Genomic DNA, 80851 nt, shown 5'->3' on the forward strand with positions numbered 1-80851 from the left:
GAGGGGCGCGATCTCCTGTAGGAGCGAGCTTGCTCGCGATCAACCGCGAAGCGGTTGCCTAGCTCATTTCCCCGAATCCACGGCCTCCCGCTCAATCTCCGCCTCGACCACCTCGCTACTCTTACCCTTGGTCTTCAACTCGCTGACGATCACCGCCGCGACGATCAGCGCGCCGCCCAGCAGGGCCAGGGCCGGCAGGCGTTCGCCGGCGATGCGCCCGACCAGCCCGGCCCACACCGGTTCGCCGGCGTAGATCAGGGTGGCGCGGGTCGGCGAGACGCTTTTCTGCGCCCAGTTCATCGCCACCTGGATCGCCGCGCTGGCGGCGCCCAGGCCCAGGGCGCTGGCCAGCAGCAGCCAGGAAAAGTCCGGGATGGCTTCCTGGGTCGGCACCACCATCAGGAACGACAGCACCGAGGTCGCGGCCAGTTGTACTACGGTGACCCGGCGCACATCGACCTGGCCGGCGTAGGTGCTGATCAGGATGATTTCCGCGGCGATGGCCACGGTGCTGATCAGGGTGGCGATTTCGCCCGGGCTGAAGTCCAGCGCGGCGCCGCTCGGCCCTGAGAGCAGCATCAGGCCGGTGAAGGCCAGCATGATGCCGATGCTCGGCATCAGCCCCGGGCGCTTGCCCATGAACAGCCATTGCAGCAGCGGCACGAAGGGCACGTACAGCGCGGTGATAAAGGCCGACTGGCTGCTGGGAATGCTTTGCAGGCCCACCGTCTGCAGGCCGTAGCCGAGCATGATGGCGGTGCCGATGAAGACCCCGGCCTTGAGTTCGAACAGGGTCAGCCCGCGCAGGCTGCGCAGGGAGAACAGCCCGACGATGCAGGCCGCCGCGGCGAACCGCAGGCCGACGAAGAACATCGGGCCGCTGACGGTCATGGCGTGCTGCACGGTGAGAAAGGTCCCGCCCCAGACCATGGTGATCAGCACCAGAACGCACTCGGCTTTGCTCAGTTTGAGGAAGAAGGAGGAAGGTTTGGAGGAGTTCACCGACGTCATGCCCTTGCGCGCTACCCGGGGCGGCCGCACAATGCGCCGCGAAGTTGGGCAGTATACTGCGCAAATCCATACAGTGAGCAATATAGTGCACAAAGATCCTGGGCAGCGCGCGTCCGTGCTGCAACATGTCAGTCACAACGTCCGGCGCCTGCGCCACGCCGCCGAGCTGAGCCAGAGCGCCCTGGCGGAAAAATCCGGGGTCAGCCGACGGATGCTGGTGGCCATCGAGGCCGGTGAGAAGAATGTCAGCCTGAGCACCCTGGACCGGGTGGCCGAGGCCCTGGACGTGGCCTTCAGCGACCTGATCCAGGCCCCCGACGCCCGCGACCCGAGCCGCATCAACGAGCTGGCCTGGGCCGGGCTGCTTCCCGGGAGCAAGGCAGTGCTGCTGGCCAAGGCCAACGCCTGTCGTGAGGTGGAGCTGTGGGAGTGGCGCCTGGAGCCGGGCGAGCAATACCTGTCGGAGCCGGACGCCGAAGGCTGGAGCGAGCAGCTGTATGTCTGCGAGGGTTGCCTGACCCTGGTCCTGGGGGAGCAGGAGCGACGCCTGGACAGCGGCGAGTTCTTCATGTTCGCCAGCAACCTGCCGCACGCCTATCGCAACGATGGGGCGGTGGCGGTGCGTTTCGTGCGCAACGTGGTGATCTGAGCACTGTTGCCTGGGCAACAGTGCTTGAACATTTTGCCTGTTTTAAGTTGATTCTGTTTCTTATGAGTTCGATTCAACTTACTGATTTATAAGCTTTACTGGCTTCGGCACGACTCCTGCAATCTCCCGGTCAGAACGGATCTTCCGCATTCGACAGGACCTGGAGTCGGCCATGACAGCCACCGCTCAACCCACCCGAACCGCCCACATCATCCGCTCCGATGCCGAGGCAATCGCCGTCGCCCGGACCCTGGCCGAACGTTTCGCCGTCGAGGCCAGCGTGCGCGATCGCGAGCGGCGCCTGCCGTTCGCCGAGCTCGACGAGTTCTCCGCCAGCGGCCTGTGGGGCATCACCATTCCCAAGGCCTACGGTGGCGCCGGGGTGTCCTACGTGACGGTGGCGGAGGTGATCAAGATCATTTCTGCCGCCGACTCGTCCCTCGGCCAGCTGCCGCAGAACCACCTGGGCGTGCTCGACATCCTGTTGCAAACCGCCAGCGAAGAGCAGAAGCGCTACTACTTCGCCAAGGTGCTGCAGGGTTATCGCTTCGGCAACGCGTTCTCCGAAGCCGGCAGCAAGCATGCCGGCGCCTTCGAGACCCGCATCCGCTTCAACGCCGACGGCGCGCGGATCGACGGCGAGAAGTTCTACTGCACCGGTGCCTTGTTCGCCCATATCGTGCCGGCGGTGGCGGTCGACGAAGAGAACAAGGCGTTCATCGCCTTTATCGAACGGGATAACCCCGGCCTGACGGTGATCGACAGCTGGGACGGTTTCGGCCAGCGCACCACCGCCAGCGGCGGCGTCACCCTCGAGGCGGTGCAGGTGCCGCTGAGCGCGGTGATCCCGGCCCATCGCGCGTTCGACCAGCCCACCGCCGACGGGCCGATCTCGCAGATCATCCAGGCGGCGGTGGACACCGGCCTGGCAGTCGGCGCCCTGGAAGAAGCCAAGCGTCATGCACGCCAGTCGCGGCCCTGGATCGACAGCGGCCAGGACCATGGCTGGCAGGACCCGTTCACTATCGCCGCCATTGGCGACCTGGAATGGCGGGTCCACGGCAGCGAAGCGATCCTGGAAAAAGCCGGCTTGGCCATCGACCAGGCGTTGCGCGAGCCCAACGAAGACACCGTGGCCCAGGCCTCGGTGGTGGTGGCGCAAGCCAAGGTGCTGTCGACGGAAAGCGCCTTGCTCGCCAGCAGCAAGCTGTTCGAGCTGGCCGGCACCCGCTCGGTGCTCGGCAAGTACAACCTCGACCGCTACTGGCGCAACGCGCGGACCCACACCCTGCATGATCCGGCGCGCTGGAAATACCACCTGATCGGCAACTTCCTGCTCAACGGCGTCAAGCCGGCCCGCCACGCCTGGAACTGAGGAACCGCCCATGAACGCATTGAGCCAAGCCAGCGCCCGGCAAAAGCACTCTGATACACAGCACGAGCCAAGCCACGACGACCTGCGCCGCGCCCGCGAGCTGCTGCAATCGACCCTCACCTTTGTCCGCGAACAGGCCAAGCCCTGGCCCGGCAGCGGCCTGGCCAGGGCCAGCGACGACCCTTATGTGATCAGCCGCTTTGGCGACCTGCTGATCCGCATCGAAGTCGCCGCCGCCTTGCAGGAGCGGGCGCAGGCCTTGCTCGCCAGGGAACAGGATGTCGCCGAGGTCGGCGTGGCCCAGGCCGAGGCGGCCATCGCCAGCCGCGAGGCCTTGCTCGCGGTGAGCCACGCCGAGTTCGAGCTGACCGGCCAGCGCAGTCCGCTGCCCGCCGCGCTGGATGAGCCGTTGCGCTGGAAATACCCGTTGATCGGCAACTACCGCCTCAACGGCGTGGTGCCGCCCAGTTTCAGGAGTGCGGTTTGATGTCCCGTGAAATCCGTCTCAACGCCTTCGACATGAACTGTGTCGGCCATCAGTCGCCGGGCCTGTGGGCCCACCCCCGGGACCGCTCCTGGCAGTACAAGGACCTCGAATACTGGACCGACCTGGCGCGGATCCTCGAGCGCGGCAAGTTCGACGGCCTGTTCATTGCCGATGTGCTGGGCATCTATGACGTCTACCAGGGCAACGGCGAGGCGGCGATCCGCCAGGCGGCCCAGGTGCCGGTGAACGACCCGCTGCAACTGATCCCGCCCATGGCCCTGGTCACCGAACACCTGGGCTTCGGCCTGACCGCCTCCTTGTCGTTCGAGCATCCCTATCCCTTCGCCCGGCGCCTATCGACCCTCGATCACCTGACCAAGGGCCGGGCCGGCTGGAACATCGTCACTTCCTACCTGGAAAGCGGGGCGAAGAACCTCGGGCAGAAAGCCCAGACCGAGCACGACGCCCGCTACGACTACGCCGAGGAATACCTGGAGGTTTGCTACAAGCTCTGGGAAGGCAGCTGGGAAGAGGGCGCGGTGCTGCGCGACCGGGAACGGCGGATCTTCAGCGATCCGAGCAAGATCCATGAGATCCGCCACTTCGGCCAACACTTCCAGGTGCCGGGCATCCACCTCTGCGAGCCTTCGCCGCAACGCACCCCGGTGCTCTACCAGGCCGGTGCGTCAAGCCGTGGCAAGCAGTTCGCCGCCGAGCAGGCCGAGTGCGTGTTTGTCGCCGCGCCATCCAAGGTGCTGCTGAAGAAGACCGTGGCCGATATCCGCCGCCGCGCCGCCGAGGCCGGGCGCGATCCGGCGAAGATCCTGATCTTCAACCTGCAGACGGTGATCCTCGGCGAGACCGACGCCAAGGCCAGGGCCAAGTTCGAGGAGTACAAGTCCTGGGTCAGCTACGAGGGCGCCATGGCGCTGATTTCCGGCTGGACCGGCATCGACTTCAGCCAGTTCAAGCCCGATGAGCCGCTCAAGCATGTGCACACCAACGCCATCCAGTCGGCGGTGGAAGCTTTCTCCACGGCCGACCCGAACAAGGTCTGGACGCCCCATGAGCTGGCGGACTGGGTCGGCATCGGCGGCTTCGGCCCGCTGTTTGTCGGCAGCCCGGAAACCGTGGCCGACCTGCTCCAGGAGTGGGTCGAGGACACCGATGTGGACGGCTTCAACCTGGCCTATGCGCTGACCCACGAAACCTTCGTCGACGCCGTCGAACTGCTGGTCCCCGAGTTGCAGAAGCGCGACGTGTACAAGACCGAATACGCCCCCGGCACCTTGCGCGAGAAGCTGTTCGGCGCCGGGCCGCGCTTGCCGGAGAGTCATCCGGGCAGTGCTTATCGCGATCTGGCGGCCTTGCATCGCCAGGAGCAGCAGGTGGCCTCCATCCGCGTACCGTCTCTGTAGCCGCTGCCGAAGGCTGCGATAGGTCCGGAGGACCTCCGGCGTGAGTGCAATCGCCGCGACCGTTCCGGTCGATCGCAGCCTGCGGCAGCGGCTACAGGTGCAGTGCAAACCAAAAAACCAGCCAGCGGACCACCGCACGCTTTTGCCCAAGGAATCGAGGTCAGTCCATGAGCGTGCATGAACTCAAGCGTTCGCCCCCGGCGGATGCGCGAACACCGGAAAACAGCGTGCTGCTGCCCGCGGCCCTGGAGCTGTTGCAGCACTGGGCGCAGGTCAGCCCGTTGGCCAGCGCGTTGCGTCACAAGCGCCACGGCCATTGGTACAACTGGCGTTGGATCGATGCCGCGCGCGATGTCGAGCGCCTGGCCGACGGCTTGCGGCAACAGGGTTTCGACGAGGGCTCGCGACTGGCGTTGAGCGGGCTGTTCGAGCCCAACCTGCTGCTTCTGGCCCTGGCCGCGCAACGGGTGGGCGGCCAGGTGCTGACCCTGAGCGACGAGCTCGACCCGCAAGCCCTGCGCCAGGCCCTGTGGAACCTGCGCCCCAGCCATGCCTTCGTGCATTCGCGCCAGCAACTGCTGCGCTGGGTCGCGGCGGGCGAAAACAGCGTTGCCCCGCAGGTATTGATCGCCCACCAGGCGGTTCCGCGCCTGCCAGAGGGTTCGCGCCAGCCGGTGCTGGCCTTCAGCGACCTGCTGGGCAGCCGGGAAAAGCCCCAGCGCCAGAACCACTGGCGGCATCCGGCCCATGCCGCGCAGCTGTGGAGCGAGGAGGGCACGCACTGGCCGGAAGGCCTGAGGGTCTTGCTGCACCAGTGGCTGCACAGCGGCCATAGCCTGGCCTTTCCGGAAAGCCGCGGTTCGGCCAGCCGCGACCGCCGCGATGTCGCTCCCAGCGGCCTGCTGCTCTCGGGCCCTTGCCTGCAACGCCTGGCCGACGACATCGAAAGTCGCCTGGCACCCCCCGGCAGCTGGCGCCGCCGCCTGTGCGACTGGGCCATTGCCCAGCCGCACCGCCCCCTGCAACGGCTGCTGAAGAACCGGGTGCGCCGGCTCCTGGGGTTCCAGCGCCTGGATTACATCTGGCAGGCCCCCGGCACGCCCTCGAAACCTTCGGCGCCGGTATGGCTGGCCGAATTCAAACGGAATATCGCATGAGCGCCGCCGACCCCATCCTGCAAGTCAATGCCATCTCCCTGTCGTTCAAGGGGGTGAAGGCGATCAACCAACTGTCCTTCGCGGTCGCGCGCGGCGAGATCTGCGCGCTGATCGGGCCCAACGGCGCCGGCAAGAGTTCCTTGCTCAATATCCTCAATGGCGTCTATCGCTTCGACGCCGGCTCGATTGTCTTCGACCGCGAGGCGTTCCAGCGCATCGACCCCTTGCGGGCCGCGCGCCGGGGCATCGGCCGCACCTTCCAGAACAACGCGCTGTTCAAGCAGATGAGCGTGATCGACAACCTGCTCAGCGGCCTGTCGCGGCACACCCGCGCCAGCTTTATCGAGCAGGCCCTGGGGCTGCCCCGGGCACGGCGCGAGGCCGAGGCCCACCGGCAGCTGGCCCAGGGCGTTCTCGAATTCCTCGACTTGCAGGCCCAGCGCGAGGTGCCGGTGGGCAACCTGTCCTACGGCCTGCAAAAGCGCGTCGAGCTGGGCCGGGCCTTGATCGCCGGGCCCAGCCTGTTGCTGCTGGACGAGCCCATGGCCGGGATGAACGCCGAGGAAAAGCAGGACATGGCGCGCTTCATCGCCGATATCAACCGCGACCTCGGCACCACGGTGGTGCTGATCGAGCACGATATGAGCGTGGTCATGGAGCTGTCCGACCATGTGGTGGTGCTGGACTACGGGCGCAAGGTCGGCGACGGCACCCCGGCCGAAGTGCAGGCCGACCCCGAGGTGATCGCCGCCTACCTGGGGGTGGTGCACTGATGGGCTTTTTCTTCGAAACCCTGCTGGGCGGCCTGTTGGCCGGCACCCTGTATTCGCTGGTGGCCATCGGCTTCGTGCTGATCTACAAGGCCAGCGGCGTGTTCAATTTCGCCCAGGGCGCGATGCTGCTGTTCGCCGCGCTGACCTTCGTCAGCCTGCACGACCAGGGCGTGCCCTTTGTCCTGGCGCTGCTGGCGACGGTGCTGGTGATGATCGCCGGCGCCTGGCTGATCGAGCGGCTGGTGCTGCGGCCGCTGGTCAATCGCTCGCAGATCACCCTGTTCATGGCCACCCTGGGCCTGTCGTTCATCATCGAGGGCCTGGCCCAGGGGTTGATGGGCTCCCAGGTCAGGGCGCTGGACCTGGGCATCGACGACGTGCCGCTGTTGCTCGGGCCGTTGATGCTCAGCCAGTTCGACCTGATCGCCGCGGCCACCGCCGTGGTGCTGGTGACAGTGCTGGCGCTGCTGTTCAACAAGACCCGCATCGGCGTGTCGTTGCGCGCGGTGGCCGACGACACCACGGCCGCGCTGTCGATCGGCATCAACCTCAACCGCATCTGGCAGATCGTCTGGGCCGTGGCCGGCATCGTCGGGCTGGTGGCCGGGCTGCTCTGGGGGGCGCGCCAGGGCGTGCAGTTCTCGCTGTCGCTGGTGGTGCTCAAGGCTTTGCCGGTGCTGATCATCGGCGGCTTCACCTCGATCGGCGGGGCGATTGTCGGCGGGCTGATCGTCGGCGCCGCCGAGAACCTGGCCGAGGTCTATATCGGCCCGCTGATCGGCGGCGGCATCACCCCGTGGTTCGCCTATGTGCTGGCCCTGGCCTTCCTTTATATCCGTCCCGCCGGCCTGTTCGGCGAGCGCGCCATCGAGCGAGTCTGAATCCATGTCCATTCCCTTGACCCAGGCCACCGCGCCTGTGCTGTTGGTCCCGCGCCGCCTGCCCTGGGGCCTGGGCGGCCTGTTGCTCCTGGCCTTCGTCGGCGTGCCCCTGGTGGGTAACGACTATTGGCTCAACGCCATTTTGATTCCGTTCCTGGTGCTGTCCCTGGCCGGGCTCGGCCTCAACCTGCTCACCGGCTACACCGGCCAGACTTCGGTCGGCGCCGCCGGCTTCATGGCGGTCGGCGCCTTCGCCACCTACGGCTTCCTGCTGCGCCTGCCGGAGCTGGGGCTGCCCCTGGCCCTGCTCGGCGGCGGGCTGATCAGCGCGGCGGTGGGCTGGCTGTTCGGCCTGCCCAGTTCGCGGATCAAGGGCTTCTACCTGATGGTCACCACCCTGGCGGCGCAGTTCTTCCTGGAGTGGCTGTTCGTCAAGTTTCCCTGGTTCTACAACTACGGCTCCTCGGGGACCATCTCGGCGCCCCGTCTGAGCCTGTTCGGCCACGACCTCAATACCCCGGTCGGGCGTTACCTGCTGACCCTGGCCAGCGTGCTGCTGTTGACCTGGGTGGCGCTGAACCTGGTGCGCAGCCAGGTCGGGCGCAACTGGATGGCGATCCGCGACATGGACACCGCGGCGGCGGTGATCGGCATTCCGGTGGCGCGCTACAAGCGCCTGGCGTTCGCCGTCAGCTCCTTCTACCTGGGCATCGCCGGCGCCCTGTGGGCGTTCGCCTACCTGGGCACGGCCAGCGCCAGCAGCTTCGATATCAATCGTTCGTTCCAGATCCTGTTCATCATCATTATCGGCGGCATGGGCAGCGTGGCCGGCAACTTCGTCGGCGCGGCCTTTATCAGCCTGCTGCCGATCCTGCTCAGCCACGTCGGGCAAGCGCTGTCGGGCGGTGCGGTGGATGCCGGGCAGTTGCAGAACCTGCAGAAAATCATCTTCGGCGTGCTGATCATCCTGTTCCTGATCAAGGAGCCGGAGGGGCTGATCCGCCTGCTGGGCAATCTCCGGCAACGGCTGGGCCACTGGCCGCTGCGTTTCTGAATTCCACTGCTGAGTAGAGAGAAAATATGCGTGCATCCTTGAAACGTTCCCTGGCCGGCGCCGTGGTGGCGCTGGCGATCCTCGGCGGCGCGGTGCCCGTGGCGCAGGCCGCGGCGGACCAGCAGTTCTTCCCGCTGGCCACCTACCGGGTCGGTGCCTATGCCTCCAGCGGGGTGCAGGTGTGGGCCGGCATGATCGACTACCTGAACTACATCAATCAGGTGGAAGGCGGGATCAACGGGGTCAAGCTGGTCTGGCAGGAGTGCGAGACCGAGTGGACGGCGGAGAAGGGCATCGAGTGCTACGAGCGCTTCAAGAACGGCCTGGACGGCGCGCCGGTGGCGGTCTACCAGCCCAACGGCGCCCCGGCGGCCTATGCCCTGAGCGAGCGCGCCGAGGTCGACAAGATCCCGCTGATCACCCTGGGCTACGGCCGTACCGAGGCCACCGACGGCACGGTGTTTCCCTATAACTTTCCGGTGATGCTGACCTTCTACAGCGAGGCTTCGACCTTGGTGAACTACATCGCCGAGCGCGAGGGCGGCTTCGACAAGCTCAAGGGCAAGAAGATCGCCACGGTCTACCACGACTCGGCCTATGGCCGGGAAACCCTCGGCCCGCTGAAGCTGCTGGCGGATAAATACGGCTTCGAGAACATCCAGATCCCGGTGGCCGATCCGGGTAACGAGCAGTCGGCGCAATGGCGCCAGGTGCGCCAGCAGAACCCCGACTGGGTGTTCCTGCGCACCTGGGGCGTCTCGACCCCAGTGGCGGTGAAGACCGCCGCGCGCTTCGGCTTCCCGGTGGACCACATCATCGGCGACATCTGGGCCAGCTCCAGCGAAGACGTATTGCCGGCCGGCGCCGCGGCCAAAGGCTATCTGGCGCTGACGCCGTATCCGGCGGGAAGCGATTTCGACATCCACCGACGCCTCAAGCAACACATCCTCGACCAGGGCAAGAGCGACCTCAAGGACCTGAAGAACTTCGGCAGCGTGTACTACAACTCCGGGCTGGTGAACGCTGCGGTGGCGGTCGAAGCGATCCGCACCGCCCAGGGCAAGTTCGGCAAGCGCCCGCTCAATGGCGAAGAAGGGCGCTGGGGCCTGGAGCACCTGAATATCGACGATGCCCGGCTCAAGGCCATGGGTTACCTGGGGTTGATGCAGAACCTCAAGCTGTCCTGCCGCGATCACGAGGGCGGTGGTTCGGCGCGGGTGCAGCAGTGGGACGGCGCCCACTGGACCCTGATCAGCGACTGGATCGCCGCCGACCGCGCCTTGCTCCGGCCGCTGATCGACGAGAAGTCGGCGGCGTTCGCCAAGGAGAAGAACCTCACGCCACGCAGCTGCGCCGGGGATGAATGACACATGAGCCAGACCGCTCCGGCCGCCACGGCCGACGACCTGTTGCAGGTGCGCGATATCGAGGTGATCTACGACGGGGCGATCCTCGCGGTGGCCGGGGTTTCCCTGGGCGTGCCCGAGGGCGGCATCGTCGCCTTGCTGGGGGCCAACGGTGCCGGCAAGAGCACCACCCTCAAGGCGATCTCCGGGCTGCTGCGCGCCGAGCGGGCCGAGGTCAGCCGGGGCTCGATCGCCTTTCTCGGCCAGGACAGCGCCGGTGTCGACCCGAGCCAGCGGGTGCGCCAGGGCATGGTCCATGTGCTGGAGGGGCGCCATGTGTTCCCGCAACTGACGGTGGAGGACAACCTGCGCAGCGGCGGTTTTGTCCGTGGCCTGAGCCGCCGGGAGCTGGCCGCCGACCTGGAGCGCATCTACGCCTGGTTCCCGCGCCTGAAGACCAAGCGCGGCACCCGTGCCGGGCTGACCTCGGGCGGCGAGCAGCAGATGGTCGCCCTCGGCCGCGCGCTGATGACCCGGCCGCGTCTGGTGCTGCTGGACGAGCCGTCCATGGGCCTGGCGCCGATCATCGTCCAGGAGATTTTCGAAATCGTCGCGCAACTCAATCGCGAGGCGCGGGTGAGCTTCCTGATCGCCGAACAAAACATTAATGTGGCGCTCAAGTACGCCTCCAGGGCCTACGTGCTCGACACCGGGCGCGTGGCCTGGTCCGGAACGGCCGACGAGTTGCTGGCCCGTGGCGATCTGCAGGACTTCTACCTAGGCAGGCACTGACCCGTGAGAACCCCATGAGCCAAACACCCAACGGACAGGCGAGCGGCGCCACCCGTGATGCCGATGTACTGATCGTCGGCGGCGGTCTGAGTGGCGCCTTGCTCGCCGCCCAACTGCTGCGCCTGCCGGGCCGCCGCCAGGTGCGGGTGATCGAGCCGCGCAGCGAACTGGGGCGCGGCGAGGCCTACAGCGCCGTCGAGCTGGGCCACACCCTGAACGGCAACGCCGCGCGCATGAGCGTCGACCCGGACAACGCCGACGACCTGACCCAGTGGCTGAGCGACTACCTCGCCGCCGGCGGCTGGCCCGAGTCGGAGCAGCAGCCGGTGCCGGTCAGCGAGCTGTTCCCGCCTCGCGGGATCTTCGGCCTCTATGTGCAGCAACGGCTGGCCGAAGCCCAGGCGATCGGCGCCTTGCAGGGCTCGACGGTGACGCATGTGCGCGCCGAGGCGGTGGATTTGCAGGCCGACGCCGAGGGTGCCTTGTTGACCCTCGACGACGGCCAGCGACTACGCGGCGCCTTTGCCGTGCTGGCCACCGGCATGTTCCCGGCGGCGCGCACGCCGCAGACCGAATCCAGCGGCCTCAACGCCGCCGCGCTGGACCCCTGGGATGTCTCGGCCATGAGCCGGCTCGACCCGCAGGCAACGGTGCTGATCATCGGCTCCGGGCTGACCATGGTCGACGCCGTGGTGTCCCTGGAGCAGGCCGGGCATTGCGGGCCGATCGAGGTGTTCTCGCGCCACGGCCTGTTGCCCCATGTGCGGCGCCAGCCACCGGCCTGGGTCGATTTTCTCGCCGAGGACCCGAGCATCCGCACGCCGCGCCAGCTGTTGCACGAGCTGCGTCGCCAGTGCCGCCAGGCGCTGGCGGACGGCGTGGACTGGCAGGCGCCGCTGGACACGGTGCGCGCGCATATCGGGCGCTTGTGGAGCCAGGCCACGGATGGGCAGCGTCGCCAGTTCGTGCGCCATGTGCGGCCCTGGTGGGAAAGCCATCACCACCGTTCGCCGCCGCTGAGCGCCGAGCTGGTGGCGCGTTTGCACGGGGAAGGGCGGCTGCGCATCCATGCCGCCTCGTTCAAGGGCTTGGAGCCTTCGGCGGATGGGCGCCTGGCGATTGGCATCCGCCGTCGCGGCGAGACGCAAACCACTTGGGTCGCGGGGGATGCGCTGATCAACTCCAGCGGCATCGAATACGACTGGCGCCGGGTGGCCCGACCGTTGCCGCAGCAGCTGCTGGCCCGTGGCCTGATCCAGCCGGGACCGCTGGCCCTGGGGATCCGCGCCGACGCCGGTGGCGCGGTGGTGGATGCCCAGGGGCAGGTCGCCAGCCGGCTGTTCGCCATGGGCCCGCCGTTGCGCGGCATGTGGTGGGAAAGCACCGCGGTGACCGATGTGGCCAGCCAGGCCAAGGCGTTGGCGGCGCGGTTGGTTGCATTGGCATAACAACGCCAACCCCCTGTAGGAGCGAGCTTGCTCGCGAAGCGTTGGGTCAGACACACCGCGTTGTTTCTATCGCGAGCAAGCTCGCTCCTACAGGCATGGCGGTGGGGTTTTAAAGGGGCTCGACACTCACCCAACGCTGCTCCCGCGCCGCGACCCGGATCGCCGCCGCCAGCCGCTCCACCTGCCAGGCTTCCGCGAAATCCGTCCCGCCTTGCCCCTGGCCGCCAAGCGCCATGATCAGTTCATGCACCTCCAGGGTCTTCAGCTCGTTGTAGCCCAGCTGATGCCCCGGGGCCGGGCTGAAGGCGGCGTAGCCGGGCAGGGCGGGCCCGGCCAGCAGACGCTGGAAGCCGCTATCGCCGATACGGTACAGGCGCAGTTCGTTGAGGCGCTCCTGGTCGAAGGCCAGGGTGCCGCGGGTGCCGCTGATCTCGAAACTCAGGTGGTTCTTGTAGCCGTGCTTGAGCCAACTGCTGCTGAAGGTCCCGCGGGCGCCGCTGGCGAAACGCAGCAGGGCGTGGGCCTGGTCGTCCACGGCGATCGGGCGCTGTTCCTGGCTGCCGGCGCTGGCCGGGCGCTGGTGGTGCACGGTCTGGCTGTCGGCGCAGACCGCCTCGACCTCACCCAGCAGATAACGCGCCATGGCCAGCAGATGGCTGCCCAGGTCGGCCAGGGCGCCGCCGGCGTGTTGTGGCTCGCAGCGCCAGGAGAAGGGCGAGGCCGGGTCGGCCATGAAGTCTTCGCTGAACTCGCCCTGGAAGCTGACGATCTGCCCCAGTTCGCCGCTGTCGATCAGCGCCTTGGCCTGCACGATCATCGGGTTGTGCTGATAGTTGTAGCCGACCCGGGTGACCACCCCGGCGGCCTTGGCCGCCTGCTGCATCTGCTGCGCCTGTTCGACGCTGACCGCCAGGGGCTTCTCGCAGTACACCGCCTTGCCGGCCTTCAGCGCGGCCATGGCCATGGGGAAGTGCAGGTGATTGGGCGTGGTGATCGCCACCAGGTCGACCCTGGGGTCGTCGATCAGCCGTTGCCAGTCGCTGTGGGCCCGGGCAAAACCCCAGGCCGCGGCGCAGTGTTCGGCGCGCTGGCTGTCGGCATCGGCCAGCGCCGCCAGGTGCAGGCGCACCGGCAATTCGAATACCGCACTGACATTACGAAACGCCAGCGCATGGGCCCGCCCCATGAAGCCGGTGCCGATCAAGCCTATTCCAAGTTCACCCATAGCCGGACCTTTCAGAATTCTTATTGTAGGGAGTGCTATTTATGGAATAAAAATTCGGTAATTGCAATCTGTGGAATAAATTTTCAGTGGCGCGCCGCTGACGGCCGGGGCTTGGTTGAGTGTGGTTCTCTGCTGGGTGCTGAGTGGGCTCAATTGAGCCAGCCAGTGGTGAAAGGCTTGCGTATGCATGAAAGGTAGACCTCCTGGGTGGATGCCTACCTTTCAGACGTGTTCTGGCAACAGGCTATTGAGGCATAGTTTTTTATGTCTCGGCCTCGGCTCCGCATGCCCTGGTCACATCAAAAGAGCCTGTTCCACAGGCGTTTGGCCGCATTCGGCTGTTCCGCCCGCTCGCCGGTCGATTGAGGTGCCGAGGGCGGCGGTGAAGGCCGCGCAGCGGACGGGCGCGGCGCCTGGGCACTGCGTTTGCGCTGCTCATGCTGGTCCCGGAGTGCGAGTAGTTCGGGGCTGTCCGGACGGGCTTCCAGGCCATGCTTGATATAGGCCCGCGCCAGGTCGCGATCACCCTTGGCATACGCGCTTTCGCTCATCTCGGCGTAGAGCAGCGCCACCTGGTTCAACCCGGCCAGCGCCTGGGCGTTCCCCGGCTCCAGGCCGAGCATCTGCCGGTAATAGAACACCGCGCTGTCATCCTCGGGTTCCAGCAGGTGTTCTTCGGCGATGCGCTGCTCGGCCAGTTGCCGGTAGCCGGCGATCCGCGCCGCGGCTACCCGTTGCAGTCCTTGCCGGGCCTGCGCGCTGGCTTCGTCGAGCTGCAAGGCCTGGTTGAAGAAATACTCGGCATTGTCCTGCGCCGGCTCGACCAGCTGGCCCGCCGCCAGGCGCTGTTCGCCACGTGCCAGCAGCTCGCCGATCTCGAACCGCTGCTGCAGGTACAGGCCGGTGCCGCTGGCAGCGCCGAGCAGCAGCAGGCCGCCGAGTGCCCACAGCGCCAGGCGCCTGTTCGGGCTGCGCCGGCGGGCGGGCTCGGGTTCGGGCTCGGGCTCGGCCTGGGGCGGCGCAGGATCGACCAGGGCCGGCGCGAAGCGGGTAGATTCCAGCGCCACCTCGCTGGGCTCGTCCGGTTGCTCTGGCTGGTCCAGCTCATCAAGTGCCTGCAGCAGCGCCCGGCAGTCGGCGAAGCGCTGGTTGGGGTCCTTCGCCAGCATCCGCTCGAGCACCGCCTTGTACGGGCTGATGTGCGCCGGCAAGCTCGGCGCCGGCATCTGCACGTGGTTCATCACGGTCTGGGTATAGCTGGCGCCGCGGAACGGATTGGTGCCGATGAGCATCTCCAGGAAGATCACGCCCAGGCTGTAGATGTCGGTGCGGATATCCAGCGGCTGGCACTGCGTCTGTTCCGGGCTGCTGTAGGCCGGGCTGCCGACCGCGATCCCGAGCCCGGTGAGCTCGCTGTCCATCTCCAGCGCCTTGGCGATGCCGAAATCGGTGATCACCACCGTGCCGTCGCTGCGAAAGAGGATGTTCGCCGGCTTGATATCGCGGTGGATCAGGCCCTGCTCATGCACCACGGCGAGGCCGGTGGCGATCTGCCGGACGATATCCAGGGCGCGCGTCGGCTCGAACACCTCGCCCTTGTGCCGGGCCAGGTCGCCGCCGCCGACGAATTCCATGGCCAGGTAGTAGCGGCCATCGGCCAGTCTGTTGATGTCGTGGATGGTGATGATCGAGGGGTGGTGCAACGAGGCGACGATATGCCCCTCGCGGATGAAGCGCTTGCTGAACGCCTCGTCATTGGCGTTGAGCAGTACCTTCACCGCCACCTTGCGGTGCAGCGACTCCTGGGTTGCCAGGTAGACTTCGGCCATCCCGCCTTGGCCAAGCCGGCTATGCACGCAGTAGCCGGGTATTTCGGGTAATCGTTCGTCCATGAAAGAATCCGTACGCAGCCGCTGATTGAGGTATCACCGATACTGTCGGGCCGGATGTCACCCGTCGGATCAGGTCTCTATGAATTAAGAGCGGGGAACTTTTCCGGTAGTTCCTGGCTCGCCGTCTGCTGCCGTCCTGGCGTTTCGCGCTGCGCCTGGCTGGGCAGAACCCCGGCCTGTCGGGCCGAATGTCACCCGTCGGATCGGGTCTCTAATTAATAAGAGCGGGGAACTTTTCCGATAGTTCCCGGCTCGCCGTCTGCCGCCGTCCTGGCGTTTCGCGCTGCGCCTGGCTGGGCAAGCCCCCGGGCGCCGGGTCGAGTGCGCAATGCCGGCATATGAGCCTATCCTGGGGCGCTGCAAGCGACCGCCGGCGGTCGTTCAGCGGCGCTTCGTAGCCCACGGAGGTGAGCCACATGTCACGAATGGTTTCGCTCCTGGCGTTGCTCGGCGCCTTGTACCTGGCGCTCTGCGTCGCGGCGTGGGGGTTGCAGCGTTCGCTCATCTACTTCCCTCAGCCCCGCGCCATCGCCAGCCCCGCCACGCTGCTCAGGCTGCCGGTCGCCGACGCCGAGGTGCTGGTTTCCGTGAGGCCCCACGACGGCCCGAAGGCGTTGCTCTACTTCGGCGGCAACGCCGAGGACGTGTCCCTCAACCTGCCGGAGTTTGCCCGGGCCTTTCCCGAGCATGCACTCTACCTGCTGCACTACCGAGGCTATGGCGGCAGTTCCGGATCGCCCTCCGAGGCGGCCATCGCGGGCGATGCCATGGCCTTGTTCGACAAGGTGCAAGCCGCCCACCCGCGTATCGTGGTGGTCGGGCGCAGCCTCGGCGCGGCTGTCGCCGTGCGCCTGGCCAGCCAGCGTCCGGCATCGCGCCTGGTGCTGATCACGCCGTTCCACAGCCTGCAGGAGTTCGCCGCCAGCCAGTTTCCCTTTCTTCCGGTGAGGTGGCTGCTGCGGGACAAGTTCGAATCCTGGAAATACGCACCGCGCATCGCCGTGCCGACTTTGCTGATCGCCGCCGAACACGACGAAGTCATCCCGCGTTCGAGCACCGAGACGCTCTATGCGCATTTCGCCCCCGGCGTGGCCAGGCTCGAGGTCGTCCCGGGCACGGGGCACAATTCGATAAACGCGAGCCCGCGGTTCCTGGAACTGCTCCGCAGCGGGCTGTGAGCGCGCCGGCTTATGCCGGCTCCTCGCGCCTGTCCATGGCCACCTGGCGGATCGACAGGCGGATCTGCGCCGACAGCACGCGCTGGTCGAGCAGGCCCAGCGACCATCCCCAAGGCGCAAGATGCTCAGCTTTGGCTTGGCAATGCGGGCAGAGCTGCAAGGCCGGCAAGCCATCCAGCGCTGCTGACGGCCGCGAACTCTGCAGGGCTTGGTTGAGTGGTTCTCTGCCGGGTGTTGGGTTGGCTCAATTGAGCCAGCCAGTGGTGAAAGGCTGCGTATCCATGATCGGTAGACCTCCTGGGTGGATGCCTACCTTTCAAACTGGTTCTTGCAACAGGCTATTGAGACATCGCCAATAAAAAGGGTGCAATGAACAGTCATTGCACCCATGGGCCGATCACCCGAGCAGGGTCAGAACTGGAAGGTGAACCCCAGGTTGACCGCGCTGCCACCGCCATGGCCGGACACCAGCCCGGTGTAGTTCAGCGACACCAGGGTGTCTTTGCTCATGGCCATTTCCGCAGCGGCCTTGACCACCGCGCCATCGCGAGACACCGGCACGCCGTTCACCGCAAAGGCCGTCGCACTGCCGGCAAATTTCAATGAGGTTTCACGATCCAGGTCGCCGTACTGGTGTTCCCAGCCCAGCTCGCCACGCAAGGTCACCGAGCGGGTGGCGCTCACCGGCAATTGCGTATGACCTCGCAGGCCAAGGGTCGAGAGCGTGGCGTCCTGGCTTTGCTTGCTGCCATGCAAGGCTGCCGCACCGCCGCGTTCCTTGAACGAGTCGTTCTGGAAGTTGATGTAGCTGAGGTTGGCGAAAGGCTCGAAAGCCGCCCACCGGGTGTAGCCGATTTCGCCGAACACCTGATCGGTACGCGCGTTGTAGTTGGCTTTTTCATGGCTCGACTGGTTGCCGTACGTCACGTCACGGGAAGTGTCGAAGCGGTGCCAGGTGGTGGCTCCGCCGAGGCGCAGGGCGATGCTGTCGAAACGTTTGCCGCCATAGATCGACAGGTGATAGTTGTCGCTGTCGGCGGAAGTCCTGGAGGCTCCGTTCAGATCGGTTCGGGTGTAGCCGGTTGCCGCCCCGACGCGCCAGCCATCGCCGACGTCGGTGTCCAGGCCGAGCAGGACGCCGGTGGTGGAGGTGCTGTAGCGCGTGGCGTTGTGATCGGCGTCGACTTGCCTGTGGCCGCCGAGCAATTGCACCCAGCCACCATTGCTGCTGGCCTGGATATCCCTATCGATATCCAGGGCCTGAGCCTGTTGCAGGCGGCCGTTGACTGCGTCACGCAGGTAACGGCTGTCAGCGATCTGCGCAGCGGCGATGTCGGCGTGCACCTGGCCATCGAGCTGGTTGAAGGCTTGTCGCGCCAGTTCCGCCGAGTCGGAGGCCAGGATGCTCTCGTACACCGGATTACCTGCGCTCAATGTGTCGATGGCGCTGGCGACGGCACGCTCGTTACGGGTCAAGGCTACGCTGGCGAACGCGGTCTGGTTGCGGTAGATGCCCAGGTTCAGCTGGTTCGGCTGGTAGTCCAGGCGGGTGTCGAGGAACAAGAAGCCGGGGGCGACGGCAGCGAACTGGCCGTTGATACCCTGGCTGGCGCTGAGGATGTTGAACTGCTGGCCCAGGTAGCTGCTGGCCTGGGCCGCAGACAGCAGGTTGGGGCTGTTTTCCATGGAGAGGGTGACCTGTCCGCCGTTGAGAGTGGCCACGCCTGTGCTCTGGATGGCGTCGGTCTGCCCGTTGGCGGCGATTTCCACCGCGTACACCGAACCCGGGTTGAACGTGACGTCGCCGGTGTGCAGGGTGCCGACCGAATGGCCGGGGGCCACGGTACCGCCGTTGTTCACCAGCAGGGTGCCGATGCTGCCGTTACCCGCCAGGGTGCCGCCGATACGGGTGACCACCTGGTTATTGGCATCGACGGTGCCCACGGCGCTGCCATCGACCGTCACGCTGGAGGTCAAGCTGCCGTCCACCGAGAGCTTGCCGCCACGGACCCAGGTACTGCCCGAATAGCGGCTCTGCCCGTCGAGTACCAGTTCCCCATCCCCGGACTTTGTCAGGCTGCCGACATAGGTCTGGCCGGTCAGCGGGTCCAGGCCGCGGGTCAGCGTTGCCTGTTCCCGGGCCATGCCGATCTCGTACTGGAATTGATCGTCCGCCGAGGCCCCGGCCGGCAGACCGTTGACCCAACCTTTTTGCTGCTTGATCGCGCTCCAGGTGGCCTGTTCGGCAGCGTCTTCGCTGCGTCGGGCACGGATCGCTTCGTCGGAGATGTCGTTGGCCCAGATATCGCGGGTGCCGGCGGGCAGCGCCACGGCCAGTGCACCGACGAACTGTCCCGGGCCCTGCATGGCCTTTTTCAGGTTGGGCAGGCCCCAGCCGTTGACCACGCCTGGCACCTGCGGGGTGCCGGGAGCGGCGTCGTGCACCGGTTGCAGGTTGTCGTAGGTGCGTCCTCCCGTCCGGTCGCCGACCGGGGTGTCCGGGCCGTCCGGGGTTTGCAGGGTGGAGGTGGTCAGCAAGACATCGCGGGCCTGGCTCGCGGTCATGTAGGGAAAGCGCTGGATCACCAGGGCCAGGGCGCCGGAAACGCTGGGGGCGGCCGCCGAGGTGCCGTTGGCGTTGGGGATGATCTCGCCTTCCGGTCCTGCGGACGGAATGCCGGAAACCCCCATGACGCACCACCACTTGGAGGTGCCGCAGCGGTTGTAGACCTGGGCGCCGCTCTCGTCATAACCGGTGATGGACAGCCACTTGGATTCCAGGTCCGGCTTGAAATAGGGGAGGTTGGCGTTGGTGTCCGGGTTGGCGCCATGGCTGTCGTTGCCGGCGGAGATGATCTGGATGAACGAGTACTGCCGGCCGGCGTCGGCCATGGCATCCATCCAGGTCTTCTGGCCCGCGTGGGCCTTGTCCCAGAACGGCCGGTAGGCGGCGGTCATGTCCCTGAGGATAGCCTGCGGGCTGTCGCCGACCGTGCCGAAGTGGTTCTCTACGTCATTACGCGAGTTCTGCCCCCAGCTCTGGTTGACGATCGACACTTTTTTCGCCGCCAGCGCGTCGTAGCTGGCCATGAAGGCGTTGTAGTCGAGGTCGTTGGAGCCTTGATAACGGTCGTTGTCGCTGCCGCCGGTGTTGGCCACGAACAGATTGGCGTCGAAGGCGATGCCGTGCATGCCGGTACCATTGCGACTGGCCGCCAGTACTCCGGACATTTCCGTGCCGTGGCCGTCGTTGAAGCTTGGGTCGTACTCACCCGGAATACTGAAGTGCTCACCTTTGTGGAACTCGCCGGCAGGCACCTCCAGCCGATAGCGCGGATGGGTTGCGTAGTATTCGCCGGTAGAGGTGACCGCCTGCACACGGTTTTCGCCTGCGGCGTTCTTGCCCTGGAATTCCGAATGTTCACTGAGGATGCCCGAGTCCAGCACGCCGACGTTTACCCCTTTCCCGGTGATACCCAGGGCATAGGCGTAATAGGCGTTGGTCCGGTCCAGGCCGGAGTTGACCTGGGCTTCCGGAGTCTTCCAGGTTTGCGCGTTATTGCTCCAGTTGCCGGTCGCGGCGGACCATGACTGTCCGGTATTGAGTTGTTTATGCAGGTCCGTGGCCACACCCGGCTCTATATAGGTATAAGGTTGGGCCGCCGGCAGGTTGGTAATAATCGCTTGGGCGAAGTCGAATATGTTCTGGGTATAACGGCCGGAGTTGCTGAACAGGCGACTTTTATAGCGATCCAGATTGTTGTTGTAATCAAGTGGCTTGCTCGTATCGCCGAGCATTGCACTGATCGACAGGTTTTCCGCCTGCAACTCGTAGTTCTGCTGGAGCAACGAGTCGAACTTTGTCGATTGTGCGGCAAACTCTTTGGCTGCCAGGTCCAGGGTATTGCCTACACCAAAACGCAAGTTGGTATACACGGCGCTGCCCGGCGCGAATGACGCAGCGGCGTTCCTGAACGCAGCCTCCAATACCTGGGGTGTATAGGGCGAGCCGGTGGGCGGATTATCTGCCAGAGCCATCTGGCCCTGACCCAGCCACAAGGCGATGGCCATTGCGACAGGGCTCAGGGAAGCCGGTTTTAAACGGTTGCTGCGTTTTCCTGAATCGATACCTGCTACGTCCATGTTCCTTTTCCTTGAGATATGTCCTTGGTCGAAACTGATGTTTCGATCTCTTGTAATAGGCAGGGTGTAAATGATGGGCTGAAACAAAGGTGCTGCTTGGAAGCACGTGGTGTGTTTATTGTTTTTACTGAGCAATAGGGAACTCAGTCTCGGTTATCGTTACTGTATCGCTTGATACTCACTAGGTGGTACATATTAGGAAGTCGACAATCAACGAGTTGTCAGTTGTTGATCCTCAAGTTGTTTTTCTTTAAGGCGCACATCGCCCTCCGCTGTTTTCAAACAATGGTTTTTCACATGAGTGGTGTTGCAGAAAAAATAACTGCGAGAGGGTTATAGCATGACAAATGAGCATGTAACAAAATATTTATAGAGTGCTACGAACTTGATACCGGAACTGTGACAGGTTTGGTTTTCTGTTTGAGAAAGGTTGGGGCGAGGTGTGGGTGCCGGGCACTAAAAAGGCAGCCCGCAGGCTGCCTTTGTTGTACGGCGAGGATCGCTCAGGACAGGAAACCGCCGTCCACGTTCAGCGATACGCCCGTGGTGTAGCTCGAGGCGTCGCTGGCCAGGTAGAGCACGGCGCCGGCCATTTCGCTCGGGTCGGCCACGCGCTTGAGGGGGATCTGCGCCAGGGCGGTCTTGAGGATGGCGTCGTTCTTCACCAGCGCCGAGGCGAACTTGGTGTCGGTCAGGCCCGGCAGCAGGGCATTGCAGCGGATGCCGAACTGCGCGCATTCCTTGGCGAAGACCTTGGTCATGTTGATCACCGCCGCCTTGGTCACCGAGTAGATGCCCTGGAAGATGCCGGGGGATACGCCGTTGATCGAGGCCACGTTGATGATGCTGCCGCCGCCGTTGTCGCGCATCAGCTTGCCGGCTTCCACCGACATGAAGAAGTAGCCGCGGATGTTGACGTCGACGGTCTTCTGGAAGGCGCCGAGGTCGGTGTCCAGCACGTTGCAGAACTGCGGGTTGGTGGCGGCGTTGTTGACCAGGATGTCCAGGCGCCCGAACTGTTCGCGGATGCCGGCGAACACCTGGCTGATCTGCTCCATCTCGCCGATATGGCAGGCGATGGCGGTGGCCTTGCCGCCAGCGGCGATGATGGCGTCGGCCACATGCTGGCAGCCTTCGAGCTTGCGGCTCGAGACGATCACATGGGCGCCTTGCTGGGCCAGCAGCTTGGCGATGGCTTCACCGATGCCGCGGCTGGCGCCGGAGACGAAAGCGATCTTGCCGTCGAGGTCGAACAACTGAGTCTTGGACATGGTTTTTCCTTATTGTGTGCCTGGCGCCGGGACGATCAGAGGCTGGATTTTTGGATGACCTGCAGGCTCATCTGCTCCAGCAGCTTGTTCATGTGGATGAACTGCGCGAAGCGTTTGTCCTGGGTCTGGCCATGGAAGAAGCGGTAGTAGATCTGCTGCACGATGCCGGCCAGGCGGAACAGGCCGTAGGTGTAGTAGAAGTCGAAATTGCCGATCTGGATGCCGGCGCGTTCGGCGTAGTAGTCGACGAACTGCTGGCGGGTCAGCATGCCCGGGGCGTTGCTCGGCTGGCGGCGCATCAGTTGCACCGGCGCCGGGTCGCTGGCCTCGATCCAGTAGGCCAGGGTGTTGCCCAGGTCCATCAGCGGGTCGCCCAGGGTGGTCAGTTCCCAGTCCAGCACGCCGATGATCTGCATCGGGTTGGCCGGGTCGAGGATCACGTTGTCGAAGCGGTAGTCGTTGTGCACGATGCTGGAGGTCGGGTGATCGGCCGGCATCTTGTCGTTGAGCCAGGCCTTGACCGCTTCCCACTTGGGCGCGTCGGGGGTCAGGGCTTTCTCGTAGCGGTCGCTCCAGCCCTTGATCTGGCGTTGCACATAGCCTTCGGGCTTGCCCAGGTCGCTCAGGCCACAGGCCTTGTAGTCGACCCGGTGCAGCTCGACGAACTTGTCGATGAAGCTCTTGCACAGGGTTTCGGTCCTGGTCGCGTCGAAACCCAGTTCCGGCGGCAGGTCGGAGCGCAGGATGATGCCCTTGACCCGCTCCATCACATAGAACTCGGCGCCGATCACCGATTCGTCGGTGCAGTGCACATAGGCTTTCGGGCAATACGGAAAGCCGTCCTTGAGCTGGTTGAGGATGCGGTATTCGCGGCCCATGTCGTGGGCCGACTTGGCCTTGTGGCCAAAGGGCGGGCGGCGCAGGACAAATTCCTGCTCCGGGTATTCCAGCAGGTAGGTCAGGTTCGAAGCGCCGCCCGGAAACTGGCTGATCTGCGGGGTGCCGGTCAGGCCCGGAATATGTGCCTTGAGGTACGGATCGATCAGGTTGGCATCGAGTTCCTCGCCGGAGCGAGTACGGGTGGACTGGTCAGTAAGCGCCATGCTTATCCCTTCTGCTTATTCTGGAGGCCAGAGATTATTGACTAATCTAATGCGCCCACCTGAGCGCCACAATCGCCGAAGGGCTTTATAGGTGAGCGTGTTGCCGGACAATCATTGCTTTTGATACAAGCGTTTGAATGTGCCCGGCTTCACTCTAGTCCAGATCGCGGGGCCTGAATGAGCATTCCGACCGGGCTCGCGCATCGACAGCCGGTTGCTGCGCTGCGGCATGACCTGCACAGCGCCGCGGGCGCCTTTGGTAGCGCGCCTGGTTCAGTTCGGCGCAGGCAGGGCGATGGGGGTCAACAGCGGCTGGCCGCTGAAATGGGCGACGAGGTTCTTGCCCACCAGCTCCACCGTGGCCTGGGTCGCTTCCGGCGACAGCCCGGCGACGTGCGGCGTCAGCACCACATTGTTCAGGGTCTTCAAGGCATCCGGCACCCGCGGCTCGTCGTCGAACACGTCCAGGGCCGCGCCGGCGATGCTGCGTTGCTCCAGGGCCTGCAGCAGGTCGGCGGTATTGACCACGCTGGCGCGGGCGATGTTCACCAGGAACCCCTCCGGGCCCAAGGCCTGGAGCACGGCTTTGTCGATCAGTTGGCGAGTGCCCAGGCCGCCGGGTGTGGCGACCACCAGGAAGTCCGAATGCCGCGCCAGTTCGGTCGGGGTCGGGCAGAAACTGTAGGGCACGTCGCTGCGGATCTGCCGGTTGTGGTAGCTGACGCTCATGTCGAAGCCGTTGGCGCAGCGTTTGGCGATGGCCAGGCCGACGGCGCCAAGGCCCAGGATGCCCAGGCGCTTGCCGGCCAGGGAAGGGCGCATGACTTTCGGCCATTCGCCGCGCCGCACGGCGGCATCGGCGCGGGGAATGTCACGCACCAGGGACAGCAACAGGGCCATGGCGTGGTCGGCCACCGACGAGGCGTTGACCCCGGCGCCGTTGCTCACCGCGATCCCGCGGTTGCTCGCCGCTTGCAGGTCGACCTGCTCGTAGCCGGCACCGATCACGCAGATGATTTCCAGGTGCGGCAGGGCGGCGATTTCTTCGGCGGTCAGGCCCAGCGGGCCGCGGGTGAGCACGGCGTTGATCTGCCCGGCATGGGCCTTGATGGCGGCCGCCCGTTCGCTGGGCGTCGGCGCGAGGATCAGGTGGAAGCCCTGGTTTTCCAGGATCCACAGGTAGTCATTGATGGTTTCGACGAGGACCAGAACGGTGGCGGGCATGCGTGTCTCCTGAAGGACTGAAGAGGGACGGACGGCGTACGGCACATCGACGACAACCGGCGTACAGCTCCTGGAGCTGCTGTACCGTGATAAACCACTCAAGCGCTCAAGATTGCGGATTGCAGGGCACTTTGGCAAGGCGCAGTCGCGGGTTTTTCCCGCGGCTGCGGCCTGGAGAATGTCGCCGCTCTCGAGTGCCTTATCGCCAGCAAGCCTGGCTCCTACAGAAGCAGCGGCGATCACGGTCTCGCGCCTGACATGGCTTCTGTAGGAGCGAGGCTTGCCCGCGATGACGGACTGGAGGGCACCACTGCCTTCAAGGTCCTGAACGCCAGCAGGGGGAATGCTCAGAAGCGGATATCAGCAGTTTTCACTCGCCGGACAAAGGCGCCGTCCAGGGTCGCGTTGTGGTGCTCGATGATCGCCCGGGCCGGCAGCGCCGGGGTGTCCATGCAGGTATGGGCATCCTCCACCAGCACGGCGGCGAACCCCAGGTCCAGGACGGCGCGGCAGGTCGCGTCGATGCAGTACTGGGTCTTCATGCCGACAATCACCAGCTCATCGATCTGCTCGGCCCGCAGCTGTTCGGCCAGCCCGGTGCCGACAAAACAATTGGGGCGGGTTTTGTCCAGCCGCAGGTCGCTGGCCTCGAGCTGCAATTGCGGCAGCAGTTGCCACGGCGCGCTGCCGGCGGCGATGGGCGAACCTTGCGGGCCGGTATGGCGTACGGCGATCACCGGCGCGCCGGCCTGCCGGGCGCGGTGGATCAACTGGTTGATGTTGTCGAGCACGCGCTGCCCCTCGAAGGGCTGCTCTGGTCCGTGAAACAGGCCGACCTGCATGTCGACGATCAGCAGGGCGGGGCGCTGGGCCTGGGGTGACGGCATGGTGTTTCTCCTTGTGAGCCAGCTGGACGGAGAAACAAAAGGCCCCGTCCATTGCTGGCGGGGCCTTGGGTTCGACTGCGCTGTTGTCAGCTCATGCAGCGACCACACGACCCGCCGGAAGCGGTCGTGGTGGTAGTGCGGGTGAGGTGGCGCGGGAAAGGATTCATGGCACCGATCATGGGGCCGGGGTTCGCGCACTGTCAATCCGAGGGGATGCTGGTTTGAGTGTCCGGGCATTGGCGGTTTTCAGCCGTCGGGTGAAGGCGCCGAAGGCCTGGTGCCGCTTTTTGCAGCGCTGCATCAGCGAGCCGGGCGGGCGGGTAATCGAAGGGCGCCGTGGGCTACGCTGAGCTTGCTTGAGTGTCTTGAGCGGATGCGGGTCAGCGCTCCTGACCAGCAGGTCGCTTTCAGGACACGATGGGTCGCCTGGGTGCAATCGCCGGGCTATGGTGATGGGCAAGCTTCCAGGATGCCCCGGACCCGGTGCGCCAAGACACTTGGCCGGAGAGCAAGAATGGCGACCGAGGATCCACGCCTCCGTGACGTGGTCGGGCGCTGCAGCCGAAGACTCCGGACGGCTGCCGCTATGCGGCGGTGGCGTTCGAGATGCCGAGGTACGTTTATGTCTGATGACACGCTTCACCTGCCTTTGATTCACAGCGTATTGGAGCGCGAAAAGGACACTCCCGGTGCCTTGCTGCCCATTCTCCACGCCATTCAGGACGGTTGTGGGTACATCCCCGACACCGCCATCCCCGAGATCGCCCATGCCCTCAACCTCAGCCTGGCTGAAGTGCACGGCGTGATCAGCTTCTACCACGATTTCCGTACCACACCGCCCGCGCGCCATACCCTGCGCCTGTGCCGGGCCGAGTCCTGCCAGAGCCGGGGCGCCGAACACCTGGCTGCGCAGCTGCGCGAACAACTGTTGCTGGACGACCATGGCACCACCGCCGACGGCAGTATCAACCTGCGTCCCGTCTATTGCCTGGGGGCCTGCGCCTGTTCGCCGGCCCTGGAACTGGACGGCGAGCTGCACGCCCGGATCACCCCCGAGCGCCTGCGCCAGCTGGTCAGTGGCTGCCTGGAGGATGGCGCATGCTGAAGCTCTATATCCCCCGCGATTCGGTGGCCCGTGCCGTGGGCGCGGACAAGGTGGCCGTGGCGCTGGTGCGTGAGGCCGAACGTCGACAACTGCCCTTGGAGCTGTGCCGCACCAGCTCCCGTGGCCTCTATTGGCTGGAGCCGCTGCTGGAAGTGGACAGCGCCGACGGCCGCCTGGGTTTCGGCCCCCTGACCGCGGAGGACGTACCGAGCCTGCTCGACGCCCTGGCGGCAGACCCAAACAGCCATCCCTTGGCCCTGGGGCCGGTGGAAGAGATCCCTTATTTGAAGAGCCAGCAGCGCCTGCTGTTCGCTCGGGCCGGCATCACCCAGCCGCTGTCCCTGGACGATTACCGCGCCCAGGGCGGTTTCCGGGGCCTGGCCCGGGCCATCCAGATGGCGGGCGATGAGGTGGTCGCCAGCGTGCTCGACTCCGGCCTGCGCGGCCGGGGTGGCGCGGCCTTTCCGGCGGGTATCAAGTGGCGCACCGTGCGCGAAGCCGCGGGTGCCCAGAAATATGTGGTCTGTAACGCCGATGAAGGCGACTCCGGCACCTTCGCCGACCGCATGTTGATGGAGGGCGACCCCTTCCTGCTGATCGAAGGCATGATCATCGCCGGCATCGCCGTGGGCGCCAGCCAGGGCTATATCTACGTGCGCTCGGAATACCCGGACGCCATCGGCACCCTGAACGAGGCCCTGCGCATCGCCCGCGAGGCCGGTTACCTGGGGGCGAACGTGGGCGGTAGTGGCCGCCCCTTCGAGCTGGACGTGCGGGTGGGGGCCGGCGCCTACATCTGCGGTGAGGAAACGGCGCTGCTGGAGTCCCTCGAAGGCAAGCGCGGCACGGTTCGCGCCAAACCGCCGCTGCCGGCCCTGCAAGGCCTGTTCGGCTTGCCAACGCTGGTGCACAACGTGCTGACCCTGGCCTCGGTACCGATCATCCTGGAGAAGGGCGCGCAGTTCTATCGCGACTTCGGCATGGGACGTTCCCTGGGCACCATGCCGTTCCAACTGGCCGGCAACGTCCGCCAGGCGGGCCTGGTCGAACGCGCCTTCGGCCTGAGCCTGCGCGAGCTGGTGGAAGGTTATGGCGGCGGTACCGCCAGTGGCCGGCCATTGAAGGCGGCGCAAGTGGGTGGGCCGCTGGGCGCCTGGGTGCCCCCCGCGCAGTTCGATACGCCGCTGGACTACGAGGCGTTCGCCGCCATGGGCGCGATGCTCGGCCACGGTGGCGTGGTGGTCGCCGACGACAGCCTGGACATGGCCCAGATGGCCCGTTTCGCCTTGCAGTTCTGCGCCGAGGAATCCTGCGGCAAGTGCACGCCGTGCCGGATCGGCTCGACCCGCGGGGTGGAGGTGGTGGACCGCTTGATCGCTAGCACCGACGCCGCGGCCCGCGAGGAACAGGCGCTGCTGCTGCAAGACCTCTGCGACACTCTGCAATACGGCTCGCTCTGTGCCCTGGGCGGAATGACTTCCTACCCTGTCGCCAGCGCCCTCAAGCACTTTCCCGCCGACTTCGGTCTGGCGACCACGGAGGCCGACCAATGATCAATATCTTCGACCCAACCAGTGATATCGACCTCGGCACCCCGGCCCGCGAAAGCGCGGTGCAGGTCAGCCTGACCATCGACGGCCGCGAAATCAGCGTGGCTTCCGGCACTTCGGTGATGCGCGCCGCGGCACTGCTCGGCACCACCATCCCCAAACTCTGTGCCACCGACAGCCTGGAAGCCTTCGGCTCCTGCCGCATGTGCCTGGTGGAGATCGAGGGCATGCGCGGCTATCCGGCCTCCTGCACCACGCCGGTGACCGAGGGCATGGTCGTCCACACCCAGACCTCCAAACTCGCCAGCCTGCGGCGCAACGTGATGGAGCTGTACATCTCCGACCACCCGCTGGACTGCCTGACGTGTTCGGCCAACGGCAACTGCGAGTTGCAGACGGTGGCGGGGCAGGTGGGCCTGCGAGAAGTGCGCTACGGCTACGAGGGCGCCAACCACCTGGACGAACAGAAGGACGTCTCCAACCCCTATTTCGACTACGACCCGAGCAAGTGCATCGTCTGCAACCGCTGCGTGCGCGCCTGCGAGGAAACCCAGGGCACCTTCGCCCTGACCATCAGCGGGCGCGGTTTCGATTCGCGAGTGGCGGCGGCCGGCGGCGACAATTTCCTCGACTCCGAGTGCGTGTCCTGCGGCGCCTGCGTGCAGGCCTGCCCGACCGCCACCCTGATGGAAAAGAGCGTGGTGGAAATCGGCCAGCCCGAGCGCAGCGTCATCACCACCTGCGCCTACTGTGGCGTGGGCTGCTCCTTCCGCGCCGAGATGAAAGGCGAGCAACTGGTGCGCATGGTCCCGGACAAGAACGGCCAGGCCAACCACGGCCACTCCTGCGTCAAAGGGCGCTTCGCCTGGGGCTACGCCACCCACCCGGACCGCATCACCAAGCCGATGATCCGTAAGCACATCAGCGATCCGTGGCAAGAGGTCAGCTGGGAAGAGGCGGTCACCTACGCGGCCAGCGAGTTGCGCCGCATCCAGTTGAAATACGGACGCGATTCCATCGGTGGCATCACCTCCAGCCGTTGCACCAACGAAGAGACGTACCTGGTGCAGAAGCTGGTGCGCACCGCCTTCGGCAACAACAACGTCGACACCTGCGCCCGGGTCTGCCATTCGCCCACCGGCTACGGCCTCAAGCAGACGCTGGGCGAGTCCGCCGGTACCCAGAGTTTCGACTCGGTGATGCAGGCCGACGTCATTCTGGTGATGGGCGCCAACCCCACCGACGCGCACCCGGTATTCGGCTCTCAGCTCAAGCGCCGCCTGCGCCAGGGCGCGCGGTTGATCGTCATCGACCCGCGGCGCATCGACCTGGTGGATTCGCCCCATGCCCGTGCCGACCTGCATTTGCAGCTGCGTCCGGGCACCAACGTGGCCATGCTCAACGCATTGGCCCATGTGATCGTCACCGAGGGCCTGGTCAACCAGCCTTTCGTCGATCAGCGCTGCGAAGCGGCGGACTTCGCCCGCTGGCGCGATTTCGTCAGCCTGGCGGAGAATTCCCCCGAGGTCCTGGGGCCGATTTGCGGGGTGCCGGCCAAACAGATCCGCGAGGCCGCGCGGCTGTACGCCACCGGTGGCAACGCGGCCATCTACTACGGCCTGGGCGTCACCGAGCACAGCCAGGGCAGCACCTCGGTGATGGGCATCGCCAACCTGGCGATGGTCACCGGCAACATCGGCCGCGAGGGTGTCGGGGTCAACCCGCTGCGCGGGCAGAACAACGTCCAGGGCTCCTGCGACATGGGTTCCTTCCCCCATGAGCTGCCTGGCTATCGGCATATCTCCAACGAGGCGGTGCGCGCCGAGTTCGAACAGGCCTGGAACGTGACCCTGCAACCCGACCCGGGCCTGCGCATCCCCAACATGTTCGAGGCGGCCCTGGACGGCACCTTCAAGGCGCTCTACTGCCAGGGCGAGGACATCGCCCAGAGCGACCCCAACACCCAGCACGTGACCGCCGCCCTGACGGCCATGGAGTGCGTGGTGGTGCAGGACATCTTCCTCAACGAGACGGCCAAGTTCGCCCATGTGTTCCTGCCGGGCAGCTCCTTCCTCGAGAAGGACGGCACCTTCACCAACGCCGAGCGCCGCATCTCGCGGGTGCGCAAGGTCATGGAACCGCTGGCCGGCAAGGCCGACTGGGAGGCCACCATCGCCCTGGCCGACGCCCTGGGCTACAAGATGCAGTACAGCCATCCATCGGAGATCATGGATGAGATCGCACGCCTGACCCCGACTTTCCACCGTGTCAGCTACGCCGAGCTGGACCGTCACGGCAGCCTGCAATGGCCGTGCAACGATGCCGCGCCGGACGGCACGCCGACCATGCACATCGATGAGTTCGTGCGCGGCAAGGGCCGCTTCATGCTCACCGGCTACGTGCCCACCGAGGAGAAGGTCAACAGTCGCTACCCGTTGCTGCTGACCACCGGGCGCATCCTCAGCCAGTACAACGTCGGCGCCCAGACCCGGCGCACCGACAACGTGGCCTGGCACGAGGAGGACCGCCTGGAAATCCACCCGACCGACGCCGAGAACCGCGGCATCGTCGATGGCGACTGGGTCGGCATCGGCAGCCGCGCCGGGCAGACGGTGCTGCGCGCCAAGGTCAGCGAGCGGGTGGCGCCGGGGGTGGTCTACACCACCTTCCACTTCCCGGAATCGGGCGCCAACGTGATCACCACCGACAACTCCGACTGGGCCACCAACTGTCCGGAATACAAGGTGACGGCGGTGGAGGTGGTGCGGGTCAACCAGCCTTCCGAATGGCAGAAGCGTTATCAGGCGTTCAGCGATGAACAGGGGCGCCTGCTGCGGGAGCGTCGTCACGCCGAGAAAGCCGAGGTGCGCCGATGAGCAGCGAAAGCCTGATCAAGATGGCCAACCAGATTGCCCAGTTCTTCGCCAGCGAACCGGACAAGGCCCAGGCAGTGCGCAGCGTGCGCCAGCACCTGAAAAGCTTCTGGACGCCGGCCATGCGCAGAGAGTTGGCCGCCTGGGAGGTGACACACCCCGGCACGGCGCTGCACCCCCTGGTGCAGGCGGCGTTGAAGGAAGAGGAAACGCAAGGGCAGACCTAGCGTCTGCCGTTGGCGGGCAAACCTTGAACCGGACCGCCTTGTTGCAACCAACCAGAAGCCAGGGCCTTGCCCTGGCTTCTGCGTTACATCCAGCACGAAGGCCAGGCCTGGACCTGATCCAGCACTTGCCGCCGATCAATGAAAGGCTGCGCCTGACCCCGCAAAACCGCGCTCCAGACATCTGCACCGGCAAACCGTTCCTCAGCTAAGTCTTTGCTTCTGTCGAGTAATCCCGGACAATCGCGCCCCTGTTTCGGCGAGGGCTCTGTCTGTCGGGTATTCCGACGCGTCCTGGCCGAGTGGCAAATGACCGGAATGTGGAGATCCCACCGGATGAATGATCAGGCCAACAGCGTTGATCAGCGCTTTGAAGCGGCAGCCCCAGCGACCCTCGCGAGCTGGAATCGCCAAGACACTACCTGGATGCTGGGCCTGTTCGGCACCGCCATCGGCGCAGGGACCCTGTTCTTGCCGATCAACGCCGGCCTGGGCGGCTTCTGGCCGCTGCTGATCCTGGCGCTGCTGGCGTTCCCGATGACCTTCTTCGCCCACCGTGGCCTGACCCGCTTCGTGCTCTCCGGGCGTGACGGCGCGGACATCACCGAAGTGGTGGAAGAGCATTTCGGGATCAAGGCCGGCGCCCTGATCACCTTGCTCTACTTCTTCGCCATCTTCCCGATCCTGCTGATCTACAGCGTGGCCCTGACCAACACCGTGGGCAGCTTCATGGAGCACCAGTTGCACATCATGCCGCCGCCGCGCGCCGTGCTGTCGCTGGTGCTGATCCTCGGCCTGCTGGCCGTGGTGCGCTGCGGCGAGCAGGTGATCGTCAAGGCCATGAGCCTGATGGTCTACCCGTTCATCGTCGCCTTGCTGTTCCTCGCGGTGTTCCTGGTTCCGCACTGGAACGGCGGCATCCTCAGCACCGCCAGCACCCTGCCTGAACCTTCGGCGTTCCTGCACACCCTGTGGCTGGCGATCCCGGTCATGGTGTTCTCGTTCAACCATTCGCCGATCATCTCGGCCTTTGCCGTGGACCAGAAGCGTCGTTATGGCGCACACGCCGAAGAGCGCAGCTCGCAGATCCTCTCCCGCGCGCACCTGCTGATGGTGGCGATGGTGCTGTTCTTCGTCTTCAGCTGCGTGCTGACCCTGTCGCCGGCCCAACTGGCCGAAGCCAAGGCGCAGAACCTGTCGATCCTGTCGTACCTGGCCAACCACTTCAGCAACCCGACCATCGCTTTCGCCGCGCCGCTGATCGCGTTCGTGGCCATCGCCAAGTCGTTCCTGGGCCATTACATCGGCGCCAGCGAAGGCCTCAAGGGGCTGATCGTGAAAAGCGGCCGCCGCCCGGGCGCCAAGGCCCTGGACCGCATGACCGCGGCCTTCATGCTGGTGGTGTGCTGGATAGTCGCCACGCTCAACCCGAGCATCCTCGGGATGATCGAAACCCTGGGCGGCCCGATCATCGCGGCCATCCTGTTCCTGATGCCGATGTACGCCATCCGCAAGGTGCCGGCCATGGCCCGCTACCGCGGCCAGGCCTCCAACGTGTTCGTCACCCTGGTCGGCCTGGTGGCGATCACCGCGCTGGTCTACTCCCTGAGCGCCTGACCCGCCGGCGGCCCACCGCGTGTTGGCGGTGGGTTGCTGCGCAGAAATGCCTGATTCAGCGAAGCCACGGCCGCTGACTGCGTGTAAAGCGCGGCGCGGCCGTTTTTCTGGTAGGCCGCAAAGTCCAGGGCCAGCAAGTGGTCGCGGTTGACCCGTTGCGGCTGGCCGAGCCGGCTCAGCGCCACGCCATGGCGCAGGAAGTAACGCTCCAGCGCCGGCGTGGTGACCGCCACCACCGAGTTCGCGCCCAGGGTCCAGGCGGTGTGCAGGGTGTGCCAGAACACCCGCATCGGCAGTTTGCCGTTTTCCAGGGCCGAGGCGGCGAAACGCGAGATTTCCCAGGTGTCGTGCTGCCGCGGCAAGGGCCGGTCGCAGAGAAAACCGAACACGTCCGCCAGCAGATAGGGCTGGGTGGTCGGCAGCAAGCGGGCGCAGCCGTGGACCTTTTCCTCGCTGTCCAGCGCCAGGGTGTAGCGGGTGTCGGCATGGTCGAACTGATCGACCTCGTGCCCGCACTGGCCGGTGCAGGCGGGTAGTCGCCAACCCAATTGCTTGATGAAGACCGCATGGCGATAGCGGCCGAGGTCGTCGCGCAGTGTCGGTGAAAGCTGGCTTTCATGCCGTGAAACCACAGTGATCATGGGTCGATATCCTTATCGTCGGATGAAGCGTCAGATCAGCCCCAGGACGGCGGCATAGGCGGCGGCCAGAGTCTTGTTGGCTGCGCCGAATTTCTTCTGGATGACCTTGAGGTGGAAGTTCACGGTATTCACCGAGATGCCCAGGATCAGGGCAATCTCCCCGGAACTCTTGCCGTCGGCCGTCCATTGCAGGATTTCCCGCTCGCGCGCGCTCAGCTCCAGCTGTTCGACCTGGCTGCTGGGGTGCCCGAGTTCGCCGAGGCGCGTGGTCGCCAGTTCGATGATGCAGCGCAGGCGCAGGCGGATTTCTCCCAGTTCCACGGCGCTGATCGCCGTGCATTCGCGGGCCACCGACAACACGCTCAGGGCGCTGTCGGGCGTGTGGATGGGCAAGGTGGCGCCCACCCGCAAGCCCCATTCCCGGGCCTCGCCCCACAACACCGAGCCTTTGCCGAACAAGGCGTCGCTCCAGACCACCATTTCCGTGGAGCGCAGGCCGTTGAGGATCGTCGGGTCGATCGCGGCGTAGTTCTGTTGCTGGTAACGCTCTATCCAGGCTTGCGGATAGGAGCCATAGATATCGATTTTCGGGCGGGTGAAGGGGATCGAATGCCTGACTCCGTAAGCGTAGAAATCAAACCCCAGGGACCGGACTTCCCGTTCCAGCAGCGCGAATACCTGTGCGCTCTCCTGTTGCTTGAGTATCTCCATGCGCAGGTCGTTCCACCAGTGCATGAAATCCTGTCGTTTCTCCATGGCGTTTGCCTTGATTCCTTGCACGTCAGGGAATCTAGTCCAGGGCAATACGCTGTCAATATTCATGAAGTTCATAGAAAACCCCGCAACTGCCCTGATCCGGCGTCCTTCATCGGGCCGCCCGGGCGCGGGGCCGGCAATTCGGACGGTGGCACTCTGCAAGGGGGCTCATGACCAAGGCTTGCCTGCGTCAATATGTCGCGCTTTGGCCGTGTGCCGTAAAGGCGCTGGCCAGGCCGATAAGGGCAAAAGACGTCCCCGGCAAAACCGCTGGCGATCATGCACATAACTCTTTTCCTTGAGTGTTCTGGCTGTCTCCGGCCAGGGGGATGGGGCAGTTTCAGGCAGAGCGCAGGCGGGTCATGGGTTCCACAGCGGTGGCCGGCTCGCGGGCGCTGGGCAGCAACTGGGCGAGCAGGGCGCGATGTACGCCGTCGGCGGCGGTTCTCGATTCCAGGTCGAGAAAGTGCCCGCTGCCCTCGACCACCGCGAAGCTGCAATCGCGCACATAACGGCGGAACTGCCGGGCGTCCTGCGCCGGGGTGTATTCGTCCCACGCGCCATTGATGAAGTGCACATGGCTGTCGATCGCTGCCAGGCGCTGGACGAAGGTGCCCTGGTTGAGCCTGAGCGCCTGTTCGATATGAAAGCGCACCTGGTGCCGCTCGGCGTCCACCAGGGTGGCCATGTGCAACTGGTTGGCGGCCTTCAGGCGCGGTGGCAGGTGCTTGCCCAGGGTGTCGTTGAGCAGGTGGCCGATCCCGCCGCTGTCCTGCCGCTCCAGCAAGGCCTGGGCGCTGCTTATGTAATCGAGCATCGGCGGGTTGAGGAGGGGGGTGAAGGACATCACCACCGAGCTTTCCACGGTGCCCGGGTTGTGGGTCAGGGCCAGCAGGGTCGACAGGCCGCCCCAGGAGGTGGACACCACATGGTTGACCTTGAAACGCTCGATCAGCGCCAGCAGGATCGCCACTTCGTCGTCCTTGGTCACCAGGCGCTGGTCCGGGTTGTGTGGCCGCGAGTTGCCGGAGAATGGCAGGTCGAACATCACCACATTGAAATGTTCGGCCAGGCAGCGGCTGGTGCGGGCGAAGGCGGTGGTGGTGGCCATGGCGCCGTTGACCAGCAACACCGTCTTGCGTTGCGGGTCGTTGCCCAATTGTTCGACATGCACACAGTAGTCGTTGAACGCTTTCTCGATCACACAATGGTTACGCCACATAGCACACCTCCATTTGTTGCTTTTGACGGGGCGAAAGAGTCCGCGGCAGCTGAGATCCAGCTGTCGTGCGCGGGATGTTTTTATAGTCGTGTGAGCGCTTTGAGCGATCGGCGCGGGTTGACAGCTGTCATCCCAAGGCCGTGGCAAGCGGGCAGCGTTCGACGTTCGGGCGAGCGTCGGGTGCCGTTGGCAGTGGCGTGATTTTTAGCAAGGGCGGGGAGGGCTAACAACTACCAGATCTGGTAGGCAAAGACGCCTGGCGTTCTGCTGCCAGAGCGACTAGCGAGTCGATCGCCGGGATAAAAAAAACGCCGCGTATCGTCGTGGGATACGCGGCGTTCTTCATTGCCTTGCAGCCTTAGGCTTGAACCACCGGAATCTTGGCGTTCGCAGCAGCCTCACGGAACTCGGCGATCTGATCGAAGCTCAGGTAGCGGTACACGTCCGCTGCCATGCTGTCGATCTTGCCGGCGTATTCCATGTACTCCTCGACGGTCGGCAGGCGACCCAGGATGGACGCAACGGACGCCAGCTCGGCCGAAGCCAGGTAGACGTTCGCGCCGTCACCCAGACGGTTCGGGAAGTTACGGGTCGAAGTCGAAACCACGGTGGAGTTCGGCTCTACACGTGCCTGGTTACCCATGCACAGCGAGCAGCCCGGCATTTCCATGCGCGCGCCAGCCTTGCCGTAGATGCCGTAGTAGCCTTCTTCGGTCAGCTGGTGAGCGTCCATCTTGGTCGGCGGCGACAGCCACAGGCGGGTTGGCAGCTGGCCCTTGACCTGATCCAGCAGTTTGCCGGCAGCGCGGAAGTGACCGATGTTGGTCATGCAGGAACCAATGAACACTTCGTCGATCTTCTCGCCAGCCACGCTGGAGAGCAGGCGAGCGTCGTCCGGGTCGTTCGGCGCGCAGAGCACAGGCTCCTTGACGTCGGCCAGGTCGATCTCGATGACTTCGGCGTATTCGGCGTCCTTGTCGGCTTCCAGCAGCTCAGGGTTGGCCAGCCAGGCTTCCATGGCTTGAGCGCGACGCTCCAGGGTACGGGCATCGCCGTAGCCTTCGCCGATCATCCAGCGCAGCAGGGTGATGTTCGACTGCAGGTATTCGGCGATCGACTCTTTGGACAGCTTGATGGTGCAACCGGCAGCCGAACGTTCGGCCGAGGCGTCGGACAGTTCGAAGGCTTGCTCGACGGTCAGGGTTTCCAGACCTTCGATCTCCAGGATGCGGCCGGAGAAGGCGTTCTTCTTGCCTTTCTTCTCGACGGTCAGCAGGCCTTTCTGGATCGCGTAGTAAGGGATGGCGTGGACCAGGTCACGCAGGGTGACGCCAGGCTGCAGCTTGCCCTTGAAGCGGACCAGGATCGATTCCGGCATGTCCAGTGGCATGACGCCGGTGGCGGCGGCGAAGGCCACCAGGCCGGAACCGGCCGGGAACGAGATGCCGATCGGGAAACGGGTGTGGGAGTCGCCACCGGTGCCGACGGTGTCCGGCAGCAGCATGCGGTTCAGCCAGCTGTGGATGATGCCGTCGCCCGGACGCAGGGACACGCCGCCACGGGTCATGATGAAGTCAGGCAGGGTGTGGTGGGTGGTGACGTCGATCGGCTTCGGATAAGCCGCGGTGTGGCAGAACGACTGCATCACCAGGTCGGTGGAGAAGCCCAGGCAAGCCAGGTCCTTCAGTTCGTCACGGGTCATCGGGCCAGTGGTGTCCTGGGAGCCGACGGTGGTCATCTTCGGTTCGCAGTAGGTGCCTGGACGCACGCCTTTGACGCCGCACGCCTTGCCGACCATTTTCTGCGCCAGGGTGAAGCCCTTGGTGCTTTCGGCCGGAGCTTCCGGCTTCTTGAACAGGTCCGAAGGTGGCAGGCCCAGTTCGGTGCGCGCCTTCTCGGTCAGGCCACGGCCGATGATCAGCGGGATACGACCGCCGGCACGGACTTCGTCGAGCAGGACCGGGGTCTTCATTTCGAAGGTGGCCAGGACTTCGTCGCTGTTGTGCTTGGTGACTTTACCGGCGTGCGGGTACAGGTCGATCACGTCGCCCATGTTCATCTTCGACACATCGAATTCGATCGGCAGGGCGCCGGCGTCTTCCATGGTGTTGTAGAAGATCGGTGCGATCTTGCTGCCGAAGCAGAAGCCGCCCGCGCGCTTGTTCGGCACGTAAGGAACGTCGTCGCCGAAGAACCACAGTACGGAGTTGGTTGCCGATTTACGGGACGAACCGGTACCGACCACGTCGCCGACGTAGGCGATCGGGAAGCCGTCGTTGCGCATCTGCTCGATCTGTTTCATCGGGCCGATGGCGCCTTGCTGGTCCGGAACGATGCCGTCACGGGCCATTTTCAGCATGGCCAGGGCGTGCAGCGGGATGTCAGGACGGGACCAGGCGTCCGGGGCAGGGGACAGGTCGTCGGTGTTGGTTTCGCCAGTCACCTTGAACACGCGCAGGCTGATCTTGTCGGCCAGTACCGGGCGGTTCTTGAACCACTCGCCGTCGGCCCAGGATTGCAGTACGGCTTGGGCGTGAACGTTGCCGTTCTTGGCTTTTTCCGCGACGTCGTGGAAGGCATCGAACATCAACAGGGTGTGCTTGAGCTGTGCGGCCGCGACCGGCGCCAGCTCGGCGTCGTCCAGCAGCTCGACCAGGGTCACGATGTTGTAGCCGCCCTGCATGGTGCCCAGCAGTTCAACGGCGCGCTTCTTGTCCAGCAGAGGGGATTTGGCTTCGCCTTTGGCCAGCGCGGAGAGGAAACCGGCCTTTACATAGGCGGCTTCGTCGACTCCTGGCGGAACGCGATTGGTGATCAGGTCAACGAGGAAGGCTTCTTCGCCAGCGGGGGGATTCTTCAGCAGCTCGACCAGGCCTGCAGTTTGTTCGGCGTTTAGCGGCTGGGGAACGATACCCAGGGCTGCACGCTCTTCGATATGTTTGCGGTAGGCTTCAAGCACAGTATTACCCTCATCAGTGGTCCCAAATGGGTGTCCGGGACGCTCATCCCGAAATTGCCGTACTCATGCGCTGCGTGACGTTTTGGGTCGCTTAGCCAGAATTACCGACAATTCCTTACAGAAGCTGCTTTCAAAGTTTTACGCCTGCAGAACGGGAGCTGATGAGGGTTGGCGCTGGGCTTTCCCCGCTGGAAAGACCCATCGCCAACACCGCTCTGAAGGAACGACTGTGCTCGTGACGCTTTGAAAACAGCTTCTAACGGACATTGGCGCCTAAAAAGGCTGGCTGATTCTACGGCAAAAAAAAATTAAAGGTAAGACAGGGTCTATTGGACTTTGGTGGCGGCCGCCGNCCACCAAAGTCCAATAGACCCTCAGCCCCTGAAGTTTGAGGGGTGATCAATGTTAGACAAAGGGCTAACATGCGGGCCTGTTTCGCTTTTTTCCGCCAATTGCCTACTTATGCCCAATCAGACGATCAAGACCCCCTGCGTCGGCCTCTGCTCCACTGTCTACGGTGACCTGGTGTGCCGTGGCTGCAAGCGTTTCCACCATGAAGTGATCCACTGGAACGGCTACAACGAGGAAGAAAAGCACGCGGTGTGGCTGCGTCTCGAGCAATTGCTGGTGCAGGTGATGGCGGCCAAGCTGGAAGTCTTCGATCCCCAGCGGCTGCGCGAGCAACTGGAGCAGCGCAAGATCCGCTTCGTGCCGCACCAGTCGGAATATTGCTGGGCCTATCAGCTGATCGCCCGCGGGGCGCGGGTGATCAACCAGCTGGAGGCCTACGGGATGGTGTTGCTGCCGGAGTTTCGCGACTGGGAACTGCCGGAGTTGCGTGATGCCATCGATCGGGAGTTTTTCCTCCTGTCGGAAGCCCATTACCAGCGGTATATCGCCCCGGGGTTTCTCAAGGACGCCTTTGGCGCCTGACCGCTAAAAAAGCATCGCGAGCAAGCTCGCTCCTACAAGGTATGTGCAACCTGTAGGAGCGAGCTTGCTCGCGATGGCGTTCTATCAGTAAACCTATCACTCAATGCTTGCTGGCCACCTCTTCCAGGTGGTCCATGATCACCTCCGGCTTGAGCACCAGCACGTCGCTTTCCAGGGCATCGAGCACCACTTCCGCGGTGTTGCCGATCAGCGCCCCGGAAATCCCGGTGCGCGCCACGGTGCCGATGATGGTCAGCGCCGCCTGCAATTCATGGGCGGTGTGCGGGATCAGCACGTCCGCCGGGCCTTCTTCTATATGCAGGTGGGTATCGTCGATGTCGAATTCGGCCTGGAACGCCTTGCACTGCTCGCGGTAGCGCGCCTCGATGGTTTCCTTGAGCTGGAACACCGGGTCGGACGCCGACAGCATCGGCGACGGATGGGCGCTGATCACATGCAACTGCGCCTTGGCCAGGCTGGCGATGTCAAAACCATGGTCGACGATGGTGGCATGCAGGGTGCGATGCTCGCCGTCGACATTGCCGACGTCGATGGCCGCCAGGATCACGCCGCCGGTCCAGGGCTTGGCAGTTTTCACCAGCAGCACCGGGCTTGGGCAGTAGCGCAGCAGTTTCCAGTCGGCGGGGGTGAGCAGGGCCTTTTTCAGCGGGTTGTCGGCAAAGTGCTGCTTGATCACCAGGCCACAACCTTCGGCCTGCTGCACGTCGATGATGGTGCCGTGCAGGCTGTCGTTCCAGGCCTGCTCGGTGGTCACGCTGTAGCCCTCGCTCAGCAGGCTGCTCTTGAGCACGCTCAACAGCGCCGAATGCTCGTGTTTCTTGTCGCACACCAGCAGGTGCAGATGGGCCTGGGTCACCCCGGCGATCAGCTTGGCGCGCTTGAGCGCAAGGCTTTCGGAATGCTCGGGCTCGATGACCACCAGGATGCTGCGGATGGCTTGCATGGTCGGGATCTCCAGAGAGGGATGAAGGCTACGTTGCACAACTATAGTTGCTGCGCGTCACCGTGGCTGTTGACGCACATCAAGCGCCGCGGCTGGTGGTCTGCGGCGTGGCCGGTATAATCGGCGCCCTTCGCCGTGAACCCTTATGCCGTGAGCCCCATGTTATCTATCCCTGAAGTCGCCACCGTCCTGTCTTGCGCGCCCGCTGCCGTAACAGGGGGGCAGCCATGAACCTGCCGGAAATCCATGAGTTCCTCGGCTGCCGCACGCCGGATGCCTGGGTCCGGGCGGCCCTGGCGGATCAGGAAACCCTGCTGATCGACCACAAGAACTGCGAATTCAAGGCAGCCAGCACGGCCCTGAGCCTGATCGCCAAGTACCACTCCCATGTCGACCTGATCAACATGATGTCGCGCCTGGCCCGGGAAGAGCTGGTGCACCACGAACAGGTCATGCGCCTGATGAAGCGGCGCAAGATCGAACTGCGCCAGCTGTCGGCCGGGCGTTATGCCTCGGGCCTGCGCAAGGTGGTGCGCAGCCACGAACCGGTGAAGCTGGTGGACACCCTGGTGGTCGGCGCCTTTATCGAGGCCCGCAGCTGCGAGCGTTTCGAGGCGCTGGTGCCGCACCTGGACGAAGAACTGGGCAAGTTCTACTTCGGCCTGCTGAAAAGCGAGGCCCGGCACTTCCAGGGTTACCTGAAGCTGGCCTATCAGTACGGCGACGCCAAGGACATCGCCCAGGTGATCGAGAAGGTGCGCGCCGCCGAGCGCGAACTGATCGAGTCGCCGGACGTCGAGTTCCGTTTCCACAGCGGCGTGCCTGCTCTGTAGAACGGCCGACGCCGGTATAAAACTACGGGCAAATTGTAAAAAACTCTTAAAAGCATGAAACATCATTGAAAACCGGCCATCTGGGCCGGTTTTTGCTGTCTGCCCTGGTCTCAGATTTATCCGATGCCGCCTATAATGCGCGCCCCAATTGTGCGCACTCAGACTGGTATTTATGGATAACCCGGGTCTTGGCAAAGTATTGCTGGTGGAAGATGACGAGAAGCTCGCCGGGCTGATCGCGCACTTCCTGTCCCAACACGGTTTCGAGGTCCTGACGGTACATCGTGGCGATGTGGCGCTGGCGGCCTTTCTCGAGTTCAAGCCGAAAATCGTCGTCCTCGACCTGATGCTGCCGGGCCAGAGCGGCCTGCACGTGTGCCGGGAGATCCGCAACGTGGCGGACACGCCCATCGTCATCCTCACCGCCAAGGAAGACGACCTGGACCATATCCTGGGCCTGGAGTCCGGCGCCGACGACTACGTGATCAAGCCGATCAAGCCGGCGGTGCTGCTGGCCCGCCTGCGCGCCCTGCAACGGCGCCAGTTGCCGGAGCCGACGGTGCGCGGCGCGCTGGAATTCGGCCGCCTGACCCTCGACCGCAGTTGCCGCGAAGTGCGCCTGGCCGGCGAGCCGATCGAGCTGACCACCATGGAGTTCGAGCTGCTGTGGCTGCTGGCCAGCTCGGCGGGCAAGATCCTCTCCCGCGACGACATCCTCAACCGCATGCGCGGCATCGCCTTCGACGGCCTCAACCGCAGCGTCGATGTCTACATCAGCAAGCTGCGCGGCAAACTCCAGGACAACCCTCGCGAGCCGGTGTGCATCAAGACCATCTGGGGCAAGGGCTATCTGTTCAATCCGTTCGCGTGGGAGCTCTAGATGCTGCGGCTGTTTCTGGGTTTGTACATTGTCCTGGCCATAGGTTTTGCCGGGGCGATCACCGCGGTCGATCACATCTTCACGGCCATCCTCGAAGACCCGCTGGAAGCCTACAACCGCGATGCGGTGCGCGGGCCGGCTTATAGCCTGGTGGAACAGTTGCGGCCGTTCGACAGCGCCGAGCGCGAACGGCAATTGCAGGCGTTGCAGCCGCATTACGGCTTGCAGTTGCGTCTGGTGAACGCCGACGCGCTGGGCCTGAGCGCCCGCGAACAGGCCTTGCTGGCCTCCAACCAGTTGGTGGTGCGGCAAGCGTTCACCGAGTTTATCGCCAGCATCGACCAGGGCCCGCAATTGCTCAGCATCAAGTTGCCGGAAGAGCCCTCGCTGACCCGCTTCTATACCACCGCGGCCTATTTTCTCCTCGCTACGCTGGTGGGCATCGTCCTGTATTTCTGGGTGCGCCCGCACTGGCGCGATCTGGAGCAACTGCGGCTGGCGGCCGAACGGTTCGGCGACAACGACCTGAGTACGCGCCTGCACCTGTCGCGGCGCTCGAACATTCGCGAGCTGGCCGAGCACTTCAACCGCATGGCCAGCCGCATCGAAGGCCTGATCGCCAATCAGCGCGAGCTGACCAACGCGGTGTCCCATGAGCTGCGCACGCCCATCGCCCGCCTGTCGTTCGAACTCGACCAGCTCAAGCAATCCGATCCGAAACACAACCGCGAGCTGATCGCCGACATGTACGCCGACCTCGGCGAGCTGGAGGAAATGGTTTCCGAACTGCTGACCTATGCCAGCCTGGAACACGGCGCCACGGTGATCAACCGCGAGACTATCCAGGCCCACAGCTGGCTCGACAGCGTGGTCGGCAGTGTCGCCCTGGAGGCGGAAGCGGCGGGGGTACAGATCCTGATCCGCGCCTGCGAGGTCGAGTGCATCAGCATCGAGCCGCGGTTCATGGCGCGGGCGGTGATCAACCTGCTGCGCAACGCCATTCGCTACGCCGAGCGGCGCGTCGAGGTGTCCCTGGTGCGGGTCGGGCAGGGTTATGAAGTCCAGGTCAACGACGACGGCCCGGGCGTGCCGGTGGAAGGACGCAAGAAAATCTTCGAGCCGTTCTCCCGGCTCGACGCCAGCCGCGACCGCCGCACCGGCGGCTTCGGCCTTGGCCTGGCGCTGGTGCGGCGGGTGTCGCAGTCCCACGGCGGCCAGGTCGAGGTGACGGATTCGCAGTGGGGCGGCGCGTCGTTTCGCATGACCTGGGCGCAGCTCGAGTAGCCCCGGCCCATAGGCACATACCCGCGGAATTGCGCATGCTTCTGTAGGAGCGCAGCTTGCGCGCGATGAACGATAACGCGGTGGATCAGGCGGTCCGCGTCGTGGTCATCGCGGGCAAGTCGGATCGCCGCCCGCTCGCTCCTACAGATGAATGTGTGCGTCAGAACGACCAACGCCGCTTAGAAGCTGTACTCCAGCGTGGTCGCCAGCGACGTCTGCATCCGCCGCTCGACAATCGGGCTGTCCGCCGCCTCCCGCCCCAGGTACTGCAGCGCCAGTACCGTCGACACGTTCATCTGTTCGCTGACCGGCACTGTCCAGGTCAGGTCGCCGCCCCGGCTGAGAAAGCCGCCCTTGGGGCGATAGGCTGCGAAACGGGTCCTGCCGGCCTGGGCCGCGCTGACGCCATACCAGGTGCGCAGGTAGTCGCCGTCACCGAACTGGCTGTTGAGGCTGCCTTCGAGGCGGCCGTAGCGGCCTTCATACAGCGTGCTGCCGATGCTCAGTTGCAGGTGGTTGTAGGCCGAGCCGGTGTCCGGGTCGTCATTCTTCTTCAGCGCATGCTGCAGCGTGGCCCCGAGCTCCACGGCGCCCAGGGTGTAGCCCAGGTGGGCGCCGAACTGCGCGCGGGACTTGATCGAGCCCATGCCGGCCAGATGGTCCGAACCCTTGTAGCCGCTCTTGCGGTCCTTGCGTGCTTCGCTGGGGCCGACCCAGGTGCTGAACGCCAGGTCGCCCCATTCATGGCCCCAGCCAAGGCCCTGCTCGGTATTGAGGAACACCCCGTAGGGGCTGACGATTGCGCCGCCCAGGATCGGCGCGACTGTGCGTTCGTCGCTGCCGCTGTAGCGCGGCAGGCTGGCGGCGCCGGCTTGTAGTTGGTATTGCCAGTCCGCGGCGTAGAGCGGGCCGCTGGACGTCAGCAGGCACAGCGAAGCCAGAGGCAGCGCAGCAAGGGACAGGCACAAGGTTTTCGGACGGATCGAGGTCTTCATCGGCGGCTAGAAACTCAGCAGGGTGTGGGAATGGTCGTTGGGGGTGGAATAGGAGCTGCCCAGGCCATCGCGCGGTCGCTGGGCGACCTTGCGCGCCGGGGCGACAGGAGCCGGTTCGGCGCGCAGGGCGGTCTCGGGTGGCGTGGCGATCTCAGGCGGCGGTTCGACGCTGGGCGTCGGGGCCGTGGGCGGCGTGCCCTGGCAGCTGAGGCCACCGAGCAGCACACCGATGAAGAGCGTGAAGAACCGACCGTACATGACGCACCCGTGGGGAAATGGATGCGCTCATGCTAGGGACGCGGGCGCGGGCAATCTTTGGCAGCTTTGTCGCAAAACTGTCAAAGACTGTGAATGCCCGGCGCTTAGCGTTGCAGGTCCAGGCGCTCATGCCACTGAGCGATGGACTCCTCGGGGTAGTGGGCGAATTGCAGGTCGTGGGGATGCCAGTCGATTTCCACCCAGGGCGCCCTGGAGTCGAGCATCAGGTGGGTGTGTTCCGGCGGTATCGGCAACGGTGTGTCGATGGCCGAGGCAAAGGGATGGATCAGTTCCGGCCACTGCGGGCTGAACAGCCACAACCCGGAGCCGCAGCGGCTGCAGAAATGCCGTTCGGCGCTGCTGCGCCGGGCGCGTTTGCCGGGTTCCCTGAGCAGCGCGTGGTAGATCGAGATGTGCTGGCGGCCGCGGACTTTCAGGCTGGCGGCATCGCCGCCGAGGTTGATCGCATACCCACCGCCGCCCTGGGTCTTGCGGCAGATCGAGCAGTAGCAGCGTTGATAAGGGTAGGGGTGGGCGCTGTTCAGGCTGAAGTGGACAGCGCCGCAATGGCAGGAACCTTCGAGTTGCATGACGACCTCCGACGATCCATGGGCTATGACCGTCAGCCTAGCCGCTGTCGGCTGGAGCGTTCGCCATGGGCGCTGGTCGGCGCCGGGTTGACCCTGTAGCTACTTCAGGCTTTTTACTGTCGACTCCCTTTATCAGGAGTGATCGACATGAGCTTTCTTGAGCGTTTGCTGGGCGGCCATCGGGGCCGTGGGCATGGCGGTTATCAGGGTGGGCACCACAGTAATGGGCATGGCAGCGGGCATGGCCAGCGCGCAGGTGGCGCAGTGCCGCCCGCGGGCGGCCCGCTGTGTCCGGACTGCGGGGCGAACAATGCGGCCAAGGCGCGTTTTTGCCAGCAATGCGGGACTTCGTTGCAGCCGGCCGCGTGCCGCCAGTGCGGCAGCACGCTGGCCGCCGGTGCGCGGTTTTGTGCGCAGTGTGGCGGGGCGGCGGGCTGAGGCTGGCTTACAGCGCCAGGTGGTAGCGGACCTGGGTCGCATCGTCCGGGTCGATGGCGCGACTGAAGCCCAGGGTCGCCGACAGTTCGCGCATGCGGTGGTTGGCGGGGCAATCCAGGGAGTACATCTGCTTGAAGCCCTGGTCCTTGGCCCGGGCGATCAGGTGGCGCATGAGCAAGGCGTCCAGGCCCTGGTGCTGCCACTCGTCGGCCACGGTCACGGCAAATTCACAGGTGTCCGCGTCCGCGCCGATGGTGGCGTAGCGGCTGATGCCGATTTCCCGCAGCGAGCCGTTGTCGTGGACCAGCGCCACGTAAGCCACGCGCTCGCTGCCGTCGACGTCCATCAGCTGGCTGAGCAGGGCCTCGCCGACTTCCTTGACTTCCCCGAGGAAGCGGTGGTGCCGGGTGGTCGGCGAGAGGTTCTCGATAAAGGCCTTTTCCCGGTCGCGGTCTTCGGCGCGCAGCGGGCGGATCAGCACCGGGCTGCCGTCGTTGAGGGCGTCTATCCAGTGTTCGCCTTTCTGTTGAGCGAAGGCGGCCAGGGCAGGCGTATGGATGGCGGTGCTGGTCATGGGCAAGTCTCCGTGAAGGTGCAGAGGATTGCCTGAACATTCACACCTGTCAGGCGCCAGGCCCTTGATTCAGGTCAACGCGCCGCGGTGTCGCGGAGGGTTTTGCGCCAGGAGGCAGGTTGGCCGCGACCATCAGGCCTCGGGCATCAAGGTGGCGATCAGCGCCCGCACCGTGCCGGGCAGGGCCTCCAGTTCACGGACGATGATGCTGCGTTCGCGTACCGCCCAGGCCTCGTCGAGTTTCACCGTCACCAGCTGCATGGTGTGGCTGTGCCGGATGGCGGCCGACTCGGGAATGATGCCGATACCGACGCCGGCCTCGACCATGCGGCACACCGCTTCGAAGCTCGACACCTGGATCCGCAGCGACAGCTGCTTGCCGGTGCGCTCCACGTGTTCGCGCAAAAAACTCAGCAAGGTGCTGCCTTCGTGCAGGCCGATGTGCTGGTAGGCCAGGGTCTGCTCCAGGGTCACCGCCGGCTGTGTCGCCAGCGGGTGGTCGACCGGCAGGATCAGCACCAGGTGGTCGGTGCTGAAATGCAGGACCTGCAGGCCGCTGGCTTCCACCGGGCCGGCGATGATGCCCATGTCGGCGGTGCCGTCGAGCACGCCACGCACGATGTCCCGGGACAGGCGCTCCTGCAGGTCCACCGTGACCCCCGGGCGTTTCGACAGAAAGCCGGCGAGGATCTCCGGGAGGAACTCGGTGACCGCCGTGGTGTTGGCGAAGATGCGCATATGCCCGGTGGAATCGCCGCCGTATTGGGTGAACTCGCTTTTCAGGTAGTCCACCTGGCGCATGATCAGCCGCGCATGCTGCAACAGGCGCTCGCCCGCCGGGGTGACTTCGACGCCGCGGCTGTCGCGGTACAGCAGGCGGGTCTCGAGCTGGCTTTCCAGGGCCTTGATCCGCGCGCTGGCCGCCGCCGGCGAGAGAAAGGCGCGCTTGGCGCCCTGGGTCAGGCTCGGCGATTCGGCGATATGGATAAACAGGCGCAGGTCGGCCAGATCGAAATGCATGGGCGGCTCCTGGGAGGGAAGAGGGGCAAAGCGGCGTTCAGCATAACCGAACGCCGGTTTATTGAAATGCAAATTCTCAGAACGCACAGCGGCTTGCATGATCGGGCGCACCACCACTGCAACAGGACCCGACCCGATGAGCGTGACCGACCCCAGCGCCTGGATAGGCCGTAGCCAGCAAGCCCGAGACCTGCTCAGCGACAACCTGCTCAAGCGCATCGCCGCGACCTTTGGCGAACCCGTGCCGGCCCATGGCGAGGCCTTGCCGCCGCTGTGGCAATGGTGCTTTTTCCAGGAGCCGCTGGCCGAAAGCGCCCTGGGCGGCGACGGCCATCCGGCCCGTGGCGGCTTCCTGCCGCCGGCAGCCAATCGCAACCGCATGTGGGCCGGTGGCCGCCTGGAGTTCTTCGAGCCGTTGCGCGCCGGTTTCGCCGCCGACTGTGTGTCGACCATCAGCCATGTCGAGGAAAAGACCGGGCGCACCGGCGCGCTGCTGTTCGTCACGGTGCGCCATGAGTATTCCCAGGACGGTCGCCTGGCGATTCGCGAAGAGCAGGACATCGTCTACCGCGAGCCGACCCCGCCCAAGCAAGCCAGCGGCGAGCCACTGATCCAGGGCGACTGGCGCGAGCCTGTCGAGCCCAGCCCGACCCTGCTGTTCCGCTACAGCGCCGTGACCTTCAACGGCCATCGCATCCACTACGACTTTCCCTACGTCACCGAGACCGAAGGGTATCCGGGGCTGGTGGTGCACGGCCCATTGATCGCCACCCTCAGCCTGCGGGCGTTCTGCCGCGCCCATCCCGGGGCCCGGTTGCGGCGCTTCGCTTATCGCGGCCTGCGGCCGTTGATCGCGCCGCAGCCGTTCGAGGTCGGCGGGCGCATCGTCCGCCCCGGCGTCGCCGAACTCTGGGCCGGCAACGACGCCGGCCTGGCCCAGCGCGGCGAAGTGTTGTTCGACCCGATCCCACAACAATAACCACAGGCGGAGAGCCGTTCGATGAACCCCAGCAGCAATGAACAATTGAATGCCATCCGTGAAGGCGTGCGGGCCCTGTGCGCGGACTTTCCCGCCGAATACTGGCGCCGGATCGACGAGAAGAAGGGCTTCCCGCAAGCCTTTGTCAAAGCCATGACAGACGCCGGCTGGCTCTCGGCGATGATCCCCGAGCAGTACGGCGGTTCCGGCCTGGGCCTGGCCGAAGCCTCGGTGATCCTGGAAGAGGTGAACCGCTGCGGCGGCAACTCCGGCACCGTGCACGGGCAGATGTACAACATGTTCACCCTGTTGCGGCACGGCAGCGAAGCGCAAAAAAGCTGTTACCTGCCCAAGCTCGCCAGCGGCGAACTGCGCCTGCAATCGATGGGCGTCACCGAGCCCACCACCGGCACCGACACCACCAAGATCAAGACCACCGCGATCAAGCGCGGCGACAAGTACCTGATCAACGGGCAGAAGGTGTGGATCTCGCGCATCCAGCATTCCGACCTGATGATCCTGCTGGCGCGCACCACGCCGCTGGCCGAGGTCAAGAAGAAGTCCGAAGGCATGTCGATCTTCCTGGTCGACCTGCGCCAAGCCATCGGCCACGGCCTGACCGTGCAGCCGATCGCCAACATGGTCAACCACGAGACCAACGAGCTGTTCTTCGACAACCTGGAAATCCCCGCCGACAGCCTGATCGGTGAGGAAGGCAAGGGCTTCAAGTACATCCTCGATGGCCTCAACGCCGAGCGCACCCTGATTGCCGCCGAGTGCATCGGCGACGGCCGCTGGTTTATCGAGAAGGCCAGCCAGTACGCCCGCGACCGCGTGGTGTTCGGCCGGCCGATCGGGCAGAACCAGGGCGTGCAGTTCCCCATCGCCGAAGCCCATATCGAAATCGAGGCCGCCGACCTGATGCGCTGGCGCGCCTGCGAGGAATACGACAGCGGCCTGAACGCCGGGGCCAGTGCCAACATGGCCAAGTACCTGGCGGCCAAGGCCTCGTGGGAGGCGGCCAATGCCTGCCTGCAGACCCACGGCGGTTTCGGCTTCGCCAATGAGTACGACGTCGAGCGCAAGTTCCGCGAGACCCGCCTGTACCAGGTGGCGCCGATCTCCACCAACCTGATCCTGTCCTACGTCGCCGAGCACCTGCTCGAACTGCCGCGCAGCTTCTGAGGAACCGAGCATGAGCCATACCCAAGCCTTGGCCGGGTTCCTTGCCGGCCTGAGTTACCCGCAGCTGCCCGACAGCGTGCTGGCGCGCACTGAAGAGCTGTTCCTCGACTGGCTCGGCTCCGCCCTGGCCAGCCAGGGCGCGCATCCGATTCCGTTGTTCGAGCGTTACGCCCGGCATATGGGCCCGGCCGATGGCCCGGCGCGGATCCTGGTCAACGGCCGGGGTAGCTCGGCCTATTTCGCCGCCCTGGTGAACGCCGCGTCTTCCCATCTGGTGGAGCAGGACGACCTGCACAACAGCTCGGTGTTGCACCCGGCCACCGTGGTGTTCCCGGCGGCCCTGGCGGCGGCCCAGGACCTGGGCAAGTCCGGCCGCGAGCTGCTGCTGGCGGCGGTAGCCGGCTACGAGGCGGGGATCCGTATCGGCGAGTTCATGGGCCGTTCCCATTACCGGATCTTCCACACCACGGCCACCGTCGGCACCCTCGCCGCGGCCGTCGCGGTGGGCAAGCTGATGGACTTCGACCAGGCGCAGTTCATCAACCTGCTGGGCAGCGCCGGGACCCAGGCCGCCGGGCTCTGGGAGTTCTTGCGCGACGCCGCGGACTCCAAGCAGCTGCACACGGCCAAGGCCGCGGCTGACGGGCTGCTCGCCGCCTACCTGACCCGCGACGGGCTGACCGGCGCGCGCAATATTCTCGAAGGCGAGCAGGGCCTGGCCGCGGGCATGTCCTGGGATGCCGAGCCGAGCAGGCTGTCCGACCGGCTCGGCTCGCGTTGGGCCCTGCTGGAGACCTCGTTCAAGTTCCACGCCTCCTGCCGCCATACCCATCCGGCCGCCGATGCCTTGCTGGCGCTGATGCAGCGCGAAGGCCTCAGCCATGAACAGATCGCCCGGGTGGAAACCCGCGTGCACCAGGGCGCCATCGATGTGCTGGGGCGGGTGAGCGTGCCGCAGACCGTGCACCAGGCCAAGTTCTCCATGGGCACCGTGCTCGGCCTGATCGCCGTGCATGGCAAGGCCGGGCTGCCTGAGTTCCACGAGCTGGCGCTGAACGATCCGGCGGTGGCGACGTTTCGCGACAAGGTGTCGATGGTCCTCGATCCCGAGGTGGACCGGGCCTATCCGCAGCGCTGGCTTGGCCGGGTAGTGGTCATTACCGACGACGGTCGCACCTTGCACGGCGCCATCGACGAGCCCAAGGGCGATCCGGGCAACGGTCTGTCGCGGGCGGAGCTGGAAGACAAGTTCCAGCGCCTGCTGCGCTTCTCCGGCGCACGCACGGCGGAGCAGGGCGCGGCCCTGATCCGCCAGGTGTGGCACCTGCGCGACACCGCGCAACTGAACGAACTGCTTTGAGCCAGCCCCGAGGACGCTTTATGACAACCAACACCGCACAACCCCGGCCGCTGGACGGCATCACCGTGGTCAGCCTGGAACACGCCATTGCCGCGCCGTTCTGCACCCGCCAACTGGCCGACCTGGGCGCCCGGGTGATCAAGGTCGAGCGCCCCGGCAGCGGCGATTTCGCCCGCGGCTACGACGAGCGCGTGCGCGGCCTGGCCTCGCATTTCGTCTGGACCAACCGCTCCAAGGAAAGCCTGACCCTGGACCTCAAGCAGGACGCCGCCGGCGACATTCTGCAAAGCCTGCTTGCCCAGGCCGACGTGCTGGTGCAGAACCTCGCGCCGGGCGCGGCGGCGCGCATGGGCCTGTCGTTCGAGGCGCTGCATCAGCGTTTTCCGCGGCTGATCGTCTGTGACATTTCCGGGTATGGCGAGGGTGGCCCCTATGAGAAGAAAAAGGCCTATGACCTGCTGATCCAGAGCGAGGGCGGGTTCCTGTCGGTGACCGGCGGCCCGGGCGAGGAGCAACTGGCCAAGGCCGGCTGCTCGATCGCCGACATCGCCGCCGGCATGTACGCCTACAGCGGCATCCTTTCGGCGCTGTTGCTGCGCGGCAGGACCGGGCAGGGCAGCCGCATCGACGTGAGCATGCTGGAAAGCCTGGTGGAATGGATGGGCTACCCGATGTACTACGCCTTCGACGGCGCGCCGCCACCGCCCCGGGCCGGCGCGGCGCACTCGACCATCTACCCCTACGGGCCGTTTCCGGCGGGGGACGGCGGCACCGTGATGCTCGGCTTGCAGAACGAGCGCGAATGGGCGGCGTTCTGCGACAAGGTGCTGTTGTTGCCGGAGCTGGCCGGCGACGAGCGCTTCTCGGCCAACTTCAAGCGCTCGGCCAATCGCGAGGCGCTGCGCCAGATCATTGTCGACAGCTTCGCCCGGCTGACGGTGGAGGCGGTGATCGAGCGGCTGGAGCAGGCGCAGATCGCCAGTGCCCGGGTCAACGATATGCAGGGCGTGTGGCAGCACCCGCAACTCAAGGCCCGCGACGGCTGGCGCGAGGTGGACAGCCCGGCCGGCAAGCTGCCGTCGCTGCTGCCGCCGGCGCGCAACGCCGCGTTCGAACCGCGCATGGACGGCGTCCCGGCGCTGGGCCAGCACAGCGGCGCGATCCTCGCCGAACTGGGCCTGTCCAACGAGGCCATCGAACAGCTGCAGGCCAATGGTGTGATCTGAGATCTGCAGGCTTGCACGGCTTCTGTAGGAGCAGCCGGTCGACGCTCGATTGCTGGCGATGGGGCCCTTGGGGGTTGCATCGATCTTGCGGGCCTCATCGCGGGCAAGTCGGATCGCCGCCCGCTCGCTCCTACAGAAGAGGAAATCTGTCGTGGCCTGGTGTCCGGGGCGCGATAACACGGTCTGTGGACCTGGTATTTATTACAAGGAATTCAACATGCCCAACCCTATTGTCCGTTCTGCCTTGTTCGTGCCGGGCAGCCGTCCCGAGCGTTTCGGCAAGGCCCTGGCCAGCGGCGCCGATGCGGTGATCGTCGATTTCGAGGACGCCGTGGAAGAGCCGCTCAAGCGCCAGGCCCGGGACAACCTCGAGCAGTTCCTCAGCAGCCAGCCCCAGGTCAGGCTGTGGGTACGGATCAATGCCCCGGGACATGCCGAGCATGCCGCCGACCTGGCGTTCTGCAAGCGTCACGCCGGGGTCGTCGGCATCCTGCTGCCCAAGGTCGAAAGCGCCGCCCAGGTGGCGACCGTGGCGGCTACTGGCAAGCAGATCTGGCCGATCATCGAAAGCGCGTGCGGGCTACTGGCCCTGGCGGAAATCGCCCGGGCTCCTGCGGTGCAGCGCCTGTCCTTCGGTGGCCTGGACCTGGCGCTGGACCTTAACCTCAGCAGCGGTTCGGCGGCGGCGCAGTTCGCCCTGGACCAGGCGCGGCTGGCGCTGATCCTGCATTCGCGCGCCGCCGGGTTGGTCGCGCCGCTGGATGGCGTGCACCCGGCCATCGACGATCCGCAAGGTTTGCGCCACTCCATCCGCCACGCCTACGAAATGGGCTTCGGCGGCGCCTTGTGCATCCACCCGAAACAGGTGCCGGTGATCCACCAGGCCCTGGCCCCCAGCGCCGAGGACCTGGCCTGGGCGCAACGGGTGGTGGACGCCGGCAGCCACGGCGCTGGCGCCTACCAGATCGACGGCCAGATGGTCGATGCGCCGGTATTGCTGCGAGCGCAGCGACTGCTGGCGCTGAACCCGTGACAGCCGCAACCTGGTCGGCGCGTTACCAACTGCCATAGGGAATGCCATATTTCTCTATGTAGCGTTTGGAACTCTCGGACAGGGGGTAATAGTGCCCGTTTGATTTGCCCAGGTGCGGTCCCAGCGGTTCAATCTCAGCTTGCGCACGGGCGACTTTGACCGTGTTGCGGCATTCATCTCTGACCCAGACTTGTACGATGCCACCGGGGGCCAGGCCTAAATAGAGCGATGCCATATAGCGAGCAGTCTGATGCGGAGTTTCCGGGCAGCGTCGGTTGGTCGAGGTAGTCATGATTTTCCGGGCCTCTTCTGGAATATCCACCCATGCCCGATAGGCCTGTGGCTCTACGACCGATTGCCAGCGTACGAAAATGCGCTTGGGCAAGTCAGCGCCAACCACTGACTTAGCGCTACCTCCACCCCCACCACCCCATCCTCTGGCCCACTCTTTGTTGTAACCCATATCTCCACCCGCAGCGGAACCGCCGCCAGTACGACGGAATAGCTTGCCGTTGATATCTTCAACGGCGCTGTCTTCAACCCAAACTTTCATATAGAACGGCTCGATGAAGCCAAGCTCCCACCAAGGATCTTTGGGGTCGTTTTTTCCGGATAGGGGGTCGCTGGCCTGACAGCCAGTCAACAGCAGTGCGCCCAGCAGGGCGATGAATACTCTCATTACCAAAGCGTCCAGTCAGGTACGTGAGGGGACGTGATTGTTGAGCAGCGCACTTCGATACCAGAAGGGCTCTGTCTACCAACTGCCATAGGGAATGCCATATTTCTCTATGTAGCGTTTGGATTTTTCACGGATCTTGTAGGCGTAACGCCCATTGTTTTTGCCTTGACTCGGTCCTAATGGTTCAACTTCTGCTTGGGCGCGGGCGACTTTGATCGGGTGATGACATTCATCTCTTATCCAGACCTGAACAATGCCGCCTGGAGCCAGCCCCAGATTGACCGAGGCCATATAGCTGGCGGTTTGCTGTGGCGTTTCCGGGCACCGACGGGCCGTGCTCTTGCGCATGATCTGTCGGGCCTCTTCCGGGATATCGACCCATACCCGATAGGTTTGCGGTTCAACCACCGATTGCCAGCGCACGAAAATGCGTTTGGGCAGGTCGGCACCCACCACGGATTTGCCATCGATACCAACTCCGTCCCAGCCTCTGGCCCATTCCTTTTCGTAACCAGGGCGGCCACCCGCAGCAGTCCCACCAGTGCGGTAAAACTGTTTTCCGTTGATGTCCTCTACCGTGCTGTCTTCAACCCAGACTTTCATGTAATAGGGTTCGGTAAATCCAAGTTCCCACCAAGGGTTTTTGGGGTCGTTTTTTCCTGAAAGTGGGTCGCTGGCCTGGCAGCTAGTCAACAGCAGTGCACCCAGCAGGGCGATGAATACTCTCATTACCAAAGCGTCCAGTCAGGTACGTGAGGGAACGTGATTATTGAGCAGCGCTTCGATATCAGAAGGGGATCTGCCTACCAACTGCCATAGGGAATGCCATATTTCTCTATGTACCGCTTGGAGTTCTCGGACTGGGGGTAATAGCGCCCGTTTGATTTACCCAGGTGCGGTCCCAGCGGTTCAACTTCAGCTTGGACACGGGCGACTTTGATCGGGCGGTAGCATTCGTCTCTTACCCAAACCTGAATGATTCCTCCGGGGGCAAGACCCAAATAAAGGGATGCCAGATAAGAAGAGCCACGTTTGGGGTACAAGGCGCAACGTCGGGCGGTCGCCTTGCGCATAATCTGTAGGGCTTCTTCCGGGATATCCACCCAAGCCCGATAAGTCTGTGGCTCTACCACAGATTGCCAGCGGACAAAGATGCGCTTGGGAAGATCAGCCCCTACCACCGGCTTGCCGGTATCTCCGACGCCATCCCAACCTCTGGCCCATTCCTTGTCATAGCCTGGGTTGCCACCAGCAGCAGAACCACCGCCAGTCCGGCGAAACAGTATGCCGTTGATATCCTCTACCGCTGTGTCTTCAACCCATACCTTCATGTAATACGGCTCAGTGAAGTTGAGGCTCCACCAAGGCAAGTGAGGATCATTCTTTCCGGATAGCGGGTCACTGGCCTGACAGCCAGTCAATAGCAGTGCGCCCAGTAGGGCGATGAATACTCTCATTACCAAAGCGTCCAGTCAGGTACGTGAGGGTGTTGCACTCGCACGGCATCCGCCGTGGGGGCGTTGATGTATACGACTTTAAGGCTGCCGCCATCCTGTTTGCCAAGCGGGTGGTTCCAGTGGGCCGAGAGATGGATATAACGCAGCTTGAGCATGGTCTCCTCGGCTGGAGTCGTACTGTAGTCACCGGCGACAAATCTGTCACAAAGGGCTTGAAGCTCTTGCGGGATGGCGTAATCCGGATCTTGTTCGTCGATAGTGTTGAAGCGTACGCCGTTTTCCTTGGCCAACTCATACATCACACGGAGATACACCCTCGATAGTCTGTTGCTCATCGGGCGCTTGAGCTGCAGGCCGGCATACACGCGTTTTTGTCGTAAACCGAGGCGATCCTGTGGCAGAACCATCGGTTCCGGTATGACGATCTCCAGCCATTGTGCGGGCCAGCCCTTGGCCAACCAGCGTTTTCTTGTCTGGGCCGCTTCCCGGTAAATCGAGGTCTGGGTCACGTCAGTATTGATTGGCACTTCCAGCGCTTGCATCGGACTGACCAGGACACACTCCTGCACCTCATCCAGATAACCGCCGCCGATATCCGAGTGTGCGCCGGGCAGGGTGATTTCCATGTGGTCGGGTTTGACCCGGCTCAGGGCAAAGTTGGCGCGGTACTCGTCGCGGGCAACCAACTGGACGACTGAGCGAAAGTAGCGACGGTCGAGGTGCAGCTTGATACCTGGAGCAATGGCGCTGCGTACATTACCCAGATTGCTCAGCCCGGCAACCGACGGCACTGTATCGAACAGGCCGATGAAGCCCATGTCTAGGTCGTTACCGTATTGCCGGTTGAAGCGGGGGCTGAAAGCATTGGAGTGGTCGTACAAAATCAACTCGAGTGGCCCGAGCCAGCGTACGACTTCATTGGCGAAATGTCGGGCCGCCGCGGCGCCACGGCTAAAACCGAAGGTGTCAAAGATTAGCGAAGCAATTTCACAGTCAGGGTTTTCTTGCTGGAAGTTCTGAATGATCACTTTTATGTGTTCAAACGATTGTCGTACCCGTCCAGTCACGCCTGTATTTCCACGCCCTGTGCCAGAGACGATCAAGCTGTCCTTCTCTCCAGTCTGAGTGCCAATACCCTCGACATAGATTGAGCGGAAAGCCCGCTTTTGCAGGCCGTCTCCTTCAGCTCTCTGGTTGGAAAAGTACAAATCACTCAACCGCTTAACATTACTCACATCATTCCCATAACTGCTCTCCGGATCCCTCATATACGGCTTGCAACTGCCATAAATATCCCTGGCTTCGATAGGATTCTGCGCCCCGCAAATCTGGCCCATGGCCGAGTTGCTGGCGTTGTTGCCGGTGCCATCAAAGAACACACCGATGCGCAGCGCCACCTGGACCTTTTCAGGTGGTGGTGCGGGCTCTTTGGCGTATTTCTCGTACTGGGCCCAGAGCTGTTCGCCGTAGCTGGGTTGTTCGGTCTCGGCGGAGCGTTCAGCAGAGTGCTGGTTGGGGTTGGCGGGCCGAAGAAGGCTGGGCATTGGCCCGGGTCCGTTGCTGGCCATGGGTGGTCCTGGTTCAGGCGAAAGGGGCGCTGGAAACCGTACCGGGAATGGCGGGCGATGGATTTAGGAGGAATCTGCAAGAGGCTGGGCAGGTGCTGATTCCGGCGTAGGGGAAATGGAATTTCAGAGGGGGATTGCCGAGCGCGCGCGGCGTTCGGCTGAGGCGAACGCGGGTATCAAAAATTCAAAATTCTCAATACGCGTGCCCTTAGGCACTCTGCGATCAACCACAACAATAAGAAGGTGAAGTCCATGTTCAAGCTCTCCCGGGCGTTGTTCTGTGCCGCCGCATTGCTGGGCGCCGGTCTCGCGCAGGCTGCCGACCCTATCGTGATCAAGTTCGCCCACGTGGTGGCGGAAAACACCCCCAAGGGCCAGGGCGCCCTGTTGTTCAAGAAGCTGGCCGAGGAGCGCCTGCCGGGCCGGGTCAAGGTCGAGGTGTACCCGAACTCCTCGCTGTTCGGCGACGGCAAGGAAATGGAGGCGCTGCTGCTGGGCGACGTGCAGTTGCTCGCGCCATCCCTGGCCAAGTTCGAGCAGTACACCAAGAAGGTGCAGATCTACGACCTGCCATTCCTGTTCGACAACCTCGCCGCCGTCGACCGTTTCCAGCACGCCGAGGGCAAGCAACTGCTGACCGCCATGCAGGACAAGGGCATCCTCGGCCTGGCCTATTGGCACAACGGCCTCAAGCAGCTGTCGGCCAACAAGAAACTGGTGGAACCCAAGGACGCCCGCGGCCTGAAGTTCCGCGTGCAGGCCTCCAGCGTGCTGGAGGAGCAGTTCAAGGCAGTGCGCGCCAACCCGCGCAAGATGAGCTTCGCCGAGGTCTACCAGGGCCTGCAGACCGGCGTGGTCAATGGCACCGAGAACACCTGGTCGAACTATGAAAGCCAGAAGGTCCACGAGGTGCAGAAGTACTTCACCGAGACCGACCACGGCCTGATCGACTACATGGTGATCACCAACGTCAAGTTCTGGACCGGCCTGCCGCCGGATGTGCGCGGCGAGCTGGAAAAAATCATGGCCGAGGTCTCGGTGGAGGTGAACAAGCAGGCCGAAGCCCTGAACCAGACCTCCCGGCAGAAGATCATCGATGCCAAGACCAGCGAAATCGTCGCCCTGACCCCCGAGCAGCGTAACGAGTGGCGCGAAGCCATGCGCCCGGTGTGGAAGAAATTCGAGGGCGATATCGGCGCCGACCTGATCCAGGCCGCCGAAGCCGCCAACCAGGCGCAATAACGACCTGCATCCCGGCCGCTGCGCTCGCAGCGGCCCATCGGCAGCCGCTACCGGGCTGCACTCCACTGGCACTTTCGCGGAGAACCTCAATGCACAGGCTGAGGCGGTTCTGGGAACATTTTGAAGAGGCGTTCATCGCCTTCCTGCTGGCGGCCATGACGCTGGTGACTTTCGTCTACGTGGTGCTCAACAACCTGTACCCGCTGTTCTATGCCATCGGCGATGCCTGGGAAGGGGGCAGCACGCTGTTCCTGGGGATCGGCGACTTCCTCATGGAGCTGGCCCAGGAGATGGTCTGGAGCGTGGCGCTGACCAAGATGCTGTTTGGCTGGCTGATCTTCTTCGGGATTTCCTACGGTGTGCGCACCGCCGGCCACCTGGGGGTGGACGCGCTGGTCAAGCTGGCCTCGCGCCCGGCCCAGCGCCTGCTGGCGGTGATCGCCTGCCTGTGCTGCATGGTCTACGCCGGGCTGTTCATGGTCGCCAGCTTCAAGTGGCTGATGGCGCTGATCCAGGCCGGCATCGAAGCCGAGGACCTGGACCAGTTCGGCATTCACCTGTCGCATATCGCGATGATCGTGCCCTTCGGTTTTGCCCTGGTGCTGATCCGCTACCTGGAAATCATGTGGCGCATCCTCATGCGCGGGCAGATCAACCTGGGCCTGGCCGATGAGGCGGCCGAGGCCAGCAAGCTTGCCAGTCACCACGAGGATCAGCACTGATGGCCATTCTCTGCCTGTTTCTGATGCTGTTCGTCTTCATGTTCCTCGGCGTGCCGATCGCCATTTCCCTGGGACTCGCCGGCGCCACCTCGATCCTGCTGTTCAGCCCGGACTCCTTGAGTTCCCTGGCGATCAAGCTGTTCGAAACCTCTGAGGCCTACACCTTGCTGGCGATCCCGTTCTTCCTGCTGTCCGGGGCCTTCATGACCACCGGCGGCGTGGCGCAGCGCCTGATCGATTTCGCCAATGCCTGCGTCGGGCACATCCGCGGCGGCCTGGCGATTGCCGCGGTGCTGGCGTGCATGCTGTTCGCCGCGCTGTCCGGTTCGTCGCCGGCAACGGTGGCGGCGGTGGGCTCGATTGCGGTGGCCGGCATGGTGCGTTCCGGTTACCCACGGGAGTTCGGCGCCGGGATCATCTGCAACGCCGGGACCCTGGGCATCCTGATCCCGCCGTCGATCGTCATGGTGGTGTACTCGGCGGCCACCGAAACCTCGGTGGGCAAGCTGTTCATGGCCGGGGTCGTCCCGGGGCTGCTGCTGGGCGTGATCCTGATGGTGGTGATCTACATCGTCGCGCGGATCAAGAAGCTGCCGGCGCAACCGCGGGTGTCGTTCCGCGAATGGCTGAGCACCGCGCGCCGGGCCTTCTGGGGCCTGCTGTTGCTGGTGATCATCCTCGGCGGCATCTACAGCGGCCTGTTCACCCCGACCGAAGCGGCGGCGGTGGCGGCGGTGTATTCGGCCTTCGTCGCGCTGTTCGTCTACAAGGACATGCGCCTGCGCGATTGCCCGAAAGTGCTGGTGGAGTCGGGCCGGCTGTCGATCATGCTGATGTTCATCATCGCCAACGCCATGCTCTTCGCCCATGTGCTGACCACCGAGCAGATCCCGCAGCAGATCACCACCTTTGTCATGGACGCCGGGCTGTCGCCCATCGGCTTCCTGCTGATGGTCAACGTGGTGCTGCTGGTGGCGGGCAGCTTCATGGAGCCCTCGGCCATCGTGCTGATCCTGGCGCCGATCTTCTTTCCGATCGCCATGAAACTGGGCATCGACCCGATCCACCTGGGCATCGTCATGGTGGTCAACATGGAAATCGGCCTGGTGCATCCGCCGGTGGGCCTGAACCTGTTCGTCACCTCGGCGGTGACCGGCCTGAGCCTGGGCCAGACCATCCGCGCGGCGCTGCCGTGGCTGATGATCCTGCTGGCATTCCTGATCCTGGTGACCTACGTGCCGTTCATTTCCCTGGCGCTGCCGAACTGGTTGGGGATGAACTGAAACGCTGGGCGTACATGGTCTCTGTAGGAGCCAAGCTTGCTGGCGATGAGGGCCTTTGGGGCGATGCTGTTCTTGAGATCGTCATCGCGGGCAAGCCTCGCTCCTACGGGGGCGTGGTGCGGAATCGAGATGGACACGTTTTTGTGGGCGCCAGGCTTGCCGCGATCAACCCTCGTTCAACGCGCCGGCACCCGCCACAGATACCAGGCCGCCACCGTGCGGTGCGGGCGCAAGGACAGGCCGATCTCGATCATCTGCTTGCGCGTCGGCTGCCGCTCCAGGCCCTTCAGGCGGCGGTAGCCTTCGCGCACGCCGAAGTCGTCGGCGGGCAGGATGTCCAGGCGTTCCAGGCTGTAGATCAGCAGCATCTCCACGGTCCAGCGACCGATGCCGCGCAGGCTGGTCAGGCGCTCGATCAGCGCCTCATCGTCCATGGCCCGGGCCGCTTGGTAATCCGGCACCACACCGCGCAAGGTCGCCTCGGCAATACCACGAATGGTGGCGATCTTGCCGGCGGAAAAACCGCAGGCACGCAACTGCTCGAAATCGGTGGCGAGGATTTGTTCGGGGGAGGGGAAGGCCGCCGGGCCATACAGGCCAAGAAAACGCCCGAGAATCGCATCGCCAGCGCGGGCGTGCAGCTGCTGATAGGCAATCGCCCGCACCAGCGCCTCACAGGGCTCGCGGGCCGGCTTGGCCTGGTGCAGGCACGGGCCGACCGCCTCGACATGACGAGCCCAGTCAGGGTCGAGCCCGGCCAGAAAGGCGCGGGCCTCAAGCAATGGATCGGGCATGGAAAGTCCTGGGCAATGGGCGTAGCCAGAGATTAACCAGCAATGCCCGGCGCTGCACTCGGTCTCTTGCGCTGGAATTGCCTGAGCTAGATCGAACGCTGATTGACCCGGCTGGACAGCGCCGCGGCGCTTTCCTTGCGTTCCGAGTAGCGGTCCACCAGCAGGTCGGCGCGGCCGCGCAGGAGCAGGGTGAACTTCATCAGTTCTTCCATCACATCCACCACCCGGTCGTAGTAGGGCGAGGCCTTCATGCGGTCGTGGTCATCGAATTCGAGAAAGGCCTTGGGCACCGAGGACTGGTTGGGGATGGTGAACATGCGCATCCAGCGGCCCAGCACGCGCAGCTGGTTGACCGTGTTGAACGACTGCGAGCCGCCGCAGACCTGCATCACCGCCAGGGTCTTGCCCTGGGTCGGGCGTACCGCGCCGAGGGTCAGGGGGATCCAGTCGATCTGCGCCTTGAACACCGCCGACATCGCGCCATGGCGTTCCGGCGAGCACCAGACCTGGCCTTCGGACCACAGCACCCGTTCGCGCAGTTCCTGGACCTTGGGGTGATCCACCGGCGCATCGTCCGGCAGCGGCAGGCCGCTGGGGTCGAAGATATAGGTTTCGGCGCCGAGGAATTCGAGAATGCGCGCCGCTTCCCGGGTCAGCAGGCGGCTGAACGAGCGCTCGCGGGTGGAGCCGTAGAGCAGCAGGATGCGCGGTTTGTGCGCGGCGGTTGCCGGGGTTTCCAGATGCTCCGGCGCCAAGGCTTGCAGCAGTTCAAGGTCAAGGGCGGACAGCTGTTCTTCGCTGGGCTTCTGGTCGTCGTTCATCACAGCGCTCCGATGCGGTCGAGGGCATTTTTCAGCTCGGTGGGCGAAAGGTGGTCGAGGTCCAGGGCGAAGAAGGCGGCGAAGCGCTGGCGGATTTTCTGCACGGTCTGCTCGAAGGCGGCCTGGATCGCCTGCTCATCGCCCTGGACCTCCGAAGGGTCCTCCAGCCCCCAGTGGCTTTTCAGCGCCGGGCCGAAATACACCGGGCAGGGCTCGCCACCGGCCTTGTCGCAGACGGTGATGACGATATCGGGCGGGCTGTCGGCGAAGGCTTCCGAACCTTTGCTGTACAGGCCTTTGGTGCTGACGCCGGCCTGTTCCAGGGTGGCCAGGGCGCGGGCGTTGAGCGTGCCGCTGGGGAAGCTGCCCGAGCTCACCGCGTGATGAGCGGCCGGCGCCAGATGGTTGAACAGGGCTTCGGAAAGAACGCTGCGGCAGCTGTTGGCGGTGCACATGAAGAGGATTTTCATCGGGGCTTCCGGGTAGAAGGATTGAGCCATGGGGTTAAACAGGCGTCACTGGCTTGAATATATGGTTATTCGAATATACGGATGCGAAGGCGCGTTGCCAAGCTGCCGATAGGGCCGGGCGACCGAACGCAAGCTGCGCGTCTCGGCCCGGAGCGGGCAGGGGGTTTACCCGGTGTTCTATGCTTCAGGTTCGGCGCAGGCCGAAGAGGCCAGGCCTGTCCATGAGGTTTACCGGGCCAGGCTTCATCTCTCTGCCTATGGGTGAACGCTATGCAAACCCCTTCCACACCTCGGGATCCGGACCCGATGTCGCGCGGCACGGCGATCGCCTATGCGATCGGCCTGCCGCTGGCGCTGCTGGGATTGATCTTCCTGCCGGCCGGCACGATCGCCTGGTGGCCCGGCTGGATATTCCTCGCCGTCATGACCCTGGGCTTTGGCGTTTCGGCCCTGGTGCTCGCCCGGGTCAACCCGGTGATCTACCGCGCGCGCAGCCGCTTCCAGGCGGGCACCAAAAGCTGGGACAAAAAACTGCTGGCGATCATCCTGCCGGCGATGGCAGCCGTGCTGCCGGTCGCCGCGCTCGATGCCGGGCGGCTGCAGGGCTCGGCTGTTCCGGCCTGGCTGGTGCTGGCGGGTTATCTGGCGGTGCTGGTGGGCATCGCAGTGACCGGCTGGGCGCAGGCGGTGAACCCGTTCTTCGAGCCGGGCGTGCGGATCCAGTCCGAGCGGCAGCAGCGGGTTATCGATAGCGGGCCTTACCGCTTTGTGCGGCATCCCGGGTATCTCGCCGCGCTGTGCCTGTTCTTCGGCATGGCGCTGGCGCTGGCTTCGTTCTGGGCACTGCTTCCCGCCGCGCTGGCAGCGGCGCTGCTGGTCCTGCGCACGTCATGGGAGGACCAGCTGTTGCAGGCCGAGTTGCCCGGTTATGCCGACTATTGCCAACGGGTACGCTGGCGCTTGTTCCCCTGCCTCTGGTAATGGCCGGGAGGCGCCAGGGCACGGCGCCTCCGCGGTAAAGCCATTGGCGGGGAGGGCCTCTACAGCAGCTGGTCGATCAACACCGCATTGCTATAGATCAGGCTGCCATCGCTGGCTCGATGCCCCACCAGGTGGAACTGGCCGCGGCCGTGCTGCAGGTAGACGCGCATCCGGCAGTCGGACAGGGGGGTGTACCCCTCGGGCATGATCAGCTCCATGGTGTCCATGTCGACGTCGACCATGGCCTCCTGTTCATGGGTTTTCTGCAGACGTTCCTCGGCTTCTTCCAGGCGCAGGTGCAGGGGACCATCGACGTAGAAATGGATCTCTCCCAGCGGCATGGATTTTTGCCCATCGCTGGACTTGCACCAGCCTTCGATCGTCAGGGCGCTCATGACGAGACCTCCATTGTGAATGTCGGGGCTTTGTGGCGCTGCCCCATTCTCAATGCCATCACTGTTCAGACCGCCGCGAGGGGCGGTTCGTTTCCTTGGCGGGCGCCTGGCGGGCTACCGCGGGTCGCGTCAGGTCTTCGCGGGCCGATGGCTGCAGGCGCCAGGCTTTTGCCAGCTTGCGGGCAGCCTTTTCTGGCAGCACCGTGGATCCGCTGTGCCGCACCGCCTTGGCATGCTCGGCAAGCCCTTCGACCAGTGCGGCCCATTCCGGCCGTGGGTCGTTGACATAGTCCCAGCCCAGCCCCAGCCAGGGGCAACGCCCACCGATCCAGGCCTGCACCGCGGGTGTCGCGCGCCGGATATAGTCGGGGGCCTTGGCCGCCTTGGGCCGGAGCGCGCGCGCCTTGACGGCCGGTATTTGCAGCTGTGGGGTGCCGTCTGGCTCCCGGGTCACCCGCATGGCCCCGAGCAAGGCGATGTCGAAAGGCACCGGCTGGCCCTGGGCGGCATAGAAATACGCCAGGCGCCGGATGCTGTCGTAGTCGGCAACGGCGCGGTACAGGTAGGCGCAGATCACCCCCAGCATGGGGTCGGCATGCTTTTTATGGCACACGCCGGCGGCGAACTGGTCGATGTCTTCGGCCTGTAGCCGGCCAGCGGCGAAATCGTCGATCGCGCCGAGCATCGCCAGGTATCTGTCGGGGGCCTTGGGCATTCCGTAGGCCTGGAAAATATCGCCGAGGGGGCTGGGCATCACCACGGCGTACTGACCCGCATAAGGCACCACCGGCGTGAAGGTGCCGTCGGCCAGCGCCACCAGGACCGGCATCCCCTGGGGATTGCTGGGGGCGTGGAACGTCTCGAACAGCGAGGTGCTGTCCAGTCGCTCGATCGGGTTGCGGGACAAGAGCTTCGCGCCCTCGCCGTAGACGATCAGGTTGGCCTCGCCGGGGTCGCCGATCTGTTTCATCCTGCGGCGAACCTCGGTGGCCGCGGACTGGCGCATCTCGGCGGCGGCATCCGCTTCCAGGCGCTGGACCAGCGCCTTGACCTTCTGTTTCTTCTCGGGAAAGCGCGGGCTCTGCTGGCGGAGCACCACCAGGTCCTGCAGCAGCTCCTTGCTGGAGTCGGGAATGCTGATTATCTGGTCGGCGGGAACTGTCAGGTCGTGCTGCTTGAGCCCGAAATCGCTGCCGAGCATGCGCTCGCGAAAGGCCGCATCGCTGTGGACCCGCTCAAGGTTATGCTCGGCGGAATCCACCGGGCCGGCCGCCGGGGACGGCCCCATGGTGGCGGCGTTGCCCGCGGCTGGCCAGGGCTGCAACCCGGCGGGGCCCGGCAACGGCTGGGCGGTGTTGTAGAGCACGGCCGGTTCCGGATCGACCAGGCACTGCGGGTTGAGCTTGAGGCGATATTCTTTCGCCCGCTCGGTGGTGCGCGAGCGCACGCACATGCCGAGGGTCGCGGTGGTGATCAGGCCATTGCTGATGGCGGTCGGCTCGATGCCCCACAGCGCATCGGCGATCACCCCGGAGAACACGCATTTGCCCGGAGCGCCGGACATCGGCTCGGACACCATGTAACCCAGCTGTCCGTCCTGGCAGGCAGCGAGGCGATCGAACCTGGGGTTTTCCACTTGCGTGCCTTGCACGACGATCCCGCGCACCGCATCCAGTCGCGTCAGGTCGAGGTTTTTCGGCGCTTCGCGGCAGGCATCGGTGATCAGGGTGATGCGCTGCACGCCATGCAGCAGCAACTCGGTGTAGAACGAGTCGGCCAGGACCCGGTATTTCTGGCGCAGCGAGTCGCTGAACAGCCAGGAGATCGAGCCGATATTCGCGTCGGTCAGGCCATGGCCGCAAAACGCCAGGATCAATTGCTCGACCACTTCGGCGCCCGCGGGGAACAGCTCGTCCACCGCTTGTTGCACCCGCTCGCGGGTGACCGGATTGCCCTGGCCGTCTATGGGGCCGTCGTCGACGATCCTGACGTTGTCGGCGCCGAAGCCCGAGCGCAACGCCCAGTCGCCGATCGAACGGGCGGCAAGCACGGCGCCGTCCAGGTAGGCGAAACGTAGTGTCTGGTTGGGTAGCGGCGTCAGCGTGCTCACGCCGATCGTCAGGCAGGTCCGTCTAGTCATGGGCGTGCGCCACCTTGCGCGTCATAAGGAGCCAGAGATCGAGTCGAGGGAGAATCGCTGGCCAGTGCCAGCGCGGCCGATCGCCCGGTGCCAGGCGTTCGACCAGCATGATGGCCCCGGCCACCAGCATCAGTGGAATGTGCCAGGCCCCGCCCAGCAGCGGCACCAGCATCCAGGCCCAGCACGAAGCGATGCACAAGGCCCCGTGGGTTGCGCCGAACACCAGGCAATCGCGGTCGGCGGCCCAGCCGAACAGGCCGATCCGGCGCAGGCGGTGGCCACGGTTGAGCGCCGTGCGTTGCCACGGGCTGGCACTCCACAGCAGGGCAGCCAGCAGGGCCGTGGCCAGTGCCGCGCCGGCGACGCTCAGTTGCAGCAGCAAGGCGAGCCCCATCAGCAGCGGCCCGGCGGCCATCCATAAGATCGTGTAACCGAGCAGGAAGCCGAGCGCCGCACGGATGCGCCGGCGCGGCAGGCTGGAGTGCCAGATATGCAGGAGCGGCATCGCCAGCAGGGGCGGCATCATCGCCAGCAGCATCAGGGCCCAGTCCGCCAGCATCTGCTGCGCCGGGTTCAGCGCCAGTTCCGCTTTCAGCGCGGTGGGCCAGCTGGTGACGATGGACAGCCCCTCCACGGAACTGCAGAAGGCGGGAAGGCTGCGGTGCCCGGCGGTGTAGAGGCACAGGGCCAGGCCCAGCCCGGCCGTCGCGAACAGCAACGGCCAGGGCGCCCGGGTGAAGCTGAGCAAGACCGGTCCGGGTTGCATGAGGCGTGACTCAGCTGACGATACCACTGCGCTTGAGCACGCTGATCCGCTCCACGGTCACCGGTTTATCCGCCGAGACCTGCTCGCCCGGGACCAGGGTCACCCGCAGATAGTCCGGGTTGAAGTCGCCGGCATCGGTCAGGCGCTGGGCCAGGTCGGTGATGTCGATGGTATAGCCGAGGCCGTGGCCGCCGTGCCCACCGTCCGGGCGCGAGGCGACGTTCAGCCCGAACAGCGTCAGGCTGCCGGCATGGCACTCGGGATGCTGCTGCGGATCGCTGTCTTTCGGCAGGTTGATGTAGACCGCAAGCTGCGGCGAGGGCGCGGAGCCGCGCACCGATTCCAGCGCCAGGTAGAGCCGGGTCACCGGCTGGCCCAGGTCCGTCGCGCCCATCGCGGCGATGCCGGTGCTGGTGGCCTGGCGGTCGAGGTCGACCTGGGTGCGTACTGGCGAGCCGCCGACCGTGACCACCGATCGGTTGGCGCCGATCGGTTCGATGTTCTGTTGTTCCGGCGCACCCATCTTGACCCGTGTCACAGCCTCTACTCCTGGTTTCACGCCCGTACCGATGCTCAAGTCGGCATAACGCGGATGCAATTTGCCATCCTTCAACGTGTCGCGGCCGGTGAATTTCATGCCAGGGTCACCGCCACCGACCGTCGGCATGATGAAACGGCGGTCGGCCGGGCCGTCGAGCCAGCGCGGATCGCGGACCATGGTCTTGCCCGGGGTGTTCATCCAGGCTTCCCAGAGCCGGTCGACGTTGCAGTGGTGCAACCAGAAGATCGGGTCCAGGGCGGCGAGGTACGGGTCGGCCATGAAGCCTTCGCCACCGCCGATCAGGCGATGCACGGTGTTGTGCGGGTTGTTCTCCAGGTCGCCGGTCCAGCGGGCGAACTGGGCGAAATTGCCGGTGACCCCGCCACCGAAGCCGATGCTGCCGTCATTGCCGACCTGGAAATCGTTCTCTTGCATCGCCGCCAGGCTGAAGGCATCGAGGGAGTTCGGCCGCAGCGTGGTAAAGCCCTGCCGGCGAGGATATTTCTTCAGCGGGTTGGGGCTGCCGTCCGGCAGGGTGTCCGCCAGGAACGCCTCCGGAGCCCGCCGCGCGTCCGGGTTTTTGCTATTGAGGTAGTTCCAGTACGGAAGCGCCCAGTCGTCGCCCGTCAGTTCCTTGACCTTGGCCGCGACGATCGCCTCGAAGGCCGCCAGGTAACCGCGGTGCCAGGACAGGAAGTACCAGCTGCCGTGCTGGCACTGGCTGCCGTAGGTAAAGTTGGTCAGGTCCTTGGGAACCGGATCGGAATCGCCCAGGACATTGACCTCGACCCACAACTGCCGATCGAAGCCGTGGATGGCGCCGAGGAATTTCCAGCTGTTGCGGTTGGTGATCGGTAGTTTGTCCAGTTCGCGCATGGCCAGCGCGTAATTGAGCAGGACCTTGTTGTCCCATCCGGAGCCGAGTGTTGCCACATCCTGTCGAATCGTGTTCATGAATGCACCTTCCTTGCAGCATCAGGCCAGGTGGCGCGTGTGGCGCCACACCCCTCGCAATCCTTTGCCGCTGGCGACTTCATGTTCACGGCGGAACTGCGCTCATGAGGCCCGCTGTGCTGGTGCGCGCCTCTGCGAAAATGAGTATAGAAGCCCGGCAAAAACGCCATGGCCGATTCCCGTTATCCCGATGAACGACACGGGTTTTGGCTCCTTAAGCAGACGGGCGGGGGATTGGCCTGGGTGTAATGGAAGGCGCCTTTGTTCACAACGCCTGCAGCAGGCGCTGCAACTGCTGGTGTTCCCAGATGCTCAGCAGCTTGACCGGGTCGGTGCCGTAGCGCTGCCAGGCGTCGAGCGTCCCGCCCCGGCCATCCGGCGAATGGCATTGCTCGCAATGGCTCAGGGTCTGGCCATGGTTGACCAGGGTCAGGGTCCAGCCTTCGATATCGAGCCGCACCTGCCAGCTGTCGTCCGCCAGCAAAACGCGGTGGCTCGATGGACCCAGGGTGCGGGTGCCGAGCGCCAGTTCCCTGAGTACCTGACAGATTTCCCGGGCGGTGAGGGTGGGAGTGCTTTGCATAGAGACGATCTCGGGCATGGACGGCGGCTATTTTGCCATTGTTGCCGGCCAGCATCGGGCGGGATGACTGATTTCTTGAGCGGAAAAAAATGCCCGTATCGCGAGAGACGGGCATTTTTCATGGGCCTCCACCTGGTCCAGGCGGGGCTGGCCGGAAGGCCATCAGCGGTATTCAAAGAAGGGGGCAAGGCTTACTTGGCGGACTTTCGCACGCTGGACGAACGCCAGGCCTTTTCTTCCCCTGGATGCTGCACGGTCAGGTAGGCCCTCACGCCCAGTCCTGCCAGACAAAAGACCATGCCTGCGATGAATTGAAATGTAGTCATGACATGCCTCCAAAACAACCAACAGGGGACCATCTCATTTAAGCGGTGCCGGGGCCAGCCGGAGTTGTTACAGGTTGTCTAAGGACGAGGTCATTCCGCTGATGCAGGAGGGCGTAACGGCAACGGTGCTGGTTCGGGGTTCAGCTGGTCGGCACCCGGGCTGGTGCTGCGGCGTCGACTCGCCAATCCCGGCCGAGGATGTCAGAAGATCACGTCCCAGTCCTTGCGGGTAAAGGCGCTGATCTGGCTGTAGCGGCCACCTTCGGAGCCGATGTTCAGGTCGCCATTGAAATCGGGATAGATCACTCGCCCGCTGGACAGCGGCAGCAGCGCCACCTTGAGTTTCTCTTGCGGGCTGGAGGTGAACTTCAGGTCGTCAATGTTCGGTGCCATATGGGGCAGAGCATAACGTGCCCGCTTCAGCTCGCCGACATAGCTGTAGATCATCGGGGTCTGGTGGTCCTGGCCCCGGGGGCGGTAGGTCTGTGAGTAGCCGATGATGGTCAGGGTCCGGCCCTTGATCTCGACAAACATGAAGTCCGGGGTCTTCTCGGTGATTTTCGTGCTGTCTTCCAGCAATCGCATGGCTTCGACACCCGTGATCAGGCTGTTGTCTTCATGACCGCTACTGTCGTAGGCGTGAAAGCCGTTGAGCTCGGTCATGGCCCGGATCAGCAGCTCCTTGGACGGATCAGGGTGCATCCAGCGGATGGGGCGGTCGCAACCGCCGAGTAGCAACATGGGCAGGGCAAGCAGCAGGGCGAACAGCGGACGGCTAGTCATGGGGCGGGAGATTCCTTTCAGTGGGTGATACGTCTGGGAGCAACGACGGGCATGGTCGCGCACCTCAGGCGGACTGTCATTCGGTAGATGACAGGTTGTGCGGGTTGCCTACATAACGTTGAGGTTATTGGATCCAATAAATCGGGATTCTTTAGCCGCACACAGCCACAAGATCATCAACAGTCTGTGCCGGCTGAGTCTGGTCGATAATCGCCCGAAAAAATCGATAGATGATTGTTTTAATAAACGATTGATTTCTATTGAGTAAATAAAAGCATCTCAGTATTTCTCCATGGATTTCAGTCGTCTTTCCAGGGATTGGTTCAATCTCACCTATTGTTAATGGATCCATTGGATGGTTGATTAGCCACCTGGCGATGGCGGGTCCCTCCCGACCGTCCCCCGATAAAAACTACAAGAAGGGTCTCGTCATGAATGGCTTATCAAGGGCGCGGAACTGCCTGGGTTCCGTCCGCCGTCTGTCTGTGTGCACGCTGCTGTTTTCCCTCTCGCTGTCGCCGCTATGCGCTGGGGAGGTGCGGTCATGACGCTCGACCTGAAGAGCCGCGTGGACAGCGGCCCGATGAGCGCCTTCCAATGCCTGGCCATCGGCATCTGCATTGTCTTGAACATGATCGACGGTTTCGACGTGCTGGTGATGGCTTTCACCGCGGCCTCGGTATCGGCCGAGTGGGGCTTGAACGGGGCGCAGGTCGGCCTGTTGCTCAGCGCCGGATTGTTCGGCATGGCGGCGGGTTCGCTGTTTATCGCGCCCTGGGCCGATCGGTTCGGCCGGCGTCCGCTGATCCTGTTCTGCCTGGCGCTGTCCGGGCTCGGCATGCTGCTCTCGGCCCTGAGCCAGACTCCCTTGCAACTGGCGCTGTTGCGCGGCCTGACCGGGCTGGGCATCGGCGGCATCCTGGCCAGCAGCAACGTGATCGCCAGCGAGTATTCCAGCAAGCGCTGGCGCGGCCTGGCGGTCAGCCTGCAATCCACCGGTTATGCCCTGGGCGCCACCCTGGGCGGGCTGTTGGCGGTGTGGTTGCTGGGCCATTGGGGCTGGCGCTCGGTGTTCCTGTTCGGCGGTGCGGTGACCTGGCTGGTGATTCCCCTGGTGCTGCTGTGGCTGCCCGAATCCCTGGACTTCCTGCTTGCCCGCCGCCCCGGCAATGCCCTGGCGCGGGTCAATCGCCTGGCCCGGCGCCTGGAGCAGCCCGAGCTTGAACAGTTGCCGCCAGAGCAGCCCAGGCAACCCGGCGCGCCCAGCGGTTTCGGCCAGTTGCTGGCGCCGGCGATGCGCCGCACCACCTTGCTGATCTGGCTGCTGTTTTTCCTGGTGATGTTCGGCTTCTACTTCGTCATGAGCTGGACCCCGAAACTGCTGGTGGCCGCCGGGCTGTCGGCGCAGCAGGGGATCACCGGCGGGGTGCTGCTCAGCGTCGGCGGGATCTTCGGCGCGGCGCTGATCGGCGGCCTGGCCTCGCGCTGGCCGCTGGGCCGGGTGCTGGCGCTGTTCATGCTGATCACCGCCGGCCTGCTGGTGCTGTTCGTCGGCTCGGCCTCGTCGATTGCCGCGGCGCTCGGCCTGGGGTTGCTGATCGGGCTGTTTTCCAACGGCTGCGTGGCCGGCCTCTATGCGCTGTCGCCGATGGTCTATGACGCCTCGGTGCGCGCCACGGGCGTTGGCTGGGGCATTGGCATCGGTCGCATCGGCGCGATTCTCTCGCCGACCGTGGCCGGCTTCCTGCTGGATGGCGGCTGGCAGCCGCTGCATCTGTACGGGGTGTTTGCCAGTGTGTTCGTGATTGCCGCCGGCTGCCTGTTGCTGCTCAAGCCGGCCCGGGCCCGGGCGCAGCCGGCGATGGCCAGCGTCTAGCCCTGGCTCTGGCCCTGGCCGCTGATGATGGCGTCGGCGATGGTGTCGCAGAACCAGCGCAGGGCGGCGGAGCTGTCGCTGTTGGGATGCCAGTTCAGGGACACGGCGAACTCGGCCACCGGGAACGGCAGTTCGAGCAGCTTCAGCTCGCCTTCATGGATGAACAGCCGGGCGATCTGCGCCGGCAGCACCGCCAGCAGGTCGGTGCCGGGAATGATTTTCGGCAGCACCGAGAAGTGCGGCACATGCAGGCTGATGCGCCGTTCCACGTTCATGTTTTTCAGCACGTCTTCGACATTGCCGTGGCCGGTGGTGCGGGTCACGGCGACGTGCCGTTCGGCGAGGAACTGTTCCAGGCTCAACTGCTGGTCGATGCGCGGGTGGCCGGTGCTGAGCAGGCACACATAACGCTCGTGCATCAGCACTCGGCTGCGGACGCCGGGGACCGGCTGGCGGCAGATCGCGGCATCGACCTTGCCGCTGGCCAGCCACTCGCCGACCTGGTCCACCTGCAGGGGCAGGACCTCGACTTCGGCCAGCGGCGCGTCCTGGTTCAAGCGCGCGAGGATCAGCGGCAGAAAGCCGATTTCGCCGAGGTCGGAGAGGGCGATGCGAAAGCGCCGCTCGGTGCTCGCCGGGTCGAAGTGGCGACAGCCCTGCACGGTGCTTTCGATGCGGGTCAGGGATTCGCGCAAGGGGCCGTACAACTGCTCGGCGACAAAGGTTGGCTGGATGCCGTCGCGGGTGCGGCTGAACAGGGCGTCGTCGAACAGCTCGCGCAGGCGCGCCAGGCCATAGCTGACCGAGGGCTGGGTGACGAACAGGCGCTCGGCGGCCAGGGTCACGCTGCGGGCTTCGTAGAGGGTGACGAAGGTGCGGATCAGGTTCAGATCGATGTGGCTCATGGCGCCCCTGGGATATAGACAGGTCTTATTTTTGATAGAGATAGTATCGATTTGATCAATTTCTTAGCGGCTGCAAGAGTAACCCGAAATCCAATAACAAGGGTCCTTATGAAAACCGTTCACTCTGCGTCCTACGAGATTCTTCGCGAGCAAGGCCTGACCACCATCTTCGGCAACCCTGGCTCCAACGAGCTGCCGTTTCTCAAGGGGTTTCCCGAGGACTTCCGCTACATCCTCGGCCTGCACGAAGGCGCGGTGGTCGGCATGGCCGACGGTTATGCCCTGGCCACTGGCAAGCCGACCTTCGTCAACCTGCATGCCGCCGCCGGTACCGGCAACGGCATGGGCGCGCTGACCAATGCCTGGTACTCCCACAGCCCGCTGGTGATCACCGCCGGGCAGCAGGTGCGCTCGATGGTCGGCGTGGAAGCGATGCTGGCCAACGTCGATGCGGCGCAACTGCCCAAGCCCCTGGTCAAGTGGAGCCACGAGCCGGCCTCGGCCCAGGACGTGCCGCGCACCCTGAGCCAGGCGATCCATATGGCCAGCCTGGCGCCACGCGGGCCGGTGTATGTGTCGATTCCCTATGACGACTGGGCCTGCGCGGCGCCGGCCGGGGTCGAGCATCTGGCGCGGCGCCAGGTGGCCAACGCCGGCCTGCCTTCGGCGGCGCAACTGCAAGCGCTGGCCGAGCGCCTGGCGGCGGCACGTAGCCCGGTGCTGGTGCTCGGCCCGGATGTCGACGGCAGTGGCAGCAACGGCCTGGCGGTGCAGCTGGCGGAAAAACTGCGGATGCCGGCCTGGGTCGCGCCTTCCGCTTCGCGTTGCCCGTTCCCCACCCGTCATCCGTGCTTCCGTGGCGTGCTGCCGGCGGCCATCGCCGGGATCAGCCGCTGCCTGGCCGAGCACGACCTGATCCTGGTGGTGGGCGCCCCGGTGTTCCGCTACCACCAATACGCCCCGGGCGATTACCTGCCGGCGAACTGTGAACTGGTGCACCTGACTTGCGATCCGGGCGAGGCGGCGCGGGCGCCCATGGGTGATGCGCTGGTGGGCGACATCGCCCTGACCCTCGAAGCCCTGGTCAACGTGCTGCCACAGAGCGAACGGCCGCTGCCGAGCGCCTTGCCGCTGCAGGCGCCGGTGCGCGAGGAGGGCGGCCTGCTGCGCCCGGAAACGGTGTTCGACCTGATCGACCAGCTGGCGCCGCGGGACGCGATCTACGTCAAGGAATCCACCTCCACCGTCGGCGCGTTCTGGCAGCGGGTGGAGATGAGCGAGCCCGGCAGTTACTTCTTTCCCGCCGCCGGCGGTCTCGGCTTCGGCTTGCCGGCCGCGGTCGGCGTGCAACTGGCGACGCCCGGGCGGCGGGTGGTGGCGATCATCGGCGACGGCTCGGCCAACTACGGCATCACCGCGCTGTGGACCGCTGCCCAGTACGGCATCCCGGTGGTGTTCATCATTCTCAAGAACGGCACCTACGGCGCGCTGCGCTGGTTCGCCGATGTGCTGCAGGTCAGCGATGCGCCGGGGCTGGACGTGCCGGGCCTGGACTTCTGCGCCATCGCCCAGGGCTACGGCGTGCAGGCGCAGCATGCGGCGACCCGCGCCGAGTTCGCCGCCGCCTTCAGTGCGGCCCTGGCCGGCAATCGCCCGGTACTGATCGAGGTGCCGACCCTGACCATCGAACCCTGATTCTCAAGGACTGAGCTTGTGCCGGGCTGCAGGCCCGGCAATGCCAACCGCGCCTTGCGCACACTCACCACAACAATAAAAAGAGGTGGCTATGAACACGACTTCGGTCAGTGAAGTGATGGAGGGGACGCCCCGGCAATCGCGGCCTGTTGCCGGCAGTGCCGATATCGGCACCTTGCTCGATGACGGGCCCTACACCGGGATGCAGAAGATCGTGGTGTTGCTGGCCGCGCTGTCGATCGTGATGGACGGTTTCGACGGTCAGCTCATAGGTTTCGCCATACCGCTGATGATCAAGGAATGGGGGATCACCCGCGAGGCCTTCGCCCCCGCGGTGGCCGCCGGGCTGATCGGCATGGGTATCGGCAGTGCCTGCGCCGGGCTGTTCGCCGACCGTTTCGGCCGGCGCATGGCGGTCATCGCCAGCGTGATCCTGTTCGGCACCGCGACCTGCGCCATCGGCCTCTCGCCGGATGCGCTGACCGTGGCGGCGCTGCGCTTTATCGCCGGGCTGGGCATCGGTGGTGCCTTGCCCAGCGCCACCACCATGACCGCCGAATTCACCCCGGCGCGCCGACGCACCCTGGCGGTCACGGCGACCATCGTCTGTGTGCCCCTGGGCGGGATGCTGGCGGGGCTGTTCGCCTCCCACGTACTGCCGCTGTATGGCTGGCGCACGCTGTTCTTTATCGGCGGTAGCCTGCCCATCGTGCTGGGCCTGTTGCTGCTGGCGACCTTGCCGGAGTCGCCGCGTTTCCTGGCGCGCCGGCCGCAGCGTTGGGGCGAGTTGACCGCGCTGCTGGGACGCATGGGCCGACCCATGCCCGAGGGCGTGCGCTACACCGATGCGCTGGAGCAGAAGAGCGAGCAGCAGGGCGGCTTCCGTGCCTTGTTCGCCCCCGGCTACGGGCGCGATACGGTGGCGGTCTGGGTGGCGTTCTTCATGTGCCTGACCGCCGTCTACAGCGCCTTCAGCTGGCTGCCGACCATGCTCCTGGCCGAAGGCTTGCCGCTGGCGCTGGCCAGTTCGGGCCTTACCGCCTACAACCTGGGCGGGGTGATCGGCGCGCTGGTCTGTGCGGTCGCCATGACCCGCTGGGGTTCGTTCTGGCCGCTGCTGATCTGCTGCGCCGGTGGCGCGGCCAGCGCCTTCGCCATGCAGGCGGTAGACGTCGACCAGAACACCAGCCTGCTGATCTTCGGCTTTGGTGTACATGGCCTGTTCGTCAACGCCGTGCAGTCCACCCTCTATGCGCTGTGCGCCTTCATTTATCCCACTGCCGTGCGTGCCACCGGCACCGCATCGGCCCTGGCCTTCGGGCGCATGGGCGCGATCCTCAGCGCCTTCGTCGGCGCCACGGTGATCACCCAGGGCGGCGCCCATGGCTATCTGACGTTGCTGGGAACGGTGATGGTCTTGGCGCTGATCGCCCTGGTGCTGGTGCGCCGCCATATTCCCCGGCGGGTGCCTGGATCAGCCCGGGCCGCCAAGCAGCACCTTGCCGATCAACCCTCACAGCCATAAGGAGGTTCGATGAACATCAGCATTCTCGGAGCGGGGGCCATGGGCTCGCTGTTTGGCGGCCTGCTGGCGGAAAGCGGGCAGCAGGTCACGCTGCTGGACATCAACGACGCGCACCTGGAGGCGATCCGCCGCCAGGGTTTGCGCCTGGAGACCGACAGCGGCGACCGACGCATCGGCGGCCTGAGCGCCTGCCGGCCAGAGCAGGTGGCGGGCCAGCCTGACCTGCTGCTGGTCTTCACCAAGGCCCAGCACACCGACAGTGCGCTGCGCAGCATTGCCGGCCATATCGGCGAGCACAGTCTGGTGCTGACCCTGCAGAACGGCCTGGGCAACGCCGAAGCGCTGTGCCGCCATGTCGCCCCGCAGCGGGTGATGATCGGCATGACCACCTGGCCCGCCGACATGGCCGGGCCGGCCCATGTTCGCTCCCATGGCCAGGGCGTGGTCCGGCTGATGTCGCTGGAGGGTGTCGAACGCCAGGCCAGCAACCAGGTGGCTGCGGTGCTGGAGGCGGCGGGGCTGCAATGCGCGGTGGACCCGCAGGTCTGGACCTCGATCTGGGAGAAGGTGGCGTTCAACGCGGCCTTGAACAGCCTGTGCGCCGTCACCGGCTGCACGGTGGGGCAACTGGATGCCGCGCCGGAAGGCGTGGCGCTGGCCCGGGCCATCGTGCTGGAGGTGCTCAGCGTCGCGCAGTCGGTGGGGGTGGCAACGGATGCGCAGCGCTGCCTGGAGACGGTGGCCTATGCCATCGCCCACCACCGGACGCACAAGCCGTCGATGCTGCAAGACGTGCTGGCCGGACGGCCCACGGAAATCGGCGCGATCAATGGCGAGGTCCTGGCCAGGGCGCGCCAGGCCGGCATCGCCGTGCCGCACACCGAAACCCTGCTGGGGCTGCTGCGCCTGATCGAGGCGCGGGCGGCCACCGGAGGCGGTCATGAATAACCCTGCCAACCCGGTTCGACGCCCTGAGTCGCGAGCCCCCCTTTCCTGTGAGTCCTGCCTTCGAGGAGTTTTGTCATGAGTGAGTCTCCAGCTGTCTACAGCGATCTGCACCTGCAACCCATCGCCGGGGAGTGGCGCGCCGGCGCTGCTGGCAAAACCCTGGCGGTGAGCAACCCGTTCGATGGCACGCTGTTGCTGGAAGTGGCCCAGGCCAACCGCGCGGACCTGGATGCCGCCTATGCCAAGGCCGCCGAAGTGCAGCCGCAATGGGCGGCGCTCGGGCCGTCGGCACGGGCGGCGGTGCTGCATCAGGTGGTGGCGGTGTTCGACCGGCGCCGCGAGGAAATCGTCGACTGGATCATTCGCGAGTCCGGCAGCACCCGGCTCAAGGCGCAATTGGAGTGGGGCGCGGCGCGGGCCATCGCCCTGGAGTCGGCGTCGTTCCCGGCGCGGGTCCATGGCCGTATTCTCGAGTCCGATGTGCCGGGCAAGGAGAGCCGGGTCTATCGCAGTGCCCTGGGGGTGGTCGGGGTCATCAGCCCGTGGAACTTCCCGCTGCACCTGACCCAGCGCTCCATCGCCCCGGCGCTGGCTTTGGGCAACGCGGTGGTGGTCAAGCCGGCCAGCGATACGCCGGTGTGCGGCGGCCTGCTGCTGGCGAAGATTTTCGAGGAGGCCGGCCTGCCGGCGGGCGTGCTCAGCGTGGTGGTGGGGGCGGGTAGCGAGATCGGCGATGCCTTTGTCGAGCATCCGGTTCCCTCGCTGATCACCTTCACCGGTTCGACTCCGGTGGGTCGTGGCATCGGCCGTATCGCCAGCGGCGGCGCGCACCTCAAGCACGTGGCCCTGGAACTGGGCGGCAACAGCCCGTTCGTGGTCCTGGCCGACGCCGATCTCGAGCAGGCGGTGAACGCGGCGGTGTTCGGCAAGTTCCTGCACCAGGGGCAGATCTGCATGGCGGTCAACCGGATCATTGTCGACGACAGCCTCTACGATGCCTTTGCCCAGCGCTTCGTCGAACGGGTCAAGGGTCTCAAGGTCGGCGATCCGCAATCGATCGAGACGGTCATCGGCCCGGTGATCAATGCGCGGCAGTTGCAAGGCCTGCGGGAGAAGATCGAACTGGCCCGCCGCGAAGGCGCTGAGCCGCTCTACGAGGGCGGGGCCCAGGGCAACCTGCTGGCGCCCCATGTCTACGGCGAGGTCACAGCCGACATGGACCTGGCGCGCAATGAAATCTTCGGCCCGCTGGTGGGGCTGCTGCGCGCGCGGGACGAGACCCATGCCCTGGAGCTGGCCAACGCCAGCGAGTTCGGCCTGTCCAGCGCGGTGTTCAGTCGCAACCTGGAGCGTGGGGTGAACTTCGCCCGACAGATTCGCGCGGGCATGACCCATATCAACGATATCCCGGTGAACGACGAGGCCAACGCGCCCTTTGGTGGGGAAAAGAACTCGGGGCTCGGGCGCTTCAACGGCGACTGGGCGATCGATGAGTTCACCCGCGATCACTGGATCAGCGTGCAGCACTCGGCGCGTCGTTATCCCTTCTGATGCGTTGAGCTGACGATCTCGCCCGGCCCCTGAACAAGGCCGGGCATTCTTGCAGCCGATAGGAGGCGGGCCTGGAGCGGCCTGTCGGGGAACGGCTGCGCCTATGCAAAGCGGAGAACAATAATAATGAACACCCCTCACTGCATCCTCGCGCGTTCGCTGGCCGCGGCTTCATTGGCACTGGGCACGGGCCTGCCGGCCTGGGCCGAAGAAGGCGGCTTTTTCGACGACGCCAAGACTGACCTGGTGCTGCGCAACTATTACTTCAATCGGGACTTTCGCGACCCGGGGGCGGCCAAGAGCAAGGTCGAGGAATGGGCCCAGGGTTTTATCCTCAAGTTCAATTCCGGCTACACCCCGGGCGTCGTCGGGTTCGGCCTGGACGGCATCGCCATGTTCGGCGTCAAGCTCGACAGCGGGCGCGGCACCAGTGGTTCGGAGCTGTTGCCAGTGCACGACGACGGGCGCGCGGCGGACAACTACGGCCGCGCCGGCGTGGCGGCGAAAATGCGTATTTCCGCCACTGAATTGAAGGTTGGCGAGTTGCTGCCGGACATTCCGCTGCTGCGCTACGACGACGGCCGGCTGCTGCCGCAGACCTTCCGCGGGGCGATGCTCGATTCGCGGGAAATCGCCGGGCTGGGGTTGCAGGCCGGGCAGTACCGTTCGGTGAGCCTGCGCAACTCCTCGGACATGCAGGACCTCTCGGCCTGGGCCGCGCCCGGGGTGACCTCCGACGGCTTCACCTATGCCGGCGCCGAGTACCGCTTCAACCAGCAGCGCACGCTGGTCGGTGCCTGGCATGCGCAGTTGGAAGACATCTATCAGCAAAGCTACTTCAACTTGCTGCACAAGCAGCCGGTGGGCGACTGGGTGCTGGGGGCGAACCTCGGTTATTTCATCGACAAGGATGACGGCCAGGCGCGCATCGGCGAGATCCGGAGCCGCACTGCCTATGCCTTGCTCTCGGCCTCAACCGCCGGGCATACCCTGTACCTGGGCTTGCAGAAGGTCAGTGGCGACAGCCCGTGGATGTCGGTGTACGGCAGCAGCGGCCGGACCCTGGGCAACGATATGTTCAACGGCAACTTCAGCAACGCCGACGAGCGTTCCTGGCAGGTGCGTTATGACTACAACTTTGCCGCCATGGGCGTGCCGGGGTTGTTGGCCATGGTGCGCTATGGGCATGGCGAGAATGCCACGACCAAGGTCGGGAGCAATGGCAAGGAGTGGGAGCGCGATACGGAGGTGGGGTATACCTTTCAGAGTGGGAGTCTGAAGAATCTCAGTGTGCGGGTGAATAACGCTACCAATCGGCGCAGCTTTAACAGCGACTTTGATCAGACTCGGGTGATTGTCAGCTATCCGTTGTCGTTCTGAACCTTCCAGCTCCGTCGCGGGTAGGCGCGGCCGGTCGACGCTCGATTGTCCGCGATGATGTCTGTTTTGGCGCTGCCGTTTTGATGGCGTACATGTCATGGCAGGCACGTTTGCAGGCTTCTGTAGGAGCGAGGCTTGCCCGCGATAGCGTCGGCTCTGGCACTGCACTTTTTGGACGGTGTACATATCCATTCCTGCGGTCACGGCGGCTTAGGGTTCCGCCCTTACGGCCATCCCTTTCAAGGTCTTGGGTAAAATCCGCTGAAATTCAGTCAGGAAGACCCGAACGATGTGGGCCGATGTACTAGCGCGATTCGAGAAAAAAGCACCTGCCAGCGTGATGGCCAAACTTGCCTTGGAGCAAGCCATTGCGCCGGAGTGGGTCGATCAGGTTTTCGAAGAACACCGGCAACGGCAGTACTCCCGCGAATTGCTGTTCTCAACCATCGTTAAGCTCATGTCCCTTGTTTCATTGGGCTTGAAGCCGTCATTACATGCCGCGGCCAAGCAACTGGAGGATCTTCCGGTTAGCCTGGCGGCCCTTTACGACAAGGTCAGCCGTACCGAACCGGCTCTGTTGCGCGCCTTGGTCACAGGTTGCGCGCAGCGCCTGACTCCGACGATCAAGGAGTTGGGGGGCTCAGCCATGCTGCCCGATTGGCAGGTTCGGGTGGTAGACGGCAGCCACCTGGCGTCCACCGAAAAGCGCCTTGGAGCACTACGGCACGAGCGCGGAGCGGCTCGTCCCGGATTCTCGGTCGTGGTCTACGATCCCGACCTGGATCAGGTCATTGACCTGCAACCCTGCGAAGACGCCTACGCAAGCGAGCGAGTCTGCGTGTTGCCGCTACTGTCCGATGCCAAGACGAACCAGGTTTGGATCGCTGATCGGCTCTACTGCACGCTTCCTGTAATGGAGGCCTGTGAACAAGTGAAAACGTCATTTGTCATTCGCCAGCAGGCCAAGCACCCGCGCCTGATTCAAGAGGGCGAGTGGCAAGCATCTTTGCCTGTTGCAACAGGTACGGTGCGTGAACAAAGCATTGAGGTAAGAGGGGGGCATCAGTGGCGACGCATCGAGTTGACGCTCCATTCACCAAACGACTCAGGTGACCGCAGTTTGATGTTCTGGAGCAACCTGCCCGAGAGCATCAGCGCACCGCAGATCGCGGACTTCTATCGCCGTCGTTGGAGTATTGAAGGGATGTTCCAGCGACTGGAAGCCATTCTGGAAAGTGAAATTGAATCTCTCGGCAGTCCACGAGCTGCCTTGCTTGGATTCACCACTGCCGTGCTGGCGTACAACGTACTGGCCTTGCTCAAGCGCAGCGTCGAACACGCTCATCGAGAGACTCAGCCTGAGGGCTGGGAGGCTTCGATCTATCACTTGGCGATCCAGGTCAGAGCTGGATATGAGGGCATGCAGATCGCTCTGCCCGTCGAATATCTACCGATCGTCTCAATGGAAAAACTGGCCCAGCGCTTGTTGGAATTAGCCAAGAACATTCAACCCAAGCAAGTCGCCAAAAGCCAACGAGGCCCCAAGGTACCCAAGCCCAGGACATGGGTTCAAGGGACGGCGGTACATGCCCACGTTTCAACAGACAGGGTCATCAAGGCTGCCAAAACGAAAAGACCTTGAAAGGGATGGCC

Annotated in this window: 71 protein-coding genes and 2 pseudogenes; 38 read left to right on the top strand and 35 right to left on the bottom strand. The window is 64.7% G+C overall.

The window, feature by feature from the left end; translation table 11 throughout:
- Positions 1-63 precede the first annotated feature (63 nt).
- Positions 64-1081, bottom strand: a pseudogene (locus tag PVZ80_RS15375) (DMT family transporter).
- Positions 1082-1096: 15 nt separating this feature from the next.
- On the opposite strand from PVZ80_RS15375, the gene PVZ80_RS15380 reads away from it, so the two are divergent.
- The 11 genes from PVZ80_RS15380 (at position 1097) to PVZ80_RS15430 (ending at position 12391) form a co-directional block, all read left to right on the top strand.
- On the top strand, positions 1097-1660 hold the full coding sequence (locus PVZ80_RS15380) for a helix-turn-helix domain-containing protein (RefSeq protein ID WP_053278683.1): 564 nt from the start codon (positions 1097-1099) through the stop codon (positions 1658-1660).
- A gap of 172 nt (positions 1661-1832) precedes the next feature.
- Entirely contained in the window at positions 1833-3035 is a 1203-nt protein-coding gene (locus PVZ80_RS15385; protein WP_124338122.1) for an SfnB family sulfur acquisition oxidoreductase, read from the top strand.
- A 10-nt stretch (positions 3036-3045) separates the two neighbouring features.
- A complete protein-coding gene (locus PVZ80_RS15390; protein ID WP_103331373.1) occupies positions 3046-3522 on the top strand; it encodes an acyl-CoA dehydrogenase in 477 nt (158 codons plus the stop codon).
- Positions 3522-4940 (top strand): LLM class flavin-dependent oxidoreductase, encoded by a 1419-nt coding sequence (locus PVZ80_RS15395; RefSeq protein WP_273864157.1) that lies wholly within the window; start codon positions 3522-3524, stop codon positions 4938-4940. The genes PVZ80_RS15390 and PVZ80_RS15395 overlap by 1 nt, the downstream gene beginning before the upstream one ends.
- 167 nt (positions 4941-5107) lie before the next feature.
- Entirely contained in the window at positions 5108-6097 is a 990-nt protein-coding gene (locus tag PVZ80_RS15400) for an AMP-binding protein (RefSeq protein ID WP_009048495.1), read from the top strand.
- A complete protein-coding gene (locus PVZ80_RS15405) occupies positions 6094-6870 on the top strand; it encodes an ABC transporter ATP-binding protein (RefSeq protein ID WP_038631810.1) in 777 nt (258 codons plus the stop codon). Before PVZ80_RS15400 ends, PVZ80_RS15405 begins: the two co-directional genes overlap by 4 nt.
- Positions 6870-7751 (top strand): branched-chain amino acid ABC transporter permease, encoded by an 882-nt coding sequence (locus PVZ80_RS15410; RefSeq protein ID WP_028682686.1) that lies wholly within the window; start codon positions 6870-6872, stop codon positions 7749-7751. The genes PVZ80_RS15405 and PVZ80_RS15410 overlap by 1 nt, the downstream gene beginning before the upstream one ends.
- 4 nt (positions 7752-7755) lie before the next feature.
- The gene (locus PVZ80_RS15415) at positions 7756-8805 is read left to right on the top strand and encodes a branched-chain amino acid ABC transporter permease (protein ID WP_273864158.1); all 1050 of its coding nucleotides are present in this window, start codon (positions 7756-7758) and stop codon (positions 8803-8805) included.
- A 26-nt stretch (positions 8806-8831) separates the two neighbouring features.
- Positions 8832-10172 carry an ABC transporter substrate-binding protein gene (locus PVZ80_RS15420; protein ID WP_273864159.1) on the top strand — a complete coding sequence of 447 codons (1341 nt, stop codon included), beginning with the start codon at positions 8832-8834 and terminating at the stop codon, positions 10170-10172.
- 3 nt (positions 10173-10175) lie between these two features.
- Positions 10176-10943 carry an ABC transporter ATP-binding protein gene (locus PVZ80_RS15425; RefSeq protein ID WP_081361879.1) on the top strand — a complete coding sequence of 256 codons (768 nt, stop codon included), beginning with the start codon at positions 10176-10178 and terminating at the stop codon, positions 10941-10943.
- Between the two features lie 14 nt (positions 10944-10957).
- Positions 10958-12391 carry an FAD/NAD(P)-binding protein gene (locus tag PVZ80_RS15430; RefSeq protein ID WP_273864160.1) on the top strand — a complete coding sequence of 478 codons (1434 nt, stop codon included), beginning with the start codon at positions 10958-10960 and terminating at the stop codon, positions 12389-12391.
- 109 nt (positions 12392-12500) lie between these two features.
- On the opposite strand, the gene PVZ80_RS15435 is transcribed toward PVZ80_RS15430, so the two are convergent.
- From PVZ80_RS15435 to PVZ80_RS15440, 3 genes and pseudogenes are all read right to left on the bottom strand, one after another.
- A complete protein-coding gene (locus PVZ80_RS15435; protein WP_273864161.1) occupies positions 12501-13616 on the bottom strand; it encodes a Gfo/Idh/MocA family protein in 1116 nt (371 codons plus the stop codon).
- A gap of 90 nt (positions 13617-13706) precedes the next feature.
- Positions 13707-13805, bottom strand: a pseudogene (locus PVZ80_RS33995) (IS1595 family transposase); the annotation flags it as partial.
- Positions 13806-13915: 110 nt separating this feature from the next.
- On the bottom strand, positions 13916-15508 hold the full coding sequence (locus tag PVZ80_RS15440) for a serine/threonine-protein kinase (RefSeq protein WP_198918693.1): 1593 nt from the start codon (positions 15506-15508) through the stop codon (positions 13916-13918).
- 416 nt (positions 15509-15924) lie between these two features.
- On the opposite strand from PVZ80_RS15440, the gene PVZ80_RS15445 reads away from it, so the two are divergent.
- Positions 15925-16686, top strand: coding sequence for an alpha/beta hydrolase (locus tag PVZ80_RS15445; RefSeq protein ID WP_273864162.1), 762 nt, complete (start codon positions 15925-15927; stop codon positions 16684-16686).
- 10 nt (positions 16687-16696) lie between these two features.
- Here the strand turns inward: PVZ80_RS15445 and PVZ80_RS15450 are convergent, their stop codons facing one another.
- From PVZ80_RS15450 to PVZ80_RS15475, 6 genes are all read right to left on the bottom strand, one after another.
- Positions 16697-16855 (bottom strand): hypothetical protein, encoded by a 159-nt coding sequence (locus PVZ80_RS15450; protein ID WP_273864163.1) that lies wholly within the window; start codon positions 16853-16855, stop codon positions 16697-16699.
- Positions 16856-17097: 242 nt separating this feature from the next.
- Complete coding sequence (locus PVZ80_RS15455; RefSeq protein WP_273864164.1) at positions 17098-20829, bottom strand: autotransporter domain-containing protein; 3732 nt, start codon at positions 20827-20829, stop codon at positions 17098-17100.
- A gap of 503 nt (positions 20830-21332) precedes the next feature.
- The gene (locus PVZ80_RS15460) at positions 21333-22100 is read right to left on the bottom strand and encodes an SDR family oxidoreductase (RefSeq protein ID WP_009048507.1); all 768 of its coding nucleotides are present in this window, start codon (positions 22098-22100) and stop codon (positions 21333-21335) included.
- Between the two features lie 35 nt (positions 22101-22135).
- Positions 22136-23203 (bottom strand): phosphotransferase family protein, encoded by a 1068-nt coding sequence (locus PVZ80_RS15465; RefSeq protein ID WP_124340004.1) that lies wholly within the window; start codon positions 23201-23203, stop codon positions 22136-22138.
- Positions 23204-23476: 273 nt separating this feature from the next.
- The gene (locus tag PVZ80_RS15470; protein ID WP_009048509.1) at positions 23477-24427 is read right to left on the bottom strand and encodes a 2-hydroxyacid dehydrogenase; all 951 of its coding nucleotides are present in this window, start codon (positions 24425-24427) and stop codon (positions 23477-23479) included.
- A 347-nt stretch (positions 24428-24774) separates the two neighbouring features.
- Complete coding sequence (locus tag PVZ80_RS15475; protein ID WP_041986584.1) at positions 24775-25314, bottom strand: cysteine hydrolase family protein; 540 nt, start codon at positions 25312-25314, stop codon at positions 24775-24777.
- A 622-nt stretch (positions 25315-25936) separates the two neighbouring features.
- Here PVZ80_RS15475 and PVZ80_RS15480 point away from each other — a divergent pair.
- The 5 genes from PVZ80_RS15480 (at position 25937) to PVZ80_RS15500 (ending at position 32683) form a co-directional block, all read left to right on the top strand.
- Positions 25937-26419 (top strand): formate dehydrogenase subunit gamma, encoded by a 483-nt coding sequence (locus PVZ80_RS15480; protein WP_009048511.1) that lies wholly within the window; start codon positions 25937-25939, stop codon positions 26417-26419.
- The gene (locus tag PVZ80_RS15485; protein ID WP_273864165.1) at positions 26413-27972 is read left to right on the top strand and encodes a formate dehydrogenase beta subunit; all 1560 of its coding nucleotides are present in this window, start codon (positions 26413-26415) and stop codon (positions 27970-27972) included. The genes PVZ80_RS15480 and PVZ80_RS15485 overlap by 7 nt, the downstream gene beginning before the upstream one ends.
- Positions 27969-30845, top strand: a complete 2877-nt coding sequence (gene fdhF, locus PVZ80_RS15490) for a formate dehydrogenase subunit alpha (protein WP_038579749.1) — start codon at positions 27969-27971, stop codon at positions 30843-30845. The genes PVZ80_RS15485 and fdhF overlap by 4 nt, the downstream gene beginning before the upstream one ends.
- Positions 30842-31069 (top strand): formate dehydrogenase subunit delta, encoded by a 228-nt coding sequence (locus PVZ80_RS15495; protein WP_016701824.1) that lies wholly within the window; start codon positions 30842-30844, stop codon positions 31067-31069. The genes fdhF and PVZ80_RS15495 overlap by 4 nt, the downstream gene beginning before the upstream one ends.
- A 333-nt stretch (positions 31070-31402) precedes the next feature.
- Positions 31403-32683: a serine/threonine transporter gene (locus tag PVZ80_RS15500; protein WP_009048515.1), complete on the top strand. Its 1281-nt coding sequence runs from the start codon at positions 31403-31405 to the stop codon at positions 32681-32683.
- On the opposite strand, the gene PVZ80_RS15505 is transcribed toward PVZ80_RS15500, so the two are convergent.
- From PVZ80_RS15505 to acnB, 4 genes are all read right to left on the bottom strand, one after another.
- Positions 32665-33324 (bottom strand): acyl-homoserine-lactone synthase, encoded by a 660-nt coding sequence (locus tag PVZ80_RS15505; RefSeq protein ID WP_273864166.1) that lies wholly within the window; start codon positions 33322-33324, stop codon positions 32665-32667. The two genes, PVZ80_RS15500 and PVZ80_RS15505, sit on opposite strands and share 19 nt — an antisense overlap.
- Before the next feature lie 30 nt (positions 33325-33354).
- A complete protein-coding gene (locus PVZ80_RS15510) occupies positions 33355-34080 on the bottom strand; it encodes an autoinducer binding domain-containing protein (RefSeq protein WP_009048517.1) in 726 nt (241 codons plus the stop codon).
- A 340-nt stretch (positions 34081-34420) separates the two neighbouring features.
- A complete protein-coding gene (locus tag PVZ80_RS15515; RefSeq protein ID WP_124340007.1) occupies positions 34421-35302 on the bottom strand; it encodes an alpha/beta fold hydrolase in 882 nt (293 codons plus the stop codon).
- Positions 35303-35660: 358 nt separating this feature from the next.
- Entirely contained in the window at positions 35661-38261 is a 2601-nt protein-coding gene (gene acnB, locus PVZ80_RS15520; RefSeq protein WP_009048519.1) for a bifunctional aconitate hydratase 2/2-methylisocitrate dehydratase, read from the bottom strand.
- Between the two features lie 462 nt (positions 38262-38723).
- On the opposite strand from acnB, the gene PVZ80_RS15525 reads away from it, so the two are divergent.
- Positions 38724-39194 (top strand): DUF1289 domain-containing protein, encoded by a 471-nt coding sequence (locus tag PVZ80_RS15525; RefSeq protein WP_009043436.1) that lies wholly within the window; start codon positions 38724-38726, stop codon positions 39192-39194.
- Between the two features lie 100 nt (positions 39195-39294).
- Here PVZ80_RS15525 and PVZ80_RS15530 read toward each other — a convergent pair whose 3' ends face one another.
- Positions 39295-40158, bottom strand: a complete 864-nt coding sequence (locus PVZ80_RS15530) for a universal stress protein (RefSeq protein WP_009048520.1) — start codon at positions 40156-40158, stop codon at positions 39295-39297.
- 227 nt (positions 40159-40385) lie between these two features.
- Here PVZ80_RS15530 and PVZ80_RS15535 point away from each other — a divergent pair, with 227 nt between their 5' ends.
- The 3 genes from PVZ80_RS15535 to PVZ80_RS15545 all read left to right on the top strand — a co-directional run bounded on the left by PVZ80_RS15535 (position 40386) and on the right by PVZ80_RS15545 (position 43155).
- The gene (locus PVZ80_RS15535; protein ID WP_110175138.1) at positions 40386-40991 is read left to right on the top strand and encodes a tRNA-(ms[2]io[6]A)-hydroxylase; all 606 of its coding nucleotides are present in this window, start codon (positions 40386-40388) and stop codon (positions 40989-40991) included.
- A 172-nt stretch (positions 40992-41163) separates the two neighbouring features.
- Complete coding sequence (locus PVZ80_RS15540; RefSeq protein WP_009048522.1) at positions 41164-41871, top strand: winged helix-turn-helix domain-containing protein; 708 nt, start codon at positions 41164-41166, stop codon at positions 41869-41871.
- Entirely contained in the window at positions 41872-43155 is a 1284-nt protein-coding gene (locus PVZ80_RS15545; RefSeq protein WP_110175137.1) for an ATP-binding protein, read from the top strand.
- A gap of 179 nt (positions 43156-43334) precedes the next feature.
- Here PVZ80_RS15545 and PVZ80_RS15550 read toward each other — a convergent pair whose 3' ends face one another.
- From PVZ80_RS15550 to PVZ80_RS15560, 3 genes are all read right to left on the bottom strand, one after another.
- Positions 43335-44150, bottom strand: coding sequence for a MipA/OmpV family protein (locus tag PVZ80_RS15550; protein ID WP_028682702.1), 816 nt, complete (start codon positions 44148-44150; stop codon positions 43335-43337).
- A 6-nt stretch (positions 44151-44156) separates the two neighbouring features.
- Complete coding sequence (locus tag PVZ80_RS15555; RefSeq protein WP_124299159.1) at positions 44157-44408, bottom strand: hypothetical protein; 252 nt, start codon at positions 44406-44408, stop codon at positions 44157-44159.
- 104 nt (positions 44409-44512) lie between these two features.
- On the bottom strand, positions 44513-44998 hold the full coding sequence (locus PVZ80_RS15560; RefSeq protein ID WP_009048526.1) for a GFA family protein: 486 nt from the start codon (positions 44996-44998) through the stop codon (positions 44513-44515).
- A gap of 147 nt (positions 44999-45145) precedes the next feature.
- Between PVZ80_RS15560 and PVZ80_RS15565 the strand changes: the two genes are divergently transcribed.
- On the top strand, positions 45146-45436 hold the full coding sequence (locus tag PVZ80_RS15565) for a double zinc ribbon domain-containing protein (RefSeq protein WP_273864167.1): 291 nt from the start codon (positions 45146-45148) through the stop codon (positions 45434-45436).
- A 7-nt stretch (positions 45437-45443) separates the two neighbouring features.
- Here the strand turns inward: PVZ80_RS15565 and PVZ80_RS15570 are convergent, their stop codons facing one another.
- Together PVZ80_RS15570 and PVZ80_RS15575 are read right to left on the bottom strand one after the other, a co-directional pair.
- A complete protein-coding gene (locus tag PVZ80_RS15570; RefSeq protein WP_038631845.1) occupies positions 45444-46010 on the bottom strand; it encodes a GNAT family N-acetyltransferase in 567 nt (188 codons plus the stop codon).
- Between the two features lie 132 nt (positions 46011-46142).
- Complete coding sequence (locus PVZ80_RS15575) at positions 46143-47030, bottom strand: LysR family transcriptional regulator (protein ID WP_016701834.1); 888 nt, start codon at positions 47028-47030, stop codon at positions 46143-46145.
- Positions 47031-47166: 136 nt separating this feature from the next.
- Between PVZ80_RS15575 and PVZ80_RS15580 the strand changes: the two genes are divergently transcribed.
- The 5 genes from PVZ80_RS15580 (at position 47167) to PVZ80_RS15600 (ending at position 52813) form a co-directional block, all read left to right on the top strand.
- Positions 47167-48009, top strand: coding sequence for an FAS1-like dehydratase domain-containing protein (locus PVZ80_RS15580; protein ID WP_177411698.1), 843 nt, complete (start codon positions 47167-47169; stop codon positions 48007-48009).
- Between the two features lie 21 nt (positions 48010-48030).
- Positions 48031-49194: an acyl-CoA dehydrogenase family protein gene (locus PVZ80_RS15585; protein ID WP_273864168.1), complete on the top strand. Its 1164-nt coding sequence runs from the start codon at positions 48031-48033 to the stop codon at positions 49192-49194.
- Positions 49195-49204: 10 nt separating this feature from the next.
- Positions 49205-50554, top strand: a complete 1350-nt coding sequence (locus PVZ80_RS15590; RefSeq protein WP_273864169.1) for an MmgE/PrpD family protein — start codon at positions 49205-49207, stop codon at positions 50552-50554.
- 20 nt (positions 50555-50574) lie between these two features.
- Positions 50575-51780, top strand: coding sequence for a CaiB/BaiF CoA transferase family protein (locus PVZ80_RS15595; protein WP_273864170.1), 1206 nt, complete (start codon positions 50575-50577; stop codon positions 51778-51780).
- Between the two features lie 217 nt (positions 51781-51997).
- Positions 51998-52813 carry an HpcH/HpaI aldolase/citrate lyase family protein gene (locus PVZ80_RS15600; RefSeq protein ID WP_273864171.1) on the top strand — a complete coding sequence of 272 codons (816 nt, stop codon included), beginning with the start codon at positions 51998-52000 and terminating at the stop codon, positions 52811-52813.
- Positions 52814-52835: 22 nt separating this feature from the next.
- On the opposite strand, the gene PVZ80_RS15605 is transcribed toward PVZ80_RS15600, so the two are convergent.
- The 4 genes from PVZ80_RS15605 to PVZ80_RS15620 all read right to left on the bottom strand — a co-directional run bounded on the left by PVZ80_RS15605 (position 52836) and on the right by PVZ80_RS15620 (position 56517).
- A complete protein-coding gene (locus PVZ80_RS15605; RefSeq protein ID WP_273864172.1) occupies positions 52836-53492 on the bottom strand; it encodes a DUF2931 family protein in 657 nt (218 codons plus the stop codon).
- A 75-nt stretch (positions 53493-53567) separates the two neighbouring features.
- Positions 53568-54221: a DUF2931 family protein gene (locus tag PVZ80_RS15610; RefSeq protein ID WP_273864173.1), complete on the bottom strand. Its 654-nt coding sequence runs from the start codon at positions 54219-54221 to the stop codon at positions 53568-53570.
- 74 nt (positions 54222-54295) lie between these two features.
- A complete protein-coding gene (locus PVZ80_RS15615; RefSeq protein ID WP_101282281.1) occupies positions 54296-54949 on the bottom strand; it encodes a DUF2931 family protein in 654 nt (217 codons plus the stop codon).
- Positions 54949-56517, bottom strand: a complete 1569-nt coding sequence (locus PVZ80_RS15620; RefSeq protein WP_273864174.1) for a phospholipase effector Tle1 domain-containing protein — start codon at positions 56515-56517, stop codon at positions 54949-54951. The genes PVZ80_RS15615 and PVZ80_RS15620 overlap by 1 nt, the downstream gene beginning before the upstream one ends.
- Before the next feature lie 252 nt (positions 56518-56769).
- Between PVZ80_RS15620 and dctP the strand changes: the two genes are divergently transcribed.
- The 3 genes from dctP (at position 56770) to dctM (ending at position 59764) form a co-directional block, all read left to right on the top strand.
- Positions 56770-57759 carry a C4-dicarboxylate TRAP substrate-binding protein DctP gene (gene dctP, locus PVZ80_RS15625; protein ID WP_273864175.1) on the top strand — a complete coding sequence of 330 codons (990 nt, stop codon included), beginning with the start codon at positions 56770-56772 and terminating at the stop codon, positions 57757-57759.
- A gap of 89 nt (positions 57760-57848) precedes the next feature.
- Positions 57849-58481, top strand: coding sequence for a TRAP transporter small permease (locus PVZ80_RS15630; protein WP_041986451.1), 633 nt, complete (start codon positions 57849-57851; stop codon positions 58479-58481).
- Entirely contained in the window at positions 58481-59764 is a 1284-nt protein-coding gene (gene dctM, locus PVZ80_RS15635; RefSeq protein WP_025809386.1) for a C4-dicarboxylate TRAP transporter large permease protein DctM, read from the top strand. Before PVZ80_RS15630 ends, dctM begins: the two co-directional genes overlap by 1 nt.
- 176 nt (positions 59765-59940) lie before the next feature.
- Here dctM and PVZ80_RS15640 read toward each other — a convergent pair whose 3' ends face one another.
- The 3 genes from PVZ80_RS15640 to PVZ80_RS15650 all read right to left on the bottom strand — a co-directional run bounded on the left by PVZ80_RS15640 (position 59941) and on the right by PVZ80_RS15650 (position 61849).
- Positions 59941-60558: a DNA-3-methyladenine glycosylase family protein gene (locus PVZ80_RS15640; RefSeq protein WP_273864176.1), complete on the bottom strand. Its 618-nt coding sequence runs from the start codon at positions 60556-60558 to the stop codon at positions 59941-59943.
- An 86-nt stretch (positions 60559-60644) separates the two neighbouring features.
- Entirely contained in the window at positions 60645-61379 is a 735-nt protein-coding gene (arsH, locus tag PVZ80_RS15645) for an arsenical resistance protein ArsH (protein ID WP_009048542.1), read from the bottom strand.
- Positions 61379-61849, bottom strand: coding sequence for an arsenate reductase ArsC (locus PVZ80_RS15650; RefSeq protein WP_028682339.1), 471 nt, complete (start codon positions 61847-61849; stop codon positions 61379-61381). Before PVZ80_RS15650 ends, arsH begins: the two co-directional genes overlap by 1 nt.
- Positions 61850-62155: 306 nt before the next feature.
- Between PVZ80_RS15650 and PVZ80_RS15655 the strand changes: the two genes are divergently transcribed.
- Complete coding sequence (locus PVZ80_RS15655; protein ID WP_273864177.1) at positions 62156-62830, top strand: methyltransferase family protein; 675 nt, start codon at positions 62156-62158, stop codon at positions 62828-62830.
- A 59-nt stretch (positions 62831-62889) separates the two neighbouring features.
- On the opposite strand, the gene PVZ80_RS15660 is transcribed toward PVZ80_RS15655, so the two are convergent.
- The 7 genes from PVZ80_RS15660 to PVZ80_RS15690 form a co-directional block, all read right to left on the bottom strand.
- Positions 62890-63225 carry a hypothetical protein gene (locus PVZ80_RS15660; protein WP_009048545.1) on the bottom strand — a complete coding sequence of 112 codons (336 nt, stop codon included), beginning with the start codon at positions 63223-63225 and terminating at the stop codon, positions 62890-62892.
- A gap of 58 nt (positions 63226-63283) precedes the next feature.
- A complete protein-coding gene (locus tag PVZ80_RS15665; RefSeq protein WP_273864178.1) occupies positions 63284-65365 on the bottom strand; it encodes a hypothetical protein in 2082 nt (693 codons plus the stop codon).
- On the bottom strand, positions 65358-66131 hold the full coding sequence (locus PVZ80_RS15670) for a copper chaperone (protein ID WP_273864179.1): 774 nt from the start codon (positions 66129-66131) through the stop codon (positions 65358-65360). Before PVZ80_RS15670 ends, PVZ80_RS15665 begins: the two co-directional genes overlap by 8 nt.
- A gap of 10 nt (positions 66132-66141) precedes the next feature.
- Entirely contained in the window at positions 66142-67626 is a 1485-nt protein-coding gene (locus tag PVZ80_RS15675) for a tyrosinase family protein (RefSeq protein ID WP_273864180.1), read from the bottom strand.
- A 265-nt stretch (positions 67627-67891) separates the two neighbouring features.
- Complete coding sequence (locus PVZ80_RS15680) at positions 67892-68209, bottom strand: DUF7693 family protein (protein WP_103331357.1); 318 nt, start codon at positions 68207-68209, stop codon at positions 67892-67894.
- 191 nt (positions 68210-68400) lie between these two features.
- Positions 68401-68535 carry a hypothetical protein gene (locus tag PVZ80_RS15685; RefSeq protein ID WP_016702627.1) on the bottom strand — a complete coding sequence of 45 codons (135 nt, stop codon included), beginning with the start codon at positions 68533-68535 and terminating at the stop codon, positions 68401-68403.
- A gap of 201 nt (positions 68536-68736) precedes the next feature.
- A complete protein-coding gene (locus PVZ80_RS15690) occupies positions 68737-69318 on the bottom strand; it encodes a hypothetical protein (protein ID WP_009048550.1) in 582 nt (193 codons plus the stop codon).
- Between the two features lie 544 nt (positions 69319-69862).
- On the opposite strand from PVZ80_RS15690, the gene PVZ80_RS15695 reads away from it, so the two are divergent.
- Positions 69863-71194, top strand: a complete 1332-nt coding sequence (locus tag PVZ80_RS15695; protein ID WP_124354902.1) for an MFS transporter — start codon at positions 69863-69865, stop codon at positions 71192-71194.
- Here PVZ80_RS15695 and PVZ80_RS15700 read toward each other — a convergent pair.
- Positions 71191-72099 carry a LysR family transcriptional regulator gene (locus PVZ80_RS15700; protein WP_009048552.1) on the bottom strand — a complete coding sequence of 303 codons (909 nt, stop codon included), beginning with the start codon at positions 72097-72099 and terminating at the stop codon, positions 71191-71193. The genes PVZ80_RS15695 and PVZ80_RS15700 overlap by 4 nt on opposite strands.
- Before the next feature lie 108 nt (positions 72100-72207).
- Here PVZ80_RS15700 and mdlC point away from each other — a divergent pair, with 108 nt between their 5' ends.
- The 6 genes from mdlC to PVZ80_RS15730 all read left to right on the top strand — a co-directional run bounded on the left by mdlC (position 72208) and on the right by PVZ80_RS15730 (position 80840).
- Positions 72208-73794 carry a benzoylformate decarboxylase gene (gene mdlC / locus PVZ80_RS15705; RefSeq protein WP_273864181.1) on the top strand — a complete coding sequence of 529 codons (1587 nt, stop codon included), beginning with the start codon at positions 72208-72210 and terminating at the stop codon, positions 73792-73794.
- A gap of 91 nt (positions 73795-73885) precedes the next feature.
- Positions 73886-75319, top strand: coding sequence for an MFS transporter (locus PVZ80_RS15710; protein WP_273864182.1), 1434 nt, complete (start codon positions 73886-73888; stop codon positions 75317-75319).
- Between the two features lie 9 nt (positions 75320-75328).
- Positions 75329-76267 (top strand): ketopantoate reductase family protein, encoded by a 939-nt coding sequence (locus tag PVZ80_RS15715; protein ID WP_273864183.1) that lies wholly within the window; start codon positions 75329-75331, stop codon positions 76265-76267.
- A 75-nt stretch (positions 76268-76342) separates the two neighbouring features.
- A complete protein-coding gene (locus PVZ80_RS15720) occupies positions 76343-77818 on the top strand; it encodes an aldehyde dehydrogenase family protein (RefSeq protein ID WP_273864184.1) in 1476 nt (491 codons plus the stop codon).
- Positions 77819-77944: 126 nt separating this feature from the next.
- A complete protein-coding gene (locus PVZ80_RS15725) occupies positions 77945-79198 on the top strand; it encodes an OprD family porin (protein WP_101282292.1) in 1254 nt (417 codons plus the stop codon).
- A gap of 340 nt (positions 79199-79538) precedes the next feature.
- Positions 79539-80840 carry an IS4 family transposase gene (locus PVZ80_RS15730; RefSeq protein WP_080710636.1) on the top strand — a complete coding sequence of 434 codons (1302 nt, stop codon included), beginning with the start codon at positions 79539-79541 and terminating at the stop codon, positions 80838-80840.
- Positions 80841-80851: the final 11 nt, after the last annotated feature.

This window comes from Pseudomonas sp. B3G-3, from assembly GCF_028640915.1.
Taxonomy (GTDB): domain Bacteria; phylum Pseudomonadota; class Gammaproteobacteria; order Pseudomonadales; family Pseudomonadaceae; genus Aquipseudomonas; species Aquipseudomonas chlororaphis_I.

Bases quoted from the DNA above. Each gene is read 5' to 3' on its own strand.
- PVZ80_RS15420 (WP_273864159.1), top strand. From the start codon at position 8,832: ATGCGTGCATCCTTGAAACGTTCCCTGGCCGGCGCCGTGGTGGCGCTG.
- PVZ80_RS15690 (WP_009048550.1), bottom strand. From the start codon at position 69,318: ATGACTAGCCGTCCGCTGTTCGCCCTGCTGCTTGCCCTGCCCATGTTG.
- PVZ80_RS15585 (WP_273864168.1), top strand. From the start codon at position 48,031: ATGAACCCCAGCAGCAATGAACAATTGAATGCCATCCGTGAAGGCGTG.
- PVZ80_RS15470 (WP_009048509.1), bottom strand. From the start codon at position 24,427: ATGCCCGCCACCGTTCTGGTCCTCGTCGAAACCATCAATGACTACCTG.
- PVZ80_RS15665 (WP_273864178.1), bottom strand. From the start codon at position 65,365: ATGACTAGACGGACCTGCCTGACGATCGGCGTGAGCACGCTGACGCCG.
- dctP (WP_273864175.1), top strand. From the start codon at position 56,770: ATGTTCAAGCTCTCCCGGGCGTTGTTCTGTGCCGCCGCATTGCTGGGC.
- PVZ80_RS15405 (WP_038631810.1), top strand. From the start codon at position 6,094: ATGAGCGCCGCCGACCCCATCCTGCAAGTCAATGCCATCTCCCTGTCG.
- PVZ80_RS15700 (WP_009048552.1), bottom strand. From the start codon at position 72,099: ATGAGCCACATCGATCTGAACCTGATCCGCACCTTCGTCACCCTCTAC.
- PVZ80_RS15640 (WP_273864176.1), bottom strand. From the start codon at position 60,558: ATGCCCGATCCATTGCTTGAGGCCCGCGCCTTTCTGGCCGGGCTCGAC.
- PVZ80_RS15415 (WP_273864158.1), top strand. From the start codon at position 7,756: ATGTCCATTCCCTTGACCCAGGCCACCGCGCCTGTGCTGTTGGTCCCG.
- fdhF (WP_038579749.1), top strand. From the start codon at position 27,969: ATGATCAATATCTTCGACCCAACCAGTGATATCGACCTCGGCACCCCG.
- PVZ80_RS15555 (WP_124299159.1), bottom strand. From the start codon at position 44,408: ATGTACGGTCGGTTCTTCACGCTCTTCATCGGTGTGCTGCTCGGTGGC.
- PVZ80_RS15500 (WP_009048515.1), top strand. From the start codon at position 31,403: ATGAATGATCAGGCCAACAGCGTTGATCAGCGCTTTGAAGCGGCAGCC.
- PVZ80_RS15655 (WP_273864177.1), top strand. From the start codon at position 62,156: ATGTCGCGCGGCACGGCGATCGCCTATGCGATCGGCCTGCCGCTGGCG.
- PVZ80_RS15710 (WP_273864182.1), top strand. From the start codon at position 73,886: ATGAACACGACTTCGGTCAGTGAAGTGATGGAGGGGACGCCCCGGCAA.
- PVZ80_RS15580 (WP_177411698.1), top strand. From the start codon at position 47,167: ATGAGCGTGACCGACCCCAGCGCCTGGATAGGCCGTAGCCAGCAAGCC.
- PVZ80_RS15715 (WP_273864183.1), top strand. From the start codon at position 75,329: ATGAACATCAGCATTCTCGGAGCGGGGGCCATGGGCTCGCTGTTTGGC.
- PVZ80_RS15385 (WP_124338122.1), top strand. From the start codon at position 1,833: ATGACAGCCACCGCTCAACCCACCCGAACCGCCCACATCATCCGCTCC.
- PVZ80_RS15680 (WP_103331357.1), bottom strand. From the start codon at position 68,209: ATGCAAAGCACTCCCACCCTCACCGCCCGGGAAATCTGTCAGGTACTC.
- PVZ80_RS15600 (WP_273864171.1), top strand. From the start codon at position 51,998: ATGCCCAACCCTATTGTCCGTTCTGCCTTGTTCGTGCCGGGCAGCCGT.
- PVZ80_RS15525 (WP_009043436.1), top strand. From the start codon at position 38,724: ATGCCCAATCAGACGATCAAGACCCCCTGCGTCGGCCTCTGCTCCACT.
- PVZ80_RS15675 (WP_273864180.1), bottom strand. From the start codon at position 67,626: ATGAACACGATTCGACAGGATGTGGCAACACTCGGCTCCGGATGGGAC.
- PVZ80_RS15455 (WP_273864164.1), bottom strand. From the start codon at position 20,829: ATGGACGTAGCAGGTATCGATTCAGGAAAACGCAGCAACCGTTTAAAA.
- PVZ80_RS15630 (WP_041986451.1), top strand. From the start codon at position 57,849: ATGCACAGGCTGAGGCGGTTCTGGGAACATTTTGAAGAGGCGTTCATC.
- PVZ80_RS15660 (WP_009048545.1), bottom strand. From the start codon at position 63,225: ATGAGCGCCCTGACGATCGAAGGCTGGTGCAAGTCCAGCGATGGGCAA.
- PVZ80_RS15620 (WP_273864174.1), bottom strand. From the start codon at position 56,517: ATGGCCAGCAACGGACCCGGGCCAATGCCCAGCCTTCTTCGGCCCGCC.
- PVZ80_RS15530 (WP_009048520.1), bottom strand. From the start codon at position 40,158: ATGCAAGCCATCCGCAGCATCCTGGTGGTCATCGAGCCCGAGCATTCC.
- PVZ80_RS15425 (WP_081361879.1), top strand. From the start codon at position 10,176: ATGAGCCAGACCGCTCCGGCCGCCACGGCCGACGACCTGTTGCAGGTG.
- PVZ80_RS15475 (WP_041986584.1), bottom strand. From the start codon at position 25,314: ATGCCGTCACCCCAGGCCCAGCGCCCCGCCCTGCTGATCGTCGACATG.
- PVZ80_RS15565 (WP_273864167.1), top strand. From the start codon at position 45,146: ATGAGCTTTCTTGAGCGTTTGCTGGGCGGCCATCGGGGCCGTGGGCAT.
- PVZ80_RS15480 (WP_009048511.1), top strand. From the start codon at position 25,937: ATGTCTGATGACACGCTTCACCTGCCTTTGATTCACAGCGTATTGGAG.
- PVZ80_RS15730 (WP_080710636.1), top strand. From the start codon at position 79,539: ATGGCCAAACTTGCCTTGGAGCAAGCCATTGCGCCGGAGTGGGTCGAT.
- PVZ80_RS15685 (WP_016702627.1), bottom strand. From the start codon at position 68,535: ATGACTACATTTCAATTCATCGCAGGCATGGTCTTTTGTCTGGCAGGA.
- PVZ80_RS15725 (WP_101282292.1), top strand. From the start codon at position 77,945: ATGAACACCCCTCACTGCATCCTCGCGCGTTCGCTGGCCGCGGCTTCA.
- PVZ80_RS15430 (WP_273864160.1), top strand. From the start codon at position 10,958: ATGAGCCAAACACCCAACGGACAGGCGAGCGGCGCCACCCGTGATGCC.
- mdlC (WP_273864181.1), top strand. From the start codon at position 72,208: ATGAAAACCGTTCACTCTGCGTCCTACGAGATTCTTCGCGAGCAAGGC.
- PVZ80_RS15395 (WP_273864157.1), top strand. From the start codon at position 3,522: ATGTCCCGTGAAATCCGTCTCAACGCCTTCGACATGAACTGTGTCGGC.
- dctM (WP_025809386.1), top strand. From the start codon at position 58,481: ATGGCCATTCTCTGCCTGTTTCTGATGCTGTTCGTCTTCATGTTCCTC.
- PVZ80_RS15410 (WP_028682686.1), top strand. From the start codon at position 6,870: ATGGGCTTTTTCTTCGAAACCCTGCTGGGCGGCCTGTTGGCCGGCACC.
- PVZ80_RS15670 (WP_273864179.1), bottom strand. From the start codon at position 66,131: ATGCAACCCGGACCGGTCTTGCTCAGCTTCACCCGGGCGCCCTGGCCG.
- PVZ80_RS15650 (WP_028682339.1), bottom strand. From the start codon at position 61,849: ATGAAAATCCTCTTCATGTGCACCGCCAACAGCTGCCGCAGCGTTCTT.
- PVZ80_RS15595 (WP_273864170.1), top strand. From the start codon at position 50,575: ATGACAACCAACACCGCACAACCCCGGCCGCTGGACGGCATCACCGTG.
- PVZ80_RS15485 (WP_273864165.1), top strand. From the start codon at position 26,413: ATGCTGAAGCTCTATATCCCCCGCGATTCGGTGGCCCGTGCCGTGGGC.
- PVZ80_RS15505 (WP_273864166.1), bottom strand. From the start codon at position 33,324: ATGATCACTGTGGTTTCACGGCATGAAAGCCAGCTTTCACCGACACTG.
- arsH (WP_009048542.1), bottom strand. From the start codon at position 61,379: ATGAACGACGACCAGAAGCCCAGCGAAGAACAGCTGTCCGCCCTTGAC.
- PVZ80_RS15570 (WP_038631845.1), bottom strand. From the start codon at position 46,010: ATGACCAGCACCGCCATCCATACGCCTGCCCTGGCCGCCTTCGCTCAA.
- PVZ80_RS15445 (WP_273864162.1), top strand. From the start codon at position 15,925: ATGTCACGAATGGTTTCGCTCCTGGCGTTGCTCGGCGCCTTGTACCTG.
- PVZ80_RS15465 (WP_124340004.1), bottom strand. From the start codon at position 23,203: ATGGCGCTTACTGACCAGTCCACCCGTACTCGCTCCGGCGAGGAACTC.
- PVZ80_RS15390 (WP_103331373.1), top strand. From the start codon at position 3,046: ATGAACGCATTGAGCCAAGCCAGCGCCCGGCAAAAGCACTCTGATACA.
- PVZ80_RS15510 (WP_009048517.1), bottom strand. From the start codon at position 34,080: ATGGAGAAACGACAGGATTTCATGCACTGGTGGAACGACCTGCGCATG.
- PVZ80_RS15560 (WP_009048526.1), bottom strand. From the start codon at position 44,998: ATGCAACTCGAAGGTTCCTGCCATTGCGGCGCTGTCCACTTCAGCCTG.
- PVZ80_RS15550 (WP_028682702.1), bottom strand. From the start codon at position 44,150: ATGAAGACCTCGATCCGTCCGAAAACCTTGTGCCTGTCCCTTGCTGCG.
- PVZ80_RS15460 (WP_009048507.1), bottom strand. From the start codon at position 22,100: ATGTCCAAGACTCAGTTGTTCGACCTCGACGGCAAGATCGCTTTCGTC.
- PVZ80_RS15545 (WP_110175137.1), top strand. From the start codon at position 41,872: ATGCTGCGGCTGTTTCTGGGTTTGTACATTGTCCTGGCCATAGGTTTT.
- PVZ80_RS15495 (WP_016701824.1), top strand. From the start codon at position 30,842: ATGAGCAGCGAAAGCCTGATCAAGATGGCCAACCAGATTGCCCAGTTC.
- PVZ80_RS15695 (WP_124354902.1), top strand. From the start codon at position 69,863: ATGACGCTCGACCTGAAGAGCCGCGTGGACAGCGGCCCGATGAGCGCC.
- PVZ80_RS15400 (WP_009048495.1), top strand. From the start codon at position 5,108: ATGAGCGTGCATGAACTCAAGCGTTCGCCCCCGGCGGATGCGCGAACA.
- PVZ80_RS15575 (WP_016701834.1), bottom strand. From the start codon at position 47,030: ATGCATTTCGATCTGGCCGACCTGCGCCTGTTTATCCATATCGCCGAA.
- PVZ80_RS15515 (WP_124340007.1), bottom strand. From the start codon at position 35,302: ATGTGGCGTAACCATTGTGTGATCGAGAAAGCGTTCAACGACTACTGT.
- PVZ80_RS15540 (WP_009048522.1), top strand. From the start codon at position 41,164: ATGGATAACCCGGGTCTTGGCAAAGTATTGCTGGTGGAAGATGACGAG.
- PVZ80_RS15605 (WP_273864172.1), bottom strand. From the start codon at position 53,492: ATGAGAGTATTCATCGCCCTGCTGGGCGCACTGCTGTTGACTGGCTGT.
- PVZ80_RS15435 (WP_273864161.1), bottom strand. From the start codon at position 13,616: ATGGGTGAACTTGGAATAGGCTTGATCGGCACCGGCTTCATGGGGCGG.
- PVZ80_RS15615 (WP_101282281.1), bottom strand. From the start codon at position 54,949: ATGAGAGTATTCATCGCCCTACTGGGCGCACTGCTATTGACTGGCTGT.
- PVZ80_RS15720 (WP_273864184.1), top strand. From the start codon at position 76,343: ATGAGTGAGTCTCCAGCTGTCTACAGCGATCTGCACCTGCAACCCATC.
- PVZ80_RS15590 (WP_273864169.1), top strand. From the start codon at position 49,205: ATGAGCCATACCCAAGCCTTGGCCGGGTTCCTTGCCGGCCTGAGTTAC.
- PVZ80_RS15610 (WP_273864173.1), bottom strand. From the start codon at position 54,221: ATGAGAGTATTCATCGCCCTGCTGGGTGCACTGCTGTTGACTAGCTGC.
- PVZ80_RS15535 (WP_110175138.1), top strand. From the start codon at position 40,386: ATGAACCTGCCGGAAATCCATGAGTTCCTCGGCTGCCGCACGCCGGAT.
- PVZ80_RS15440 (WP_198918693.1), bottom strand. From the start codon at position 15,508: ATGGACGAACGATTACCCGAAATACCCGGCTACTGCGTGCATAGCCGG.